The 112,991-nt window shown below is 35.4% G+C and carries 103 protein-coding genes and 1 pseudogene; 7 read left to right on the top strand and 97 right to left on the bottom strand.

Annotated elements, in window-relative coordinates; all coding sequences use genetic code 11:
• Both J4P91_RS09065 and J4P91_RS09060 read left to right on the top strand, forming a co-directional pair.
• The coding region (locus J4P91_RS09065) for a 3D domain-containing protein (protein WP_207993754.1) at positions 1-135 on the top strand (135 nt) is incomplete at its 5' end.
• A gap of 221 nt (positions 136-356) precedes the next feature.
• Positions 357-650, top strand: coding sequence for a DUF3910 family protein (locus J4P91_RS09060; RefSeq protein WP_207993748.1), 294 nt, complete (start codon positions 357-359; stop codon positions 648-650).
• 222 nt (positions 651-872) lie between these two features.
• Here J4P91_RS09060 and J4P91_RS09055 read toward each other — a convergent pair whose 3' ends face one another.
• The 3 genes from J4P91_RS09055 to J4P91_RS09045 are packed head-to-tail and all read right to left on the bottom strand — an operon-like array spanning position 873 to position 4,315.
• A complete protein-coding gene (locus J4P91_RS09055; protein ID WP_207993747.1) occupies positions 873-2,264 on the bottom strand; it encodes a zinc ribbon domain-containing protein in 1,392 nt (463 codons plus the stop codon).
• Between the two features lie 12 nt (positions 2,265-2,276).
• Positions 2,277-3,818 carry a zinc ribbon domain-containing protein gene (locus J4P91_RS09050; RefSeq protein ID WP_207993745.1) on the bottom strand — a complete coding sequence of 514 codons (1,542 nt, stop codon included), beginning with the start codon at positions 3,816-3,818 and terminating at the stop codon, positions 2,277-2,279.
• Between the two features lie 5 nt (positions 3,819-3,823).
• Entirely contained in the window at positions 3,824-4,315 is a 492-nt protein-coding gene (locus J4P91_RS09045) for a zinc ribbon domain-containing protein (protein ID WP_207993743.1), read from the bottom strand.
• A gap of 154 nt (positions 4,316-4,469) precedes the next feature.
• Here J4P91_RS09045 and J4P91_RS09040 point away from each other — a divergent pair, with 154 nt between their 5' ends.
• Positions 4,470-6,089 carry an SWIM zinc finger family protein gene (locus tag J4P91_RS09040; protein ID WP_207993741.1) on the top strand — a complete coding sequence of 540 codons (1,620 nt, stop codon included), beginning with the start codon at positions 4,470-4,472 and terminating at the stop codon, positions 6,087-6,089.
• Entirely contained in the window at positions 6,073-8,829 is a 2,757-nt protein-coding gene (locus J4P91_RS09035; RefSeq protein ID WP_207993739.1) for a DEAD/DEAH box helicase, read from the top strand. The genes J4P91_RS09040 and J4P91_RS09035 overlap by 17 nt, the downstream gene beginning before the upstream one ends.
• Positions 8,830-8,929: 100 nt before the next feature.
• Here J4P91_RS09035 and J4P91_RS09030 read toward each other — a convergent pair whose 3' ends face one another.
• The gene (locus J4P91_RS09030) at positions 8,930-9,415 is read right to left on the bottom strand and encodes a VanZ family protein (protein ID WP_207993738.1); all 486 of its coding nucleotides are present in this window, start codon (positions 9,413-9,415) and stop codon (positions 8,930-8,932) included.
• A 109-nt stretch (positions 9,416-9,524) separates the two neighbouring features.
• Between J4P91_RS09030 and J4P91_RS09025 the strand changes: the two genes are divergently transcribed.
• Positions 9,525-9,749: a DUF1659 domain-containing protein gene (locus tag J4P91_RS09025; RefSeq protein WP_017153491.1), complete on the top strand. Its 225-nt coding sequence runs from the start codon at positions 9,525-9,527 to the stop codon at positions 9,747-9,749.
• A 28-nt stretch (positions 9,750-9,777) separates the two neighbouring features.
• Complete coding sequence (locus J4P91_RS09020) at positions 9,778-9,993, top strand: DUF2922 domain-containing protein (RefSeq protein ID WP_207993737.1); 216 nt, start codon at positions 9,778-9,780, stop codon at positions 9,991-9,993.
• A 20-nt stretch (positions 9,994-10,013) separates the two neighbouring features.
• Here the strand turns inward: J4P91_RS09020 and J4P91_RS09015 are convergent, their stop codons facing one another.
• Positions 10,014-10,415 carry a DUF4359 domain-containing protein gene (locus J4P91_RS09015; protein WP_207993736.1) on the bottom strand — a complete coding sequence of 134 codons (402 nt, stop codon included), beginning with the start codon at positions 10,413-10,415 and terminating at the stop codon, positions 10,014-10,016.
• Positions 10,416-10,608: 193 nt separating this feature from the next.
• Between J4P91_RS09015 and J4P91_RS09010 the strand changes: the two genes are divergently transcribed.
• Positions 10,609-11,088, top strand: coding sequence for a competence protein ComK (locus J4P91_RS09010; RefSeq protein WP_243763773.1), 480 nt, complete (start codon positions 10,609-10,611; stop codon positions 11,086-11,088).
• 51 nt (positions 11,089-11,139) lie between these two features.
• On the opposite strand, the gene J4P91_RS09005 is transcribed toward J4P91_RS09010, so the two are convergent.
• The 92 genes and pseudogenes from J4P91_RS09005 to J4P91_RS08555 all read right to left on the bottom strand — a co-directional run.
• Complete coding sequence (locus J4P91_RS09005; protein ID WP_207993734.1) at positions 11,140-11,610, bottom strand: sigma-70 family RNA polymerase sigma factor; 471 nt, start codon at positions 11,608-11,610, stop codon at positions 11,140-11,142.
• 196 nt (positions 11,611-11,806) lie between these two features.
• Complete coding sequence (gene yknW / locus J4P91_RS09000; RefSeq protein WP_207993732.1) at positions 11,807-12,481, bottom strand: YknW family membrane protein; 675 nt, start codon at positions 12,479-12,481, stop codon at positions 11,807-11,809.
• Between the two features lie 132 nt (positions 12,482-12,613).
• Entirely contained in the window at positions 12,614-13,813 is a 1,200-nt protein-coding gene (locus tag J4P91_RS08995; RefSeq protein ID WP_207993730.1) for an ABC transporter permease, read from the bottom strand.
• A complete protein-coding gene (locus J4P91_RS08990; RefSeq protein ID WP_098338309.1) occupies positions 13,810-14,490 on the bottom strand; it encodes an ABC transporter ATP-binding protein in 681 nt (226 codons plus the stop codon). The genes J4P91_RS08995 and J4P91_RS08990 overlap by 4 nt, the downstream gene beginning before the upstream one ends.
• Positions 14,487-15,683: an efflux RND transporter periplasmic adaptor subunit gene (locus J4P91_RS08985; protein ID WP_207993729.1), complete on the bottom strand. Its 1,197-nt coding sequence runs from the start codon at positions 15,681-15,683 to the stop codon at positions 14,487-14,489. Before J4P91_RS08985 ends, J4P91_RS08990 begins: the two co-directional genes overlap by 4 nt.
• 436 nt (positions 15,684-16,119) lie before the next feature.
• Entirely contained in the window at positions 16,120-16,566 is a 447-nt protein-coding gene (locus J4P91_RS08980) for a hypothetical protein (protein ID WP_207993728.1), read from the bottom strand.
• Between the two features lie 196 nt (positions 16,567-16,762).
• Positions 16,763-18,103 carry an MFS transporter gene (gene pgtP, locus J4P91_RS08975; RefSeq protein WP_207993727.1) on the bottom strand — a complete coding sequence of 447 codons (1,341 nt, stop codon included), beginning with the start codon at positions 18,101-18,103 and terminating at the stop codon, positions 16,763-16,765.
• A 19-nt stretch (positions 18,104-18,122) separates the two neighbouring features.
• Positions 18,123-19,157 (bottom strand): ABC transporter substrate-binding protein, encoded by a 1,035-nt coding sequence (locus tag J4P91_RS08970; protein WP_207993726.1) that lies wholly within the window; start codon positions 19,155-19,157, stop codon positions 18,123-18,125.
• On the bottom strand, positions 19,154-19,936 hold the full coding sequence (locus J4P91_RS08965; RefSeq protein WP_207993725.1) for a DUF3919 family protein: 783 nt from the start codon (positions 19,934-19,936) through the stop codon (positions 19,154-19,156). Before J4P91_RS08965 ends, J4P91_RS08970 begins: the two co-directional genes overlap by 4 nt.
• A gap of 66 nt (positions 19,937-20,002) precedes the next feature.
• Positions 20,003-21,433, bottom strand: a complete 1,431-nt coding sequence (locus tag J4P91_RS08960) for a HAMP domain-containing sensor histidine kinase (RefSeq protein WP_207993724.1) — start codon at positions 21,431-21,433, stop codon at positions 20,003-20,005.
• Positions 21,434-21,444: 11 nt separating this feature from the next.
• On the bottom strand, positions 21,445-22,113 hold the full coding sequence (locus J4P91_RS08955; protein WP_207993722.1) for a response regulator transcription factor: 669 nt from the start codon (positions 22,111-22,113) through the stop codon (positions 21,445-21,447).
• Positions 22,114-22,358: 245 nt separating this feature from the next.
• Positions 22,359-23,267: a polyisoprenyl-teichoic acid--peptidoglycan teichoic acid transferase TagU gene (tagU, locus tag J4P91_RS08950; protein ID WP_207993720.1), complete on the bottom strand. Its 909-nt coding sequence runs from the start codon at positions 23,265-23,267 to the stop codon at positions 22,359-22,361.
• Between the two features lie 278 nt (positions 23,268-23,545).
• A complete protein-coding gene (galE, locus tag J4P91_RS08945) occupies positions 23,546-24,574 on the bottom strand; it encodes a UDP-glucose 4-epimerase GalE (protein WP_207993719.1) in 1,029 nt (342 codons plus the stop codon).
• A 172-nt stretch (positions 24,575-24,746) separates the two neighbouring features.
• Positions 24,747-25,382: a class D sortase gene (locus tag J4P91_RS08940; protein WP_207993718.1), complete on the bottom strand. Its 636-nt coding sequence runs from the start codon at positions 25,380-25,382 to the stop codon at positions 24,747-24,749.
• Positions 25,383-25,390: 8 nt separating this feature from the next.
• Positions 25,391-26,098: a cell wall anchor protein gene (locus J4P91_RS08935; RefSeq protein ID WP_207993717.1), complete on the bottom strand. Its 708-nt coding sequence runs from the start codon at positions 26,096-26,098 to the stop codon at positions 25,391-25,393.
• A 114-nt stretch (positions 26,099-26,212) separates the two neighbouring features.
• On the bottom strand, positions 26,213-27,301 hold the full coding sequence (locus J4P91_RS08930; protein WP_207993716.1) for an NAD/NADP octopine/nopaline dehydrogenase family protein: 1,089 nt from the start codon (positions 27,299-27,301) through the stop codon (positions 26,213-26,215).
• Positions 27,298-28,641: a phenylacetate--CoA ligase family protein gene (locus J4P91_RS08925; RefSeq protein WP_207993714.1), complete on the bottom strand. Its 1,344-nt coding sequence runs from the start codon at positions 28,639-28,641 to the stop codon at positions 27,298-27,300. The genes J4P91_RS08930 and J4P91_RS08925 overlap by 4 nt, the downstream gene beginning before the upstream one ends.
• A gap of 41 nt (positions 28,642-28,682) precedes the next feature.
• Positions 28,683-29,423, bottom strand: coding sequence for a WecB/TagA/CpsF family glycosyltransferase (locus J4P91_RS08920; protein WP_207993712.1), 741 nt, complete (start codon positions 29,421-29,423; stop codon positions 28,683-28,685).
• A 4-nt stretch (positions 29,424-29,427) separates the two neighbouring features.
• The gene (locus J4P91_RS08915) at positions 29,428-31,341 is read right to left on the bottom strand and encodes an alginate lyase family protein (RefSeq protein ID WP_207993710.1); all 1,914 of its coding nucleotides are present in this window, start codon (positions 31,339-31,341) and stop codon (positions 29,428-29,430) included.
• 29 nt (positions 31,342-31,370) lie between these two features.
• Complete coding sequence (locus tag J4P91_RS08910; RefSeq protein ID WP_207993709.1) at positions 31,371-31,727, bottom strand: LbetaH domain-containing protein; 357 nt, start codon at positions 31,725-31,727, stop codon at positions 31,371-31,373.
• A gap of 87 nt (positions 31,728-31,814) precedes the next feature.
• Positions 31,815-33,356 (bottom strand): murein biosynthesis integral membrane protein MurJ, encoded by a 1,542-nt coding sequence (gene murJ / locus J4P91_RS08905; RefSeq protein ID WP_207993708.1) that lies wholly within the window; start codon positions 33,354-33,356, stop codon positions 31,815-31,817.
• A 19-nt stretch (positions 33,357-33,375) separates the two neighbouring features.
• Positions 33,376-34,434 carry a glycosyltransferase family 4 protein gene (locus tag J4P91_RS08900; protein WP_207993706.1) on the bottom strand — a complete coding sequence of 353 codons (1,059 nt, stop codon included), beginning with the start codon at positions 34,432-34,434 and terminating at the stop codon, positions 33,376-33,378.
• A 355-nt stretch (positions 34,435-34,789) separates the two neighbouring features.
• Positions 34,790-36,007, bottom strand: a complete 1,218-nt coding sequence (locus J4P91_RS08895; RefSeq protein ID WP_207993704.1) for an O-antigen ligase family protein — start codon at positions 36,005-36,007, stop codon at positions 34,790-34,792.
• A 181-nt stretch (positions 36,008-36,188) separates the two neighbouring features.
• A complete protein-coding gene (gene wecC / locus J4P91_RS08890; RefSeq protein WP_207993702.1) occupies positions 36,189-37,427 on the bottom strand; it encodes a UDP-N-acetyl-D-mannosamine dehydrogenase in 1,239 nt (412 codons plus the stop codon).
• A 35-nt stretch (positions 37,428-37,462) separates the two neighbouring features.
• Positions 37,463-38,143 carry a sugar transferase gene (locus J4P91_RS08885; RefSeq protein ID WP_207993700.1) on the bottom strand — a complete coding sequence of 227 codons (681 nt, stop codon included), beginning with the start codon at positions 38,141-38,143 and terminating at the stop codon, positions 37,463-37,465.
• A 19-nt stretch (positions 38,144-38,162) separates the two neighbouring features.
• Positions 38,163-39,044 carry a UTP--glucose-1-phosphate uridylyltransferase GalU gene (gene galU, locus J4P91_RS08880; protein WP_207993699.1) on the bottom strand — a complete coding sequence of 294 codons (882 nt, stop codon included), beginning with the start codon at positions 39,042-39,044 and terminating at the stop codon, positions 38,163-38,165.
• A 230-nt stretch (positions 39,045-39,274) separates the two neighbouring features.
• A complete protein-coding gene (locus J4P91_RS08875) occupies positions 39,275-40,042 on the bottom strand; it encodes a tyrosine-protein phosphatase (RefSeq protein ID WP_207993697.1) in 768 nt (255 codons plus the stop codon).
• 84 nt (positions 40,043-40,126) lie between these two features.
• Positions 40,127-40,816 (bottom strand): CpsD/CapB family tyrosine-protein kinase, encoded by a 690-nt coding sequence (locus J4P91_RS08870; protein WP_207993696.1) that lies wholly within the window; start codon positions 40,814-40,816, stop codon positions 40,127-40,129.
• A complete protein-coding gene (locus tag J4P91_RS08865) occupies positions 40,806-41,543 on the bottom strand; it encodes a YveK family protein (protein ID WP_207993694.1) in 738 nt (245 codons plus the stop codon). Before J4P91_RS08865 ends, J4P91_RS08870 begins: the two co-directional genes overlap by 11 nt.
• A 515-nt stretch (positions 41,544-42,058) precedes the next feature.
• A complete protein-coding gene (galU, locus tag J4P91_RS08860; protein ID WP_207993692.1) occupies positions 42,059-42,943 on the bottom strand; it encodes a UTP--glucose-1-phosphate uridylyltransferase GalU in 885 nt (294 codons plus the stop codon).
• Between the two features lie 183 nt (positions 42,944-43,126).
• The gene (fabZ, locus tag J4P91_RS08855; RefSeq protein ID WP_207993690.1) at positions 43,127-43,561 is read right to left on the bottom strand and encodes a 3-hydroxyacyl-ACP dehydratase FabZ; all 435 of its coding nucleotides are present in this window, start codon (positions 43,559-43,561) and stop codon (positions 43,127-43,129) included.
• A gap of 843 nt (positions 43,562-44,404) precedes the next feature.
• Positions 44,405-44,588, bottom strand: a pseudogene (locus tag J4P91_RS29690) (hypothetical protein).
• A 330-nt stretch (positions 44,589-44,918) separates the two neighbouring features.
• A complete protein-coding gene (locus J4P91_RS08850) occupies positions 44,919-46,721 on the bottom strand; it encodes an ABC transporter ATP-binding protein (protein WP_207993688.1) in 1,803 nt (600 codons plus the stop codon).
• A gap of 2 nt (positions 46,722-46,723) precedes the next feature.
• Positions 46,724-47,908, bottom strand: a complete 1,185-nt coding sequence (locus J4P91_RS08845; RefSeq protein WP_207993752.1) for a nucleotidyltransferase domain-containing protein — start codon at positions 47,906-47,908, stop codon at positions 46,724-46,726.
• A 22-nt stretch (positions 47,909-47,930) separates the two neighbouring features.
• On the bottom strand, positions 47,931-48,383 hold the full coding sequence (locus J4P91_RS08840) for a lasso peptide biosynthesis B2 protein (RefSeq protein WP_207993686.1): 453 nt from the start codon (positions 48,381-48,383) through the stop codon (positions 47,931-47,933).
• A gap of 167 nt (positions 48,384-48,550) precedes the next feature.
• The gene (locus J4P91_RS08835; RefSeq protein ID WP_207993685.1) at positions 48,551-48,850 is read right to left on the bottom strand and encodes a lasso peptide biosynthesis PqqD family chaperone; all 300 of its coding nucleotides are present in this window, start codon (positions 48,848-48,850) and stop codon (positions 48,551-48,553) included.
• Positions 48,850-49,779: an aldolase gene (locus J4P91_RS08830; RefSeq protein ID WP_207993683.1), complete on the bottom strand. Its 930-nt coding sequence runs from the start codon at positions 49,777-49,779 to the stop codon at positions 48,850-48,852. Before J4P91_RS08830 ends, J4P91_RS08835 begins: the two co-directional genes overlap by 1 nt.
• A gap of 107 nt (positions 49,780-49,886) precedes the next feature.
• Complete coding sequence (locus tag J4P91_RS08825) at positions 49,887-50,018, bottom strand: paeninodin family lasso peptide (protein WP_207993681.1); 132 nt, start codon at positions 50,016-50,018, stop codon at positions 49,887-49,889.
• A gap of 14 nt (positions 50,019-50,032) precedes the next feature.
• A complete protein-coding gene (locus tag J4P91_RS08820) occupies positions 50,033-51,967 on the bottom strand; it encodes a lasso peptide isopeptide bond-forming cyclase (RefSeq protein ID WP_207993679.1) in 1,935 nt (644 codons plus the stop codon).
• Between the two features lie 913 nt (positions 51,968-52,880).
• Positions 52,881-54,050: a DegT/DnrJ/EryC1/StrS family aminotransferase gene (locus J4P91_RS08815; protein ID WP_307802527.1), complete on the bottom strand. Its 1,170-nt coding sequence runs from the start codon at positions 54,048-54,050 to the stop codon at positions 52,881-52,883.
• Between the two features lie 13 nt (positions 54,051-54,063).
• Positions 54,064-54,696 carry an acetyltransferase gene (locus J4P91_RS08810; protein ID WP_207993676.1) on the bottom strand — a complete coding sequence of 211 codons (633 nt, stop codon included), beginning with the start codon at positions 54,694-54,696 and terminating at the stop codon, positions 54,064-54,066.
• Between the two features lie 13 nt (positions 54,697-54,709).
• On the bottom strand, positions 54,710-55,306 hold the full coding sequence (locus J4P91_RS08805; protein WP_207993674.1) for a sugar transferase: 597 nt from the start codon (positions 55,304-55,306) through the stop codon (positions 54,710-54,712).
• A 313-nt stretch (positions 55,307-55,619) separates the two neighbouring features.
• The gene (locus tag J4P91_RS08800; RefSeq protein ID WP_207993672.1) at positions 55,620-57,167 is read right to left on the bottom strand and encodes a lipopolysaccharide biosynthesis protein; all 1,548 of its coding nucleotides are present in this window, start codon (positions 57,165-57,167) and stop codon (positions 55,620-55,622) included.
• A 48-nt stretch (positions 57,168-57,215) separates the two neighbouring features.
• Complete coding sequence (locus J4P91_RS08795; RefSeq protein WP_307802526.1) at positions 57,216-58,232, bottom strand: glycosyltransferase; 1,017 nt, start codon at positions 58,230-58,232, stop codon at positions 57,216-57,218.
• 34 nt (positions 58,233-58,266) lie between these two features.
• Positions 58,267-59,193, bottom strand: a complete 927-nt coding sequence (locus J4P91_RS08790) for an SP_1767 family glycosyltransferase (RefSeq protein WP_207993668.1) — start codon at positions 59,191-59,193, stop codon at positions 58,267-58,269.
• Positions 59,194-59,324: 131 nt separating this feature from the next.
• Positions 59,325-60,491, bottom strand: coding sequence for an acyltransferase family protein (locus J4P91_RS08785; protein WP_207993666.1), 1,167 nt, complete (start codon positions 60,489-60,491; stop codon positions 59,325-59,327).
• A 75-nt stretch (positions 60,492-60,566) separates the two neighbouring features.
• Entirely contained in the window at positions 60,567-61,751 is a 1,185-nt protein-coding gene (locus J4P91_RS08780) for a glycoside hydrolase family 88 protein (RefSeq protein WP_207993664.1), read from the bottom strand.
• A 20-nt stretch (positions 61,752-61,771) separates the two neighbouring features.
• Complete coding sequence (locus J4P91_RS08775) at positions 61,772-62,953, bottom strand: glycosyltransferase (protein ID WP_207993662.1); 1,182 nt, start codon at positions 62,951-62,953, stop codon at positions 61,772-61,774.
• A 12-nt stretch (positions 62,954-62,965) separates the two neighbouring features.
• Positions 62,966-64,156 carry a glycosyltransferase gene (locus J4P91_RS08770; protein ID WP_207993660.1) on the bottom strand — a complete coding sequence of 397 codons (1,191 nt, stop codon included), beginning with the start codon at positions 64,154-64,156 and terminating at the stop codon, positions 62,966-62,968.
• A 13-nt stretch (positions 64,157-64,169) separates the two neighbouring features.
• Complete coding sequence (locus J4P91_RS08765; RefSeq protein ID WP_207993658.1) at positions 64,170-65,330, bottom strand: polysaccharide pyruvyl transferase family protein; 1,161 nt, start codon at positions 65,328-65,330, stop codon at positions 64,170-64,172.
• Positions 65,331-65,347: 17 nt separating this feature from the next.
• Complete coding sequence (locus J4P91_RS08760) at positions 65,348-66,379, bottom strand: glycosyltransferase (RefSeq protein ID WP_207993656.1); 1,032 nt, start codon at positions 66,377-66,379, stop codon at positions 65,348-65,350.
• 89 nt (positions 66,380-66,468) lie between these two features.
• Positions 66,469-67,671, bottom strand: a complete 1,203-nt coding sequence (locus J4P91_RS08755; protein ID WP_207993655.1) for a glycosyltransferase — start codon at positions 67,669-67,671, stop codon at positions 66,469-66,471.
• A 67-nt stretch (positions 67,672-67,738) separates the two neighbouring features.
• A complete protein-coding gene (locus tag J4P91_RS08750; protein ID WP_207993653.1) occupies positions 67,739-68,356 on the bottom strand; it encodes an acyltransferase in 618 nt (205 codons plus the stop codon).
• Complete coding sequence (locus tag J4P91_RS08745) at positions 68,349-69,116, bottom strand: glycosyltransferase family 32 protein (RefSeq protein ID WP_207993651.1); 768 nt, start codon at positions 69,114-69,116, stop codon at positions 68,349-68,351. The genes J4P91_RS08750 and J4P91_RS08745 overlap by 8 nt, the downstream gene beginning before the upstream one ends.
• A gap of 102 nt (positions 69,117-69,218) precedes the next feature.
• Entirely contained in the window at positions 69,219-70,292 is a 1,074-nt protein-coding gene (locus tag J4P91_RS08740) for an EpsG family protein (RefSeq protein ID WP_207993650.1), read from the bottom strand.
• A gap of 150 nt (positions 70,293-70,442) precedes the next feature.
• Positions 70,443-71,345: a glycosyltransferase family 2 protein gene (locus J4P91_RS08735; protein WP_207993648.1), complete on the bottom strand. Its 903-nt coding sequence runs from the start codon at positions 71,343-71,345 to the stop codon at positions 70,443-70,445.
• A 30-nt stretch (positions 71,346-71,375) separates the two neighbouring features.
• Positions 71,376-72,467, bottom strand: coding sequence for a glycosyltransferase family 1 protein (locus tag J4P91_RS08730; protein ID WP_207993647.1), 1,092 nt, complete (start codon positions 72,465-72,467; stop codon positions 71,376-71,378).
• 60 nt (positions 72,468-72,527) lie between these two features.
• Positions 72,528-73,628 (bottom strand): glycosyltransferase family 1 protein, encoded by a 1,101-nt coding sequence (locus J4P91_RS08725; protein ID WP_207993645.1) that lies wholly within the window; start codon positions 73,626-73,628, stop codon positions 72,528-72,530.
• Entirely contained in the window at positions 73,613-74,767 is a 1,155-nt protein-coding gene (locus tag J4P91_RS08720; RefSeq protein WP_207993644.1) for a glycosyltransferase family 4 protein, read from the bottom strand. The genes J4P91_RS08725 and J4P91_RS08720 overlap by 16 nt, the downstream gene beginning before the upstream one ends.
• A 110-nt stretch (positions 74,768-74,877) precedes the next feature.
• Positions 74,878-76,692 (bottom strand): polysaccharide biosynthesis protein, encoded by a 1,815-nt coding sequence (locus J4P91_RS08715; protein WP_207993643.1) that lies wholly within the window; start codon positions 76,690-76,692, stop codon positions 74,878-74,880.
• A gap of 441 nt (positions 76,693-77,133) precedes the next feature.
• Positions 77,134-77,793 (bottom strand): CpsD/CapB family tyrosine-protein kinase, encoded by a 660-nt coding sequence (locus J4P91_RS08710; protein ID WP_207993642.1) that lies wholly within the window; start codon positions 77,791-77,793, stop codon positions 77,134-77,136.
• Positions 77,783-78,481 (bottom strand): YveK family protein, encoded by a 699-nt coding sequence (locus J4P91_RS08705; RefSeq protein WP_207993641.1) that lies wholly within the window; start codon positions 78,479-78,481, stop codon positions 77,783-77,785. The genes J4P91_RS08710 and J4P91_RS08705 overlap by 11 nt, the downstream gene beginning before the upstream one ends.
• A gap of 601 nt (positions 78,482-79,082) precedes the next feature.
• Positions 79,083-79,964 carry a UTP--glucose-1-phosphate uridylyltransferase GalU gene (galU, locus tag J4P91_RS08700; RefSeq protein WP_207993640.1) on the bottom strand — a complete coding sequence of 294 codons (882 nt, stop codon included), beginning with the start codon at positions 79,962-79,964 and terminating at the stop codon, positions 79,083-79,085.
• Positions 79,965-80,170: 206 nt separating this feature from the next.
• Positions 80,171-81,379, bottom strand: coding sequence for a glycosyltransferase family 4 protein (locus J4P91_RS08695; RefSeq protein ID WP_207993639.1), 1,209 nt, complete (start codon positions 81,377-81,379; stop codon positions 80,171-80,173).
• Positions 81,380-81,401: 22 nt separating this feature from the next.
• Complete coding sequence (locus J4P91_RS08690; RefSeq protein WP_207993637.1) at positions 81,402-84,629, bottom strand: CDP-glycerol glycerophosphotransferase family protein; 3,228 nt, start codon at positions 84,627-84,629, stop codon at positions 81,402-81,404.
• 60 nt (positions 84,630-84,689) lie between these two features.
• The gene (locus J4P91_RS08685; RefSeq protein WP_207993635.1) at positions 84,690-86,282 is read right to left on the bottom strand and encodes a CDP-glycerol glycerophosphotransferase family protein; all 1,593 of its coding nucleotides are present in this window, start codon (positions 86,280-86,282) and stop codon (positions 84,690-84,692) included.
• Between the two features lie 146 nt (positions 86,283-86,428).
• Complete coding sequence (gene tagH, locus J4P91_RS08680; protein WP_207993633.1) at positions 86,429-88,078, bottom strand: teichoic acids export ABC transporter ATP-binding subunit TagH; 1,650 nt, start codon at positions 88,076-88,078, stop codon at positions 86,429-86,431.
• A gap of 15 nt (positions 88,079-88,093) precedes the next feature.
• A complete protein-coding gene (locus J4P91_RS08675) occupies positions 88,094-88,897 on the bottom strand; it encodes an ABC transporter permease (protein ID WP_207993632.1) in 804 nt (267 codons plus the stop codon).
• A 1-nt stretch (position 88,898) separates the two neighbouring features.
• Positions 88,899-90,098: a CDP-glycerol glycerophosphotransferase family protein gene (locus tag J4P91_RS08670; protein ID WP_207993630.1), complete on the bottom strand. Its 1,200-nt coding sequence runs from the start codon at positions 90,096-90,098 to the stop codon at positions 88,899-88,901.
• A 140-nt stretch (positions 90,099-90,238) separates the two neighbouring features.
• Positions 90,239-91,417: a CDP-glycerol glycerophosphotransferase family protein gene (locus tag J4P91_RS08665; RefSeq protein ID WP_207993629.1), complete on the bottom strand. Its 1,179-nt coding sequence runs from the start codon at positions 91,415-91,417 to the stop codon at positions 90,239-90,241.
• Positions 91,418-91,423: 6 nt separating this feature from the next.
• Entirely contained in the window at positions 91,424-91,819 is a 396-nt protein-coding gene (tagD, locus tag J4P91_RS08660) for a glycerol-3-phosphate cytidylyltransferase (protein WP_207993625.1), read from the bottom strand.
• Positions 91,820-92,177: 358 nt separating this feature from the next.
• Complete coding sequence (mreB, locus tag J4P91_RS08655) at positions 92,178-93,179, bottom strand: rod shape-determining protein (protein ID WP_207993624.1); 1,002 nt, start codon at positions 93,177-93,179, stop codon at positions 92,178-92,180.
• A 162-nt stretch (positions 93,180-93,341) separates the two neighbouring features.
• The gene (spoIIID, locus tag J4P91_RS08650; RefSeq protein WP_042981008.1) at positions 93,342-93,614 is read right to left on the bottom strand and encodes a sporulation transcriptional regulator SpoIIID; all 273 of its coding nucleotides are present in this window, start codon (positions 93,612-93,614) and stop codon (positions 93,342-93,344) included.
• 328 nt (positions 93,615-93,942) lie between these two features.
• Entirely contained in the window at positions 93,943-94,077 is a 135-nt protein-coding gene (locus tag J4P91_RS08645) for a hypothetical protein (protein WP_017153524.1), read from the bottom strand.
• 141 nt (positions 94,078-94,218) lie between these two features.
• On the bottom strand, positions 94,219-95,223 hold the full coding sequence (spoIIQ, locus tag J4P91_RS08640) for a stage II sporulation protein SpoIIQ (RefSeq protein ID WP_207993623.1): 1,005 nt from the start codon (positions 95,221-95,223) through the stop codon (positions 94,219-94,221).
• A gap of 162 nt (positions 95,224-95,385) precedes the next feature.
• The gene (locus J4P91_RS08635; RefSeq protein ID WP_207993622.1) at positions 95,386-96,093 is read right to left on the bottom strand and encodes an ABC transporter permease; all 708 of its coding nucleotides are present in this window, start codon (positions 96,091-96,093) and stop codon (positions 95,386-95,388) included.
• Positions 96,093-96,935, bottom strand: a complete 843-nt coding sequence (locus J4P91_RS08630) for an ABC transporter ATP-binding protein (protein ID WP_207993620.1) — start codon at positions 96,933-96,935, stop codon at positions 96,093-96,095. Before J4P91_RS08630 ends, J4P91_RS08635 begins: the two co-directional genes overlap by 1 nt.
• 190 nt (positions 96,936-97,125) lie before the next feature.
• A complete protein-coding gene (locus tag J4P91_RS08625) occupies positions 97,126-98,133 on the bottom strand; it encodes a LytTR family transcriptional regulator DNA-binding domain-containing protein (protein ID WP_207993618.1) in 1,008 nt (335 codons plus the stop codon).
• 150 nt (positions 98,134-98,283) lie between these two features.
• Entirely contained in the window at positions 98,284-99,900 is a 1,617-nt protein-coding gene (locus J4P91_RS08620) for a long-chain fatty acid--CoA ligase (RefSeq protein WP_207993617.1), read from the bottom strand.
• Between the two features lie 223 nt (positions 99,901-100,123).
• Positions 100,124-101,137, bottom strand: a complete 1,014-nt coding sequence (gene spoIID, locus J4P91_RS08615) for a stage II sporulation protein D (RefSeq protein ID WP_207993616.1) — start codon at positions 101,135-101,137, stop codon at positions 100,124-100,126.
• 232 nt (positions 101,138-101,369) lie between these two features.
• Positions 101,370-102,674, bottom strand: a complete 1,305-nt coding sequence (gene murA / locus J4P91_RS08610) for a UDP-N-acetylglucosamine 1-carboxyvinyltransferase (protein ID WP_017153532.1) — start codon at positions 102,672-102,674, stop codon at positions 101,370-101,372.
• Between the two features lie 35 nt (positions 102,675-102,709).
• Positions 102,710-103,417, bottom strand: a complete 708-nt coding sequence (locus J4P91_RS08605; RefSeq protein WP_207993615.1) for a YwmB family TATA-box binding protein — start codon at positions 103,415-103,417, stop codon at positions 102,710-102,712.
• 52 nt (positions 103,418-103,469) lie between these two features.
• Positions 103,470-103,706 (bottom strand): DUF1146 family protein, encoded by a 237-nt coding sequence (locus J4P91_RS08600; protein WP_017153534.1) that lies wholly within the window; start codon positions 103,704-103,706, stop codon positions 103,470-103,472.
• Between the two features lie 218 nt (positions 103,707-103,924).
• A complete protein-coding gene (gene nuoN, locus J4P91_RS08595; protein WP_279538580.1) occupies positions 103,925-105,439 on the bottom strand; it encodes an NADH-quinone oxidoreductase subunit NuoN in 1,515 nt (504 codons plus the stop codon).
• A gap of 7 nt (positions 105,440-105,446) precedes the next feature.
• Complete coding sequence (locus tag J4P91_RS08590; RefSeq protein WP_207993613.1) at positions 105,447-106,949, bottom strand: NADH-quinone oxidoreductase subunit M; 1,503 nt, start codon at positions 106,947-106,949, stop codon at positions 105,447-105,449.
• Complete coding sequence (gene nuoL, locus J4P91_RS08585; RefSeq protein ID WP_207993612.1) at positions 106,946-108,808, bottom strand: NADH-quinone oxidoreductase subunit L; 1,863 nt, start codon at positions 108,806-108,808, stop codon at positions 106,946-106,948. Before nuoL ends, J4P91_RS08590 begins: the two co-directional genes overlap by 4 nt.
• A gap of 27 nt (positions 108,809-108,835) precedes the next feature.
• Positions 108,836-109,150 carry an NADH-quinone oxidoreductase subunit NuoK gene (nuoK, locus tag J4P91_RS08580; RefSeq protein ID WP_207993611.1) on the bottom strand — a complete coding sequence of 105 codons (315 nt, stop codon included), beginning with the start codon at positions 109,148-109,150 and terminating at the stop codon, positions 108,836-108,838.
• Positions 109,143-109,667, bottom strand: a complete 525-nt coding sequence (locus tag J4P91_RS08575) for an NADH-quinone oxidoreductase subunit J (protein ID WP_207993610.1) — start codon at positions 109,665-109,667, stop codon at positions 109,143-109,145. The genes nuoK and J4P91_RS08575 overlap by 8 nt, the downstream gene beginning before the upstream one ends.
• Positions 109,664-110,083 carry an NADH-quinone oxidoreductase subunit NuoI gene (gene nuoI / locus J4P91_RS08570; protein WP_042981023.1) on the bottom strand — a complete coding sequence of 140 codons (420 nt, stop codon included), beginning with the start codon at positions 110,081-110,083 and terminating at the stop codon, positions 109,664-109,666. The genes J4P91_RS08575 and nuoI overlap by 4 nt, the downstream gene beginning before the upstream one ends.
• 24 nt (positions 110,084-110,107) lie before the next feature.
• Entirely contained in the window at positions 110,108-111,109 is a 1,002-nt protein-coding gene (gene nuoH / locus J4P91_RS08565) for an NADH-quinone oxidoreductase subunit NuoH (protein WP_207993609.1), read from the bottom strand.
• Positions 111,109-112,209 carry an NADH-quinone oxidoreductase subunit NuoD gene (gene nuoD, locus J4P91_RS08560; RefSeq protein WP_207993608.1) on the bottom strand — a complete coding sequence of 367 codons (1,101 nt, stop codon included), beginning with the start codon at positions 112,207-112,209 and terminating at the stop codon, positions 111,109-111,111. Before nuoD ends, nuoH begins: the two co-directional genes overlap by 1 nt.
• Positions 112,210-112,213: 4 nt before the next feature.
• On the bottom strand, positions 112,214-112,991 hold a 778-nt coding region (locus J4P91_RS08555), incomplete at its 5' end, for an NADH-quinone oxidoreductase subunit C (RefSeq protein WP_207993607.1).

Raw genomic sequence — 112,991 nt, 5'->3', positions numbered from 1 at the left:
GAAGGATATGGAGAAGCAATCGCTGGTGATACTGGTGGTGCTATTAAAGGTAACCGTATCGACGTTCTAGTTGGCTCTGACGCAGCTGCTAACAAATGGGGACGTAAATCTGTTAAAGTGAAAATTTTAAAATAATCAATTACTGCTAAAAATTCAGCCAGTTCTCATATATTGAGACCTGGCTTTTACTTGTTTATATAAGCACAAATGAAAAAACATCCTTTTTTAGCCCCATGCCCATGTTTAAAACAAAGAGAGAAAATGAGTGCAGGCCTCTTTTTGTCCTTCATAGCTGCGACTTATATGTTGGAAAATCAAAATAGATATATATATAATGACGATAAGGAGGCTATACCATGAACCCACATGCAAAAGTAGACTGGATCGGTACACCTAAGCCATACATATACAAAGACGATGTAACATATGATGCGACCGCAATTGATTTTTCACTTGAACATGATGACAATCGCTATAAATTGATTGTGCTCAAGCACGATCAATCCGTTCAATATAAATTTGTGCAATACGGCACAAAGCCAGGATCACAAAAGCCATTTCCAATTGATATACCATTTCAAGAAGAAATGCTCCCGTTAGTAGAAAGAATTCTACAAGATCCCTATGTAGAAGCTTTTCGTATTTTGTAGAATCGCCGATATATCCATACAAGCGATCAATATATCATAAAGTAAAACTTTAATCAGTGGAGGCCACTGATTATTAGCCCTCACCAATCGGGCTTTTACGGGCAGCCCACCTCCCACCTAACTTCTTTACTTTTGCGGAATTTTGAGGTGGGGGTCTTAATGCCCACAAATAGCGAAAAAAAATACTACCTCTTTATATAAAAGAGATAGTATTTTCGCATTTTAATGTGTTGGACCAGATATTTCTTCTGATTTCAACGTATTATTTGCACCGAGTGAATGATATAATATTTTTCCATCTTCATTCACTGTAACAATATGCTCATTGCTAAAGCTTTTGAACTTCATAGATCCATCGCCATAGCGAATATTGTATTCTTCATATGTCGTTACTTTATATTTCGTAGAACTTTGACGTTCAACGTTACGGACTTCAAATTTTAATAAATCCTCAGTAATTCCTTTTTCCTTTAAATATTGCAGATAATCGCGGTCTTCTTTATATGATTTTCCGCTCTTATCGTAGTCATTTTCAATTAAGCTAAAGTCATTTAAAGAAATGGCACGCACGTTGTTATAAATGTGATTTCGAACAAAATCACCAACCGCAGTATCGGATGTTTGTTTTGGGAATTTTAAATAATAAGAGCTCTGATCCCCAATTTTTACACTTTCAGATTTCACAGTTCCAAAGTCTGTTTGTTTCTCTAAATATACCTCTACCGTTTCATCTGTCGGTACAGGGCCTAGTTTATACCTGCCGTAATCTAATTTCCCACGCTTTTTGCCATTTACAATGACATTAGCACTATTTTCATCAGAAGAGATTGTTACGTAGTTTCCTTCAAGTGGTAACTTCACATCCACTTTCCCTTCTTTTTCTCCAGCTAACTCAACTTCCTTTTCCGTTTCCAATTCAGTAAGATCTGCCTTCGCCTTTGCTTTTACAACATACGTCCCAGGGAAATAAGGTCCGATTTCTTTAGAAGATTTTTCACTAGAAATATCAGTTGTTTTTTTATCATTTACATATACTTCCGCAGTTTTTGCAGTTGTGCTGACTGTCATGAAATACGACTTAATACTGAACTTATATTTCGGATATAAGAACCACTCTTTCCCATCTTCTACAATTTGTCCGTCCACAAAGCCTTCTTTATCAACGAGCTTTGCATCAACCGTTTGCTTTTGTAAGTAAGACAATAATTCTTTATTGTATGAAGGATTATCCTTTAAATAACGTAAATAAGATTTAATATCTTCTGTTTTAATTTTCAAACCTGGATCATCCGATTTTACAAAAGAGTCAATTGTATTTATATCTTTTTTATTGAAAGCGTCAATTAATACATTGATTTGTTTCTCTTTCGAAAATTTATATGCCCCGAATTTATATGCACCAAACAGTAAAGCTGCCAATACAACGAATCCAATGAAGAGAATGATATTTTTCTTATTCTTCTTCGGCTGTACTTCCTGACGATATACTTCTCTCTGTACACCTGCTCTCGAAGCAACTACATTTTCTTCAATCACTTCTACTTTACTTCCGCATTCCGAACAAAAATTCAGGTGATCTGCGACTGTTTTTTTACATGTTCCACAAAACTTCAATATACTTCCCTCCTACTTTCTTGCCAATTTCATTCCAGCGAAAGCGGCCACATATGTCAGAATAAAGCTACCGAGTATTAAATACATCCAGCTGCCCTGCATAGAGAGCATCGTTCCACTCATTCCAAACATACTTGTCAAATTCCCTGAAATATCAATTTGAAACTTGGAAAGAATATTTACTAAGAGCATCATAACTGTGTAAGCACCACTACATACAGCGAGTGTTACATATATATTTGCTGTTTGTATTCTCGCTAATTTTTGTCCTACTCTAAACATAAAGAAAAACGGAATAAGAAGCAGCAACAATCCATAATGGAATGTACTATTTACATCTTCTATTTCTGCAAGATCCTCTGGCCCTGCTCCTTCAGCAATTGCAAGATCTTTTAACCCTGTTCCATTAAATGACATGCCGGATACGAATGAAAACTGCATCTCATTGTCTTTTCCTTTGTTACTCTTACCTGAAAAACCTTTTTCAAAAACAGGGCTTTTCACTTCTACTGGTGCAAGATGCGCCATATTCCATACTTGCGGCGTTACCTGCAGTGTTAACATTATACGCTGCGACGTTGTAGACGTGAACTCTTTCAATGGTTTCACACTATCTTCTTTCATAAAGAGAGCTGTTACACATAAAATAACAGCTGTTAACAAAAAGCCCTTTACCATTGCTGCTACTCCGTAATAAAGTGATGCTCCATATGGAAGTAGCTCACGGAATGCTTCGGCCATATTGTTTTGGCTTGTATGAGCAATCATTCCCAATAAACTAAAAATCGTTCCACATATAAACCCACTCACTAAACTTTTAAAGGAAGAAAATCCAACTGATACTGTTACAGCATCCATTCCTGGAATAGAGATTGATTTAGATGCAATGAAGCTAATAATAAATAAAAATAGACCATAAATAATACCCACTGTAGCTGCCATTGTCACCTGTTCACCAATTGTATTGGCAACACGTTGCTTTCCAATCCATATACCTGTTCCGCCTAAAATAATAAATGGAATTAATAATAATAGTAGAAATGGAGTATGCCAATATAAAGAAAGGATCATTCCATCTGCATCCTCAGCTGAAACCCCAAGTAAATGGTAGTTTAATAGTGTGGCTGTTGCTCCATTATAAAAACCCGATAGCATATCTAATTCACGCGCAAACTTATGAAGAAATTCTTCCGTCATCGCTGCAAATACTAAGCTTCCAATCCATCCCGCAAGTAACATAAGAACACTCGCAATAGCTCCGCCAAGTACACCAGTTCTTAAGCCGTTCTTATGTAATCCTAATTCTACTTTAGGACCTTTTTCCATGCTAGGTAACTTTACGATCTGTTCTTTTTTCTTCACGGTAAATAAAGAATAACCGCACTTTTGACAGTACAGGTTTTGCTGGGCATTTTCACTACCACAACCGCGGCAATATTTCGAGTTATCTTGTTCGAGGATTACGCTGTCTGTAGCCACTATTGCCATACTTCCTTCGTTAGGACAGTAGTTCACTTCTTCTCCATGTTGATTCCCACACATGCGACAATACATCTTACTCACTCCCCACCTTGCTTAATACCACAAACTGGACAAAAGATGGAGTCTTTTGCAATGTGCTCATTACATGATACACATGCAATCTTTTCCTCGCTAGTCTCTACTGCTAACATTGGATTTGCTTTCCCGCATGACCCGCAAAACTTATCACTGATTGATAGAGAGCCACCACATTCACATGTCACTTTCTCTCCCTGTTGCTTTTGCAGTTCAACAATTCGCTTTCGTGCCTGATAAATGGCAACATCAAATGCTTGAATTGGAGCAACTAATTGCTTTAATGATTCTTCCTTTACTCCAGTATCTCGAAGTTGAACATACACCTTTTGACCAAGATCTAATAAAACTTCTGTCTTTTTATGGAGCTGCACTTGTATTTCCTTCTTCAGTTGTGCAATCTCTTGTGCCACTTGCAGCTTCATTTTTCCCTGTTCGATTCCTTCTTGTAGCTTATTCATACCGCTACCTAGTTTCGTCTGCAAATCTGACAATTCTAATCTCCTCCTAAATAAAAAAACATATATTTAACCAAATATATCTTACCATATTTTTCTATTTTTTGGATAAGCAAATTCATTTTTTCTGTTTTCACAGCTTTTTGTTTATAATGGTAGAGGAAATAAATCTTTTGTACGGAGGAAAATTATGCTGCAACATTCAATTACGAAAGATGAAATTATGATGATCGCGAATGAATTTGTTCAAGGACTCGATCCGCAGCAAGCCGCCGATCAAGAACACGTTGCTACTGCTCGTCACTTGTATCGTAGCGGCCTTGTCTACAACGTTGATTTTGATGGCTATACGTTATCAGGTACCGTAGATGCTGAAGGAAACGTGTATAGCGTTCATATTCCGATTCGTAATATCGCAGAAAGCTATTGTGATTGCTTTGCGCCAACGCAATGTGAGCACATGCTCGCTGTTTTACTATCCGCCGCTTCTAGCTTCGGACAAGTGGGAGAAGTATTAACATTATTTAAAAATAAAACGAAACCATCACTCCCTCCGATTCGAACAGCAAGACAAGTATTACAATCGTCTGCGTTTGAAGAAACGGACTTTAAAAGTTGGCATGCATATTTTGAATCTGAATATGACGCATTTAAAAAAGAACAAGCACGGCTCTCATATAGACAAATGTATTTTCTTATGAGTATCTTTACAGACTTTTATATGAAATTAGAACGCAAAGCACCGCGCGTCGTTGCCATACATGAATTGTTCAAATTACATGGCGCACTTTTTAGCTTTCAAAAGTTATTAGAAGAAATCACGGACTTTGAGACAAACAAAACGTACTCCTATCACCAACCAATTAACGTTGTCCGCCTATTTGTCGATAAAGTTGAATCACTTGTACGTGACTTGAAATCAGAATCGATCCCGGATGAATGTGAACCGATTTTGAAAGAAACAGCTCGCCAAGTACATGGTATTTTCTTCTCTACCGATTCCTATATGCAGGAGAGGTTCTTTATTTACCGCCATATATGGGGAGAATTACTAGCAGAAGAATCTTGGATACAAGAAGAAGAAAGACGAATTGATGTGAAGATGAATCCAATCTCGAAAGCACTTGCCTCTTCTCACATATTCTTCTTAAAACAAGAAGATAATGCTGCTATGGACTTGCTCGAAACACAACCGGCGCAAGTTGTCGGCCTTTATTTCGACTGGCTCGAAGAATTACTGAGCACAATGCAATGGGAACGCGCCAAAAGTTGGCTGTCTTTCACCTATAAACAAGTGAAGAAAACAATGAATGATCAGGCCAATCCCCTTTTTGTAAAAGATATCGTTCGTTTGTTTGTCATGATGTATGAAACATATGCAACGCACACAAATGAACAAGCAGGTCTTGAGATGATTTTGCAAGAACTATTGCCATACAGCTTCACAAACTACGAGCAATATGTACTAGCAAAAAAACAATATCATGCATGGACAGAACTTCATCTCTTATATGGATTTGAAGCAATTGAATTGCTAAAAGAGCCACTGAAAGAAATCGAAAAAGAAGCACCAGAAGCAGCTCTTCCGCTCTATCATTTCGCAGCAGTGCAAGCAATTGAAGAACGGAATCGTAAGTCATACCGCCGTGCAGTCCGCTACTTAAAGAAATTGCGCATGCTCTATAAGCGGCTCAAGCGAACAGATGAATGGCACATTTTCATTGTCCAAATCGCTAACTTACATTCACGCCTAAGAGCACTACAGGAAGAACTGCGGAAAGGAAAGTTAATCGATGATCACACAAACTGAAGTAACAATTCGGCTCCAGCACGTAAGTCAAGGTTGGTTCCTTTGGGGAGAAGATGAAACCGGCAATCCTTTACCTGCAATAAATTGGAAGAAAAATGCCTTCACATGGCACACGACGTCCTTCTTTGGTACCTTTTTAAAAGAAGCTACACATGAAGGACGAAGCGGCTTCATGCTAACAAACGTTCAAGCGTTTGAATATATTGCCAAAAAACCGATGAACTCCTTTGCTGGATTGCAAATAAACGGTCCTGTGACTGCGCTTATGCCAAACGCAAAAGAGCTGTGGGATCACTTTGCGAGTGGAAATTTTGTACCCGATATCAAACGTTGGAGTGATTATCCATCATGGAAAACCATCGATGTTTCAATCCAAGATGAAACGCTTGTATCACTTTTCTCCCATGCGATTAATGAAACGATTCGGCAAGACGCTCGTTCTAGCGATGGCTGGGAAAATGCCAAACGATTATATGAACACTACGACTTTACGAAAAGACAATTGGAAACAGCACTTCATGAAGAAGATTGGTTCAGAAAGATTGGTTACATTGAAGACGATCTTCCGTTTACAATCGGACTTCGCCTCCAAGAACCACAAGATGATTTTGAACTGTGGAAGCTTGAAACGATCATCACGACAAAACGCGGAGCACATCGGATATATGTATATGACGACATCGATTCACTACCAAAAAGATGGCATAGCTATGAAGAGCGTATTAAAGAAACGCAGGAAGGATTCGGCAAGCTAGTCCCGTGGCTTCAGGAAGATGGACACTTTCGAGATGAGCTCTATGAAACAGAAGCATGGAACTTCTTAACGGAAGCGAGTAACGAATTATTAGCAGCCGGCGTTGATATTTTACTACCGTCTTGGTGGCAAAATTTAAAAGCAACGAAACCGAAATTACGTGTTCAATTGAAGCAAAGTACGAATCAAACGCAGTCCTTCTTCGGCATGAACACTCTCGTCGATTTCGACTGGCGCGTTTCTACAGATGGTATTGATCTATCAGAAAGTGAATTTTTTGACCTAGTCGAACAAAATAAACGACTCTTCAATTTAAATGGGCAATGGATGAGACTCGACCCTGCCTTTATTGAAGAAGTGAAAAAACTAATGAAACGCGCAGATAAATATGGTCTTGAAATGAAGGATGTCTTGCAGCAGCACTTATCAAACTCTGCCGAAGCAGAGATCGTAGAAGAAGACAATCCATTTACAGATATTGAAATTGAGCTAGATGGCTATTACGAAGAGCTCTTCCAAAAGCTACTCCATATCGGAGACATTCCAAAAGTTCCAATACCATCCTCCTTGCAAGCTACACTTCGCCCGTACCAAAAGCACGGTGTAGAGTGGCTCTTATACTTACGAGAGCTCGGATTTGGAGCGTTGCTAGCGGATGATATGGGTCTTGGAAAAAGCATCCAAACCATTACTTACTTATTATACGTGAAAGAAAATCGCCTCCAAACAGGTCCGGCGCTAATCGTAGCACCAACGTCTGTTCTTGGAAATTGGCAGAAAGAATTTGAACGCTTTGCGCCGAATTTACAGGTTCAATTACATTATGGAAGCAACCGTTCAAAAGGCGATTCATTTAAGGACTTTCTTCAAGGTACAGATGTTGTATTAACTTCTTATGCTTTAGCACAACTTGATGAAGAAGAGTTAAACGCGCAGTGCTGGGATGCAATCATTCTGGATGAGGCACAGAATATTAAGAACCCGCAAACGAAACAATCTAGAGCGGTTCGTAATTTACGAGCAAATCACAAAATCGCTTTAACAGGTACGCCAATGGAAAACCGTTTAGCAGAGTTATGGTCTATTTTTGACTTCTTGAATCACGGATATCTTGGTAGCCTAGGACAGTTTCAGCGCCGCTTCGTAACACCGATTGAAAAAGATCGTGATGAAGCGAAAATTCAGCAAGTACAAAGATTCATCTCACCGTTCTTACTGCGCCGGACAAAGCAAGATCAAACAGTCGCATTAAACTTACCGGACAAACAAGAACAGAAAGCATACTGTCCGCTAACAGGTGAGCAAGCATCACTATATGAACAGCTCGTACAAGATACGCTGCAAAATGTTGAAGGCTTAACAGGCATTGAAAGACGCGGCTTTATTTTAATGATGCTCAGTAAGCTAAAGCAAATTTGTAATCATCCTGCTCTTTACTTAAAAGAAGAAGTGCCGAAAGATATTGTGCAGCGTTCCATGAAGACCCAAACATTAATGGATCTCATTGAAAATATAAAAGATCAAAATGAAAGCTGCTTAATTTTCACGCAATATATCGGGATGGGCAATATGTTACAGAAAATATTAGAGGAGAAATTCGGTCAGCGTGTTCTCTTCCTAAACGGTAGTGTACCAAAAACAGAACGTGATAAGATGATCGAACAGTTCCAAAATGGAACATATGACATCTTCATCCTATCCTTAAAGGCTGGCGGCACAGGTCTAAATTTAACTGCCGCAAACCATGTCATTCACTATGATCGCTGGTGGAATCCAGCTGTAGAAAATCAAGCAACAGACCGCGCTTATCGCATCGGTCAAAAGCGATTTGTACACGTTCATAAACTCATTACAACAGGTACACTTGAAGAAAAAATCGATGAAATGCTAGAGCGGAAACAATCGCTAAGTAGCGCCATTATCACAAGTGACAGCTGGATGACCGAACTATCAACAGACGAATTGAAAGAACTACTCGGTGTATAACACCACGTCGTATATTGTCGGACGGTCGATACATTTTGGAAACCACCGATACACGCGACAAGATACGATCAGTATATGAAAAAGGAGCTATCCCGAAGGGTTAGCTCCTTTTTCTATGCCAAAACCAATTGCTGATTATAATTCCTGTCAATCCGCCCGACGTATCTAAAACAGAATCTTGCCACATCGGTGTACGGTCACCTGTAAACCCTTGATGAATTTCATCGAATGTTGCATATCCAGCAACAATGAGAAGCGCGAATACGAAGGAACGCATTCTTGAACAACCAGAGCGATGAAATGCATAATACGAAAGCATGCCAAGAATCATGAATACTGTGAAGTGAGCTCCTTTACGAAGGAAGAACTCAACAAAACCCCCAACACCTTTATTTTCAATGCTAACTGGTGTTCCTCCGCCATAGTCAATCGATACACCAGATAATTTTTCTTCCACAAATTGAGACGGAACATACTTTTCAATATCTGAACGCATATCCTGCTTCTTATAAGGCTGTGCTGAAGAATAAAAAATAATCCCCATCCATAATAAAACGGGAATCCAAACTAACCATTTACGATTCATCTTTAGAAACTCCTCTCTTATTCTTCTAAGAGTACCAAAAAAAAGAAAAAATTTCACGCCAAAATATGACCGTTTCTCCCTATATATATGACGAAAAGGGGGTGAAAAAATGGCAATCGAAACGATTGTAACTGATTTAAGTTTGCGCCTTGTTCTAAACGGCGGCACAGACACAAATGGAAAAGCAATTCTAAAAAACAAACAGTTTAAACGAGTAAACTCAAATGCCGATGTAGCAAAGGTTCATGAAGTAGGACTTGCTCTTGCTTCATTACAAGAATTAAAGCTTCATGCTGTTCAGCTTTTAAGCACATCTGATATCTCGAATCCGTAAAATTTTAATGAAAAGGAGGTAACCGACAATGACAGTACTCGAGCTAATTTTCTTGAAAGAGGATGGAAAAACCGTCGTCTTTTCCATCGACAATCCGATTACACCTGTGAATGAACAAACCATTAACCAAGTGATGGACACGATTCTCTCCTCTGCAATTTTCTTATCGCTTAGTGGGAACACTCGTAAAAAGGGAGCACGCCTTGTTGAAAAGACAGTATCAGAAGTAACGCTTGCTCCTTAAACAAAAAAGACGAAGCCGCATTACTTTGCAGCTTCGTCTTTTTTCTTCGGCATTTCGATTGGAATAAAAATGTGAGAAAATCCAACCGAGACATATCTATAATTTTCCTTCCCGATTGTAAATTCCGTCGTATAAGTCGAGAAGAAAACATAATCGCTTCGCTCTGTATAATGATTAATCAACACATCAACTTGCGGCTCTACATATTTCTTTGCTAACTTCTTACCAATTGTCGCAAGCTCGCCAACAAGTCCATCTGGATCTCCTTCTTCAACCTCTGTTAACTTTTTACTAATATCATTGCGATTCATAAATTGCTTTGCTGCCCACTCTGTATATTCTCCTTTACTCGGGTTACTGTTTGCTAAATATACAAAAAGAACAACAATAAGTGCCATAATAATAATATATTTCTTTTTCATACTTTATCACCGCCTTACTATTTCTATTTTCATATATATGTACAAGCGATGCAAATTAGAAAACTTGCTATTTATAAAATAACTCAAAACCTCACATAAAATTTACAAATATTTACAAATAATTAAAGTTATTTTTATATTTTATCTATATACTAAAATGTGTAAACTAATACTTTTAAAGGAGGCTTTTCAGTTGCATGATCTAACAAATCTTCACGCTATTTCTAGTTCTATAATGATACTGCAGCCTTACGAAGATCCTTTTTATCGTACTCAAATTCATACCACCAAAGGAATTCTCTACTCACCGAAAACGCCATTGGAGCTAATAAAAGAATTAATCATCTCACACAATTATTCCACATACGAAGGAAGACGAAAAGCAATTATTAAAAAATGGGATTTACACCAAAATACACCTATCCCAATTAATCATCGTCGTTTTATTTGTGCCATTCCGACAAAATCACCTGCCGCCTGGGATTGCATCTGGGTTTTCTATAAAAGTATTAAGCAAATTAAAAAAAACGCCAAAAAACAGGCTGTACTATATTTTTGTAATGGGGAAATAGAAACTCTACCCATTAGCTATTATCAAATGAAGTTGCAATGGAGAAAGGCCGGTAATATTTTAGCACAAATGATTATGGAAGATTTTCATAACGATTTCTAATACTAGCTATGCAACGGAGACAAAATATATTCCTTTGTCTCCGTTGCATTCTTACTCTACCTCAGCACGCATCTTCTCCAGCGCCTGCCGATATATCCATCTCACTTGATGATACGTCATTCCCTTTTCTTCCGCAATTTCATGTATCTTCTTTCCCGCATAAAAACGTTCCGAAATAATATATTTCTCTTTCTCATCTAACAACTCAATATAATCCTGAGCTTCTGCTGATACTTCTGCCCCGCATACATTTTGCAAAATTTCCTGTCCGGCAAATGTATGCCGCTTTTGAAATCGATTTTCTTTCTTTAACTTCTCTAATAAATATCCACGAACTGTTACGAATGCATATGCTGAAAAAGTACCTTTCTCCTCCTCATACCTTTCATATGCCATCCAAAGTCCAATTAAGCCGCATTGATAATATTCATCATAATCCCGATACAAACAAAGCTTTTTCATTTGATTTTTAATCATCTTTCCATACAAGGTAACTGCTTCAGTAAAGGTGGCCGGTTTCATATTATACCTGTTTCTAAAAGGTATACCTCTTTGTTATTCCGCGGTACCTTTACAATAAAAGAGAATAAGAGAGATTTCATGGAAGGTTATTTAAAATTCTGTATAGGGAAATTTCAAATATGGGGTCTAGTATTTCAAGTACATACAAAAATAAAAAACGGCTCCATATGAGCCGTTTTCATGAATATGTCTTATATTACGCTTTCGGGAACATACCGCCGATTGCACTGAATCCCAATGTTAAAATAAAGAATACAACAACAAGAATAGTTGCTTGTTTCTTACTTAAACCAGCCGTAATGTGTAATCCTAATCCAGTTACGACTAATGCCCAAATTGCAAATACCTCAAATTGTTTTAGGACGCCATATACAACGCCACCAGTAGAAGCGAATAACGGCCCTAAACCTGTATACATTTCTTGACCATTCCCACCAAGAATAAACGCCAGGATCATATTTATAATTCCACCAAGAATACTAATAATACTAGAATACACTGTAATTGCTAATAACTTTTTATAAGGAGTATCATTGCTCATAAACATCATTAACACTTTATACACAACTGTACCAAGAAAGAATGTAAGCATTATAACAAGAGCTGAAAAGAGAAAGCCGCCACCTAAAGTAAATGCCAATGGCACTTCAATACCAAGCTCTTTATTGGCCGCCATAGACGCAGGATCTTGAGAATATAAGTACGCCGCAAGAGCCCCCATAATACCGCCTAATACGGTCATTAACCAAAATGCACCCCATACTGCATTACTATTCTTCATTCTCTCAAACTGCAAACCTGGAGATGTAATCATTCCTAGTAACGATGGTTTTTCCCCGCCAACCTTTTGCGTATTAACATTCGGTTCCATTCTAACAACCTCCTTGTATTTATATAACCCGTTCTAACGGGCGGTTCACATCCTCACTACTCGAGGCGGCGAACCGCCCACTAGAACAAGATATATGTGTAGTAGAGAGACTCTCTCTACTACACTAATAACCTATTCATAACGAAGTGCTTCAATTGGATCTAATTTCGCTGCTTTGTTCGCTGGAATTAATCCGAAGATAATACCAAGCGTCATCGAGAATAACACGCCGCCAACGACAACTTCCCATGAAACGAGCGGCGGCCATTTCGCAAATGAAGAAACGATATATGCGCCTCCATAACCGAGACCGATTCCAATTAATCCACCAAGCAGCGTTAACATAACGGCTTCAATTAAGAATTGCAGCAAGATTTTACTACGCGTTGCTCCAAGTGCTTTACGTACCCCAATTTCACGTGTACGCTCTGTTACAGACACGAGCATGATGTTCATAACCCCAATACCACCAACAACTAGTGAAATACCAGCGATACCGCCGATAATCATCGTCATGATGCCCGTCATTTTTGAAATACCTTCTTGAATTTCTTTTAAATTCATAACTTCGTATTTACCAGATGCATCACTTGGCTTACGACTATTTAATACATCAGCAGCTTTTTTACCCGCTTTTTCTAAATCATCCACATTTTTTGCTTGAACAGAAATGCTTTGAATCTCGTCTTTTCCATATAACGTTGGCCACAATGTAATTGGAATTAAAGCTTCCGATGGCCCCATTCCCATAAACTCATTATCTGATTTATAGACACCAATAATTTGCATCGGTTGTCCTTTCATCTCAATGATTTTACCGACTGAACTTTCTTTTTTGAAGACCTTTTCTTCCATACTCTTACTGATCATCACGACGTTATTACCTTGCGCAATATCTGATTCTTGTAAGGAGCGGCCTTTTATTACTTTCACTTTATTTACTGAGAAGTACTCACTATCTAATCCTGTAATACTCACCATCTCTTTTTTATCCTCTATATCGAGTGGCTCCATACTTGAATTTGTTGTAAGAACATGCGCAATCTCTGGAAGTTTTTTTATTTCAAAAATATCTTCCTCAGTTAACTTGGGTTGTTCCATCATTTCCATACCAAACGGATCATTTATATCCGCACTATAGTGAATTGGGATTACGTTATTACCAGATCCAACGAATTGCGACTTTAATGCCGCTTCCCCGCCTTGCCCAATCGCAACAACAGTAATAATGGAACCGACGCCGATAATAATTCCGAGCATCGTAAGTGCTGAGCGCAGTTTATGAGCTAGAATAGAAGATAGGGCAATTTTTATACTATCTAGTAAACTCATACCGCACACCTTCTATCTTCTGTAATTTTCCCGTCTCTTAGCACGATTCGGCGCGAAGAATACGCAGCAACTTCCTCTTCATGCGTAACCATAACGATTGTCGTACCTTCTGCGTTTAACTTTGTGAAAATGTCCATTACCTGTTCCCCAGATTTTGTATCAAGAGCACCGGTTGGCTCATCGGCCATAATAAACGTCGGATCATTTGCAATCGATCTTGCAATCGCCACACGCTGCTTTTGCCCACCTGAAAGTTCACTTGGCAGGTGATGTACGCGATCTGACAATCCAACTTTTCCAAGTGCTTCAAGAGCTCTCTGGCGGCGCTCAGCTTTCTTCACACCACCGTATATAAGTGGAAGTTCTACATTTTCTACTGCTGAAAGACGTGGCAGTAGGTTAAAATGCTGAAATACAAAGCCAATATATTCATTACGAATGAGGGCAAGTTTCGCCTCGTCTGCTGTTAAGATATTCACATCGTTTAACATATATTCGCCTTCTGTTGGACGATCTAAACAACCGATAATATTCATGAGCGTCGATTTCCCTGAACCAGATGGTCCCATAATCGAAACAAACTCACCGCTTTGAATCGTTAAACTAATCCCATGCAAAATCGGTACCGCCAGTTTCCCTTGATAATATGTTTTATGAATATTGTTTAACGTAATCATTTTTCTTTCACTTCCATTCCGTCATACACGTTGTCGGAAGGATTTTTAACCACCTTTTGCCCCACTGTTACGCCTTCAAGAACTTCTGTCCAATCTCCATCAGTAGAACCTTTTTTCACATTTTGTTTACGAAGTTTTCCTTTTTCTTCTACATAAACAAATGGATCACCATCTTTTTCTACAATGCTCTTACTAGGAACAGCAATCATCTTCTTGTTTTCTAGGTTTACTTGTAGAGATACATGATAGCCTGGAGATAAACCTTCTTGCCCATCTAAACTAGCTTTATATGTATACTGAGACATGCTTTGTGTTCCCTCACCAGCACCAGCTGCTTGAGCCATCTCTGCACTTGTCGGGAATTCACTTACTTCTGTAATTTTACCTGTCCATTTCTTCTTACCATTTGCTTTTGCAGTTGCAGTAAATGTTTGGTCTTGTTGGATTTGTGATTTTTGAAGTTCTGTTAACGTCCCTTGAATTTGGAATGGATCTTTAGATGCAATTTGTAAAAATGCTTTTCCTTGTCCGCCCATCGCTTGCGCTGAACTTTGCGCTGCATCTTTATCTAACTTTTGTACAACACCAGCAAAATTACTATAAATTGTGAGTTCACCTTGTTTTTTCTTTAATTCTTCTGCTTGTAATTGACCTTTTTCTTTCTCAAGGTCAGTTGTTTTTTGCTGTATTTCTAGTTCACTTACTTGCTCTTCTAACGGATCTGTTACCTCTTTCCCAGCACCGCTATCTTTTGCTTTCTTAATCTCTTTCTTTAGTGAATCTATTTTCTTTTGCCCTTGATCATAGCGCATACTCGCCATTTTTTGATCAAGCTCAGCTTGCTTAATTTGTAGATTGATTTCTTCATTATCGTACGAGAATAATTTCGTTCCCTTTTCTACTTCTTGTCCTTCTTTCACCGCAATATCCTTCACTTTTCCTTTTGTTGAATCTGCGTAGAAGCTTTCAATATTCCCAGGTTTTACTTGTCCGGAAATCAACTTTGTATTATTGAGTGTACGTTCTGTTACTTTCTCAAAACTAACAGCGTCAGCGCCTCCCTTTGCTACACCCTTTTTCTTCCCTTGCATCACAAAAATATTGACGGCTACAATGGCAACAATTAATACAATAGCCCCAGCGATAATCCATTTCTTCTTTTTGTTTGGAGTACGAACGGTATTTGGTAACATATTCTCGCTCCTTCTATATCTTTATATAATGATTATTTAATTGTATAAAACTTTCAGAGAAATGTAATTATATAAATCCAAATTAAAAAACTGACATAAACCCTTTCCTTTTAGGCGGGAGAGAACATTCGGTCATGCATAGAAGCAGTCAAATCTTCTTCCGGCCCCATGCGAAGTTCAAACAGAGAAAGCCAACGGGTGCAAGTCACCTTTCTCCTTCTTAGTAGCGACTTATACGCTGAAAAATCAAAATGGATTTATATATATTTTTACATTATTACGCTTTCTTTACAAAGTTTTACACCATCACTTATATTGTAACAAAAATACCAATGTTTAGAAATATAACTACTTATCTTTTAAGCAAGTTTTAAGAAACCTAAAAGATATATGAAAAGATGGTAGCTTTCATACTATAAGTTCTAAAAAAACCGCCTTACATAAGGCGGTTTGGACGTTTCCTCCAAGTACTCGACTTTGCTTGATCCAAATCATACTCTAACGGAAGAGTTGTCACGTCTTTCCTCATCTCACGCGGAATATTCTTTTCTACCGTTTGAAATGCTGCATATTCATCAGTTCGCATTGCCCTTTGAACAATACCATCTGGGTTATCACCTTGCTTGTCCAACATCCAGCCAGTTTCACTATTTAACTGTTTGCGAAATTCCTCTTTTGCCCCTTCATCTGGAAACATACTTCCGTTCACTTTCAAATATGTTTCGACTCTCATCGGAAGCCACTCCACTTCATAATCTTCTACTAAACAAATCCCAATCCCTATCGGCGTACTACGAACGACAAAATCAAATGTACAATCTTGCTGTGTGACTGTTGCGGAACAGAATAAAAATGTTTCTACTTCTGATACAAAAATTCCCACTTTTCAGCATCTCCTTTATACATATTAATTTGCCTTGCTAATTTCTTCTAAATTTTAACATTTCCGTTTGAAGATATTGTAAAATAAATGTTAAGTTTCTATATATGATGGATAAATAATTTCATTCTACTGTTTACACAAACATTTGATTAAAAAAGAGAACCTATCAATTGATAGATTCTCCTTCCATAGACTATTATGCAATTTTACCTTCAGGACCTTTTCTCTCGTGTCCACGTTGAACGATCAATAGGAATAATGTTGATAAAATACCACCTGCTAATAGTAAGATGAAGCAACCATCCCAACCAGAGCTATCAACCATAAATCCAATGATTAGGTTTGCTGTAAGGCTTCCTCCTACATAAGCGAATAGACCACACATACCAACTGTTGTACCTACTGCAAATTTCGGCACTAATTCCATTGCACTTAAACCAATTAGGAACTGAGGTACATAAATTAAACAACCAATGATAGAAACCGCAATACTCACAACAAGTACGCTAGTGGCTTGCCAATATACAAACGTTCCAATAACAACACCTACCATACTGATAACACATAATGGCATACGTTTTCCTTTAAATAATTTATCACTTAAGAAACCAACGATTAAGGAACTTGGAATCGCCATTCCTTCAAAAATAGAGTACGCTGCATGTGACTGTGCTTGCGTAAATCCTTTAACAGTTGTTAAGTAAATTGGTACCCAGTTAATAACACCGAAACGAATTAAGTAAACAAATGCGTTCGCAATACATAAGTACCAAACAAATTTGTTTTTCACTACATATTTCATCAAAATTTCTTTTGGTGACATTTTGTTTGCATTGTCTGCTTTTTCAAGATTTTCATAGTCATTACGATATTCTTCAATTGGTGGAAGACCGACAGATTCTGGTGTATCCTTTGCATTCACCCACATAAGAACTGAAATTACCATTGCAATTATCGCCGGGAAGATAAACACGCCGGCTTGCCAATGACTTTCACCGAAAATACCTACACCAATACCAACAAGTGGTGGTACAAGCATTCCGCCGACGTTATGTGAAATATTCCAAAGTCCTGTTTTTGTACCACGCTCTTTTTTCGAGAACCACTTTGTCATTACGGTACTACAAGGCGGTGCCCCCATTCCTTGAAAAATATTATTGAAAACTAATAATGTTAAAATCATTCCAAATGAAGATGCAAAACCAAAACAAATATTTATAATTGCCGATAAGAATAAACCAACCGCAATAAAACGCTGAGCATACGCTTTATCTGATAAATTTCCCATAAAGAACTTACTTAGTCCATACACAATCGCCACAACGGAACCTAATAAACCAATTTCCGTTGTACTAAAACCGTATTCTTTCATTAAATACGTACTAGATAACGTAAAGTTACTACGAACTAAATAATACGCTGCATATCCAACTGAAATACCGATTAACATACGAATACGAAGGAGTCTGTATACTTTATCAATCATATTCGCTGGCAATCTTTCTATAGCTGGTGCTGGTTTCAACCACTTAAACATACCATCTCTTCTCCTTTTCTTATTTCTGAGAGAGACGTTGTCTATTCCATATCTCGATAACCCCACTATTTGATATATCCTTATTTGTTCTTCTAACAGGCTGACCTTCTATTTCTTTCTCGTTCTTCGCAAGCATCGTTGGTACGCCAAACGAAACCTTTTCTAAAATATGCCCCGCTTCTTCTGATAGACAATAATCAATAAATAAATCCGCTACAATACCACTCGGTGCATGTTTCAGTTTCGAAATCGCATTGACAGATAATCCTGTCTGCGCTGGAACTTTGCTTACCATCGGAAAGCCTTGTTTTTGAAGCATCCGTTGATCTCCCATAAAATTAATACCGATCATATATTCACCGCTCGCAACATACTCTGCAGGCATGTAACCATTCATCGTTACTTCTGCCACTTGCCTAGCAAGACTCTTTACATAACCTTTAGCCTCTTCTTCGCCGAACATATCAATAAGCGATCCAAAAAACGTATATGCTGTTCCTGATATATTTGGGTCAGGCATGACAATCTTTCCGGCATATGCAGGGTTTAATAAGTCTTTCCACTCTGATGGGTAGGAAAGACCAAGCGGCTCTATTTCCTGCTTCCACCGCTCTTTATTTATAGCGATGGCAAGCTGTTCCACTTCATAGCCATACCAAAAACGATCCTTGTCTTTAACAGTTTTTGAAATGCTAGTTGCATGCTTACTTGTAACAGGAATCGATAAGTCTTTTTGCTTCATCATTTGATGTGCATCTACTGTGCCACCGATGATAATATCCGCCTTCGGGTTTCCTGCTTCTCCTTCTACTCTCCTAAGAATCTCTTCTGTAGAAAGACGAATAAATTCATACGTGCACCCACGTGATTTACAAAACGATGATAAAAGCGCTTCACCGACTTCTTCACGCGCTGCTACATACGCAATAAGGTGGCGATCTTTTAAATTTGGAAGACCATCTTTATTATATTTAATAGAGGTAGTATCTCGAGAGCAACTAGACATCGCTCCTCCAATTACTAGCAAAAAGAAGAAAAAGGCTATCTTTCTCATGAAACATTCTCCTTTACAAATAGATTTGCTAGGGAGCCTTTCATATACATCACATTCCCATTATTATCGCCAAGGTATTGAACGACAAAGTAAGAAGGATATACAGAAATCGTTAAAATATCCTCGCGTTCATTCTTCACATGCTTACCATTTTGATAAGCGGTAATATAGACGATTGGATCCTTCTGTGATTGCAGCAATTTCTGAATTTCTCCGTAGTCTGTAATTTGCTTCGCTTGCCGAATAGAATCAAGTATTGGCGCAAGATTCGTAGTACGCACTACATCGCCTTGCCGCACTATGACTTCCTTCGCCTCTGCAAAGAAATTGCTAATAGACTCCGGCGTATAATACAAGCTCAGCAAATACGTTTGAAATGCGGAAATCATTGGATCCATGCCTTGCTTTCCGTATACATTTGCCCCGTACTGGAACAAGTCACCTACTGCAAAAGTACGCCTATGCCCATTCAAGTACGTTACTTCTCCAGTAAATACTTGTTCGCGTGCCTTCGCTTCTGTTTGTTCCATTCGAATCTTATCAAAGAATGCAACAATCGCATGTAGACGAACTTCATCTGTTACAACTACTTCTCCCCACTTCTCATGTCTTACTCTCACTTCAGTAGGAAGAGATTCACTTGCTCTTTCTAAAACGACCTGCTTGTCATCCAAGGTTGTCACGCGGTTATACAATTGCTTCTCTAAACAATAAAACAAAATAAGAGCAGCAATCGTACAAAAGACAAACAAGAGAATTTGAAATGATAGCCTTTTCATTTCTGCCTACCTCCACAATAAAAAAACGTTGTTTCGAAAATACCGCATAATTGTTTCATAAATGTATCATTTAACCGCTTTCAAGTTTTTTATATCTTCCATGCGTCTTGGTAGCAAAAATGTGATAGCAATCATCGTTCCCATTTCCTCACTACTTTCAATTCGCATGCTTCCGCCTTGCTTGTTCATAATCTCCTGGCAAATGAACAAACCGTATCCATTTCCATAACTAGAAGAGAGTACTTTTCCTTTCGGGGAACGATTCCATTCTGCAAGTATCGCTTCATCCATACCAATCCCATCATCATGGATGAGAACTTTCGCTTCCTCTTCATTTACAACGACATTCATCCTCATTTGCGTAGCATCACTATATTTAATCGCATTATCAAATACATTTAAGAAAATCTGCTTCGTCTTATCAAAATCAGCAACAACATGTGCCTCTGTTAATTCATTTATCACTTCTATCTCATATTGCTGAAGACGAGGCTTCACAATTGAAATTGCTTCTTCCGCAATTTTCTTTATATCTACAATCGTCGGAGAGACTTCAAACGTACTCGTTCCATACTTCGAAGATTGTAACAATTCCTCAACGAGTGATAATAGACGATGGCTTTCAATTGAAACATAATGAAGACTTTCCTCTACATCCCGAGAAGACTCCAGTTTCGGAATTAAATCTACATATCCAATAATCGCAGTAAGCGGCGTTTTCAGCTCATGTGTAATTCGGTCTAAGAAATCCTTTTGCTTCTCTTTCTCTTCCTTTAACTGCGTTATATGCAGTTCAATCGCATCAGCCATCGCATTGAAAGACGCTGATAACTGGGCAATTTCTACATACTCATTTAGCTCAATTTTACTTTTGTAATCCCCATTTGCGAGCCGTTTTGCCATTTGTCTTAACTGATCAATTGGCTTATGAAGAGACTTTGCTAAACGGATTGCAAAGAAAATCCCGCCACTTGCTAAACAAATCGATGTAATAAGAAATGTCCAGCTTACATTCGTTAAAACTTCTTTCTCATCTTGCAATTCATGAATAAAGCGAATCGCTCCGATGACATCGCTTCCATAATAAACCGGGCTCGAAAATAAAAGAAGTGGTGCTGGATCACCATTTTCAAACACATATGCCTTCTTTCCTCGCAATGACTGGTCAATATCTACATTCTTATGAAGCAAGGCTCCTTTTTCTGTATCGGCAACAACATCCCCATTCTTCCCAATCATCTGTACACGAACGTCCATCCGCTTTGCTAGATAAGAAGCAATGAGCAATAAGTTCGGTCCGAGTGTCTCCATATCCGCTTCCTTCTCTAAATAGTTCATCGTATAAATTTGTGCCTCTACACTTAACTTCTCTAAAGAACCTGCCGCATTATGATACATATTCTTTTCCAGTGCAATGTAAATCACCGTATAAAGAAGAAACAAAATCGGAATCAATAACCCTACTATACCCAATACCATATTTCGTTTTAACGACATCTTATCACCTTTTAACACTCTAACTTATACCCAACGCCATAAATCGTCTTAATGCTTTCACCGCTTGCTCCAAGCTTCTTCCGAAGGCGCTGCACCATAATATCAACCGCTCTCGTATTTCCCGTATATTCAAAACCCCATACTTTCTCTAATAGCTCATCACGCATAAACACACGCTGCGGATGTGAAGCAAACAACTGGCATAAATTAAACTCACGGTACGTTAAATCAATTTCCTTCTCATTCACGTACACTTTCCGCTCTTTCGGATAAATGACGAGCTCACCAGTGCGAATCACTTCTTGCTGACGCCCCCCTTGCTTCGCCATGCGCCGGGCCATATTCTTCACCCGGAGAATTAACTCTGCATGATTAAACGGCTTCGTCACATAATCATCCGCACCAAGCTGAAGTCCGAGCAACTTATCATTCATTTGACTCTTCGCTGTTAACATAAGTACAGGAATATCTCGATCCTTCTCCCTGAACAACCGAAGCAGTTCATAACCATCCGTATCCGGAAGCATCACATCTAAAATCAATACATCCGGCTGCTCGTCCCATCTTTGCAAAGCTTCATTTCCATCAGCTGCAGTAAGCACTTCATATCCTTCCATCTCTAGTTGCATACGAATTAAATTTCGAATGCTCGATTCATCATCGACTACAAGTATTTTCATAATCACCCTCCTTTCGCAGTACATTTTAGTATAGCAAATATCTTATACAAAAAGAGAGTGTATTGTCGAACATATGTTGAACGACGATACACTCTCTTTAATACATCATTTTTACTTATCATATCCATGCGGTTTGCTTTGATGCCAGTTCCACGCATGTTCAATAATTGTTTTCACATCTGTATATACATCAAAAAGGCCCAATTTCCCTTGCAGGATAATTAGGCCTCTTATTATACTCAATGCTATTTTGTTAACTCTAAATGAGCTTTTAACTTATTAGACAAGTCTTGACGATCTTTATCCGGCACGAAATAGTACCAAACACCATTCTGCTTACGACCATCACCAGGAATTTGAATCTCTTCTTTCTTATTCATCGCAGCTTTATAGTTACTTTGAAGATCCCACATTTGATCCTGATTTAAATTTGTTTTTACGTTTTTCCCAACTGCGTCTAACATAGTACCCATTTTTGTAATGGATGATATGTTCGCGCCTTTACTAATAACCGCTTCAAGTACTTGACGCTGACGCATTTGACGACCGAAATCACCACGTGCATCTTGCTTACGCATACGTGTATACTTGAGTGCCTGCTCGCCATTTAAATGAATATTACCTTTCTCAAATGACATACCTTCAAGTGTAAATGCTAAATCATTATACACATCAACTCCACCAACAGCGTCTACAATATCACGGAAACCTTCCATATTTACTTCAATATAATAATCAACCGGAATATCTAAGAAATTCTCAACTGTCTTCACAGACATATCAATTCCGCCAAATGCATACGCATGATTGATTTTATCCTTCTTCCCTTTCCCAACAATCTCCGTATATGTATCACGAGGAATACTTACCATCTTCATTGAACTATCTTTCGGATTTAACGTTAATAACATAATCGTATCCGAACGACCTTTATCTGCCCCGCGTTCATCTGCCCCTAATAATAAAATAGAAACAGGTTGTTTATTTCCTAACTTCACATCAGTAGAGCGTTTTGTAGAATGATCTCGGTCTAGCGGGCTATACACTTTATCTATTGTTCCCGAAACGGATGAGTATAGATAATACGCATAACCGCCTCCTGCTATTAGAAGAACAACAATAATACCAAGTATCCAAAATAGAAATTTCTTCATTACTGTAACCTTCTTTCTTAAATCAGCTATATAGGTTTATTAAAGAATAAAGTACCAAATTCATTATACATGGAACTAGAGTTATTCATCAAATGATGCTTAATTTCACATCTAACACTTAACCTATATATTTCCTCATTAGATACCTTACCTATACACAAAAACACCTCGCCTTATCCAACATAGGATAAGACGAGGTGTTTCACATTCACATTATTTCTTCAAAAAAATTATTATATATCTAACAAGTCATAAAGGAAACATTAATAAGATCACATTCATTTAATAAGTTCGGCTTCTTGGTAGCCATTCTTATTATTCGACTGCCACTTCCATGAGTCCGCGCACATTTCTTCAAGCCCACGTTTTGCTTCCCATCCTAATTCACATTTCGCTTTAGATGCCTCCGCAAAACAGACAGCAACGTCTCCAGGACGGCGCTCTGTAATTTTATATGGAACGACCTTTCCTGAAACTTTTTCGAATGCTTTTACCATTTCTAGTACACTATAACCAGTACCTGTACCGAGATTATATGCATCTACACCTGTTGTATGTAATACCTTTTCAAGAGCCTTCACATGTCCGTTCGCAAGATCAACAACGTGAATGTAATCGCGGATACCTGTACCATCTTTTGTTGGATAGTCATTACCAAATACACTTAATTCTTTTAGCTTACCAACTGCTACTTGCGTTACATATGGCATTAAGTTATTGGGAATTCCATTTGGGTCCTCTCCAATACGTCCACTTGCATGTGCACCAAACGGATTGAAATAACGCAGTAATGCAATACTCCACTCAGAATCAGCTACAGCTACATCACGCATAATTTGTTCAATCATCAACTTTGTCTGACCATACGGATTCGTTGCACTTAAAGGAAATTCTTCCGTTATTGGTGATGTTTCGGGAATACCATATACCGTTGCAGATGAACTGAAAATCATTTTCTTCACATTGTTCTGCTGCATAACATCGCATAAGACTAACGTACTCGTAATGTTGTTGTGATAATAAGCAAGCGGAAGTGCTACTGATTCACCTACCGCTTTGAAACCAGCAAAATGAATCACTGCTTCAATTGTATTTTCTTCAAAAATCGCATCAATCGCTTCGTGATTCAAAAGATCTTCTTTATAGAATTTAAATTGTTTTCCTGTTATTTCTTTTACTCGATTTAACGATTCTACTGAACTATTAGAAAGGTTATCAACTACTATAATTTCATAACCACTATTCAATAATTCCACACATGTATGACTACCAATATATCCTGCTCCACCTGTTACAAGTATTGCCATGATGAAAACCTCCTAGAATTATTTACTTCTTATGTATTAGATTTTCATTACTTATTTTTCCGAACTCCATACAGAGCTAGTTCCAAAACATTATATCCATATATCCCATATTTTTAATTTTACATTAAAAAAGCCCCATTGTACAAACGACAATCGGGCTTTCTTCTTCAAACTAAGATTGTTTTTCTAAATCCGGCTTAGACACAAGCTTCGTATACACTACAAAACGATCTGGAGCATCACCAATATACTCAAACGGATAACATGTCGTTAACGTTAACGTCTCATAATCTGTTGGTACGATAATGTTCTCATCCTTCGCTCCCGTAATTTTGAAATCTGTTATTTCATAAACAAACTCACCATACGGCGTTGCAAATTTGATTTGATCACCCTTCTTCACATCTTCCAGCTTACGAAAACTCGTATTCCGGTGTCCGCTTAACACAACATTTCCGCCTTGTCCCGGCAACATACTCCCAGCAAAATGTCCAACTCCTGATTTCAACTCTTTCGGTTGTGTTCCTTCTACAACAGGAACTTCATAAGAAAGAGAAGGGAACTTCAATTCACCAAGCTTCTCTCCTGGATCAGGAATTTTAGACCAAATTTGTTTAAACTCTTTTTCAGCCTCTGCAGGCTTATACGGTGTAACAACTGTATGAGCTAACAATGTTGTTTGCTTTGTAAGTTCCCACCCGAAAAAAGCAATAATCCCAAGGCCTAACAAAATAATGGAAACAGGAATCCCGATGATTACCCATCTCCATTTTGACTTACGCTTATGTACTTTCTTTCGCTTTTCCATAGGGCGTATTACGCTTGTTCTACTTTACGAGCTAATCGTACTGCTGGAACTAGCGCAGCTGCACCTAGAAGTACAATTAAGCCACCTATTAACATATACGTTTGTTCATTAGATGCTGTGTTTGGCATTTCAGCATTTGGCATTGGAACAAAGTGACCAGTTGCATTTAACTCACGCTTTGCTTCCATCGCAACCTTCAATGAATTTACTAGGTTTTTAAAGTTAGCTGCTTGTACCATTTCTCTCGTTGGGTTAATTGTCGCAAGTAACTTTCCATCTAAATCTTTTAATTGAATTAATAAGTTATTATCTTTATTAATTGTATAGTTTAAAAGATCTACAGACTTTCCACTTTCCTCTACAAGTTCTACTTGTAAATGAGCAAGTTTCACACTGTCTAAGAATAAACGAAGCATTTCTACTTTTTGCTCAGTTTTTAAGCTCATTACATTTGTTGCACTTGAAAGGATTTCACTAACCCTTGCTGCATTTGCATTAATTTGAGCTTGCTCTTGATCAGTTAAGCTCGTCTTTTGTAAATACGCATATAAGTAGTCCACATGATCAAGATTTAATGTTTCTAATGCATTTACTAGCTTTTGTGAAGCTTCTTTTTCATTCGTATCTGCATGTGCAGCCGGTGCAGCGAATGCTGTTAAACTAAGGCTAAGCGCAGCGGCTAGTGAACCTTTTTTCATGATACTTTTGAAATTCATGGTTGTTTCTCCTTTTTATAGAAATTTCTTAAATTAAATATATCATATTATAATGTTTTAAGATTATTAAACTATTTCTGTTTAAATTTAATTCTCTTAAAAATTTTAATATATTTATACATTAGCCAAATGTACTTCCTTATGTTCACTTAATAATTCTTTAAACTCGTTTTCACCTAATTTTTGAATAGTTCTTCCATTAGCTCTAAAATCAATTTTTAAGGCACTTGAAGCTAGATGAATTAAAGATGTACATACAGGTGTTGGAATATTAAAGTACTCTCCTAACGATTCCAATAATACTAATCCCTCTGGTACATCTTCTGTAATATATCTAGACTGTACTTCATCCGGTCCCTTAGGTGAATGATTGTGTGCATAATCAAAAAATACATCTTTAGCATCTTCACTTAAATTAGTAGAGTTTCTTTTTTTACATGCTTCTACATAAGGTAAACGAGGTAAGCCTAACAGTTCTAAAATCTGCATTTTTTCACCATCAAGCCCCTCTACTAAATTCCATACAGACGGCGTAAAAACTTCCCTATACATCCAATAATCACCATTTGTATATTCAATACGTGGGATACTCATTATTGCTCCAAGCGTATGTACTATTAAATTGGGATTATGAAGAGCACTTTCAATAATAGAATTTATTCCTTCAAAATTATATCCTAAAGTACTTAGTTTTGATAAAACTTCCTTCAATCTGTTAGAAGGATATACCCCAACAGGATTTTTTACATTCTCAAATAAAACAGTAACTTCACCTGGCTTAGTTATTCGACAATCTATTGGAGAACTTTCCGCTTCTACATAACTAATTGCTGTTGAATGATTATATTTTTTAAAATACATAGTACCCAAATACCCTGGTTGTAGCATTACTATTTGATCCGTTAAGTACGGCGCAATTCTTTTTGCTACTTCTTCATGATAGTTGGTCTGAATAAAAATAATTGCTAATTCACTATCCTTAAAAGCTGTTTGAAAATCTGTAGTAATCAACTTTAGTTGTGCAATTTTCTTAACACCATTTCTAATTAATGAAATTCTATATCCATTATTTAATATAGTAGCAAAATGCTCATTGTGAATACCTTTAGATGTTTTCAATAAAGTAACTTCATGACCCTTAAGAGTTAAATCAGCCGCAACTGCTGATCCACCATTACCAGCTCCAACTACAGTTATTCTCATATCTTTTCCACACCTTTATTTAGATTATTAATTATAAGTTTTGTCTTACCAGATTTGGTTTTGTGTACTTCAGATATATACTTAATACGGATATCAAAAAATTCTCCCCATTTTTCTTTTTGTGATTCCATAATTTTCTCTTCAATATCAGAATTATAATTATCCTTTTTAAAGATATGAAACTCGATTTTCCCTGCTTCATTTTGAACAACCTGAAATACTTCAACATATTTCCATACAAATTGATCAATTGATATAGAAAAACCTGGTATTTTGGCACCTGTTTTTGTTACTAGGAACTCTTGGGCTCTTCCTTCTAAGTTCTTTATATACCCATTTTCAATTTCCCCTAAATCCTCCGTTCTATATCGAATTAAGGGCATTACATAATTCCAATACGATGTACCTACTAGCTCTTTATAACCATCTTCGCGAATATAATTTTCACTAAAGCCATATACTTTTTCACATTTATAACTAATAGTCGTATCTTTAAGTATACCCCATGCCAAATTTGTTCTCTCAGTGAGACCATAGCCAAAATTAATTCCGACTCTTTCACCGAATATTTGTTTTATTAAAATTAAAATTGATTTATCAACATACTCCGAAGCAATAAATATTCCTTTTAAACTTTTCAAGTCTAACTGTTCTTCATTCATATATTGCAATAAATACATCAAAGAAGACGGATATGCATGAAAATATTCCACATTAAAATTCTTAACTTGTTCATAAATACTCTCAATCCATTTTTTATTCAAATGATAAGGTGAAATTAAAAGTCTGTCTCCTTGATAACTAAACGGTGAGTCCGATTCTTTTTTTATACCATCCGCTCCAATTCTAACCACTTTTGACGTAGGCTTATACCCAAACTTTCCCCATTCATAGTCATAAAAAGCTCTCTCAATTAATATTTCCTCTAAAGTATTACAAACTTTAATTCCTCGTCCCGTGGAACCACCACTTGTTCTAGTGATTAGCTTTTGGTTTGTAAACTTTTGATTTAAAAATTTTTCTGGCTGTTTCATGACAGTATTTTTTGAAATAATAGGGAATTTACGAAGTACCTCTTGAGCATTACTAGCATCGATTCCTGATATCGGTATATCCAAATTTAGTTCTTTATAAAAGGGAACATTTTGTAATGATTCTTTTAAGATACCTGCTAACTTTTTATTAAGAATACTTGCTAAATGATCTCCGTTATCTTGTCTCTTCAATAAATCTTGAACCTCAAAATAGCTCTTGGGATAAAAAAACTTTTTTGGTATTCGATTTGTTATTTTTATAATTGTTGAGTATAAAAATTTGTTGTTTTTTATTTGACTTATCATTTAGTAAGTCACCTACCCTTCTATAAAGTCTGACTTATTCTCTATCTACCTTTGTTTTTCCATTCTTTCAATAGTAACAATAAGAATCTAGAATTTCCTATAAGATATCTTTTCCACATACGCCTTGGTTCTTGAATAAACCTATAAAACCATTCAAGCCCAGATTTTTGCATCCATAAAGGAGCTCTTTCTGTAACACCAGCTACTACGTCAAAACTTCCCCCTACTCCCATACAAAAAGGAGTGTTTAGATCTGGCCCATATTTATTTAAAAAATATTCTTTAGCAGGCGAACTGAATGCAACAAATAAAATATCCGCTTTGGAGTTTTTAATTTGTGCTACTACTTCTTGCTCTTCAGCTTCTTTAAAATAGCCATTTCTATACCCTGCTACCTGTAGGTCAGGATAAAATGCCTGGTAATGTTCTACTGTTTTCGTAACTACTTCTTCTTTTGCTCCAAAGAAGAATATTCTATAACCTTTTTCAGCTGACTTTTTAACGAGTTCTTCCATAATATCTATACCAGTAACTCGCTCAGGAAGCGGTTTCCCTAAAAGTTTTGCTGCCCATACAATTGATTGGCCATCTGCATTTGTAAATTTACATCCTTGAACAATTTTTCTAAGTTCCTCATTATCCTGCATTAAAACTACTTTTCCCGCATTAATTACAACATGTTGAGTATAACTTTTAGTATTAATAACCCGCTCTATTTGTTCTAATGTTTCATTTAAATTTAAACAGGCAACATCACAATTAAATAATTTTACTGTATTCAACGTATTACTCTCCTAATATTTTCTGTAGATTTATCTCTTCAGTATTTATTTTTATCCTATTATCATGAATTTCAAATGAAGATGGTGAAATAACAGTATAATGCACTGGATTCTTTAGGAAATCATGTTTTATTAATAACCCTGAAGATTTAACTTTTTCCATGAATTTCTGTGATACATACTTTTCTACAATTTGTAGACTAGATGTGGTATGTACATATAATTCATTATTAATTACTACTCTATTTGACGTTTGTTGTTTCACTTGAACAAGAGGATCAAACGTATAATTTATATTTGCCTCTTCATTAAATTGATCTGCAATTATTAATAAATCATGTTTCTCCAAGTAATAGACCCCTCTTTTATGAATAGAGGGGTTATAACCATCCTGTTGTCCTACTAATAGTACTCCCTCTTCAAACTCCTCAAACTTCTGTAAAGTAGCATGAGCTTTTTTCCCCCATAAGAAAGGACCTTGAATTTCAGATTGATTCTTTCCTAACAAACTTAAAGTATTGTGTGTACTCGTGCTTCTAAAATAATCTCTCCATTTAGATTCTATATTGTAAATATATGTACCTGGGTCTACTAACACTGGTTTATTTTTATGATGATATACAATGCTTAATGCATCTGCATGACCATGTGCAGCAATTCCACCAAATCCTAAAGTACCCGTATCAAAAATTAAAAATGCTTCTCTACAATTGACGATAGAATACCCGCCCTCTTTAAATAAAGCTATTTTCTTATATGGAAATTTTTCTAATCTAATTTGTTGTATATCCCCTAGTAAAAATTCAATCTCAGGATATATTTTCTCTAACAAAATAAACTCCTTTTTAAAATAAAAAGAAGCTAACTGTAATAAATATTTATAGTAGTTTGTATACCCACCAAAGCAAATAATCTTTGCATCATCACTATCGCCTATTTCAGAGACAGATCCACCTTTATATAAATAACCTAAAAATTCAACCATTTTATGTAATGTTAACTCATGTAATGGAGAATCTCCCTTTTTTCGAAGGATCAAATTATATTGGAGTAACATATCCAATACAAAAGCATGATAATGGACTGCTTGTTCTTTATTCACTCCATCATCATATACTTGCTTAGGGATTTCCTTATCTAAAATACTATATCCTTGTTTGAACCAACTTTGTGTATAAATAGGTTCTACAATAAACCCTATAATCGAACCTATTGCTACTTCTAAAATTAAATGATTATTTGCAGAAGAGTATTTTGATAAATTATTCATAACATAATTTATTGAATTAATAGTTCCAACTAATAAGTCTTTGGTAAACTTTGATTTCTCTTCCTTTAAAACAGCATAGGTCAGTATCCATTGATATGCTCTAATAGCTATTTCCATAGCGGATGACCAATTAACACCTTTATAAAATGGATTCTTTTCGATCCAATCATAAAAATGTTTTTCTAGAGCATGTAAATACTTTTCTTCTCCTGTTTTTTTGTATAAAAGGGCTAACTGTGGGAAAAATAAATGTCTATTTACCTCCCATGTATATCGAATTTCTCCCTTATCAGAATTTCGGAACGCTATATCTGTAGAAAAACTTTCAGAATTCCACTGTGAGCCATTCGATCCTTTATGCCAGTCTATCTCTTTAAGTATATTTATACTTTCATTAAATACTTTATAAGTGTCCTCATTAGAAATAGGATTAGAAAACTCCTTATAATATAGAAGCTCTAACCTCTTATTAACTTCATTGATACCTGTATCAGATAAATTAAGATTATTTTTCAAATCTAGAACTGAGATATTACCACTATATCTTAGTTTCCCATATCGCTTCTTAGATAATTGAATACACCTATATGGAATTTCAGCAGGTGACATTGCTTTTAGTCTATTACAATACCAACTAAGTTTTTTCATTTTCATTCATCCTCTACAGTCTTTTATTATCATTTTAACTTTTTAGCTGGTATTCCTCCCCAGACTTCATTTGGGCCTGTACTAGCTAACAAAACTGCATTAGCACCAATGATAGTATCCCTTCCGATTTCTAAAACTCCATCTTTACAAATAATCTTACAGCCTGCACATAAAATAGCTCCATCTTTTATAACTATTTTTTCCATATTACTATTTTCAAAAGAATTATATATGTCAGCCCTACCCGTTGTTACACCTTGATATATTTTTACATTATCTTCTATAATTGTATTTGGATGTAGAACAACACCATATCCCCAGTGCTCAAATCGAACATTATTTCCTATTTTTACACTCTTAGGTATTTCTAAACCAATTATTTTCATTAAATAATAACTGACTGTTCTTAGACCTTTAACTCCCCTGATTTTTAACAATATTCTTAATAAAATAAATATCCCTCGTTCTTTTTATTAATTTCTTTTAAAATATAATTTAAAATCTTTAATATTCAGTATTTTAAATAGAACCAAACTAGCCACATATATAAGTATGCCTATTATCGAACTAATAGTCATATTAACTATTTTTCCAATTGTATTGAAGGCTAGCCAACTACTAAGAAAAGAATACGAATACCCTACCAACATATACATTATTAATCCTATTATAAGGATTTTCAGAAAAACATTGATAACACCAGTCAAAAATATTTCTTTCTTTTTCAAATAAAACATTTGTAATATTGTAACCAGTACAACACTGATAGATGTTGCCAATGCTATCCCTGCCAATGAAAGATATTTTAATAGTAAAAGCTTTAATCCTATATTAATTATTACTCCAAAAATAGAAATCATCATTGGTGTTTTAGTATCATATAATGAATAAAAAGCTCTATTATAGACTTCTCTTAGTGTAATAAATATCATAGCAGGACTATAGAAGAATAAAATCTCAGCTGTTTTAACAGTATCTTCATGTTTAAATTGGCCTCTTTCGAACAATATACTAATAATAGGTTCCTTCAACGAGACTATTATTAGTGTAACTGGAACAATAATAATACAAGTCATATTAACTACTCTTTTTAATACATTCGTGAACTCTACTGTATTTTTACGTGCTGCCAGTTCTGATAATGTAGGAAATGCAACTGTTGCAATTGCCAATCCAATTACATGTGTTATTAGAACATTTAACTTAGAAGCATAATTTAATATCGACAACGCCCCAGATCCTATTGTACTTGCTAACATACTATCGATTATCAAATTAATCTGTAACACTGAGGAACCTAAAAAGACGGGACCTACTCTTTTACACATCTCTCTAAATTTTTTATCTTCAAACGATAAAAACCATTCATACTTAAAACCTGTTTTTTTTATAAATGGTAATAACGAAATGATAGAAATAAAATAACCTATCGCTATCGCATACACGATTCCATATTGGCCTAATTTATTATGAAAGAAGAAAAGAAAAATGATTAACGTTATATTGCTATAGATGCTAACACTTGAAGCTGCTCTAAAGCTTTTATAACAATTTAATACGCCAACTAGGATACTTTGAATCCCTATTAAAATCAAGATAAACGACGTCATCTTAACGGAGTTTATGGCAATCTTCAATTGAGGTATAGAATAATTTGTAACAAACCCTGGTGCTAATACTTCTATGATCTGTTTAGCAAAGAAAAAACACATTAAACACATACATATTAACAATAATATAAATACATTTAATGTATTACTAATAAACTTATTCTGTTCTTTTCTTGAACCTTTAACTATTAACTCTGAAAGTATGGGGCTAAAGGTTGTGCTTACAGCCCCCCCTACTGAAATAAATATAAGAGTCACTATAGAAATAAGAAAAACATAAAGATCACTATAAAAAGAAGGACCATATGTATATGCTAATAGCGTATCTACACCGAATCCAGAAATCTTACTAAGGAATGTAAATATTATTACAATTAATGTACTTTTTATAAATGTACTCTTCATAAAATCCTCTTTCTAAAAACTAAATTAAACTTTCATAAACACTAGATATTTCTTTTCCTATTACATTTAAGCTAAAAGATTCTTCTACCTTATGCCTCGCTTCCTTCCCAAACTCCTGCCTTATATTATTATCCTGCAACAAATATTTAATATGTGTTAATAAACATTTTTTATCTCCTGGCTTAATAATAAAGCCATTAAGACCATTGATTATTTGTTCAGGAATCCCACCAATATTAGTGGAAATAACAGGCAAACCCGCAGCCATTGCTTCAAGAATTGATACCGGTAATCCCTCATTATAAGAGGGTAATATAAATATAGATGATTCTTCTAAAAGCTTCATTTTCTGATTATAATCAATCCAACCATGGATTTGAGTATTCTTATTGAGATTGAATTCTTCAATCTTTTTATTTAAAGTTACTAAGTCCCCATCGCCAGCAATATGTAATTTAACATTCGGATATTCCTTTGAAATTTCTGGCATTATATCCACTAAATCATAAATTCCTTTTCTAGTTCCAACTCTTCCCATAAACAAAATATTTAGTTCATTAAGTTCCGATAGATTAAATTTTGAACTATTGATAGCATTATATATCACCATCACATTAGAGTTATTTGTAATAGTATCAATATCCGATTTCCATTTTTGGGAAAGTGTTATAATTACATCTACTGTTTCTAACGTTTTTTGTATTTTATTTCTTGTATTTTCATTACTCTCTTGGTAAAAAATCATAAATTCCGCACCATGCATATGTAATATGATTTTTTTTCCAAACCATTTACCCATTTTGACAAATATTCTTTTACGAAAGAAGCTCCCTCGAGAAGCAGTATGAATATGCATTATTTTTACCTGCCTATTAAAAATCAATATAAATAAACATTGGACTATTCCTCTCAAGAAAGCTAAAACCTTTTGAAATTTATTTCCTTCCGTATATGAAGATACAAGAAACGCCCTATTAGAAATACTATCCAATTCTAACAGAGATTGAATTACAGAAGAAATACCTCCCCTATTAAATGGGGAAGGACCAATCATAATAATATCTTTTTTACTACTCATTAATATAAAATCTCCTCTTCTATTAAAAGGTTCTTTATTATAAATCTATCTTTCAAATTATAATACTGAAATATACTTATCTCCTCTTTAATAAAGATAGCGAGATTATCAGTGACAGATAGATATAGTTTATTAGATTGCCTATATATAGTAAATTGCAATCTGATTAAAGGATCTTTTCCTATTATAGCTTTCAGATAAATAACTACACATATACAAAACATTCTAAGTTAAAATACTTTTCAAGTTAAAATCCACTAGAAATTATATAATTACTCAAAAAATTCCTCTTCTTTTATGAGCAGTTTTCATGTAAAAAAGTACATCCCTCACTAACATGAGGGATGTATAAAAATTAATCTGCCTCTTTATTAAATTGTATTTCTTTTAACATGTAAACCAAAGCAATTAAAAATATCCATCTAGGTCCTGCTGAATACTGCGTGTTAGAAATCATCATAATTACTGTTACATGAACCAATACTGGGATAGCAAAAAATAAAGTAAATCTATATTTTTTAGTTCTAAACAATAAATAATTAATCCTTATAATAAACACTAATAATAATGCTAAACCAATTAAACCATTAGATAAAAATGTGTCTAAATAGTCATTATGAGTATAATCCTCCAGACCAAAAATTGAATACTTATACACAAAATATCTTGAATTACTTATACCATAGCCTATAATATTTTGAATCCAAGTCCCTTCAACCTTGATCCCTTCCACAATACTATACCAAATACCTAATCTTCCGCCTCCGAAAGTATCAGAACTGGAGGTATCAACAAAATCAACAGTTCTTTCCGCAACTATATCCCCGGCAAAGGTCAGTACTCCACATAATACTATTAATGCCGCAAATAGTGTTCCTAACAATGGAATAAACGATCTCTTTTTCCAAGAATAATAAACAGCTTGTAACAAAATCGTGATAATTAAAGCTATAATTACTGTTCTTGTTAACGTAGAACATATTCCAATTACTATAGAAAGGCTCGTTATTAAATATACTTTATTTTTAGTATTACTGTACTTATATACAGACATTATATACAAAGGAAAAAGTGATATTGCACTAGCAACTGGACCACCAAAACCACCACTAGGTCTATAGACCCCTCCATAGTATTCACTAACTATGCTAAAGCCAGCAATAGCTGTTATCCCAAATTTTTCATACAATATTAACTCAATACATGTTAATATCCCAGAAAAAGCTCCACAAATAACCAAGATTTTACATAACATATCATTATTTTTTTTATTTGTAATTGTAGTTGCAAAATAATAAAAAAGTAACCAACCTACAAATAGTCTTAAATAAGAAACGATAGCATCATCTAAATATTTACTATAAAAAATCCCTATAAAGCTCCAAATCACCATCAAAAGATACAGTAATGATAAACTTAGTAAATAATTATCACTTTTATTTCTTAAAATTATAGCTAAACTTAAAGTTAGTAATAAAAAAGCTGGAAACAACTGCGAAACTGGATATCCCCCAACACTAATTGCAGCTAAAAACCCCTGTAAAATACTCCATATACCAATTACTACGACCATTACTTTTAGCGGGGCCCTTACACATAAAATAAGTAAGTAAATTAAAAATGAAAAAAGTAAAGCTCCCCAAGATAATAAACTACTTATAATCCCAACCAAAAAGCATACAATTATAAGAAAAAAAATCAATTTTCTATCATATAAATTCATAGAATTCATTTAATAAATCCATCCATTCTAATCACAGTATACCTCTAGTATCTACTACTACCTTTTCTTTTAACAAATCATGCTCAATATCTTGAAAACTTTCATGATCAACTAAGAGTAAAACAATATCTGCCTCACTAATCGCTTGCTCTGTAGATACAAGTACAATTTCTTTGCTATTTAATGATTGAGGTAATTCTTTAATATGCGGTTCCGCAATTCGTAAAGATCCTACTTCCATTTCAACTAATTTCTCTACAATTTCAACAGCAGGACTTTCACGTAAATCATCAATATTTGCTTTAAACGATAATCCTAAGCAAGCAATAACAGGATTTTTAAATCGATCTGCTTTTTCTTTTACTTTTTCAACCACGTACATCGGTTTATAATCATTCACATTTCTCGCCGTATGAATTAATTTTGCTTCTTCTGGAGCAGCATCCACAATAAACCAAGGATCAACCGCAATACAATGTCCTCCAACACCAGGACCTGGTTGTAAAATATTCACACGAGGATGACGGTTTGCCAAACGAATAAGTTCCCAAACATTGATATTTAATTTATCACATATTAATGATAATTCGTTTGCAAATGCAATATTCACATCGCGGAATGAGTTCTCCGTTAGCTTTGCCATTTCTGCTGTTCTTGCATTTGTATCAAGAATTTTACCTTTTACAAATTGTTTATAAAATTCTACTGTACGTTTTGTAGATTCACGATCTAAACCACCAATAATACGATCATTTTCTACTAATTCTTTTAAGATATGTCCAGGTAGTACACGTTCCGGGCAATGTGAAACATAGATTCTTCCTTTTTCACCATGCAGTTCTTCAGAAGTCGTTAAATCTGGACGCTCTTCTAAAATCCATTCAGCAACTTTTTCAGTTGTTCCAATTGGACTCGTAGATTCAAGAATAACAATATCCCCATTCTTTACAACAGGTGCGATTGTTTTTGCTGCAGCTTGTACATACGTTAAATCTGGTTTATGCTCATCCTTAAATGGTGTTGGTACTGCTAAAATAAAAATATCAGCCTCTACAGGAGCTGTATCTGCCTTTAATTTTCCGCTCTGTACAGCTGCTTTTACTAAAATATCTAAATCTGGTTCATAAATATGTACTTTTCCGCTACTAATCATTTCAACTGCTTTTTCATTTACATCTACACCATGTACTTGAAATCCTTTTGTTGCAAGTAGGCTTGCTGTTGGTAAACCGATATAACCTAATCCCATTACGCAAATCTTTTTATCCATTGCTTGTTCAACCTCTTTTTCTATGAATTCAACTACTAAGATGCTCCATTAGATTTAATCATGACTTGAATAGTTTTAAAGATAATTTTCAAATCATAGCTAACCCCTCGTTTTTGGATATATTTTAAATCCAGCTCAACCATCTCTTTAAAACCAACACTATTTCTCTCCGTCACTTGCCAAAGCCCCGTACATCCAGGCGTAACAAGTAATCTCTGCTTATCATAAGCAGTATATTCCCTCACTTCTCTTGGAAGCGGCGGACGCGGTCCAACCAAACTCATCTCACCTTTTAAAACATTTAATAATTGCGGTAATTCATCGATGCTTGTTTTACGAATAAACTTTCCAATCTTCGTTACGCGAGGGTCATCCTTCATTTTAAACATCGCACCGGATACTTCATTGTGTTCCAATAAGTCTTTTAGTTTCTCTTCTGCATCCGTTACCATTGAACGAAATTTATACATACCAAATTCTTTTTCATTTTTCCCAACACGAACTTGTTTAAAAAAAGTTGGACCTTTTGGATCTTCCAACTTAATGAGTAGTGCAACGATAAGAAAAATAGGCGAAAGAAAAATAAGACCACATAGTGCTCCTACTATGTCCATTAAGCGCTTCATAAATAAATACAACCATCTTTGATTTACCTCTTCAGCAGCAAGTAACCCTTCTTTTTTTACAGTTCCACTTGATACTTTCATTAAGGCCAATACTCTCCCACCTCACCTTTTATACATGTACATTTTCTTTTTGTATAAGTTCATTCATATATTTAATTAATTCGTCTTTTAGCTCATCATGCTGAAGTGCCATCTCAATTGTCGTCTGAATAAACCCTAACTTCTCCCCAACGTCATAACGCTTTCCTTCGAAGTCATATGCAAATACACGTTGGATTTCATTTAATCGTTGAATTGCATCTGTCAGTTGAATTTCTCCACCGGCACCTGTTTGTTGATCTTCTAAGAACATGAAGATTTCTGGAGTTAGTACGTAGCGTCCCATAATCGCTAAATTCGATGGCGCTGTTCCTTGCGCTGGTTTTTCCACAAATCTGCTCACCTGATAACTACGTCCTTTTTGTTCTAGCGGATCAATAATGCCGTAGCGATGTGTTTCATTTTCTGGAACAGTTTGCACACCGATTACTGATGATTTTGTTGTGTCATATTGATCCATTAATTGTCGTAGACAAGGCGTCTCTGCCTGGACAATATCATCACCAAGTAATACCGCAAATGGCTCATTCCCAATAAATTTACGTGCACACCATACTGCATGTCCGAGTCCTTTTGGTTCTTTTTGCCTTATGTAGTGAATGTTAATTTTGGAAGATGCTTGTACTTTTTCAAGCATTTCATACTTCCCTTTTTCTAATAAGTTTTGTTCTAGTTCAAAGGAGTGATCAAAGTGATCTTCAATTGCACGCTTACCTTTACCCGTTACAATGATGATGTCTTCAATTCCAGATGCAATAGCTTCTTCTACAATGTATTGAATCGTTGGTTTATCAACGATTGGTAACATTTCTTTCGGCATTGCTTTCGTCGCTGGTAAAAATCTTGTACCCAGTCCAGCTGCAGGAATAATCGCTTTTTTTACTTGTTTCAACTTTTATAGCCCCCTAAATTTGTATGTAATAAAAGTTCAAGCTATATCTTGCATCCATAAAAGATATAGCTTGAACTTCTAGCAAATTTATAATAATAACGGGCATCTAACCCGACCTCACACCATGCTTTTGACAACGATTGTGTCTAAGGTAGAAATATTCTACCCACAGCATAGCCGAGTGTCTCCATTGATATTGGTTAGGAGGCATCACCTAAATGTTTTTTTCTTCAAAAGAGACCTAATATTTTTTTACGTCGTATTTTCTCTGGCTCTTCTCGATAAATCATTTTCCCACTTATTAGTGCATATGTATTTTCTTTGAAATAGTAGCACATAGAACTCCCGAATGTCTTTTCTACTGTTTCATACGCGGCTTGTAAGTGAAAGGAGCGCGTTGTTATGTTATGAGCATCTGATGCGATCACGTGCGCTAAATGATGTTCAATGAGTTGTAATGTGAATTTTTTTATTTTCTTTCCGAATTTTCCTGTTATGCTTCCTGCGGTAATTTGCGTTAGCATCCCTTGACTCACGAGCTTATACAACACATCCGGGTGTTCAATGATTTCTGTATTTCGCTCTGGATGTACAATAATTGGCGTGATTCCTTTCACACGCAGCTCATATAACATTTTTTCTGCATAACGCGGGACATGATTTGCTGGAAATTCAATTAATATGTATTTATCCGTACGATTTAATGTAAGAGTATGTCCTAATTCGTAGTCTTCTAATAATTCTCCGTATAACCTGATTTCTTGACCAGGTAAAACGGTTAAATTGATTTCTTCTTCTTTCAATCTTTCATTTAACTGCTTTACCTGATAAAGAATGCTTTCTGCTGGATTGATATAAACACCATTTTGATGATGGGGAGTGGCAACGATTGTATGAATCCCTTCTTCACATGCCGCCTTTGCCATAGCAATACTATCTTCGATTGATTGTGCCCCGTCATCGATACTAGGCAAAATATGACAATGTAAATCAATCATTCTCATACATCCTCTCTTCATCTATTTTTTTACGTTATAAGAATAAGAAGAAAAGACGAATCTCCATCTTTTCTTCTTATCTATTTAGTTAGAGCCGTAATAGTAATACTCTGATCCCTTTTGTTCTTTGTCATTTAAAATAACGCCAAGAAGCGTACCTTGCGCGCTATCTAATGCTTGTTTTGCTTTTAGTGCTGCTTCCTTTTCTGTTGAACCGCTTCGAATCACAAGTACAGAAGCATCGCATTGGTTTGCCATAATTTGTGCATCTGTAACCGGTAAGATTGGCGATGTATCAAAGATAACAAGATCATAGGTGCCGTAAGCTTCTGAAAGCAAATCTTTCATTGAGCTTGCTCCAAGTAATTCAGCTGGGTTTGGCGGGATTGGACCACATGGTAAAAATGTTAAATTACCAATCTGTGTTTGTTTTACACAAGTTTCAAGTGTTTTACTACGTGTTAATACACTTGTTAAGCCAAAAATATTCTCAACTTGCAGCATTTGATGTAGTGCAGGTTTACGTAAATCTGCATCAATGAGTAATACTTTTTTACCTTGCTGTGCAAAGACAATTGCAATGTTAGCAGCTGTTGTTGTCTTTCCTTCACTTGAATTAGCAGATGTGACAATAAGAGAACGAATCTTCTTATCAACAGATGCAAACTCAATATTTGTTCGTACATTTCGGTATTGTTCCGAAACAGATGATTTCGGTTGTTCATACGCAATAAGTTGACGACGCGCGCGCGATACTTTCTTCTTAAGAACCAATTGTATGCCCCCCTACTCTCTTTGTTTCTGATAGGCTACTGCTTTTTGTACCGCCTTCCTCCATATGAGCAACGACACCAAGAACAGGTAGACCAAGTATTTTTTCAATATCTTCTTCTTTTTTCAGCGTATTATCTAAGTACTCTAGTAAGAATGCAAGTCCGACAGAAGCCATTAATCCAACAACAAATGCAATTGCTACGTTTAGCATTTTATTAGGTTTAATTGGAGATTGTCCTTCTGTTGCTTCTGATTTTGATAAGATCGTTACGTTATCGACACTCATAATTTTCGCAATTTTACTTTTGAATACTTCCGCTGTTGTGTTCGCAATATCACGAGCTAGTTTTGCATCTTTATCTTGTACTGTAACGGCAATGACTTGCGAATCTTTCTCATTTGCTACATTAATTTTGCTATTTAATGCTCCAGTTGACATATCAAGTTTTAACTTTTCTTTCACCTGATCTAAAATAACAGGGCTTTTAACAATAACTTTATATGTATTTGTTAATTGAAGACTTGTTTGCACTTCACCAGGTTGGAAAACACCTTCTTGCTTCTTTTGGTTAACAAGAATTTGCGTCGAAGATTGATAAATCGGCGTCATAAAGTAGAAACTTACGACTGCGCTTACAAGTGCTGCCCCAATCGTAATCGCTAAGATCATAACTAAACGTTTTCTTAAAATAGTAAATAGCTCTTTCAAACTTATTGTTTCTTCCATGCCTTCCTCCAGCCTCCAATAATTTGTCATAAAACTTTCGCATATAAATAAAATGTCAGATTTTACTCTGACACTAACCATTTATTTCCTATTCCTACCAGTGTTTAGGAATAGCTAATCATTTATTATATTACATAACTTACATTAGTATAGCAATAAACATTGAGAAAATTATTTAGGGAATTGACAAATAAAATCTTACCCGATTCGACACGTATCGATTTCTTTCGTCATGTATGGGCTTTCATTTGTTAAGAATCATTATATTGATATATTTACTTATAAGCAAACAAAAAACATGTTATATACTTACAATACCTTTAAAATAAATGTTTCCGCTAAAATATTTCGTCTTTTCTTAATCTTCATAATATGTTGTGTATTATATATAAAGATTATAAAATTTATTCCATTACTAGAAATAAATATCTTTAAAAATAATATCTATACAATTTCTAATCGAATGTCCATTAAAAAAGGAATCTATCTTATCGACAGATTCCCTTACTCTCTTCCTATTTCGTAACACTCAGCTCATTTTCTACAATTTTTTTCATATAGTTTAAAAGATCTTGTTTTAATTCTTCATGCTGCATCGCTACTTCAATTGTTGTTTGAATAAATCCTAATTTCTCTCCAACATCGTAACGCTTTCCTTCAAAGTCATATGCGAATACGCGCTGCGTTTCATTTAAGCGTTGGATGGCATCTGTTAGTTGAATTTCGCCGCCTGCTCCAATGTGTTGTTCTTCTAGCAGTGCAAAAATTTCTGGTGTTAAAATGTAACGCCCCATAATTGCTAGATTAGATGGAGCTGTTCCTTGCGCTGGTTTCTCCACAAATGTTCTTACTTGATAACGACGATCATTTTGCTCTAGTGGATCAATAACACCGTAACGGTGCGTTTCATTTTCTGGTACCGTTTGTACACCAATTACAGATGCTTTCGTTTTATCATACTCATCCATTAATTGACGCAAACAAGGCTTATCCGCTTGTACAATATCATCACCAAGTAATACAGCAAACGGTTCGTTGCCAATAAATTTACGTGCACACCAAACAGCATGCCCTAAACCTTTTGGTTCTTTTTGACGAATATAGTGTATGTTAATTTTTGACGATTCTTGTACTTTTGCAAGAAGCTCAAATTTCTCTTTTGCTAATAGGTTTTCTTCTAGTTCAAAGGAATGATCGAAGTGGTCTTCAATCGCACGCTTTCCTTTTCCTGTAACAATAATAATATCTTCAATTCCAGACGCGATTGCTTCTTCAACAATATACTGAATCGTTGGCTTATCAACGATCGGTAACATTTCCTTTGGCATCGCCTTTGTTGCAGGTAAAAATCGTGTACCTAGACCTGCAGCTGGAATAATTGCTTTTCTGACTTTTTTCAAAAATAATCACCCTAACTTATAAAATTCACTTCTAATTATACAACTTATTATATATCAGACATCTTAATAGTATAATAATTAAATTTTAATTGTTCAAGTTACGGATATGCCTCGTCTTTGTTCATTAGAAAAGGAGATGAATGAAAATGCTCCTGTTCATTCATCTCTTAAAGTAAAAAATACCTATTCTTTCTTATCGCCAAGCGCAAATGTAATTTCTGCTTCACAAGCAATTTCACCATTTACAGTTGCAACTGCTTTTCCTTTGCCAATCGGGCCACGTACACGAGTCATTTCAACTTCTAAACGAAGCTGATCTCCTGGACGTACTTGACGCTTAAAACGGCAATTATCAATCCCAGCGAAAAATGCAAGACGCCCACGATTTTCTTCTTTCTTTAATACCGCAACAGCACCTACCTGTGCCAACGCTTCTACAATTAGAACACCTGGCATGACAGGATAATCTGGAAAGTGTCCGTTAAAGTATTCTTCATTTGCTGTTACATTTTTAATTCCAATTGCTTTTTTACCTTCTTCTACTTCTAGAATTTGATCGACAAGTAGAAATGGATAACGATGTGGAATAATCTCTTTAATTTGTCCTATATCTAACATATTCTTCTCTCCTTATATACCAAATTGGTCATACCACCAGCATACTGTCCTTATTATCCCATTCTCTACTGTTTTTGTCACGGAAAACAAAAAAAACGTTTTCTATTGAAAACGTCTATAAGGACAATTTATATAAAAAAGATACACCCTTTTCCTTTCGCTAAAATCGGTATAACAAAATAAGAACTATTAGCACGGAGGTTGGAGAAAGGATGTATATCAAAGTTAGGGAAAGGCAATATACACTATTTGCCTTATGTGTCGTATTCACTGTTCATTATAAAGGACAAAAATAAGAAAGAAAAACCCAATATTTACTGCTTTTTATCATTATTACCCTGTAATTCTACAAATTTCTACAAATTTCTTTCTTTATCTTATATTAGCTTAAATTGTATATCAAGAAATTAAGATGTAAAATTCAAAACAGTATAATTTCAAAAGAATTAACCTTTGCTAATTGATCCTCAACAAAATGCCATTATAAAGGATATAATTACCCTTGATCCCGCTATTCGCGGGCAGTAAGACTCCCACCTCAAAATTCAGCAAAAGCAAAGAAGTTAGGTGTGCGATGAAGAAAACCCCCACTGATTAAAGTTTCGCTTTATAAAAATATGAAATATTGCATATAAATTCTTTATAAATCTATTTAACAATATATAAAATAAGTTATAATAAATAAGAAATTGTTGCTTTTCCTTGTTTATCTGTTAATAAGGAATCATGTAGGATTCGAGAGAAATACTCGAATTAAATACATAAAAAAAAGAATCCCTTAGCCTTTGGGGATTCTTTTTTATGTATATTCTACATATTGTTTATACAGATTATCTCTGATAATTACATTACTGATTTTAAAAGCTCTTGCACTAATGGGATTACGCCACCTAAAAATTTTAAAACTGCCATTGCGATTTCCATTCTATTTCCACCTTTCTGTATATTACAATATTATTAATACCCTAATATCATTATAATAATCCCCCACATCAATAGCAATCCATTTCGGTATGCAATATTTCATAATAACTGGGTATTTATTTTGCTATCATTACACAGATATACGAAGCATCTCTTTGCTTAGTATAACGGATATCTAATAATGGTGAAAAACCAAATAAACAACAAAAATAACCGGCCCAAATGTAGCTATTTCACTACATTTGGGCCGGCCTCGTCTCTTATTCATAATTGAACACAGTTTTTTATACATTCCTAAAAAAACAAAGTGAAACTTCTATTAATGGGGTTTTCTTCATCCCCCACTGATGGTTAACCATCATAAATCGGGCTTTTACAGGATAAAACCAGTGCCTGTCCTCACTTTACAAATTAGAACCACATCTGCTAATAATCAAACACTTACCTTAGCTTGTTGTCCAAGTAAACTGCTAAACAAACCGCTCTTATCTGTAGCCAGCTCAGTAAAACTACCTTTTTGAATAATTTGTCCTTGATCCATTACAATTACCTGATCAGCTTTTCGTATAGTAGATAATCTGTGCGCAATGACAATGATCGTCATGCTTCCCTTTAGTCTTTCCAATGCCTCTTGGATTTTTGTTTCATTTTCAGCATCTAGGGCACTTGTCGCCTCATCCAATACTAAAATGGACGGCTTTCGAAGGATTGCTCTAGCCAAAACAAGCCTTTGCCGTTCTCCTCCTGAAAGTCTGACTCCCCTATCGCCGATAAGTGTATCTAATCCTTGCGGGAGCTTGCTAACAAACTCAGCAGAAGCAGAAAAATCCAATGCTTCCCAAATTTGCTCTTCGCTTGCATTTGGCTCAACCATTTTTAAATTGTCTCTTATACTAGCATTAAATAAAAATGGATCTTGAGGAACATAGCTAATGGCTTTCCTCAATGATAATAGGCTCTTACTTGTCAAAGGTTTGTTATCTATTAATAACTGGCCGCTCTCTGGCTGCATAAGCCCCATTACAATATCGATTAATGTACTTTTCCCAGCACCAGAACGTCCTGAGATAGCTGTCATATAGTTGGATGGGATGCACAAATTGATATTTTTCAGGGCGTATGTAGACTCTTGTTTATTGTAACGAAAAGAGAGATTTCGGCATTCAATGGATTGTTCGATCTGAATCGGATTCACACAATTATAACTCTGCTCTATGTCTTGCAATTCCACACTTTTCCTACACTCTTCTTGTAATTCCAGCAAAGCTTTAAAAGCAGGAATGTTCGATGCAATTTGTTCCATATTTGATTGTATACCTGAAAATCGCGGCCACAATCGAGAAAATATAAGAATAATCAATAATAATTGCTCAGTTTGCGTCTGAAACAGCTTAACCGATAACAAAATAAGAAAAGCAATGAAAACTGCTGATGCGATCTTATAAAAGAGCTGAGAATTATTTCTCATCTTAGTATATGCGAACTGTTCACGTTCCACATCTTCCACCCAATTACGTAGCCACATATAACGGGATTGTTCTAAGAGATTGCTCTTTATATCTTTAATCCCATTAAAATGATCCGTTATGCCTGCAAGATAAGCTTTTGAATTCTCTGAAGTCCGGCCGCCTAACCGTTTCGATTTTTTAATAAATCTTCGGGCAAAAAAGGCAAGCACAACACCACAACATAGCACAAAGATTGTTACATCTGCCGCTAACCAAAAAGCGAAACCAATCTGTATGAATGTGAAAACTAATGAAGTAAGCAATTGTAAAAACAAGTTCGTACCTGCACTGACACGCCCTAATTCTGTTGTCAAAGAGTTAATCAGATCAGATTTCCTCTTTTTTACAAAAAAACTCCAATTGGCCTGCAACATCTCACGGTAAGTTTCCATTCTCAAATGGTTAATAAAACGTATCTGAATTTTCGCATTACGAATCATGATGTTTCTTTGTAAAACTGCTTGCCCGACAACCAGTATGATATATATTCCTAACACAAGTGGCAGTCCTAAAGTTGTTGGAAAATCACTTAGAAATCCCAATGCTCCTGAAAGAGGACTTGCTGTTTCGTTCATCTTTGCAATTCCACTAATACTGATCATAGGGATTAATAGTAAAATGCCGATTCCTTCTACAAGACTGACCAATACCATTCCCAAGAGATTAATAATGAGAATGTTCCCAGTAAAAGAGTATAGCTGCTTTACAAAGTATAAAATATTTCTCATTTTCACATCTCCTTATGATCCCTCATTTTCCTCCAAGCCCATAAAATTGGCCGCAAAGGAAAATATAAAACATGCAATTGTTTTGGCAATGGTAAAGTTTCCACATCCTGAGGATAAGGATACAACCAGCTGAGATGAAACAATAACTTTTGAGAGTTTGTCTTTAACAAATATAAATACCGTTCATGATATTTTGAAACTTCTTCTGGAACTGGATCTGTATGCAAATTAATCATACTTTCCAAGTAATATATCGCACTTTGCGCTAATTGCGTGAATCGTTTCCCTGACATGAACACTTTTGTCTCTTCTGTTACCGGAGTATCGAGCAGCTGGGAAGATAAAACAAGTGCCTGTCCTGCCAAATGATTACATTGATATTTTTTCAACAAGAAATGAAGTTCTTCCCAATCCATCTCTTGTCTTGCAATACGGTCAATGTCTGCTAACCAGCGAAGCCTGGACCACCCATGTCTAGTACCATGACAAACAAGAAACATAAACAAATCCTCTCTACCTAGAAAATAGACAGGATAATTCGTGATAGGGCTCATTCTTTTTCGCTCCCACAACTCATCGAAGCGCGGTTCCTTTCCTGGGCCAGGGTGTAGTCGCCAATGAATCTCCAATTTCACCTTACTCATCGGATGCATGTAAGTTGTATGGTGGCGTCTCCATTTCCATTCATTCAGAACCGTGGGAAAATCAGCTTCTTTAACATAGCCATTCTTCACAAGTAACTCGTTCACTTTTCCAAGATCATCCATAGGAACAAGAACATCCAGGTCCCCTGATGTTCGAAGGGAAATATCTCCATATAAATCCACACCAAGAATAGGCCCCTTCAAAAATAGGAGACGGAGCTGGTTTTCAGCAAATAATTTACTTACCTTTCCCATTTCTCCACTCAAATGAAGCATGTGGAATGTATTCCTTTTGGAGTATGCACTTAACGCTTGTACAACATGTGAAGGAACTAGCTGTTTATCGATGTCCTTCATTTTTGTATAAATAAAAGGGTACATGCGATGATGCAGCGCTAGTTTCAAAAATTTGTTCCAATCAATATTGATAAACCAATCTTTTTGGATTGTTTGTATATCTTTATCTTCTTTCTTTATAATTTCAATTAGCAATTTCAGCTCTTTAGGTAAATGGCTCAAATCAAGATTACAACCGGTATCCATTTCATTCTCCTTCAAGATTTTTTCATCCTATCCTTCTTGCAAATTTACCAACAACAGTGAATCTCTTCATTTCTTCTGCACCGGTAATGTAAAAGGGACCACTGCGCAACCACGCATGGGCAATCATGTTTCCTGTCTCATCTCTCGCAGTTCCTAAATACAGCGTACTTTCGATGTGACGCTTCTCCAACATTTTCATAGCAGCGATGGCTTTAACGAGACACTGGCTCTCCCAAAATGTATAACGACTCATCATATGCACCGCCTGGGAAATTCGCCTTAACATGACCTTGTCCGATTCATCATAGCTTAAAGATGTTTCATCCATATGAATTCCTAATGTAGGAGCAACTTTAGAAAACGGTCTACTTTTAAGAATACGAGCCCAACCTAAATAAAAAAAAGCTTCTAAAAGTAACAACTTTGTTCCCGTATCACACGATAAAAAAGCCCTTGCTTTATTTATGATATTCATCGATCCTACTCCCAATCTATTAAATCTGGAACATTCAGCTATAAAGTGAACCTTTAATCAGCCCTCACCAATCGGGCTTTTACGGGCAGTTAATCCCCCACCTATCTTCCTCGTTTCTCTCTGAATCTTGAGGTGAGAGTCTTACTGCCCGTTAATAGCGGGATAAATCAATGTTTATCATCAATTAAAATTAATCCTTCTGCATACAAATTGTTCAAGAAAGAAAGTACTTGTTTCTTACACTCTTCCTCTTCAATCGTATATCGGGACATTAATGTATTAACCAATTGATTAACTGATGTTAATTCATTGATTAAATCCCAAATTTCACCACCTATTCCTCCTAAATTGTAGTATTTTCCATTATGGATGCTCATCATAACTTTCTCTCCATCCATATTACTCACTATATTTTCTTGGCCCTGCACGATAAAACTGTCTAATGAAATCTTTTGGTTCGTAATCATTATTTTTCCTCCTCTTTTAAAGACTCTAGAACTGTGGATACTAAATCATGCGCCGCAAATTTTGAAATAGGGCGCCCTAATTGAAACATCTCCACTTTGTTTATGATATTTGTAGAATTCATAAAATGCCATTCCATCATTCCCATTCGTGGGATTAATAAATTTCGATATGTATGACGCAGCAATGTTTGTATTCTTTCTAGCCCTTCAATCTGCTGAATTTCAACATTGTCATTTTCTGTTTTTACCAACTCAAATACACCTGCAAGCGGTAAAGGCTCATTGAAAAAATGAGACGACACTGGTACAGCATATTTTGTCTCTCTTTCAAATAAAGACTGATAATGCGTCGTTTCCATTCCAAACTGATCAAGACTCTCCTTCCATAGCTTTTGTTGCGGATAAGAAGGTGTCACAAAAGGAATATTATCCTCAGAAAGAGATACAGCAATTACATCATCGCTTAAAAGTTGATATCCCTTGCTCAAGAGAGCTGATGCAAGCGTTGACTTTCCAGCTCCCGACCTTCCTATAAAAGCATACGCCTTTCCATTGATAGCTATCGCACTTCCATGCAGGGGAAGTATTTTTCTCTGCATCAATAATGCACCCATACAAGTCCCAAGAATATAAAGACGAATCTTATCTTTGTCTGATCCTTTCATAGGTGAAACAATAATCTTTTCTCCATTTTGGATACAAAACGTGGCAGTTTCGGGGATTTGAAACATAATTAAATCTTCTTCGACTACGAATGCTGACTTTTTGGAGGATAACTCACTCCATAACTTGGATAAGTCTGCAGTTTCGATTCTTACGTCTACTTCACTTTCATAATTGCTGACTTGAGGTAATTCCGGTAGAGGAATCTCACTTAATAGGGTTAATCCGAAGGCTTTATAAATCTCTCTCTTTACAGTATGTATCATCTTTCTCACTCCAAATAGTTGAAAAATTGATTAAAAAAAACCCTTATACCGTTTTTAAACTATATAAGGGCTGTAAAGCATATAAATCTCATTTAAATATTAGTGCATTAGCTGTGGTGAAGTGCGCCTTGCTCATCTTCATCTTCAAAAACTTGGTCAACTTGAGAAAGTCCTGGTCCAGCCATTGTCATGTTGATATCAAGCACTTCTAATACTGGTGGTTGCCATGTTTGTTTCATAGTATCACCTCCTTTCAAATAAATTTCTTGATGAATCGATAAGCGATAAGACTACGCATTAAAATTCTGAAATCTGGATTGAATGCATATTCTGGTCGTGGTTTTCCCTGTATATTCAAAATTGCGTTCTTAATAACTTCTATATTGAAAAACTCAGAAGCCACAGGGTCCGCACTAAGCTGCTGAAGTTCTCCAATAAATATTTCCCAAGAGGGAACCATGCGGTGAATCACATCAGCACCTTGTATACCCCGGCGTTGATTCAGCCTTACTTTGTCAGGAAGAAATCCTTTTGTCGCTCTTCGGATTAGTGCTCGGTTTAAACCATTTTGAACGAATTGTTCAAGCGGAACAGATAAACAAAATCGAATTACCCGCAAGTCATTCGTCGGATCATGTCCTTGTAAACCATAGCGTAAGGACAATTTTGTTCCACTTGTACCGGTCGTATTCCATAAATTTAACTGTTCAAAATGTTTCTGCCTTACTTCATATATACTAGGTACAGAAGCCCCCGTTTTTTTGACGCCATGTTCTTCGAGTTTATTGAATACATCCGTACGTTTCGCAAGTTCTGGATTCACCAACGTTGGCAGTTCGTACTGCTGTTGTGAAGAACTCATGCGTTTTATGAACGGAAATGCCTTCTTCCCTACAACTTTCAAGATTCTCGATTTTTCCACTCCAACATTTTTACCATATAAATCGATTTCACGATAAAGTTGAAACCATTTTAACTTTTTTAATAGAACTGCATAGTAGTCTAAAGCTGGTCCCCAAGAAATCGTGAAATTTCCTCTCGCCCCATTTAGGAGCACTCCAATTCCTTGTTGCTGGGCTTTTTCATAAATCCCCTTCACCCAAATAGAGTTTTCAAAAAATTTATATGGCATTTCCATAATATCAAGCCAATCATCAATTTCCGAGAATGAATTTTTCCCTGGAAAACTCAAATAATGATCTGTAATATTTCCCACATACTGTACTGTAGATTGGATAAGTGGCTTCTCATCAGCAACTACATGGCTAGGAGTCCAATTCATAAAGTCTTCTACAGGCACAGAGCTGAATGTATATAATTTTTTATTCTCTTTTTGCAAAGCTCTTGCAGCAAAACTAGCAACGGTACCTGAATCTAATCCTCCACTTAAATGGGAACCGACATTGCGATGAGTACGTAGTCTTGATGTGACTGCACTTTCAAATACATCTTGAAATGCCTCTTCATATTCTTGATTAGATTTAAGCTGTAATCGTTCCCCTACAAACAATGTATCATATTTCGAAAGACTTACACTTCCATTGATTACAGAGATTGTATGAGAAGGCGGTACTTGCTCTATATTTTTATGGACTGTTGAAAATGCATCTATTGTATCAAGCATATTAGGTATCGCTAAATATTCAGCTAACCATTGCTCATTTAAATCCTTCCCGACGTACGGTAACGAAAACAATGGTTGTATGCTGGTGCAAAAAGCAAATTGATTTTGATTACGATAAAAGTATAAAGTCCGACTTCCTGAAAAATCACGTGCACCAAAGAGTAATTGTTTTCTCTCATCCCAAATCATAAAGGCAAAATCGCCAATCAGATACTTTGGTACATCTTCTCCCCACTTTTGATAAGCTAGCAAAATCAACTTACTGTCAGGCATCTCTCTCCTGTATGCCTGTTCTACTTGTAATCTATCAAATAATTCATTGCGATTATCAATAATAGCGTCAGCTGTTATAGCCAGCTGTGTTTCATAATCATAGTAAGGTAATTGTTCATTAATAGATTCGGATGTTATCCATTGTGCATGGGAGCCCAAAAAAACATTTCCCTTGTGCCATGTATCGGTATTGTCCGCTGGATAACGAGATAAAGCTTTCATGATTCCCGTGCTATGTTCAAATGGTATGGTTTCCCCATTTAAATGATATATTCCGGTTATTGCACTCATTTCTTTCCTCCCACTACGAGACAAGTAAGGGAAAACCCGATGGATAAGACGATTACCAGATATATCAAAAAAATGTTATTAATATACCAGAAAAACCTTTTCTCAAACTACCGTGTTTCCGCATAACAGATTTTAAAGCTCGACTTTACAACCTTAAATCCATTTATAGTTGAAACATTCAAGCTTTCAGGCTATCCACCCTATTGTAAACCCTTGCATTTTAATTTTTATATTCTTAAAAAAGAACAAAGGTGTGATTTTCTTACTTTGAATAAAAAATATCGCTATCTAACTTTTCACATAAATAAAAACCTATGAATTTAATATATCAATAAAACGTTTATATTCTTTATAAAGAATATAAATTCAGATTATCATTTCACCTTTTTATTGTCAAGTATCTATATACTCAAAAAAATGAATGTTTATTTATCTTTTTAAGTAACTGTAATCAGCGGGGGATCTGCATCCCCACTGATTATTAGCCCTCACGAATCGGGGGATAAAAATTATATCTTACAAATGCACAGGAAAATTTCCATTTTTTATATATTTCAATAATTTCTGTGCTATGATATTTTATATAATTTATTAATTAAAGACGATGTTTTATATTCTCCTGCTTCTTCTGTATTCGAACAGAAGTCAAATAACCTTTTATCGTTATACCATTTTTACCAAGGAGGTCATATCATATGCGTTCACCGCTCATCATGCTAGCTAAGAATACAATTCGCATTTACCACAAGATTATGTACGCTTACTATTTCACTCTCTATAGGGATTGCCGTGACCTTCATTCAAAAGAAATTTTTTTCCGGAAAATGAAATTTCACAAAAACAGAGCTGGATTAGATAGTAAATCCTCCTAGGTTGTTAACATCTTTCTTATTAAACTTCCTATTTTCTATCTTTACATAGCAACATTTATTGTCAGCGCACTTTTGATACATGTAATAACTCTTGTCTGATCTTCCTCTATCATACCTGATCCAGATGGAAGACATAAGCCAGTTTTAAACAATTTTCTAGCAATATCTTCGCTATCACTATGTGAGTAGTAAGTTACCCCCTCGAATAGAGGTTGCATGTGAAGAGGTTTCCAAACAGGGCGCGCCTCGATATTTTCATTTTCTAGGTGTTTCAGTAATGTCTGAATCGATACTCCCGTTTTTTCTTCATCTATAGTAAGAACTGTAAGCCATCGGTTTGAATAAGTATCCTCTAACTCAGGCATAAACTGTATACCTGGAATATGAGATAATTCTTCATAGTATCTATCAAATATTTTTCTTCTTGCTTGTACTCTATCTTGTAAGATCTGCAGCTGCGCTCTTCCTATACCCGCTAAAATATTGCTCATTCGATAATTATATCCAAATGTGCTGTGTTGGTAATGCGGAGCAGGGTCCCTTGCCTGCGTAGCTAAAAATCTTGCTTTTCTCAACGCTTCGACATCATTGGATACAAGCATTCCTCCACCTGAGGTTGTAATGATTTTATTTCCGTTGAACGAATAGATTCCAAATTTCCCGAATGTTCCGCTCGCTTTACCTTTATAGAAAGAGCCAAGTGATTCCGCTGCATCCTCTATCACTGGAATATCGTATTTATTACATAATGAAAGAATCTCATCCATTTTAGCACTTTGTCCATATAGATTTACAACAATTACTGCTTTTGGCAGCATTCCCTTCTCATTTGCATCACGAAGTGCACATTCTAAAGCTTGTGGTGACATATTCCATGTTTCAGGCTCTGAATCAATGAACACTGGTGTAGCCCCTAAATATAAAATTGGATTTGCACTTGCTATAAAAGTAAGGCTCGAACAAAACACCGTATCCCCATCTTTTACATCCAATAAACGAAGTGCCAAATGAATAGCAGCGGTTCCTGAACTAACTGCAGCTGCATCACGAACTCCCACATGGGACGAAAGTTCACTTTCAAACGCATCTACATTTGGACCAAGTGGAGCAATCCAATTCATATCAAATGCTTCTCCTATATATTTTTGTTCATTACCGCTCATATGTGGAGCGGAGAGATAGATTCTTGTTTTTTCCTGTGAATAGACCACTTTAAACACTCTCCTATAATTCTTTTTTTATGACTCTGGCTGGAATGCCAACTGCTGTACAACTTGCTGCAATATCACAGATTACTGTTGCCCCCGCGCCGATAATGGACCAATCTCCAATTGTAATATTGGGAATCACATTAGCTCCTGCCCCTATATGTACTCCTGTCCCTACGGTAACAGATCCAGTCAGTACAGCATTAGGGGAAATATGCGCAAAATCTTTTACCTTATTGTCATGTTCAATAATAGCGCCTGTATTGACAATAACGTGATTCCCAATCTTAGCATCTGCATTAATGATTGCACCGGGCATAACGACCGTACCAGCTCCAATCTTTGCACTTAAACTAACGATAGATTGTTTATGTATAAGCGTCACATAGCGATGAACGGGAATTTCTAATCGCTCCATAATTAATTTTCTTATTCTGTTATTTCCTATAGCTATCACGAACTTTGTATCTGTATGCTCATTCATTAACGTTACAGCTGCAGAAATAGGCCCAAAATAAACGCCATCCTCAACCTTTAATTGTTCATAAACATCATCTAATTGCCCAATAATTTCATAATTTCCATATGATCGGATAATATCGCGGATTACTTTACTATGACCACCTGCCCCAATCATGATGATTCGCACTTATATCACCTCCTCAAGAATTCTTCGTACCAGTAAATTTCTCCATAGTTACATGTCCAACCTGATTAATCCCTTCTGACTTAAATACTTTTTTTGCCGTCAACAACAAGATTTTCATATCAAGCCAAAAAGTCTGATTCTCGACATACCACACATCAAAATTAAATTTTTCTTCCCAAGAGATTGCATTTCTTCCATTCACCTGAGCCCAACCTGTAATTCCAGGTCTCACATTATGCCGCTTGGCTTGTTCTTCTGTATATAGCTCCAAATATTCCATTAACAATGGTCTAGGGCCTACCAAACTTATGTCCCCTTTTATAACATTGAACAACTGTGGCAATTCATCCAAACTACATTTTCTAAGAAATTGTCCGAATCGGGTAAGCCTTACATTATCGGGCAGCATATTCCCTTCGCTATCTTTCTCATCAGTCATAGTTCTAAACTTGTAAACAGAAAAAGGCGCACCATATAGCCCCGGACGTTGCTGCTTAAATATGATGGGGGAACCCAACTTAACTCTAACTAAAACAGCTACTATAATAATAGGAATTAACAATAACGCCAATAATGATAAAGAAACGAATAAATCAAAAAACCTTTTCATATTATAATCATACTCCTAATTTAGTTTATATACTAACCCCTGCCCCATACCTATTTAAAGCTTCTATTTTCATAAAAACATCCTCATTTATTTAAGGCCATTACATACAAAATATTCAAATTAAAATACCAAGTAATAAGAAAACCACCACATTCATCAGAACATAGTGGTTTTTCATTTCTAAGGGGTTCTTATTACTTATCGTTTATCCCGCTATTTGTGGGAGTCGGGCTGCCCGTAAAAGCCCGATTGGTTCAGCTAATAATCAGTGAGAGATGAAGAAAACCCCCATTGATTAAAGTTTCACTTCAAATTAGTAGGTGCCCTTTTTGTTTAACTGCAGTTTTCCCAGCAGCTTTCCTAGTATACTTTTAACAATTCCAAATAAATACTTAAATTCATCTGTCTTATAAAAAATAAATACGTAAATCATATTCGGAATTATCAAACAAGTCATTCCTCTTAATATCAATTCTAGTAATCCATTATACGGAATAAAACTACATATTAAACTTGTGATAAGACAAGTTCCTAGCCCTAGCATTGTATAATAAGTATATTTTAAAAAGTAATCCCTAACCGGTTTACGAAATACCTTCTTATATACTAGATAAGGAGCAATCCAAAATGGGACTGCTAATGTACTTATAAGTGTTCCAATAAAAACACCTGTTATGCCCATATATTGCACCAAGACAATAGAAACAACCAGATTCACAGCAGCCTCCAAAAAGGGAGCGTACCGGTCTTCATGAAAGATCCCTGATGTCGTTTTCACCATGGATATAGAACGTCTCATTCCGGATACATAAAAATTCATTATTAATATAATTAACACGCTTATATCCATAATAAACTTCGAACCAATCCATACAGTAATAAAAGATTCCATTATAATATATAAGAAAATGGAAAAGAATGAGTATATCCAAAAATTACAAAGCAGCGTAATTTTAAATATGCTATAAACTTTGTCATCACTTTCTTTTGCAACTAAATTTCCTACGCTATGATTAATGTTATCAAAAATTTGATTTATAAAAGTTCTACAAATGTTAATTAACATATAATAATTTGAATACAATCCGACAGCTGTAACACTGACAAAAGACGCAATTAACATGTTATCGGTACCAAAGACAATGTACCCACCTATATTATGTAACACTAAAGCTTTTACATTTTTAACAATATTGCTTTTGGTTTCGCTATCTAATTTGCTTGCTGCCTTATTTTTCAAAAATGGGTACATCTTATCTACCAGCATAGCCAAGAACGCAGAGGTAGTAATTGTTATAATAATATCGATTATTAGATACAAAATATAACTTTGCGTAAAGTATAAAATCCCTATTTTAATGCAAGTAGATATAATGGATGAGATAGAATACACTCCTGTAACAATATATCCCTTTTGACAAACATTTAAAAAGGAAGTTTTATATGTAAATAAATACGATGCAGCTGTATTAAGTAAAAATATAATGTAAATAAAATGAATATTTTCAATTTTCGAATCTTTAGCAATATATCCAAGGAAGGGTATTAGAGATAAACCTAGCACTAACACTATTACAGCTATTACCATATATGCTTTTTTATAAAAATTCATGAGCATATTGATTCTATCCTGATCATTTTCTGCCACTGGTTTATAAAGATTGTATATAATAGCAGATCCTATTCCTGCTTCAGCTAAAGATAACATTCCTAATACATTAGTAAATAAGCCATTTACCCCCAGGTACTCAACACCTAAATAAGTAATAAACACGGTTCTGGAAACAAAACTTAATAACGTAATAATAACTTGACTACCTATACCGGCTGATATATTAATTATTGAATTTTTAACTCTCATTTTTCCACCCACTTCAGAAAGTATAAAAACACTTTCAATTTAAGGATATCACCCATTCTCTCTTTTATATGCTGTAACTAGTAAGGAATACACTTTAAACTTTAGTGCTAAATAATATACATACTCCTTAAAGTTATTACATTGATATGAAAAGCCAATCTCTTTTACACTATCCGAGAACATCTCATAATTTACTATTCTACGAAAAGCATCATTAACATTCACATTAGGGCCTCTTCTTACATTATCAACCAACAGCCTATATATATGATTTATATAATAATTAGCCATATCTTTTTTAAAGTGTGCATCGTGTAATAAACCAAATTCTTGTGAAAGCTGTCTTCTTATTTTATATTGTAAAATTAAACTGTTCTCTAAATTTGGTTTATACGGAGCTCTCATTAAGCTATTTGGATTATTAACAGTATAAAAGTACAACTCTTCTGAGATTGCGCACACCCTTTGTGATTGCAATAAAAACTCTAAATTAAAAATAACATCTTCTCCAATAAACACTTGTTCATTGAATCTGATGTTCTTTTCTTTTATAATGCTTAAATTGTATATATACCTCCATGAAAAGCATAAATCATTCTTGGAATGAACATTTGGGGAGCTTAATACAAAATCTCTCCCGTTCATAACAGTATCTAATTTGAAGTTAGGGGTGATAATATTATTATTTGGAACAGTTTTGTACCCACATATTACAGCGTCACACTGTTTATCTTCCGCAATGCTATATAATCTAGTAAAATAATTTTCACTTATCTCATCATCAGGATCAATAAATACGATATACTTCCCTGTGGCAGCTTCAATCCCTGCATTTCTTGCACTACTCGCCCCTCCATTTTCTTTATAGATTACTTTAATCCTATTATCCTTTTTTGAATATTCCTCACATATTTCACCACATTTATCTGTTGAACCGTCATTAACCAGAACTAATTCAATACTGATGAAAGGCTGATTTAAGACACTTTCAATACATCTAGCTAACCATTTTTCCACATTATATATAGGAACAATAACACTTATTAATTCACGCAACCCTTTCACCTCTACATTACTTACATGAGTTACATTCCCATGCCTATCTTATGACAGCTTTAATTTCACTTAAATATTTCTTATCTTGAATATCGCCCACGTTTTGCCCAGCACCAGCTTCGCATACATACTTATTTTCAATTTTAATTTTAGTTTTTGCTTGTCTTAAAAACCATTCGTATTCAATATCCACATGTCCTATATCAATTGTTTGATATCCTTCTTTATATAAATCATATGCTAATATAGTAGCAGTAGGTCCTATCGCTAATAGAATTAATTTAGATTTATTATTTTTCTTGGCTGCTGTTAAGATTTTATCGTAATGTAAGAATGCATGCTCCTCTGGCACTAAAATTCTTTCAATTGATTTAGCATTGTCAAACAGGTCATTTCCAATCCCTAATCTACTCTTATTGCCTTCTATTACAACTATATCTCTATCTTTCCATATTAATTTTAATAACGTAAACCATTCTTTACATTTTGATTTATCTCGAAAAGGATAATAAAATCTCGATATAAAGGAGTTGTAATATACTTTTCCTTTTTTCAAATCTTTATACCACTCTAATCTATATTTTGCAGTATGAAGACGCCAATAATTCTTTGGTTCATCTGCATATATTGATAATTCCTGAAAAACATCTGGTAAACAAACCAAGAAATTATCATCTTCACTTAACAATATTTCTTTTAACCTTTTTGACAACAAATGATCAGCTCGCTGAAATGTTATATCTCGATTATGAATTAATTTAAATTCACCATCACCATACCTGGCTACGGAAGCCTTATCACGAATAATTTTTGTTAAAGTGTCATCTATAGATTGAATTGCAGGGGGCTTCAAAAAATATTTCATGAATCGATCTTTTATAATAGTTAGCCTATTCAAGCCCTGAATTTTAACATCTACTAACTTATTCCACATAAAAACTAATATGTTTTTTACTTTTATTTGTCTCATGCCGAGCTCCTTTCTAATATTTTTCTCGATAGAGCATTAGAAGGCTTTTCTTCTTCTCTTAAAAAATGATTATTATCCTTTCATTCACAGGTTACATGATTCCCTTAATGTCTCCCATTATTTTCAATTCTTCAACTAGCCTTTTTTCTCAATGAACTACCGACTCTATCATTCCCAACGGCAAGTTTCCGGCCTATTTTTATTGATGGAATTTCAATAAATTTATGACATAAGACTGACACAACGATAGTAAATAAGAAAGCAATGAATAAAATGAAAGGTATTGATATCTTTCCATAGAGCATATGAACCGTTGTTAACAAAACAATTGGATGTACTAAATAAAGGCTATACGATATTTCCCCTATAAAATGCACTGGTTTCATTCGTAATAGCTTAGAAAATCGTTTTGAACTTAGAGCAGATAGAATAATTAAACATGCACCAAAGCATATATACCAATCAATAATAACAAGATACAACGTATAATCAATTTCACCAATTAATTTAGAAAGTATCATAAATGGTATACGTGGATAATTAAAAAATAAAATACCTAAAGGTAATAATAGATATTTTACTTTTAAGTTGATAATTTTATTGATCAAATATTCCCTATTTTTAGCTAGTAATGCACCAATAATAAACATTGAGCTATAATGCAATGTGACAAAGTAATTAGTGGATACTGGCATATTAAATTCACTCGGAATGTTCTTCATTAACAAATAACCAATAGCTGATAAAAACATTGCTATCCCAATACTTACTTTCCAGTTTACTCTAAGTAAAAGAAAGATAATTAACGGAAATACTATGGAAATTCTCATCTCGTGAACTAACGACCAAATCACCATAATAAATGCATCAGAATTAAATTCGCCTAAGAATAAAATATGATTTATTACTCTATTAAAAGAAACTTCTATGTTCCATAAACCCCATTGTACTAAACCAGGGATGGTACCAATTTTAGAATGAATCCCCACTTTAATTCCTATTGCAATAAAAAGAATCACAATATAAGGAAGATAGATTCTACAAAATCTTTTCATAAGATATCCTAAATAATTAAATTTCATTCCTTTGTAAAAGGGTAAGGATAGGACAAATCCACTTAACACAAAAAAGATAATAACAGCCGAATGCCCTTGCCACAATATAGGAAAATAGACTCCAAATGTTGAATACATTATCTTTTTACCTAATATCGGAAATAACGCCAAAAAGTGTCCTATTAAAACGATGATTGCAGCAATACCCCGAAGGGAATCTAATTCTTTATAACGTCTCGTCATAATTCTTTCCTCTGTTCTAAAATAAAATTTATGAATCTAATTCTTAAAATTTAATCATTCTTCTTACAAGAATGATTAAATTTTAGAATTATTACGCAAATTTATTAACCTAATACAAAACCCTTGCGTGAATGGCAATATATCGAATAATGTAGAATATACACCTATATCCTTCGTATCACCTTGAGAGAAGTCGACAGCTCCGTTTCTTCTTGTCACTCCCATCAAATAACCGATTGATTTATCTGCACTTTCTAAACATTCCTTTGAAATATCTTCTATCTTTGCTGCATTCAACATAAACCACCCCAGTGTGGATGTAGCGGAAGAGTCTGGTCCGCATTCATTCCTGGTTACAGTCCAGTTCCAATTCCCTTGTTGTTGTTGAAAGCTCATCGCAGCTTTTGCAAATTTGTGTACACTTTCTTCTAATACAGGTTTATAACTGTTGTTTTGCGGCAATTCATTCCATGCATCTATAAGACCTATCGCAAACCATCCAAGGCCTCTTCCCCAGCCATACAGCCCTAGGGGAACTTTACCCTCTAATTTATACGCATGACATGGTATATTACTTAAACTTAACATTCCGTATTTCTCATATTCCTTAATCTGTTTTACAGCCAAACTTATACACTCACTTTTGTTATATCTAACACCGTAAGCCACTAAGAATGGACATATGAAACCTATAGTATCTACATATCGATACCCTTTCATAAACTTTCTATATTCTACCGTACCATCTTTACCTAAATGCTCTTGTATCATTTCCCAAGTAGCATCTAAGGCTTTTTTATATTTATCTATACCCTCAAAATCCAGCTTCATGATCGCATAAGCAAGTATTGCTCCATCTACATACTGAGGTTTGTGCACCCACTGACCATTATGATCAAATTTGGAGTTCAAAAACTTCGTGATTTCATGTTTCACCGCTCTGTCATCGTTATATTTGAGGTATTCAGACAATCCTAATATTAAAGATGCTTCTTGCCAATGCTGTATAGCACTTTTCGTATAATTTCCTTTCAACATGTCAATTGCGATTAATCTTGTGTTATCAGTTACCTTAATCTTTGGCGTTTTATTTAGCCACTTAACACCTATATCAGTGATTGACTGATTCCATAAACTTTTATCCGTATATCTTCCTATTTTTATTCTTCCCAGCCAATTCTTGCATATAGGAATGAAATCAATCATTATAATCATTGCGATTACAGCAAGTAACACAAAACACACTGCCTGTATAACCATATCATTATGTCCTCTCTATACTACTTAAATAATGTATATAATTTTTTTATCTCCGACTCGGTTCCTAGCTCTTCATCTGATAAGTTCTTTATTAACTTATTTCTTAATTCTTCATTATGTATTAATTTCTTAATTCCCTCCGAAAGTGAATGAGCATCCATGTCTACAATAATTCCATTTTCTTCATTTTCAATTTGGTCTTTAGCTGTACTAAAGTTTGTTACCACTATTGGCTTATGCAGTATTTTTGCTTCGTCTATTGCTATAGATTTCCCTTCGAATCTGGATGGTTGTACATATATATCTGCTTCTCTTATATACGGATAGGGATTTTCTTTCAGCCCTAACAGTAAAAAATGATCTTGAAGATGATTTTCTTCTATCATTTTTTCCAACTTATTTCGACCTTCCCCTTCTCCGATGATATGCCACTTGATTTCATATCCAGTCTCAACCAGATTCTTACATGCTTCTACGGCCAAATCAAATCCCTTTTCATGACTTAACCTTCCTACAGAAACAATCTTTATTCCTTTACGCTCTATATCTACCTTTTCCTGTGACATTTTATGTATCGTACTTGGAGATACGATGTTATGAATAACACCTATTTTGTCGTTATATATAGGAAATCTTTGTTTTAAAACATTGGCACATTCGTCCGATACCGTTACGATATGATCCAATGAACGAAAATAATCCATATCAATGTTAGGATCCATCCCTAACTTGTCATAATCAGTGTGTATAAAACCAATTTTCTTATTCGCATTTACATTGTCTATACAAAAATAAACTGGGTTCTTTTCTAAGTACCCAATCGCTACATTATACTTTTTACTTATAGTCTGTAAAGACTTTGATAGATATCGCCACACTCTTTGTTCACAACGGGCGTTGTTTTTTTCACTTTTAAATATGTAACCTGCACAAACCCTTGATAAGGCTATATCTAGTCTCCCTTGTCGCAAACATTTCATGATAGCTGCTTTTATCGGCATATCAAACAACTGATACTCAGAAGGTTCCTCCAATATATTCACTTGTTTAGGAATTTTATTAAAAAATAAACCTTCATGCTTAAATAAAAATAAATCCACATCATAGCTAGAGTAATCCATCGTATTCAACAGAGAGATTAACGACTTCTCAGCCCCACCACAGTTCAAATTATTGATAACAAATAATACGTTTTTTTTCATAATAATCACCTTTTAAAGAATTCCGTAGAGCTTATTTATTTCTTTTTCGGTTCCTAACTTTTCTGTAGATAAATGATTTACGACTCTTTCCCTCAATTCTATATCTTTGATAAGCCTTTCAATTTCATTTACTATTCCTTCTTCAGACATCTCAGCAATAATTCCGTTTATTCCATGATGTATTTGATCTTTTGCAGTTTCAAAGTTGGTCACTACTATCGGTTTCCGCAATATTTTTGCTTCATCAATTGCTATAGACTTACCTTCATATCTAGATGGTTGCACATATATATCCGCTTTTCGTATATAAGGATACGGATTTTCTCGAACTCCCAAAATTGTAAAATGGTTTGATAGATGATGATCTTCTATTAAACGCTCTAATGCATCTCTTTCATCCCCATCCCCTAATACGTACCACTTTATCTTGTATCCTTTTTCAATAAGTAACTTACAAGACTTCACCGCTAAATCTAAACCCTTTTCGTGGCTTAATCTGGCAACAGTAATAATATTGGTATAATGTTTATCAAACAAATTGTCCTCTTCTATATCTTCTTTAGATAAATCATATATAATCTTAGGGGCTACTATATTATATATAACTGTAACTTTATTTTTTAGATGTGGAAAATTTTCTTGTAACGATTTTGCACACTCTTCTGAGACCGTTATTAGATCTTCTAATTGTTCAAAATATGGTTTATCGAACCGGCAATCCATACCTGAATTCGAGTAGTTTGTATGTATCCATCCGGCCTTTCTTTTTGCCTTGACTTTATCAACCACAAAGTATATGGAAGACTTTTCAAGATAGCCTATCGCTGCATCATACTCTTTTTCTAAAACTTCAAATGACTTACTTTGATATTTCCATGTATACTGTTCTGAAATTGAAGCGTCCTCTATCAATCTATTCTTAATAGTGAACATCAATCTTGAATATGCTAAACCAATTTGTCCATTCTTTAAAAAGCCCATTATTGAATTTTTGAAGCTAGAGATAAATATTTTATAATCACTTGGCAGATCTAATATATTTACCTCTTTTGGTATCGAATTTATGAATGTTCCTGTTTTACTAAACAAAAATAAATCTACATCATATAAACTGTAATCTATCTGAGATAGTAAATTTATCAAGCTTTTCTCTCCGCCACCAGCAGATAAACTAGGCATAACAAATAGTAGTTTTTTTTTCATGATGTACCCCAAATTAATTAGACAATTCTTTCAAATATTCTACTGCTTTGTAAGACATTTTCTTTATATTCGGTATAGATTGTTGCAACTTTTGTCTTATTTCCTCTTCCTCTCTTACCATCTCATCAAATCTTGCTTTTAATTTATTACTATCAGATATTTCCTCTATATTTAAAACTAATTTCTCTTCTCCAAATATATCTTTAGATATACCTTTAGACTTTACACTATATCCTAATACCATAGTCGGAATAAAACTTGAGTAAGCTGCTATAGTTGCATGCGTTCTAGCTCCTATAAAGAAACGCATTCTAGCTATATATCCCTTATATTGTATTGCGTTTAGGTTATTTGGTAGCAGAATCACTCTGCCTGTATCCTTAAATTCTTCGTAATATTTGTAGAGAACTTCGTAATCATTGTTCCCATCCTCAATAACGTGAGGCGTAAGAGCAATTGTCATATCTGTAGTATTTAATATGTGATTAATTAAATCCCTTACCGCAACTTGAGAATTTTTATTTCTATTCCTTACAAGCGGACTAAAGTTAAGACCTATTGTATTTCCTTCTTGCCATCCATTAGGCAATTCCAATTCTTCCTTCTCCATCGTAAACGCAGCATCGGCACACAACTGAACATTATTCAGCCCGTGTTTTTTCAACATATTATAGGTAAGAGTTTCACGTGCTAATATTAAATCAAAGAGCTTTAGATCTTCCAACTTTCGTTCAGACATATCCTCTTCTCCTATAGAACATCCCCATAATACTAGCTTTTTCCCCTGCATTTTTACTCTTCTATCAATCTCATACCACCCAGGTTGCTCTCCGTAGCAATAGTTATCCCCACCGATAGATAAACATACATCGGCACTTTTGATATGCTTGATTATATTATGATGGATTTTTCCCAATGCATAAGACTCATCGTTAAAGAACTTTACTTTAACTGAAGATAATAGCCAATCATATGAATACTTTTTCAGACTGATGCTGGAGCCATCATATATACAATCTAACTTATTGATTACCTTATCTGTTTCGGGTCTATCTGATGCCAAACATACTTTTGCTCCATCTATTTTTTCTTTTATAATATTTGTAGAAGCTCGAACTATCGCTTCGCACCCTCTATTCAAACTGCCCCCATGAGCAAACATCATAATCTTCACGCTAACTTCCTCCAATTTCATCTATTTCTAAATCTGCTGTAAGAGACTGCAAAGTATAATCCCGCAGTAAATTTTCTTTTCATCATATTTATTAAAAATTTTTCATATCTCCCAAGCTTGCTATAAGCTTCTCCATAATATAGTGGCAATGCCTCTCTAACATATTTATTACGTACCATATTTTTTACGTATTTATATCTCTTACTAAACCGTATGTCCTTAGACGGTTCAAAATAAATATATATGTAGGAAATTACACTATTGATAAACTTTATTGATTTCAGTTCACGTATCTTTACCTTGTCAACCTTTCCCGTATAGGTTTTTGGTAATTCCATATTATACACTTCGACAGCTCGCTTGAAGTAATCTTTTTTCGAGGTATCTCGAGTTGCACTACCAGCTACTTCTCTATAATGGTAACCTACATAATCTATATATTTCATATGAGTTGCAATGCTAAAGAATTCAACGTTAAACATTCCATCTTCCCCCAATGCAATCCCGCTTGGGAATTTAACGTTATTCTCTTTGATTAAACTATTTCTATAGATCTTATTTACAACAGTATTTAAATTATCTGCCTTAAGGAAATAAGGTAATATTTCTTGCTCTATATAATCTTTTTTAAGAACAATATCTATAGGAAATGGATATTTTATAATTACCTTATGTCCTTCCATCTCGCCCTTAAAATTTGATATAACTACATCACAATTACTCTGCTTCACTGAGTTGTATAGTGTTTCATACATATCCTTGTCTATATAATCATCAGCATCAACAAATCCGACATATTCTCCAGCAGCTAACTGTAAGCCCATATTTCTTGCAATACTTACACCTTGATTTTCTTGATTTATAAGTGTTATTCTGTCATCTACTTGTTTATATCCCTCAATAATTTCTCTGCTATTGTCTATCGAACCATCATTAATAAATATAAACTCACACTCTTGGAGGGTCTGATTTAAAAGTGACTCTATGCACTGAGTGATATATTTTTCTGCATTATAGACTGGTATTATTACACTTACTTTTTTACTCATTCCTAAATCACACCTTTATGAGAAATCTCTTATGCTATAGTCATAAATACACCTTTATTGTTATCTCCTATACTTGATGTATTTATTGTTTAGGCGCCTATAATTTTATACAGCTTATTCAACTCAGCATTATTACTGTAATCTCTATCTCGCAAATTATTGATTAATGTTTTCCTTAGCTCATCGTCTCTATATAAGTTTTCGATTCCTTCGACTAACCCCTCTACGCTTAAATCACATATAACGCCCTCAATTCCATCATCCAATTGACTGGCTGCAGTAGGATAATTCGTTATCAATATAGGCTTTTCTAGGATTTTAGCTTCCGTAACCGTAACTGCCTTTCCCTCATATCTGGACGGCTGAACGTATAAATCACATAATCCCATATATGGATATGGGTTGATTTGTTTGCCTAATAGTATAAAACTGTCTTCTAACTGTTGTTCCTTTATCAGTTCCTTAAGGGTCGATTCCTCTGATCCGTATCCTATCACATACCATTTTATGTTATTTAACCCCTTATTATGTAACGCTTTAAGAGCTTTTATAGCAACATCAAACCCTTTAGCATATGACAATCTTCCAACCGATAAAATATTAAAAGCGCTGTTATCTTGTTTATTAAAACTTACAATATCTTCAGCCATCTTCCGAATAAATTTGGGCGAAGTAATATTTTCTATTTGTAAAATTTTATCTTGTAGCGATGGATATACAGTCAAGAATGCCCTTGTACATTCGTCTGATATAGATGCTATATAATCAAACTTATTCCACATAGCAAGGTCAATTTTATTATCAATTTCTAGTGTGCTATAATCCGTATGAATCCAAGCTACCTTCTTATCAGCGCTAACAGTATCAGCTAAAGGATCGTGTGGCCATGCGTAGCTAATTGCAAAGTCATACTTTTTTTTCTGCTTAGGCAAAAAATATGCTGCATACTTTGACACAAGCTGCATCTGAACATATCCCGAACCTTCCTTTAAACGTCTCTTTTTCGATATTCTCCCTGCCATATACTTACTTATTATTCTTGTGATTACTGCCCCAAAATATCGTTCACGTATACATTGCGCAATTGACTTCCTAAAGACAGTATATCCACCTACCTGTGGTAGTACGTTAACTTTATTAGGTACTAGATTTAAGAACTCTCCGGTATGATTAAATATCAATAAATCTATGTTGTATGTGTCATAGTCGAAACTTTCCAGCATATTAATTAAACTTCTTTCTATTCCACCAATTTCCATATCATAGATAGAGATTAAAACATTTTTTTTCATACGCTTCCTCACGTTCATGTTTTGATGTAAGTAAATGAAAATAATCGCAGTATGTAAAAACTTTTTATTAGCTGCTTAAACTAGCGCGATCGATACACACATTCTCTCTTTTATTCACAAACAGCGTATTAGAAGGAATACGACCTTTTACAACGCTTCCGGCGGCTATTACGGTATTATCGCCTATAACAGTATCCTTCAATATAACTACATTAGAACCAATCCAAACATTCTTCCCTATCTTTACCTCACCTTTTACCAAATGGCCATCTGTAGGGTTTTTATAATTATGGTCGTGGTCATTAATACACACATTTGGTCCTATCTTTGTATGTCTTCCAATCGCTATTCTATTTACACAGTTGATATTACAATTATCATTAATGAATACTTTTTCTTCTATATCTAATACTCCGTCAAAGTCCATTCTAATGCTGGCATTCTTTCTTACAAATACAAACTTTCCAATATTGACTTTTGAACGCTTATTGAAGATCTCAATTTTGCTATTTGCTTGAAGAGAAAAGACTGAGCACTTTATATTACGAAAGTATATTACCTTATAGAAAGCGCCTCTTAATGCACCTATTAAGTGTGAAATATTCATTAATATAGTAAAGTACAGTCCTCTATTACGGCTTTCTGCAACTATCGTTTGAATTATTTTCTTGAATACCTTAGTCATGTGTATTCTCCTTAAAACCTTCTTTTCTTGTCACATATTTTCTTAACCTAGCAATGTTATTTCCACCTATCACTTTTGCTAAAATCAATTTTATATTACTCTTGATTCTTACTTTAGGAGGCAACCAGCTTTTGTAAAAGTGATGCATTGCATACGTATTTTCAGTTATAAACTTTCTACAATTGATATAATCATACGGAGAAAAGTAGGTTTGTGGATAAAAGGCTCCCATCCCACTTATTTCTTGATATTCTCCATTTAATTTCAATCCCACATTTTGCAGTATGTTAGTTACAACGGCCACATTGGTTAAATCATCGTAGTTTCCATCCTCTTTGATAAACCCTTTTCCTTCATATGAATCCAAAAACATTTTAATTAACTTATTTCCTTTAATCGACCCTATCGTACTTGTCGCTATGTAATTTTCTTGTTCAAATCCCCAAAATGAATCATGATGAAGCATATCATCAAAAGGTTTGAATACCTCTACATCCGTATCTAAGTAAATCCCTCCAAATTTATAGAGAGCGTATACCCTTACATAATCACTTACAAATGCAAATTTTTTGGATTCATAAGCTTCTTTCACATATAAATTACAATTCATATCAAAATTATCTTCATTCCACTCAATTATTTCATACTCGGACAAATTCTTTTTCCAACTATTTATACATCTTTTTACTATTTCAGGCTTTTCCCCTTTACCAAACCAACAGTAGTGGATAATGCGCGGAACCTTTTCTGTAAATGCCAACTCAGGATCCCCTTTCTTAACATATGAAATTGTATACTAAGATACACAGATATCCATGTTTCATTGCTCAACTAACCATGAGCATATTTCACCTTAAAGACCTTAGAATTTTAGAAAATCACTTGTATAAACAATCCCTAACGAGATTACTTGCTCGTAGATATAGAAAATAAAATACAATATTAATATTGCATAATAAATTAGTTTTTGATCTTTATCAGTAAATAACTTGATGATCCATGAAATTAAAATTAATTGATATAATCCAAAATATATAGAAAATCTTGCAAAAATCCAATTTTGTGTTGAAATTACCATGAATACGAGTCCTAATATAGACATATTTACTATATAGTCGCTGCCTGGAAATATCCTCCTGAGTTTCTCTCTCCCAAGATAAGCAATAATAATTGGCGGAATATTGACTCCAACTCTAAGTATGTTTGCACCGCCCTCAGAAAAATTCTTGTAATCTCCATACTGACTATCCCCTATGACTGAGAATAACGTATCTATAAATTGATTAAACCCTATAACGATAAGTACAGAACAGAAAAGGGTTACATATGTTTCCCATGACCATGCCTTTCTCCTAATCATAAAATAGATCGGGATAAGGATAAGTGCAGTTTGATGTATTGTTGATGCGAGCAAAATAATTAAAACATACTTTTTCCAGTTACCTTCAAATATGTATTTTGTTGCAGCAAAAATGATTGAAGCCGCCATAAATTGTCTTATTCCATTCATTGATACTAAATACATTCCACCTGTTATATATACATATAAACTTAATTCAAACATTCTTGCATACTTATATAAAACCAATACAATAAGTACATTTGTTATTAGTGCAGTTACAAAAATCAATATTTGAGGGTCATTAGAAAATTTTTTTAAAATCATCTGAAAAACATTAAAACCCATATCTTTTGCTTCTTTTATACGCTCCCAATCAAAAGTATCTTTTTTATAGGAATACATATAAACAAAAGTATCTCCGATACCATTGCGGAGACCAGACACCATTACAAGAATAGCCATTGCAAAAAATACTAACAGCTTATTTGGCTTTGTTTGAACAATGTGCGGCCCCATCATTACAGGATTAGAAAAATATCTTGCTAAAAAAGAAAGAATATAAACTAAAGCTAACGTAACCCAAAATATAAACATTCTTAAATTCCTTTCATATTACAGATTGCAAATATAAAACTCTTTGCTATTCTTTAACCAAATCATTCATTTATATAGCCTAATAGTCTTATATTTTCCTTACAATCTAAATACATGTGACAATAAAATATATGGTTCGTTAAAGTCCTACTATTTATTTTTCAAAACAGTAGCCTTACTTGTCTTTTGAATATAAAAATGAAGCATAACCCCAAGAGGTGTAGCCATCAAAGTAATAAATTTACATGGAGACTCAATGAGAAATTTATAATTTCTAATCATCAAATTGCTAGATACATAATGTATAGATTCTCGAAACTTTTCTTTTAATGTAGGAGCATATTTCATAGCAACTTTTCTAAAAAATGAGAACCCATGAGGATTTTTTCTATACTGCTTAATAATATTCATGCTAGATCCATCTTCTAAATATTCAACATGACAAAGAACTTTATTCATGATGAGTAACGGATGCTCTTGATCAATAAGAATATATTTATAACTGAGAGGACAGTACTTTTCACCCGGAAATATTGGATATGGTGGGGTTTTTCGTGTTAACTCAGATCGATAAACTAACTTTTTGTCACCTGTGACTTTATATTTCGCATGCAAATCTGTCAGTTTAGATTCCTTCAAATGTTCTGGCATCATAGTTCCAATAACCATTCCATCTGGATTAGCATCCAGCCCTATTATGCCAGCATAATTATCACTTCCATATTCTTTCCAAAAACGAGAAATATTTTCAACAGCATCATCTGCCATATAATCATCAGAATCGATGCAAACATTAAGTTCCGTACCAATTAATTCGTAAGCTGTATTGTGTGCCCCGTGCATCCCCTGATTCTCTTGATAATGATACTGAATTGAGATGATGCCTTGGGAAATCCAATTTTCTATTAACTCTTTTGTATCATCTGTAGATCCATCATCAATAATTAACCAAACAAAATCCTTACAAGTCTGTCGCTTCAAACTTTCATAACATAAATGCAGCGTGTAAGCACGGTTAAATGTAGGTGTAAAAATTGTAAGAGTAGGTTTCAATTTGCATCTCCCCATTAATCATCTAATCTATTAAAATTCATTTCCCAATATTGTTAATATACTATTTAATACTAATCTATCAGGTCTTACATATTCATGGTAATATCTATAGTTGTTAACCATCATTTGATATCTGAAGTTCTCATCATTTGATAAAGTATATATTTGATTTATACATTCATCTGGTGTTTTAAAAACAAGGTAATTTTGACCATCACGAAAATTACCTGGGACTTCATAATGCAATTCTTCTGTTACTATAGCCTTACTTGCTGCAACATACTCAGCAAATTTCCAACCAATAGATTCGTGTAATCCCATAGTTGCAATACAAATTGCAGATTTTTTTACTTTTTCGAGGTAATGATTCCGTTCAGTAGCTTTTCCATCTTCTATAACAATATCTGCATAATTTTTGCATGCAAATTGTGATGGTGCCACTCCCCCATAAAATTTATCTCCAAACTCTTTCCGGCAAAGTCTAATGCATTCTGCTCGAAAATCATTAATATATGCACGTTCTTCCTTTTTTTCTGAAGAAATTTGCCCTTCATAGTCTCCATTTACATCCCATAGCCTAGCCATAAAAAGAATGTTCGAATCTATTTCCCTGTGAGGTATATCTTCAAAGGAATTAATGTGATATAAATTATTGTAATATTGCGAGAATGGCATCTTACGTATTGTTTTCTTAATTTTCTCTCTTAATGGATCTTGAGGCATAGGAGAATGTGCAATATTCCCAGGTATTGTAACCATATAATTTAATCCAAGGGGATGCATTTTTTCCTTATACCTTAACTTTGAATTATAATGCTTACTAAAACTTCTCTTGAAATAAAAGTCGTATTTTTCCAATAAACTATTCATAAATTCAACATAATCCTGATTTTCCTTAAGCAAATTATCATAACCATCATTCACATCATATAACACTCGAATTTTCCCGTTAATTATAACTTCCATCATATTATACGGTAATCGATCTCGATGATTCTTACTCAGTTTCTCTACCCTCAAGTCTATTACTCCTTGTCGAGCGAGTAGAACGAAACCTGCAGTTATATGATAAAGATGCAGCGGAACTTCTCCTAGCCTAAGACAACATGAAACTCTTGACATCATTGTGCTCCTTTTTAATCCTTAAGACATTATTAAAAATATAGAAATTATTATCATGAATTAGAGCGCTTGAAGATAAAAGTTCTCAAGCCAAGTAGCCGATTCACTTATATCATATCCTTTTTGTTTGATATACCCTTCTACATCTTGCGTACGTTTATTGATATTCAATATGTTCTGAGCCCATATTTCCGGGGAGGTATTTATGCTCTCAAAATTCACTAAACCTGCCCCCATATCAACTTCTTTCGTTATCGCATCCGAAATTACACAAGATAATCCAGCACCTTGCGCTTCTATAAGGGTGACAGGTAATCCTTCATGAATGGATGGGAATGCAAATACATCAAAAGCTTGAAGTAAATGATTTATATCACTCCTTATGCCAAGAAATTTTACATGATCCCCTAAATTTAATTCTTCTACTTTCTGTTCAATATTTACACGTAGCGGGCCATCACCCACCAAAACAAGAACAGCATCTCGTCTAAGTTTAATTAACTGAGCAAACACTTCTATAAGGAATGCATGATTTTTTTGATGCGCAAACCTTCCGACATGCCCTACTACAAAATTATCAACTGTAAGATTTAGTTCCTCTCTTATCTGTTTTCTAATTTTTGGGGAGAATGAAAAGTTTTCAGGTTCAATTCCGTTCTTTAAAATTGTGACAGTATCTGTTTCACCTGCAAATAACCACTGAGATGCTGCATTCGAACATGCTAGCAGATGTGTCGCACTTGGCAATATATACTTCCCTGCATACCACTTATAAGCTCTTGCCGCAATACCACCTTCACTACTAGTGTTGTGACTATGCGCTATCCGAACTGGTATACCCACTTTCTTAGCTGAACGCAGCACAAATCCACTCATCTTATCCATGTGTGAGTGAACAATCTTATATTCTCGATGAGACGCAAAGAAAGTATCTAAAGACTTTATGTATTCTGTATGACCAACATCAGTAATATATGGAATTCTATGTACTGTCCCGCCTAATTCTAATATTTCTTTGTCGAAAACGCCTTCCTTACAAGTGAGAAAATCAAATTGTACTTTATTTCGATCTATATTCCGGTACAAGTTCATAATAAGGGTTTCCGCACCGCCGCGGTTCATATTGACTACAACATGTAAAATTCTTAATGGCCAACCCAATCTAACGCCTCCGTTCCATTCATAAACATGGTGTAAATATAACTCTTTTCTGCCAATACTTTATTGACAGCATAATTGTTTTTAATTATTTCACGTCCAGACTCTCCAAGCATCTTTTTTAAGCCACTGTTTCCGGCAAGATATTTTATTTTTTCTGCCATTGTCTGTATATCGTCACGACCTACCGTCCAGCCGTTTACACCATTTTGAATCAACTCTTTATGTCCCCTGTTCTCACTAGCTACAACGGGCAATCCGCAAGCCATCGCTTCCATAATATTAACTGGTAATCCCTCACGAAGACTCGATGCAACCGCAATGTCGCAAATGGGTAAAATCTTTGCGATATCATTCCGATAACCGAGAAAATCTACCATTTCAAATACACCCATTTGTTTCGCCAAATTTTTGCACTCATTTATCAAGGGACCATCCCCAGCCAATAGAAGCCTTGCATTAGGAACATGATCCTTTATTAAAGCTAATGAACGAATCAAAAGCTGCTGATTTTTATTTTTATTAAACTCAGCCGCATAAAACATCAAAAAATCGTCCGGCCTATACCCCATCTCGATCCTTAGACGATGCTTTTGAACTTCATCAATCGGTTTAAAATATTCTGTGTTTACTCCCACTCCATGAACTTGTTCAATTTTCGCTGCTTTGAAACGCCGATGAACAGCCAATTTATAATCCTCTTGATTAATTGTGATAAGGCAGTCTGTGTAATTCGCCAGCATTTTTTCAATTGGATAATATAACAGCCAATTTGCAAGCGGAGCCCCTTTACAAAAGTGAAATCCATGGGCAGTATATAAAACCTTTGTTCCATACTTTCTAGATTTTCTTGCTGCCAAGCGTGCAATGGCCCCTCCCATCGGTGTATGACAATGAATGATTTTATATTCATTTTTATCAATAATAGCTTTCAACTCTTTATAAGCCTTAATATTCTCAAGTTGCAAAGGCGATCTCTGAATAGAAATTTCATACTTCTTATCCACGTATGGAAGTTCCATGTTGCCAGCAGCAGCAACATGGACTTCCCAGCCTTGCTCTTTAAACCATTTCATATATGGCAAGTGAAATGCTTTAAAATGAAAGTCTACCGTTGCACAGAATAATACTTTATTTTTCACATCTATCACCCTACACTTGTTATAGTCTGTCTAACCGCCTGTGCATACTTTATTTTCTATTGTTTCGCATGGCAAAATATGTGTTTTAGCACACGTATACAAATCTATATTTACATTGTGCTTTGTGAAACGTTATGACTATTTGCCAATGCCAATACCTGTTCTCTTAATTCATCTTTCTCAAGATTAGCATAAGTTTGGATAACGGCTTCAATTTCACTTATACACAGATTCGATGTTTTACCTATATAAATTTTGGGATGAATTTGCTGCTCATGTATTTCTTCTTTTTTCAATAATTCTTCAAAAAGTTTCTCTCCAGGTCTTATCCCAGTGAACTTTATTTGTATGTCTTCCAGTGAATTTCCTGATAATGTGATTAAATTTTTTGCAAGGTCTACTATTTTTACAGGATCCCCCATATCTAAAACAAATATCTCTCCGCCTTCAGCCAATGCTCCAGCCTGTATTACAAGCTTGGACGCTTCTGGAATTGTCATAAAGTAACGGATCATATCTGGATCGGTAACCGTAACCGGACCACCTTGTTTAATTTGCTTTTTAAAGAGCGGTATAACACTGCCACGACTTCCTAATACATTACCAAATCGTACAGCTACAAATTTTGTGTTACTTGTTTTGTCCAAGTTTTGAATTACCATTTCAGCAAGCCTTTTCGTTGCTCCCATTACACTTGTCGGATTCACAGCTTTATCTGTAGAAATCATTACAAACGTTTCAACCCCATGCCAACTCGCTGCTTTTGCCACGTTTGTTGTTCCCATTAAATTATTTTTGATAGCTTCTTCAGGGTTACGTTCCATCAACGGCACATGCTTATGCGCAGCAGCATGATAAACAACTTGAGGCTGATATTGACCCATTACTGACATCATTTTCAAATCATCCTGTACATCAGCAATTTCTGTAGTAAAGACAATACCTGTATCTCGGTATAGCTCTTTCAACTCCATTTCAATGGAATAAATACTATTTTCACCATGACCTAATAAAATCAATTGTTTCGGGTTAAATTTTGCGATTTGACGACAAATTTCAGATCCAATTGAGCCGCCAGCGCCAGTTACCAAAATAACTTTATCAGTAATGAAGCCTGAAATACTTTCAATATCCAATTCAACCGGTTCGCGTCCTAATAAATCTTCTACCTGGACATCACGAAATTCATTCACTGAAACTTTCCCAGTCACTAAATCCTCTAACATCGGAAGAATTTGTGTCTTTGTTTTTGTCTTGGAACATTCTTGAAAAATCCTATTTAATACTTTCTTACTAAGTGAAGGAATTGCTATTATGATGCTGTCGATATTGAATTGCTGAACAGCAAACTCAATGCGGTCAGTTCCTCCAATTACCGGGATTCCAAGAATATCTAATCCTTGTTTCTTTATATTGTCATCAATAAATGCCACAGGCAGTAATTCTGTGTCATTACCATTCAAAAGTTGCCTTGCGACCATTGTACCCGCAGAACCTGCACCGATAATCAGCGTTCGTTTTTTGTCGTCCCCTTTTTTGATATAAGCATCTCTGAACATTCGCCATAGAAAACGTGATCCTCCAATCAGTAAAATATGGATCATCCACGTTACAACAAGGAGACGGAAGTAAATGTCGTGAACCAATATTTGTTGCACGACTGCTGTTGTAATAATAGAAAGTGTGATTGCTTTCAAAATAATTAGCAACTCTCCTATACTTGCATACTCCCATGCTTTTTTATAAAGCTTATAAATAAAGGAAAAAATATGATGGCTAAGCAGCAGGGTTATTGCACTCACTACGATGGGAAATGTTATGACATTGAAATCAGCACTTACTACGAAGCGACTAAAGAAAACTGTGGTTAATACGATTAAGGAATCTATTAAAATCAATAAGAATAATCTTTGACGATACGTCATAATAGGCCCCCTCTCTCTCAATTTTTTTATAGCAAAAATAAATACCATTAATTGTAATCTTACAATTAATGGATTTATAAATTACATATGTACAGCTGAATATATAAACAAGGAAAGCAATCAATACCCAACTCATGCAAAGTTCCTATCTACAAAATCCTTTAGAAAGACTTTCTAGACAAAAACTTCAAATAAATTTGGGCATTCAACCCTCCCTCACACCATACTCTTGACGACTAACGTCTAAGGTTTTTTAACCCACAGCATGACCGAGTGTCTCCATTGATAGCGGTAAGGAGGCATCACCGTACCCTATAATTTTTTTATAGGTGGTCTTTCATTATCTACCAAAAAATGTATGAAAAGCTTTTCAGATTTAAACAATAAATGGTATAATTTAACTCACAAACATTTGATGGATATCTTATTCTAATAAACCTCTCATATCTTTTTATTGAGAATAGCTCCCACAAGCTTTCCTTTTGCTAAATCTAATGCCTTATTTGCCTCAACTACTGCTTCACTAGCAGTTTGATGGCAACCTAACACCAACAATACCCCATCACACTGGCTAGCTAATATATTTGTATCTGCTACCTCCAGAAGAGGCGGAGAATCAAATAAAACAATGTCATATTGCTCTATCGCTTTGCTAATTAAAGTTTGCATAGATAGTAAGCTAAGCATCTTAGCTGGATTATTCACTTCAGAACCACTTGTCAATATATGCATATTTTTAACTTCTGTCTGAATTACCGCTTTTTCTAACGTTGTTTTTTCCTCTAGAACATTTGTTAATCCAGATTTATTTTCTACTCCAAAAATCGCATGTAGCTCTGGAGTTCGCAAATCCGCATCAACGACTAAGACTTTTTCATCTTGCTGAGCCATAGACACTGCCAAATTTGCCACAGTAGTAGTTTTTCCTTCCCCATACCCAGGGGAAGTAACAATTATAGTTCGTTTTTTATCAGTTTCAGATGTAAACTGAAGATTAGAACGAATCGTTCGATATTCTTCAGCAACCTTCGATTTTGGAGCTATATGAGCAATTAAGTGACTATTATCAAGTGGTCGTTTTTGTTTTTTATTATAAATCAACTGTTTTCCCCCCCACTGTTACATTTTCTCTCTTATTTTCTTTATCTACTATATTGTTTTTCTTCATTTGAGAAACACTTCCTAAAACGGGGACCTGTAATAGCTTTTCAATATTACGTTCCGATTTAACTGTTTCATCAAGGGAATCCAATATGAAGACCACTGCGATACTCAATATAAGCCCGACAACCAAGGCCATCTCTATCGTTTTTGCATGATTCAAGTTTACCGGTGCAGGATTCTCTTGTTTTTTTGCTTCTGTTAAGATTTGTACATTCGAAAAACCTAAGACAGTATTTACTTCTTCTTTATAGACTTTCGCTGTAGTATTAGCAATTTCGACTGCCCGAGCTGGATTAACATCCACAGCTGTAATAATGAAAACCTGTGACTCTTCCAACTTCTGAACACTTACTTGTCCGCTTAATGCGCCTGCTGATTTCGGTGCGTTTAATTCTTGAGCCACTTTCTCTAAAACAATTGGTTCTTTTATCATTACCTTAAGTGTGCCTACAGTATCAGCATTTGCTGGAATAAGAATTCTTGCGGAGGACGAATATAAAGGTGTTTTCATGAAAATGCTGTGTATACCACTAACAAATACAGCCAACATCGTGATCGCTACAATAATCCAAACTTTCCTTCTCAAAACGCTAAACACGCTTTTTAAATTTATTTCCTTTTCCATATTTCCCCTCCATTACTGTTTATTGAATTGGAAAAAAAGTAAATTACAGGTAAATTAAACAGTATAACCTAAGTTAAATCCGGTTATATCTACCATAATTTACTAAAAGATAAGCAAATTGAATTTTTTAAGTATATATTTTATTCTAAAAACATATGACTTGTTTTATTAATCATAATATGCTCATGTAATATTCATTTTAGTTCTTGATAATGAACCCGTCAATATAAATTTATACGTCAAACTCAATGCTCATCTTAGTATATTCAATTCAATTATTCTCATATAAATTCACACTTAAATTTATGAAATATTATTTCGATAATAGATAATATATAAATAAAACATTATATTATCTATTTTTTTCGATAAACAAAATAAACATAAATATACATGCACGTTTTTAGCTGTATGTACAGCAGTTGAACATATACGCCGTACTCGCAATAGTACACCTTACATAATTAAGATCCTATAATTCGCTCTGATTAAATTACTATTACAAAAAAGGCTAATTTAGAAAGATGTTTTGAATGATATGCAAATAATCCCCTATTCCTAATAGATGGAACTAGGGGATTATTTGCATATAGATCAAGAGTTAGTTATAAACTATTTCGCTTTCCACTAACTTTTTCATATAATCTAATAGCTCTTTCTTTAGCTCTTCATGTTGCAATGCCATTTCAACTGTTGTTTGAATAAATCCTAGTTTTTCTCCAACGTCGTAGCGTTTTCCTTCGAAGTCATAAGCAAACACGCGTTGAATCTCATTTAAACGTTGAATTGCATCTGTTAACTGAATTTCTCCGCCTGCTCCTGTTTGTTGATCTTCTAAGAACATAAAGATTTCTGGTGTTAGCACGTAACGCCCCATAATTGCTAAGTTAGATGGTGCTGTCCCTTTGGCAGGCTTTTCTACAAATTTACTCACTTGATAACTGCGATCCCTTTGTTCTAGCGGATCAATAATACCATAACGATGTGTTTCATTTTCTGGAACAGTTTGAACACCAATTACTGATGATTTTGTTACTTCATATTGATTCATCAATTGGCGTAAGCATGGCGTTTCAGCTTGAACAATATCGTCACCAAGTAACACTGCAAACGGCTCATTACCAATGAATTTACGTGCGCACCAAACAGCATGTCCTAGGCCTTTAGGCTCTTTTTGACGAATATAATGAATATTAATTCTGGAAGATTCTTGCACTTTTTCAAGGATTTCATGCTTCCCTTTTGCTAATAGGTTTTGTTCTAACTCAAAAGAATGATCGAAATGATCTTCAATTGCACGTTTTCCTTTTCCTGTTACGATAATAATATCTTCAATTCCGGACTCAATTGCCTCTTCCACAATATATTGAATTGTTGGTTTATCAACAATGGGTAACATTTCCTTCGGCATTGCCTTTGTTACTGGTAAGAATCGAGTTCCTAATCCTGCAGCTGGAATAATAGCTTTTCTTACTTTTTTCAATGAAAATCCTCCTAGTAATCTAAAACATATTTATATAAACCATAAAATTTAACCACTACAAAAAACATCAAATAATTGAATTACACTCGATGCGGAATAATTTATCCATATATATCCTGTTTTAATTTTATGATTTTTACCTATTCATATTTCACACATTATCATTCTATGAATACAGATATTACCAATACAGAACCAATGAAGTATTATATTGATACCTCTGATAATACCTTGCCATTCTTTTTTAACTTCTTTTGTACTTGCTCTTCTAAAATATTTTCCCACTTGTCACCAACGACATTAAAAGTGTATCTTTCAACATTCTCTTTAGCCTTGCGACCATACTCTTTTCTTAATTCTTCAGACTCCATTAAAGTCATTAATGAATTGGCAAGTTTATCAATATTTCCTTCTTCTACAAGCAATCCATCTTCTTTATTTTTAATTATTTCAACAGGACCTGTACAAGCAAAGCTTACACATGGAACTCCTACTGACATAGCTTCAATTATAACCATCCCAAAAGGTTCGTATCTAGAACTTAAAACATAAATTGATGAATTAAGCATTTCACCAATAATATCATTCGTTTTTGGCATTAAGAAAATATTATTATAGGCTTTATGATCAAAAATTTGTTGTCGAAGAAGTTGTTCATCTTCTCCCGAACCAAATATTTTCAGCTTCCAATCTGGATATTTCTCTATAACTTTAGCGAATGCAGGTACTAAAAGATCAAAACCTTTCTGAGGCACATACCTCCCCGCTGCAATCACTACTTTTTTATCCAATTCAGCTGTTTCCTCAGGAATTGCTGTAGCATTTTCTACTTTATATAGCTTTACTCCAGTTCCTTTTAAGAGCGATTGATAGTCGTTAATTTCCGAATCTGTTAGGCATGTTAAAGCATCTAATTTTCCATAATATTTTTCAATTTTATTTTGTAAACATTTTTCATGGCCACCAAAATACTTATGTTCCTGACCAACCTTAATTACATTATTACTTACAAACCTAGCTGCTAAGATATTAAATGATGGTATTGTTGTAATTAAGATACCTTCATTGATTTTTCTTAGTGCAGCAATAATTTTAAAGTCAACAAAAAGATTGAACATGTGATATAAATCTTCACTTTTATCTATGAAAAAACTAGGCATTTTCAATAAAATTTTCTTTATTACTTTCTGATAAAGAGGTGTGTTTCTTCCGAATAGTTTTCCTCTTCTAGCATCAAAAATAGGAGTAAGCTTTACTTTTTTATCAATATCAAACATCGGCTTTGCACTCGTTCTTCTAACACTAACAATCTCTACATCATAGTTTTGGGAGGCAAAATAGTTAGCAGTATTCACAACTGTCCTTACAGTTCCTCCCATTCCGTAAATATTATATACAAGGAAAGTAATTTTCACCCTTCTATACCTCACTATTTCTTTATTTTTCATTTGATATTTTTTTAATTTCCTTATAAATTCGTTCAAAGTTCTTTTCATCATGGTAAGCATAATATTTTTTAGATTTAATAAGATACTGAGATTTGTATTTAAAATTATTCTTAGCATATTCGCTAATGTATTTTATTACTTCCTCTTTTGTATATGCTATATCTCCAACTAAATCTTTATTTAAATCTATATAAGACCCTCTATGTTTCAAATAATCATTCACATCAAAATGATAAAAGATTGTTGGCTTTTTCAAGTAATTAAAATCAAAGACAACGCTTGAGTAATCCGTAATCATTAAAGAACTATTTTGAATCAGTTCTTTTACACTCTCTTCACCAAGTTTAACAAATTGTATTCTTTCATTTAAGTTTGTAAATTCATCCTTATATTTTTTTTGTATTTCAATATGCGGGAAGAACTTAAGTACTAAATTATTTTTTTCAAGCAAATCATGTAATCTTTTATCCTGCAATAATCCGTGATAGTATACAAAGAAATCTGATTTTAAAAATCCTTCTTTTGAGCCAATTATCCATTCTCTCCATGTAGGCATAAGTAGAATCTCTCTAGTCTTCTTATCCTTACTTTTATCCACCAGTGAATCAAACCTAGCTAAACCTGTAGTCATTATTTGCTTTTCTTTAAAATTCATTTCATTTATCAAAATGTTCTTTTCATGCGTAGAAGAAACGACAAACTTTTTAATCATTCCGTTATACGATTTTCTATTGAACTCTAACTTTTTCATTGCAATAATACCATGTTGTAAGTAAATAATTGGCTTTGTGTTACTACCCATTTTAGGATGAACAATATTTGGAATAACATCTCGAATTCCATGACTTACAATAAGATAATTACTTAAATGATATAAGCAAAGATGTTTAAAACTATCGTAGCGAATAACCTTAGATTTATATGGCTCTAAATTATCCATATTCTTATTCTCCGCTTTACTTACATAATAATAGTCTTCTGAAACATTCTTCTTAACACATGATTCAAAAAAGGCAAATCCGTTATCTTGCGCAACCTCTCCTAAGTTCTCACCAATAAGCCATACTGGTTTCTTCCTAAACTTGCTCCATATTTTAGCAATCCCTTTAGCCATTAAGAATCTTATTTTCTCCTTTTTCTTCTCATGAGCCTTTAAGTTTCGCGTTTCAAACAACATCGTCTTATTCTTTTTTTCAAAGAATATAGAAGCGTATAACTCACTTCCAACTTTTATTGCATTCGACTTAAAAGTAGAATTCTGGTTTATAATATTTATATCATTACACAATACCCTTGTTTTAACTTCGTTGTTATTACTCTTTGCAGCAAAATAAACATCCCATTTCCCTGCATCTTGAACTTCATTTGTTTGTATAAGTGATCTATCAATATCAAATTGATACTCATTCAACTTATTTAGCTTACCCTTTTGTATAAAAGTTTGGCCTGTGTTTCTTTCTCTACAAATTAGCCTTGTATCCTGAACTTCAAACTGCTCTTCAGTCATTGAACAAATAACAAGGTTAATATTGTTCTTTTTGAAATCCATTGCAATACAATATGCCTGTAAAGAATTTTGCACAGCTACCGATAATTCATTTTGATTTGTGTAATATGGCTGAATTTGCATCGGATACCCATTAATATTTTGGTTTAATGGCGGATAGATAATTGCCTTAGCTTTATTATCTATATCGTCTAAGTTAGAATTCAAACTAAATTCAATACTATGCCCATTACTCTCAATATGGATCATAAACTTTAAATTCAATTCACCATAACGCTCAATATCGAATGCATTCCAATTATATGAACTATTAAAATAATATCCCTCATCTCCTTTTACAAATTCGCTTATACATTTCATTTTCAAGTCGAGGGACTCTTCATACAGATACACGTTTTTTACAACATAATCAATATCTGGAATGTCTACAAAACCTTTTACTATCAAATTACTAGCCTCGTAATCAACACTGATTACATCACAATACACTCCTTCATCTCTAATCAATAGTGCTAGGTTATTATCTAAAGTCACATATGGTCGAATTCTCTTTACACCACTAGCTTGATTGTAAACTGTCTTAGGAATAATCACAAAATCCGATTTAGAACCTAAATTTAATTTGACTTTATCTCTGATCCCCTGTACTTCAAAGCTTACAAATACATCCCAAATCCCTTTTTCCCCAAAGGCAATCTCTTCTCCAAAATCAACAATTGATTCAAAATATTTGTCTGTTACAGAAATAGGATGAGATTGTTCTCTTTTGGTATCTCGGTGAATAAACAGCAACTGTGCTCTTTGATTTTCCGTATCTATGGAGCTTTGAAATTGAACTTCCCCTTCAATAATTAACTTATTTTGATCCAATTCTACATTATCAATTTGAGTAGAAACCATTGATTCTGTATTCTTTTTAATATTCATAACTACTTCATGTTTATTATTACAAGAAAACACATGATAGTATAATTGATCACAATTACTAAAATAACTGCCCACTACTTTATCTGCTTTTGTGTATTTAACCTTTATTGATATAGGCATATCATTAAAGGTTCCTGAACAAAACATTTCCCAATTGCCGTCATATAGTGGATTGTCTTTTAACTTTAATATTGCTTGATATTCATTTGTATGATTGTTCACTTTTAAACCAGTTAGTTTCCTAACTTCTTTTGTAAAGTTATTTTTTAAGAACAACTCTTTTAAGCATACTTCCTTACGTTTAAACTCTGGTGAAAAATCCCCTAGTATTAGGAGGTCTTTTTCTTTATTTTCACTAACTTCAGTTACAGAAACTATAATACTTACGGAATCTTTTCTACTAAACTCAACAACTTTTTCAATCGAGTCACTAGTATTCAATTGAAATACTGTTTGTTTTGAACATATATAGAATTCTTCCTTTACATTGTTATATATAGGAATATAAATTGCATCTTGATCTAATTGTAAACAAAGATTTAATTTTCCATAATTCATTATTTTTGATAGCTCAGAAATTGGTAACGTGTATACCATTCTATCTTCATGAAATTCTGCGCTAGATGATAATAATTGCTTTTTTAAACTTCCCTTTTGAATAAATAACCCCTTTATTCTCTTATAAACTTCTTCAATCTCTCCATCCGTTTTTACAGAAATATCCAACTCAACATTTCCATTTGGCACATTGTTTATTTCTTCTAGTAACAATTTGACTTTCAATTCTCTCTCACCTTTCTCCTACTAGCAGTTCAATTTACCCATCAATCACATAATCTTCAGCTATTGCTTTAATTGATTAGCTTTTTCAAATATCCCTTTCGCAATCCTCTTTGAATTATTCTGATCGACATATGAAAATAGGCGATTTCTAAGCAATGTATATTTTTCCTTTTCTTCAAACCCATTATTTATATAAAAAGTTAGTAATTGGATTAATTCCTCCACATGGACACATCTATCTCCAAATAATTCCTGCTCTACATCTAAATACCCGTTTAACATACCATCAAATTGAAAGAAAATAATTGGCTTTTTTAAATAATACATATCCCAAGAAACACTAGAATAATCTGTTATAAGCAGTGAAGATTCCATTATCAACTCATTAATTTTTATATCTTTGTATGTGACAAATTGTACATTTGAAGTCTTACACTGAAAATAACGAATAGAACTATGAATTCTTGGATGCATACAAAATTTTAAAATAGCGTTATGTTTCTCTAGTTGTTCAACAAGGGTTGCATCATTTAGCAGCCTTTCATATTGTCTATAAAATTGACTATCTAAAAACTCTTCCTCTGGCATCTCATCTAGCCACTCTCGCCATGTCGGTAGCAATAGAATTTGTTTTTGCTTCCCACTCTTATCTTGCAAATAATCCCACCTTGCTAATCCACTCACAATAATTTCATCTTCTGTATAATTAAAAAATTGTTTTACAATTTCTTTTTCGTATTCCGAAGATACACAAAATAGATTTGTTCCATTCGGACTACCTTTTTTAAAAATTGAATCTACCTTTTTCAAGCCTAATACACCGTGTTGTAAAAAAACGTGTTTTTTAGCATGAATAACTTTCTTTAACGTTCCTCTGTTTTCTTTCCATATATAACAGTGTGCTTTTGACTCAGAAGATATCATAAATGTACTAGCAAGGAGATAAATCATATGCTTGATGCTCATAAAATCTATAACTTTATCCTCATATTGATCAAGCACCTTATAGTCATTAGACTTTTTGTTAATTACATAATATAGATTGGGAATTCGTTTATGATCATAGCAATATTTAAAAAAATAGTAAGAATTATCTTGTGCAGTTTGGCTAAATTTCTCATATGCTAATACAATGTCTTTTCGATCCCAATACCATTTGAATGCATAGTATACAATTAATGCCAACTTTTCTTTCAAAGCATATTTTAACTGATCATAAGTTCCCTTCCTTCGATAATGTATGCTGAGTCCACCTTTAACAGTCACATATGGATATACTACATATCCATCTTCACTATGGTCACGCTGTAATCGATTGTTTAGCTTCATATTAACAATATAGCTGGGATGTTTAATTCGATAACTTTTAAGTTCATCAGATTTCAAATGAACATAAAAATCCCAAAGAAACGGACCTAGCTCAAGTTGACTCAGTTCTATCTCAAAGAAAACCTCCTTTTCAAATTCATTTGCGCTATTTTCCTGATACGGGAGTTGATAAACTTTATTTCCGTTCCTTTTTTTTAAAGTTATAGCCTCGACCGTACACTTATCTCTACATTTTATTCTAATGGCAAACTGCCATTTTTCTTTTTTCTTCTTAAATGACGTTATTCGTATTTTAGAAATTAACTTTCCGGAGGATTTTACCATTCGCTTCACTCTTTCTTCAGCATTTCAACGAATTAAATTCATATAGTTAAATATATGATTTTTAAGGAATTTGTATGTTATAACTCAACTATGAGCAATATACGAAGGTTTTAATCCCACCGTAATCATGTAAACACTTCATCAATTTAATTAGCATGTAAAAATATAGATATCTGATCAATAGTTATACCATCTGCGGATGAAAGTTTAAAATCATATTTATCAGAGCGATATATAAATGATGCTCCGTCTTCACTTACTAATTGTGCTTGACCTAACTTCTCTAACATCGCCACTTTAGGGATAGATATATTCTGTATTGTAACCTGCTTTACAGTAAACTGATGGTTATATAGAACATTGATATTTTTGTAACTATTTACTGTACCCTCTAATAGTTCTTCTGTATTTTTCGACTTCCCTATTATACTCTGTACATCTTGTTGATTTTTTCCTAATAAGGATATGCCACTTTCAAAGTTTTGGTTTGAGCCTGATAACTCACTTAACTTGTTAGAGATAGTCTCATACTGTAAAGCTGAGCTAAAAGGAATCTTACTTGACACACCCTCACTAATCCAACCTTCTGTTCCATCTTCATATACAAGCTTTAACCAGTTTATATCGTCTTTTTCATCTTTTTGCTGTTCCTTTACCACAAACGGTGTACCAAATTCCATCATAGCTACTTGCTGACTATTTAGATTTGGCATACTTCTAACCCTTGCCTTTGCCATTTTCACATATCGAACATCTAAATCTGCCAATGGGTTTTTTTTCTCTTCACTAGACACTTGTTTCTTTTTACTTACAGATTCTTCCTGATGAGGCTGGACAAACAAATCTTTTTTCAAATAAGCAGTACTTCCTACTCCGATACATAAAACCAATCCTGCCAATGGAATCATATATTTTTTCTTTTTATTCCGTTTCCTTGGATTTAATCCGGCATATCCGTATGTTGGTAGCTCCGTATCTAAAGTCTTAACATCCTCCTGCTCCATTTCCTGACCAGCTTGTTTTCTCTGTGCTTCTTCTTTAAACTTTTGCTGCTCTTCTTTACTCATAGCACGGTATTCTCTTAAAAACTGTTCGTATTTAGGCATTACATCTTGCATAAGCCCATAATCCTTAATTTCACCATATTCCAGCCATAACGCTTTTGTACAAAACTGTTTCACTTGTCCTAATGAATGACTCACGAAAAAGATTGTTTTCCCTTGTTCTTTAAATTCATTCATTCGCTTTAAACATTTGTCTGTAAATGTTTGATCACCTACAGACAAAGCTTCATCGATAACTAAAACATCTGGATTAATATTCACAGAAATTGCAAAACCAAGGCGAGATTTCATACCACTAGAATATTTTTTTACAGGCATATCAATAAACTTACCAATATCGGCAAACTCGATAATTTCTGGTGTTAATGTTTCAATCTCCTCTTTACTTAATCCCATCATCAAGCATTTCAATTCAATATTTTCTCGGCCTGTTAACTGATTATTAAGTCCGGCAGCTATAGCAATAAGTGCTATTTTACCCTTTATATCAATAGTTCCTGCCGTAGGTGGTGTAATACCAGCAATTAAATTGGACATTGTTGATTTACCAGATCCATTTACGCCAATAATACCTATTACATCACCTTTTTGAGCTTCAAAACTTAAATTTCTTAACGCGTAAAAATCTTCACCAAATCCGCCCGGATATATAATATCCTTTAACTTATCAGAACTTTTACTATGCATTTTATATTTTTTTGTTACATTATGAAACTTCACTGAATAATTCATTTTTTACAATCCTCATTATAGGTAGTCTACAAAATGTTTTCTAAATTTCACATGTACTGCTGTACCAATTAATAACATAAAGAACACAATGCCCCAGAAATAGAGCGCATACTTTATATCTTCATAAAACCAGCCTGTGCCTAAAAAGGCTTTTCGATAGCCTTCGACAATGTAGCATAATGGATTAAGTTGCATAATCTTTTGTAAAGCGTGCGGTAACTTCTCAGGAGTCCATAAAATAGGAGTTAAATAGAGTAGCATCCGCATTAAAGATTGTACTACCATTTGTACATCACGCACGATTGTGGATAACGTAGAAGTAATTAAAGAAAATGCAAAAACGAGCATAACTGTAGCAAACATATAATAGATCAATTGAATATAATGGATTGAAATCCCTTGACCCGATACTAAAAATATAAAAGTAACAATACCTACTAATATTAGATGTTGATAAAAGTTAGACATAATTACATAACTAGGAATAACGCTCATTGGAAAACTCATCTTTGAAATCATATTTAACCTTGTATAAATAGATTTAGAAGCTTGCAAAGTTGCAGGATTAATAAAGAACCATACCGCTACACCAGAAATCAACCAATATACAAATGGAACACCATTAACACCTGAACCGCCTCTTATTGCAATTCCAAAAACAAACCAATAAATACTCATTTGAATTAAAGGGTTTAACATTTCCCAAACAATGCCTAGATAGTTATCTTTATTTGTACTTTTAACTTGATAAATAGACAGACGTTTAATTAAATAGAGACTATTTATCTGTTCTTTTAATACCATAATCATTGCATTCATTTTATTGTGCCTCTCTAAAAAACACTTTCTCTACTACACGTCTAGATGCAAAACCATCTTCCAAATAACAGTAGTTACTATAGAAAGCATCGTATTTTTTTTCAAATTCGCCTAATCCATTCCTTTGGAACTTCATAATCTCTTCTAACACACCTTCACTTGTTGAAACAACTGGTCCAGGGGCTTCTTTTTCTAAATCAAAATAAAAACCTCTTAATTTATCACGATATGAATCAATATCATACGTGTAAAAAATAATAGGCCTTTTTAAATTAGCATAATCAAAAAAGACAGAAGAATAATCTGTAATTAACAAATCTGATAACACGTATAATTCATTAATATCAACATGATGCGAAAAATCATAAACAAATCCTTTATAGGGGGTTAAATCAAACTGCTCTGCTACTAGATAATGCATCCTTAGCAGGATGATATAATCAGAACCTAACTTTTGTTGTAAAAGGCTTAAATCCAATTGCAAGTCTAGCTTATAACGCCCTTTACTATAAAATTGATCATCCCTCCACGTTGGAGCATATAAAATAACTTTTTTATCTACGGGTAAACCATTCTTTTTCTTTATCTCTTCAATTTTCTTATCATTATTTTTTACATATAAAAAATCGTTTCGAGGATATCCCGCCTCAACTACATTTTTCTTAAATTGAAACGCCCTTTGAAAAATCCCTGTGGAATATGCATTAGGTGATAATAAATAATCCCAATTTTGCGCTTCTCTTTTGAAATTTTCCTTATATTTTTCTGTGGTTGTTCCTGGCATATGGACTTCATTCATATCCATTGCTAATTTCTTTAATGGTGTACCGTGCCAAGTTTGTACATAGGTGGTGTGCTTCGGTTTTGGGAGCCACAATGGCATCCGACTATTTGTAACCCAATATTGTGCACGTGCCATTAAAATAAACCAACGAAGCGAAAAACGTTTAATATATGGAATATTTACCTCTTTAAACTGTACTGTGTAATTTTTATCCACACTCCAAACCATATGGAATCCTGCATGTTGCTGCTCCATATATTCATATATCGCACGCGGATTACAACTATACTGTTTGCCCGAAAAACTTTCAAAAACAACTAATTTTTTCCGAACAGGTAAACGACTACAAGCGACAAATATCGTTTTACAAACAACCTTTATGATTCGATGGTTTTTTATTCTTTTGATTACATCCATTATTATTAATCACCTTCTAACTACAATTAGCCGTTTTATAAATTACACACTAACAATTAAAATTCTTACATAAATAAAAAAGCTAAGTAATTTTCATGAACCCCAACTTAGCCTCTTCCACTTGCTACTTATGACATAGCTTAAATCTCAATTTCATTTCGATCAAATAAGTAATTCACTAAATTCCTACTTGAATTACCATTTGAATATTGATTCCACCGTGCATTAAATTGTTCCAATTTTTTAATATCGAATGAATGATTTTGTATCGTCTCAATAATTTCAGCCGAATTATACACAACGGGTCCAGGGACATCTGACATAAAATCTCCAATGATTCCTCTTTTCTTCTCATATTTCTTTAAATCATATGTGAAAAATATCATTGGCTTATTTAATAAACAAAATTCAAAAGGTACAGAGGAATAATCTGTTATTAAAATATCTGTTACTAAAAACAAATCATTTATATTAGGATATAAAGAATAGTCATATAAGAAATTTTTATATGTTTCCTTGTATTCCATTTTATTTCTGATAGCAGGATGTAATTTAATAACAAGTAGGTATTCGTCTTTTAAAGCTTCATACATTGCATCAATATTTAAATGTAAATCAAAATCTTCCAGCTCTTTATCTCTAAAAGTCGGAGCATATAAAATTACTTTTTTCTGTTTTAACTCCGGATTACTACAAACAAGATTATTAATAATGTGTGTTTGATTGTCTTTATTAAAAAATAAATCCGTGCGTGGAATACCTGTTTTTAATATATTTTCGGGGGTGATTCCAAATGCATTTATATAAACTTCTGCTAATGCATCTGATCCTACAACAATCTTATGAAAATTTTTATATACTCTTAAAAATCTATTTTGAGCATATTTACTTCTCCTTTTAAATGAAGGGGCTAATAATCCAAACTTTTTAATGGCACCTGCCGCATGCCAAATTTGAATACACTCTACACCGCTTCTAAATTGCACTGTAGATAGAGATCCAAAATAATTATCAATAATAACACGTTGAGATGTTGCTAAATGATATATTGCTTGTACCGTTTGTACTATGCTTTTTGTTTCAAATGCGAATGACTTTACATCCGGATAACTTTTCACTTCATATTTACAAGTTGATTTATATAAAAAAACAACTTCACAATCTATATGTTGCCTCTTCATCTCTTCATAGATACAGATAAGGTTTTCCCCATACGACATAATAAAGGTTACCTTTTTTTTAAGAGGAAATAACTTTGCTATACTAAATAGGATTTTGAATACAATTAGATATACTGTGATAATAAATTCTCGAAACATACTATACTACCTAGCAACTAGCACTAGCTCCTGTTTAATTTTAGTCGTAGAAATTCCTATTGTTCTTGGTAAATAAACAACTTCACAGTGTTCTTTTAAGAAATCGAACTGCCCTTTCCAGTCATCACCCATTACAAAAATATCTACATCTTGTTCTTGTACATCTCGTACTTTTTGTTCCCAATGATTTTCAGGAATTACCTCATCTACATAACGAACTGCTTCTAAAATCATTTTACGATTTTCATAACTATGATAAGACTTTTTATTCTTTAATTTATTAAACTCATCTGAAGAAACAGCAACGATTAAATAATCTCCTAGATCTTTCGCTCTCTTCAACAAGTTAATATGTCCCCAGTGCAATAAATCGAAAGTGCCATATGTAATAACCTTTTTCATAATCATGCCCCCTGTGAAGTATTCTTGTTTTATAATTATTTTGTTTAAAAATATCTTTAAATCAGGGATTCTCCTACACATATGAATGGTAAGAAAAACTCAATTTTACCAACGGAAATCTAACAAAAATTTACATTACATTTACATTAAGTTCACACGAAATTCACAAGAGTGATTATAACATAATTTTTATTGACAAACTATGACAACCATCTAACAATTCTTGTCATATTTAGTCGTAGAAAGCGTTTTCTTGTCTAATGTTACAAAACCTTGGCGTATTTCTTTATGTACAAAAAAGTGCAAAGAAAATATTTTTCTTTGCACTTTTACTATTTCTTTTATAAATTTTTTAATTTTATTTCAACATACGCTTCGGCAATTTATCAATATTCTCTAACATAATGCCCGTACCAACAGCAACACAGTGCATTGGATTTTCAGCGATTAGTACTGGTACTTTTAATTCTTCTGCAAGAAGCATGTCGATACCGTGTAGTAATGCGCCGCCGCCTGTTAAGATAACACCGCGGTCAATGATGTCTGCAGATAGTTCTGGTGGTGTACGCTCTAATACACCTTTTGCAGCTTGTACAATAATAGAAGCGTTTTCTTTTAGTGCTTCTGTAATTTCTTCTGAACATACTGTGATTGTGCGTGGTAAGCCTGTTACCATGTCACGTCCACGAATTTCAAGTTCTTCACTACGTGCACCTGGGAATACTGTACCGACTTTAATTTTAATATCTTCTGATGTACGTTCCCCGATTAATAACTTATACTTGCGTTTAATATAGTTTAGGATCTCCATATCAAACTTGTCACCGGCCATTTTGATAGAGGAGGAGGTAACAATATCACCCATTGAAAGTACGGCAATATCTGTTGTACCCCCGCCGATATCAACAACCATATTTCCGCTCGGTTGGAAGATTTCCATACCAGCACCAACAGCAGATACTTTTGGTTCTTCTTCTAAGAATACTGTTTTACCACCTGAACGTTCAGCAGCTTCACGAATTGCTTTTTGTTCGACAGATGTGATGTTTGTTGGACAACAAATTAAAATACGAGGTTTTGAAAAGAAGCTCTTCACGTCCAGTTTGTTAATAAAATACTTTAACATTGCTTCTGTAATTTCAAAATCTGCGATTACACCATCTTTAAGCGGACGAATCGCTACAATATTTCCAGGTGTACGTCCTACCATACTTCTTGCTTCTTCACCTACCGCTAATACTTTTCCAGTATTGCGATCAATTGCTACAACAGACGGTTCGTTTAAAACGATCCCTTTACCCTTTACATGAATTAATACGTTAGCCGTGCCTAGGTCAATTCCGATATCTCTCGCAAACATTCCTGTTTTTTCCTCCTTGATATTCAAAATCAGGTTGTACCCGAATTCTTTTACACCTAATTCCTGATTTTATCATATTTTTAACAGAAACGTAATATTTGAAAAGATAATTCTTCTGAAAAATGTTCCATAATAATCAAGGAATGTTTGCCATATCATAAATTATTGCCGCACGGTTTTTTCTGTATCTTCTTTTCGATACTTCTGCTTCGTCGCTTCCCCGCCTCTTAGATGGCGAATCGACTTATGATAATCTAGAATTTCTTTCACTTCATTTGCGAGCTCTGGATTAATTTCTGGTAAACGTTCTGTCAAATCTTTATGAACTGTACTCTTTGATACCCCAAACTCTTTCGCAATCACACGAACTGTTTTTCTTGTCTCCACGATATACTTGCCAATCTTGATAGTTCTCTCTTTGATGTAATCGTGCACACCACTCGCCTCCCTAAATTGGATGTGAGAAGTGTGAAATGAGACTCGCTGCATATGACTAAGAAGTAAATTCGAGTGCTGTTTGTAAGCGTTAAACATTCTGGAATTTATAATGAAATGATTCACGATTTCTCACCTCAAACACTCTCTTTGCATTGGTTTATATCATTGTATTGCTCGCATTACTGATATATGCTACAAGTTGAGTATTTTTGAGGACTAAGTTAAGAAAAATTACAATTTTGTGTGAGAAATACGTTAACAATGACAATTTTCACTTGATGGGCTTCTATACAAAAACAAAGAATGACGCCTCTTTTCAAAGGCGTCATTCTTCTCGATCACATTCTTCTTCTAGTAATTGATGGTGGGGAACTTCTTTCTTACTAGCAATGTAATAATATAAAGTAAATAAAATAAACAATAAAATAAGAGCAATCGACAGAACAAATAAAAATGACACAGAATCCCCTCCTTTTCTTAATATATATTCGAGAATTCTGTCCAATTTCCTTGTTATTGCTATTTTTTCCGAAAAACGAATTATTTTTATATAATAGTAAAAAAATCAGCCCCCCTAGTGAGAACTGATTTTTTCATTTTACTATTCTTGTGTAGAAGAAGGGTCGCTAGATGATTCCGTAGAACCATTTGTTGATTTTTCTTCTTTTTGCTGTTTTTCATCAGCTGAGCTATTTGTTGATTTCTCTTCTTTCTGCTGCTTGTCTTCTGTTTGGCTGTTTGTTGCCTTTTCATCAGCAGAGCCATTTGTTGACTTCTCTTCCTTCTGCTGCTTGTCTTCTGTTTGGCTGTTTGTTGCCTTTTCATCAGCAGAACCGTTTGTTGACTTCTCTTCTTTCTGCTGCTTGTCTTCTGTTTGGCTGTTTGTTGCCTTTTCATCAGCAGAACCATTTGTCGCTTTTGCTGCTCCTGCTTCTGCTTTTACATCTGTCGCAAGTTTGTTAAGGTAACGCTCTGGATTGACAGCTACATTATCTTTACGTACTTCAAAGTGTACATGGGAACCTGCTTCCTTATTCATTGCGCTTAAGCCGGATTTTCCTAACACTTCACCTTGTGCAACTTTTGCACCTTTTTCTACTTTTACACTGCCTAAGCTTTGATAAGATGTCGCAAGACCATTTCCATTATCAACTGTTATAACATAACCGAGAAGCGAATCTTTTTCCGCTTTTGTTACTGTACCGCTTAAAGCAGCTGTAACATCAAATTCTTTCCCATTTTTCGCAGCAATATCGATTCCTTTATTAGGAGAATATGTGTTGTTATAAAAGACAAGTGCTTGTTCTTGCTCCTCCTCTGTTGCTGCATCCTCATAAAACTTTTTCTTCACAACAACTTCTGCATTTGCTGCAGCTGGCATTTTCACAACTTCTGAAGACTTCGTTACCGGTATTCCTGGATCTTCCGTTTGGCTATACGGCGTTGCTTGCTCTTTATTAGGCGCTTTCTTTGGATTAGCTGCCTGGAACCATAGAGCAACCGTTAAGATTACCGCTGCACATGCAATATAGATTGCCGGAAATACCCACCGTTTTTGAAATAAATGAACTACTTTTCGCGACTTTTTATTATTCCTTCCTCGCATTCTATCATCACCTCAGCAATCATTTTGAACAATATTCATTCATCCTATACAACCTATAACTAATTACTTTTCGACAAAATATGTAAATATATGTATAGAAATTACAAAATTTCCGAGGAAATGATAGAAAAAAGAAAAAACTGAGCGCTTTGGCTCAGTTTTTTAGTCTAGTTGTTTCTTTTTGTAGACAATAAGACACAAAATAATTGAGATAATTAACCAAATGGAGATATTTAATAGGTTTGTGTCGATTGCAGAGAAACCTTTATCCTCTACTATACTTACAACCGCATCAAAAATATGGCTTGTCGGTGAATAAGATAACACTTTTTTCAAAACATCATTTTTTATAAAATGACTTAAAAATGGAGCCATGAGTAAGATCATTGCAATCGGTGATGCAATAACAGAAACTTGCACTAAATTTTTAGCTAAAAGAGCAATAATTGTCCCAAATACGATGAATAATAATGTTCCTAATAAAATTAACATAAACATGAACAAAATACTTCCCTGTAAAATATCTAATATAAATAAATTAAGAAAACTTATAGCAAACGTTAAAACAATGATTGGTAGTGCTTTTCCAATAATAATTTCAACTGGAGATGCAGGAGATAGCATAAGCACACGTAACGTATGTTTCTCCTTCTCTTCTGCAATAAGAGTTGCCTGTGAGATTGTTGTAACCATACATAATACCATGACGATTACAATCCCTCCCATAAACTCCTTACCCTCTCCCATTTGCTTATAAAACAACGCCAATCCAAGTGGTAAAATTGCCATCAATAATATTTGTGCGTTATTTTTCAAATCCTGCATCTCTTTACGTAAGATAGCTGATAACCGTCTCATTGAAAATGTCATTATAATCCCCTCCCAGTTACTTCAATAAAAATATCCCCCAAAGTCGGCTCATGCGAATGAATCGATAATAATTCACCTTTTTTCATCCATTCTGAAATCCGTTTTGCCCCTAATTCATCTTTTTGCACGGTTTCTTTTTTCTTATCTTTTAAAACAACTTCAATTTTGTTTTTTGCATATTGTAAACGGAGATTTTCTGGTGTATCAAGCGCTACAATTTCTCCGCCGCATAAGAAGGCAATGCGGTCGCAAAGTGTTTCTGCTTCATCCATGTTGTGCGTTGTTAAGAAGATTGTTGTTCCTTCTTTATTTAAATCTCTTAAGATATTATGAATGTTTTGAACGTTCACTGGATCAAGCGCAGACGTTGGTTCATCTAAGAAGAGCATATCTGGTTTATGCAGGATTGCTCGTGCTAACGTAACACGTTGCTTCATCCCCTTTGATAATTTTTTTACTGGTGTTTTTTTATCTTCTATTAGATTCACTTGCGATAGCACTTCATCAATTCGTTCTTTTTTGCAGTCGTATAAGTCACAAAATAATAGTAAGTTATCATAAATGCTAAGTCTTTCATATAAACCGCTATTATCTGTTAAAATGCCAATTCGTTTATAATCGATGCTGCTTGGTCCTGTAATATCTTTTCCTAGTACTCTCACTTTCCCAACACTATGAAGCAATTGGGAAGTTAAAATTTTCACTGTTGTTGTTTTTCCTGATCCACTCGGTCCAAGAAACCCGAAGATCTCCCCTTGCTTCACTTCAATATTTACATTTCGAAGTGCTGTTTTCTCATTAAAGGTTTTCATTACATCCTTCATTTCAATTGCCAATGTCATTTCGTCATCCCCTTTGTTTTTTCTTCTATAGATAAAATTAGCTTCAGCGACTCGTTTGCCGCCTCGGCTTGTTGTGTTTGCTTTTCTTGACTCAATCATATGAAAAACAAAGGGATTACGCAGTAAAATACCGGTAAAAGGAGTATTTTTACCGGTGAATGAATCCTATTTCTGTCCCACTAGCGCATAATTACAGTCCAATAACATCTTTTAATTCATCCATTCGACCTTTCGAAAGTGGAATGGAACTTTTTCGTTCATCATCTAAAATTAAACTAAAGCTATTACGAGTCCAAGTGATAACTTCTCGTACACGCTGTAAGTTAACAAGGTAAGAACGATGACATCTAAAAAATCCAAATCCTTTTAATCTCTCTTCTAATTCACTTAATGTTAACGCACAAACAAAGTCCCCTTCGCGAACATGAATATGCGTCGTTCCATTTTGCGTTTCGATAAAGTGAATCTCCGTTGGATCAAGTAAAATGATTTTATCGTTCACTTTTGCCGGGATTCTTTCAAGCTTCATTTGCGGAATCATTTGGACAACTTTTTCTGGATCTATCTCTTCATCTTCTTCCTGCTCAATTTCTACTTTTTTAACGCCATCTTGATTTAATATATACACATCTTCTGTTAAAGAGAGTGCATCCGACAAAAAGGATGATGTAATAAAGATGGCCTTCCCTTGTTCTTTCAACCGCATAATTGCTTTTCGAATGATAATTGTACTTTCGATATCTACATTTTGTTCTGGTTCTTCAAAAATGATTAGATCTGGGTTATGAATGATAACCCGGCCAATATGAAGACGACGTTTTTCGGAAAAGGAAAGCTTTTCGATTTTGACATTCATCTTATCGAGTAAACCAACATGTTGGACAACTTCTTCTATGCTAATATTCGATTCATATAATCCGGATAAAAAAGAAAAATATTCTTTCACTTTCAAACGATCATATGCTTCATCTTTTAAAAAACAAAAACCAATGCGCGAGTAAACTTTCTTTCCCATTGGCTTCCCATCAAATAAGACACTCCCTGAAGACGCTTCTTCTTCACCAATCATAATGCGTTGCAAAACTTTCGCAGTATGATTGTTACATTGCAGCACAACACATTGCCCTTTTTCAATTTCTAGCTGAACCATCGGTAACTGATTTGTCTTCCCCAATTGTTTTAGCTCCAGTAACGCCATTCTTTCTCCTCCAGATGAGTTTTTATTTCATTATACCAAACAGTTAATGGAAAATTATGATATTCATCCCAAAAACAAAAAGGAGCTAATTCAGATTAGCTCCTTTTTTTCAAATCGCCGATATATACAAAAACAAGCGACATACAATCGTTATTTCTGCTTCACCATATAAGTCTTCAACTGATCACGAAGCGCTCTTTTCAAAAATTTCCCGACGGATGTTTTTGGAATCTCCTCGACAAATAAGATGTCGTCCGGCATCCACCATTTTGGGAACTGGTCTTCTAATAAGGCATAGAGCTCTTCTTGTTCTACTGTTTGTCCTTCTTTTAATACAACACAAGCAACAGGACGTTCCTGCCATTTTTCATGCGGCACGGCAACGACAGATGCTTCTAATACTTTATCATGTGCCATTAAGGCGTTTTCTAAATCAACGGAGGAAATCCATTCGCCGCCACTTTTAATTAAGTCTTTCGTACGGTCAGCAATTTTAATAAACCCTTCCGGATCGACTGTTACAATGTCTCCTGTATGCAGCCATCCGTCTTTCATCGATTCTTCAGTCCGTTCATCATTATAATAGCTTCCAGCGATCCATGGTCCGCGCAAGCAAAGCTCGCCCATTTCTTCACCGTCCCACTTGATTTCCCCTTCTTGCCCAATGACTTTCATTTCAAGACCTGGGAATAAGTAACCTTGGCGGGAGCGTAACTCATAATATTCTTCTTTCGGTAAATCACGCTGATATGATTTTGGGCAGTTAATGACAACAGCTGGACTTGTTTCGGTCATCCCATATATTTGCCTAAAAGCAATTCCGTATTTCTCCTCATATGTGCGAATCATACTTCTCGGTGCTGCTGATCCACCTGACCAAATCGTACGAATACTACTAATATCATACGGATACTTTTCAAGCTCTTGTAATAGGCCAATCCAAATTGTTGGTACACCAGCAGTAATCGTCACCTTCTCACGTTCAATAAGCTGCGCTAAAATTTCCGGAGTAAAGTGTGGTCCTGGTAAGACGAGCGTTGTTCCAAACCATGTACCAGCAAAAGGAAGTCCCCATGCGTTTACATGGAACATCGGAACGACAGGCATACAAGTGTCTACTTCTGATATATTACCGCCGTCTACAAGGCCGAGCGTATAACTGTGGAGTGCTATACTACGGTGTGTATACACCACGCCTTTCGGTTTTCCCGTCGTTGCAGAAGTGTAGCACATACCTGCAGGTTCTTTTTCATCTAAGTCTGTTATGAATGGAAATGTTTCGTCGCCTTCTTCAAGTAGTTTATCGTAATGATATGCTGGTGATAGTGTTGTGTGAGGTAGTTCGTGATCATCTGTCATAATAATAAATGCTTTCACATGAGGAATTTCGTGTTGAATGCTTTCTAATACAGGAACCATATCTTCATCAACAAGAATGATTTTATCTTCGGCGTGGTTAATGATATAAGAAATGTGATCTGCAGAGAGCCGTAAGTTAATCGTATGTAACACCGCTCCAATTCCTGGAATCGCAAAATACGCCTCCAAATGGCGGTGATGGTTCCAAGCGATTGTTCCAACTTTGTCCCCTCTATCAATCCCCATTTTACTTAGTACACTAGCAAGCCGTCTTGTCCGCTTCGCAATCTCTCCGTATGTTAATGTTTGAATACGAGATGCAGTGCGCGAGACAACTTCCTTTTTTGAAAAATACTTCTCCGCCCGTTCCATCATCGCTGGAATGAGGAGTGGTACATCCATCATCATATTTCATGCCCCCTGTTATTATTTTATATATACACATACATCTGTATTATAACACGGCGCAACTAGACAAAAGCTGTTAACATTTCTTTCGTTTTCTACAAATAATGACAAAAGGAGCTCATTTGGATGAGCTCCTTTTGCGTCGAACGGTCGATATATTCGAAAAATACACCGATTTTTCTCTCCGATTCGGCTACATTTAGTTGTCTGGCCCCCCTGACAACTAGTTCTTCGCCATTAACTTTCCTTCATAATCGTTGAGCGTTTTAATTTCGATACCTTTATAGTAATGAGCAACAATGTCTGTATACCCTTTTCCCTCTTTCGCCATTCCGTTGGCACCATACTGGCTCATACCAACGCCATGACCATATCCTTTCGTTGTGACGACAATGCTCTTTCCTTGTTGTTTCCATGTAAAGTCAGAAGAACGTAAAGCTAATTTGTCGCGCACTTCTTTTCCTGTTAACGTTTTTCCTTGAAACTCTACATCCTTCACCCGTTTTCCTTCTGTACGTTCTTTAATATTACCGACTTTCCCATTCGCAAGCACCTTTACGCCAAGACGCTTTTGAAAATCATCTACAGTAAATGTTTGTTCACTCGCAAACTTTGGAGCAGTTTGATCCCATGGACTGTCTACACTTTTCAAATATGGTAAGTCCTTTCCCCAGTAGTCTGCAGCATTTTCCGTATAGCCGTTACTTGTTGAGAAGAAGGACGCTGTAATGGGAGTACCTTCATAAGTTAAAACTTGTCCGGCTGTTTTAGACACGGCTTCTTCAATCTTCTTCAAGTTTTTCTCATAATCTTTGCCCCATGTCTTCTTTAACTCTTCTTTACTATGGTAGACTTGATCACTCACCGTATCTGTCACATCCGCATTATTTTTCTTACTTCCACTTAGCATAAGCTGTACAATAAATGTCCTTGCCGCTAATGCCTGCGCCTTTAATGCCTCTATTTCAAAGCTAGCATTCATCTCAGAAGCTACTACACCTGCAACATACTCTTCCATCGGCACTGTTTCTACCTTCTTTTGCTGACTGCGATACACAGCAACTTGCACAGCAGTATTTACCTTTGCAGGAGCTGGCACATTTTGCACGGCTGGAGGATTTTGGGGCGGCTGACTTATCTTCTCTTTCGTAAACGGAATGACAAGTACGGTCGGTACAATAATGACGAGCGCCACTAAGAGCGCTATTGTAATGAAAAGTGGCTTTGAAATTTTCATCTCTTTCCCCCGATATAAAATTGGATTCATTTCATTCTTATGGAGCATAGCGAGCTTTTAGAACATATCGGGAGGAAATTCTTCTAATAGTAAGTAGCAGCAAAGCTTCTTTTCAAACAAACGAATTTTCGAAATATTTTTAATGAAACGTGCATAAGTTAGATGTTTCTTGACTATAACAGTAATAGAAAAAAAATCGCCCCTATGTCAAAAGACATAGAGACGATTTCAATTAAGCGTGAAGATCAGAAATTTGTTGTTCTTTCACTTCTTCTACTTTTTCGTTTACACGTTCAATTGTTGCACCTAATGCAGCTAATTTCTCATGGAAGTTTACATATCCACGATCAAGGTGTTTTAATTCTGTTACACGTGTGTAACCGTCTGATACTAAACCAGCTAGAATTAATGCCGCTGCAGCACGTAAGTCAGTTGCTGCTACTTCTGCACCTTGTAAGTTGTTAGGTCCATTCATAATAACAGAACGACCTTCAATTTTAATATCTGCATTCATACGACGGAATTCTTCAACATGCATGAAGCGGTTTTCAAATACCGTTTCTGTGATCATGCTTGTTCCATCAGCATGTAATAACAATGCCATCATTTGTGATTGCATGTCTGTTGGGAAACCAGGATGAGGCATTGTTTTAATATCAACGGCTTTTAATTTACTTGGGCCGATAACACGTACGCCTTCATTTTCCTCAATAACCTTAACACCCATTTCTTCCATTTTCGCTGTGATAGAACGTAAATGTTCTGGTACAGCATTTTCAATTAAGATGTCTCCACCAGTAATTGCTGCTGCAACCATAAACGTCCCTGCTTCAATACGGTCAGGAATAATAGAATGGTGTGCACCATATAATTTATCAACGCCTTCGATACGAATCGTTCCAGTTCCAGCTCCGCGTACTTTTGCTCCCATTGCATTTAAGAAGTTAGCTAAGTCAACGATTTCTGGTTCTTTCGCTGCGTTTTCAAGTATTGTTGTCCCTTTTGCTAATGTAGCAGCAGACATAATGTTTTCTGTTGCACCTACACTTGGGAAATCTAAGTAAATTTTCGCGCCTTGTAATTGTCCATCTACATAAGCTTCAACAAATCCATTACCAACTTTTACTTTCGCTCCCATTGCTTCAAAGCCTTTTAAATGTTGGTCAATTGGACGTGAACCAATTGCACATCCACCAGGAAGCGCAATACGAGCACGGCCATTACGTGCTAATAGTGGTCCCATTACTTGAACGGACGCACGCATTTTACGTACATATTCAAATGGTGCTTCAATATTTAAATCCTTTGAAGCATCAATCGTTACTTGGTTATTTTCAAATACGACTTCAGCATTTAAATGACGTAATACCTCATTAATTGTGTATACATCAGACAAAACTGGTACTTCAGATAGTACATTCTTTCCATCACTCGCTAATAGGGCTGCAGCGATTATTGGTAATACAGCATTTTTCGCGCCCTCAACACGCACTGTGCCGTTCAACCGCTTTCCGCCACGGACGATGATTTTTTCCAATTTATTCCCCTCCGTGTCCTTTTTTCAATATCTATTCAATACTCAGAAGTTATGATCGGTGTGCCAACCACAATTGTATCTTTGTTGTCTGTAGAACGTATTGCTATTTGCACATTGATTTTCTCTCTATTTGTTGAAAGAGCGTCATTCCACTTTTTATTATATGCCGAGACTGACACAAATGCTCTTTCTTCTATCTCTTCGATCGCTCTTGCTGAAAGATCTTTCAAAACCTGATTGGTTTTATTTTGCAAAACACCTTCAATCTTATCATTCAGTACACCTTGAACACAAGTGTAAATTTTAGGTTTTGTACTAAAAATTTTATCCATTTTTTGAATATTTTTAGGATCCCATTTTGACCCACTCACTTCAAAGATAATGAAAGTGTTTTCTTTAGTATTTTCCTTACTCCAAGTGACTACTATTCGTTCTTCATGAGAAGAAAATTTGTTGTATGCTGTGGCTTTATATCCGTTATGAGATTGTTCCAATTCCCATTTTTGAACATTCGCTTTTTCTTTCAATTCATTTAACAATTTTTGAAACGTATGTATGTTAGAAATGGTTTTGGTTTCTCGTGCTAACCATGACCACCGCTCTATCTCTGTTCCGTTTTTTTCAAGAGCTGCGATCATACTCTCCATTTTCTCTTCGTCACTTACGGGCTTTATCTCTTTATACCCGAACAAGAATACGACAATACTTACGACAACAATAAGAATTGTTTTCAAGGTTTTCAAGTTTCATCCCCTCCTATCCCCATTGTTAACGGAGATATGAGGTTCTATACACTTACTTTACTAAATACGTTAAACTCTTCGAATACCCTAAATAATCAAGGAAAAAGTTGCTGACAGATGTCCCGATTGCGATCGTAACAAGAATGAGTAACACCCTCGTCTGCAATACCTTCCCAGATTTCATCAGGCGTTCGATATGGATACCTTGTAAGGCCCACCACGTAATGGTAATAAACAATAAATGCGAAACAATCGCAATCAGTGCTTGTTGCCCTAAAAGTTGCGCCAAAAAAATCGACTCCTTTTGTTTGGCTTACCATCACTTAGGATGCAAAACGATCCCATACAAATGGAAACCACACTTTTTCCTGCCTAAATAGGCAGTATAAAGTTTTCCCTTCGAAAAAAGCTAAAGGGGGACTACCTATTTTGCTTGGAACATCTCTCGTACTAATAGAGCTCCACAATAAAAAGCGTAGAGCAGTAACTCTACACTTTTTATTTTCACTATTGTACCACGTTCCCAGTAAAGAAGAAATCTTTCATTAATGGAAAATATTCATAGAAGAAATTGTAACCAATTGCCGGTAGAATCCCGAGTAATACGGTTGCAATTGCGCAAAAACTAATAACAACTTTCAAGTTGAATGGTAAGTGTACCGGGTCTTCTTCACTACTCTTTCGAAAGAACATTTGCTGCAAAATGCGGAAATAATATACGAATGAGATAACCGTTGTGCCCATCATGACTGATGCTAGCACGTAATGAGCTGGACTCGCTGTAAAGGCGCTTAAGAAAATGTTAACCTTTCCGATAAAACCAGCTGTTCCTGGAATTCCTGCCAAAGATAAAATAAAAATAGTCATCGCCGCGGCGCCAAACGGAGAGCGTTTGTATAAACCGGAGAAAATTGTTACATTTTCCTTTCCGCTTTGTAAGATTAATCCATGAATGACTGCAAAAGCTCCTATATTCATCAGCACGTATGCTAGCATATAAAACCACATACTATCCATCGTAAATGGCGATAACGCTACAAGTGGAACGAGTAAATATCCAGCATGTGCTATGCCAGAATAGGCAAACAGACGCTTCACGCTGTATTGCTTTAACGCTACAACATTACCTATGATCATCGTAATAATGGCCAGTACAGCAATATATACGCTCATATTAGAGAATACTGATTGCTCACTTCCATGAACCGGTATAGCGCCGAATATCATAAGGAACAATCTTATCATCATAATAAACCCAGCGATTTTAGAGATTGTCCCGAGGAAAGCTGTAACAGGTACCGCGGACCCTTCATATACATCCGGTGCCCACATATGAAACGGCACTGTCGCAATTTTAAAGGATAAACCAACAAACAGAAGCAAGAAAGCAAGTGATAACAAAAGCCTGATGCTCCCATCCACGCCTTGCATGAGAACTTCCTGCATAGCAACTATATTAGTCGATCCCGTAATACCATATAAATAGCTCATTCCAAAGAGCGTAATGGCCGTCCCAATTCCGCCATTAATGACATATTTCATCGCCGCTTCATTCGAAGCACGATTTTTCTTTCGAATCCCCACTAAAATATACGAAGACAGTGATAACAACTCTAGGCCAATAAAGAGCGTAATAAAATCGACGCTAGACGCCATGAACATCGCCCCGAGAACTGCCATTAAAAATAAGTAATAATATTCTCCTTTATCTTGAATCGGCTCTTTTTTATCATCGCTCATCGCCATACATAAAACGAGGATCGCTCCAATTAATAGTAACGTTTTAAACCCTTTTGCAAATCCATCTAGTACAAACGAGCCACTTAAAATGTCCCCAGCTGGTTCACTATATAGTGTAATTAATGCGATGAGTGATAACACCGCAGCTCCAATCGCACCAATCCCTAAATACTTACGATCAAACGTTAGAAATAAATCAAGAAGCGAGAGAAGGATGGCCGCCCCAAGAATGATGAACTCCGGTACCATTAAGTGCCAAGATAAGCTAAGTAATGTATTCATATCCATCCTACCTCACCCCCAATATTTTCACTGTGTATTGTAGTGGCGCCCCGAGCAACTCTGGCATAACACCGATTGCGATAATACAAGTAAAGAGGAGCACAATCGGAATGTATTCCCAGCCGCGAACATCCGGCCTCGCTTCCAATTCCTTCTTCCCAAATGTCACTTGAAGCGTCGCCCTTAAGACATATACTGCTGTCAAAATGATGCCGAGTGCACCAACTGCTGCGATGATTGGCTTCCCTTGAAATAGTCCGAGGAATGCGAGAAACTCACTAACAAATCCAGACATTCCTGGGAGGCCAAGCGAAGCCATACTTCCTGCTAATAAGAAACCACTTAACACCGGAGCTTGTTTTGCGAGGCCGCCAAGCTTCGTAATGTCAGAAGTGCCGAAGCGCCGCTCAATCATGCCGAGCAAGAAGAATAGTAAGGCTGCAATTAAGCCGTGGGATACGACTTGAAATAGCGCTCCCTTCATGCCGGGTTCGTTAAGTGCCGCAAGTCCCATTAACACGATTCCCATATGCGAAATACTGGAGTAGGCGAGTACCTTTCGGAAATCTGTTTGAATTATCGCCAGAAAAGCACCGTACAGCAAATTGATTACTCCTAAAATCGCCATAAATGTTGCAAAGTCATGAAACTGCTCCGGGAATAGCCCTTTCCCAAAGCGCACAATGCCGTATGCCCCGATTTTGAGCAGAACACCTGCATGGAGCATCACCGCTGCAGGATGGGCCTCTACATGCACGTTCACCATCCAGCGATGCAAAGGAAATACCGGTAGCTTAATAGCAAAGGCAATCATAAGGGCAATGAATAATCCAAGCTGCAATGAATTTGAAATATCGCCTAGGAGCGATGTTTCCGCCCCAGTCAAAATATCTTTTAACGCTGTAATATTTGTTGTACCCGTTTTTGCAAAGAGGATAGAGAAAACGATGAGTAAAATTGCTGATCCAATTCCGTTATAAATCAAATAACTATAGGAAGCTTTTTCGCTTTTCAATTTCCCCCACTTTCCGATAAGCAAAAACATCGGTGGTAATGTAATTTCAAAGAAGACAAAGAATAGAAGTAAATTTTCTGCTGCAAAGACACCAAGCATCCCAATTTCAAGTGTTAATAAGAGCATATAAAAGCCTTTTATATTTTTTTGAATGGAAAAGGCAGCAATTGCCGCAAGTGTTGCTAAAAGCGCTGTGAGCATCATCATTACAAGCGAAAACCCATCGATGCCAAGCTCATAATAAATAGAAAACAACTTTTCATCTACGTTCAAAAAGCTTCCAAATTGAATCCATTTCACCTTTTCAGCAAAGATCGTTAAGCTCTTTCCGGAAGCGTATGTACTAGCTAAAACAATCGCGATTCCAAGCGGAAGAATTGTTCCGAACAAACCGAGGCCTCGCACTGCACGCACTTCCGTTTTGGGTGTTAACATAAGTAAGAGAATCCCTAGAAGCGGGGAGAAAATGAAGAACGATAATAAGAATGCATTCATTGCCAATACCCCCCTGTATATAACAGAATGACAACTAATGCCGCCAAAGAAACAGCTACCGCGGTTCCGTATACTTGTACGTTTCCGTTTTGAAGTTTAGAACCCGCAGTGCTTGCTCCTCTCACAATACCCACGATTAACCGGGCGATTCCTTCCACAATATATACTTCACATAAGCGAAGCACATAAGCGATTCCTTTTACGAGTGGAAGCACAGTCACATTATATATTTCATCTACATAATATTTTTCCTTAAGGAGGCTATATAGGACTGTTTCTCTTCCGCCAGCCCACTCTCTAGAGATGGAGCGTTTTCCATAGATAAGATATGCCAAGAAAATGCCCGCAAACGAAACGAGTGTCGCAATAATCATAATCCACACAGGACCATGACCTTGCTCTACTTGAAACGGGACATTCTTTGTAAGCCAGTCCCCAAGGAATGTTCCAAACCATGGCGTATTGATGTAACCTGCCAAAACTGCGAGAATACCAAGGACAATCATCGGGAATGTCATGACGCGCGGAGATTCATGCACATTCGCTTCTTTCTTTGCTTCTCCTGTAAAAACGAGAAAGTATAACCGGAACATGTAGAACGCCGTTAAGAATGCCGCGATAACCGCGAGGACAAACAACACATAATTGCCGTGCATCCACGCCCTAGCCAAAATTTCATCTTTACTAAAAAAACCTGAGAAAAGGGGAACACCACTAATTGCTAGCGTGCCGATTAAGAAAAGTATCCCCGTCACTTTCATTTTCTTCTGCAATCCGCCCATTTCATTAATGTTTTGCGTATGCACTGCATGAATGACGCTTCCGGCCGCTAAGAAAAGCAATGCTTTAAAGAAAGCATGTGTCGTTAAATGAAAGACGCCAGCCACGTATCCTGCCGAGCCAAGCGCGAGCATCATATAGCCGAGCTGGCTGACTGTTGAATATGCGAGAACTCTTTTTATATCCGTTTGTACGAGACCAATGGACGCAGCAAAGATTGCGGTAAAGGCGCCGACGATCGCGACTGTTTGCATCGCCACAGGACTTGCCAAGAATAGCGGAAACATCGTTGCCACTAAGTACACACCTGCCGCGACCATCGTTGCCGCGTGAATGAGTGCCGACACAGGTGTTGGCCCTTCCATCGCATCTGGAAGCCATGTATGGAGCGGGAACTGCCCCGATTTTCCCATCGCACCAATAAAAATTAAAATTGCCGTGAGTGTAATCATGCCAGAAGATATATCACCTGTGTGCATTGCCTTAAAGATAGCATCATACTCAAAACTACCAGCCTGCCAAAAAAGTAAAATCATCCCGATAAATAAACCGACATCTCCAATGCGCGTCATAATAAACGCTTTTTTCGCAGCAGCCTTTGCTTCTTCTTTAAAGAAATAAAAGCCAATTAGTAAAAATGATCCAAGTCCAACTAATTCCCAAAATATATAGAGCTGTAGTAAATTCGTCGAGATGACAAGCCCAAGCATCGCAAATGTAAAGAGCCCTAAATACGCATAAAAGGTGGGCAACCTCTCATCGCCATGCATATATCCTTTTGAATACACATGTACAAGGAAACTAACGAGTGTCACAATAAAAAGCATCAAAGCATTTAATGCGTTAATCTCAAAACCAAACGAAAGATCTACATCACCAATTCGGAGCCATAACCACTGATGCTTTACTGTTTCCGATGAAAATCGTTCTATTAATACAGTCGCCGCACCCACAAAGGAAAGAAATGTGAGAAAGATGCCAAGTAAGCTGCTTCCTTCTCTCAATTTTTTCCCAAACATAACGAGCAAAAAAAATGAGGCAAGCGGGAAAAGCGGTATGAGCCATGCATAATCGATCATCGTTTCCTTCCCCCTTTTCGGTCACAATTAACCTTTCAGCGAATCCATTTCATCTACGTTAACTGTTGTACGATTACGATATAACGCAATTAATATTGCAAGTCCAACTGCCGCTTCAGCTGCCGCAACGGACATCGTAAACAGTGAAAAGATTTGTCCTGTTAAGTTCGGAAAAAAGCCTAATTTACTAAAAGCAACTAAGTTTAAGTTCGCCGCATTTAACATCAGTTCAATACAAACTAAGACAATGACCGTATTCCGCTTTGTTAAAGCCCCGAATAAACCGATGCAAAACAAAATAATTGCAAGAGCTAAGTAGGCGGAAGCTGGAACACTATTCATTGGAATCCCCCTCTTTCTCATCCTTCTTCGCAAGTACAATTGCCCCAACAAGCGCAACAAGTAGAATAACCGACGTTAATTCAAATGGAATGACATATTTCGAATACAAGAGTGTGCCAATTTGAAGTGTATTTTGTTCATGAAGCGGTAAGCTTCCTTGTACACTTCGATTTGTAAAGTCTATATTATTAACAGCAAAGTACATCACCGTGCCAAACGCTACTACTGCAAAAAATATAAGCAATTTACGTAAACTAAAACTAGATTCACTTTCAGCGTCATGTTTCGTTAGCATAATGCCGAAAATCATAATAATCGTAATTGCCCCAGAATAAATTAAAATTTGCGCGACTCCAACAAACTCTGCCGATAAGAGAAAGTACAACCCCGCAATGCTAAGAAACGTAAACACAAGGGCGAGCATCATGTGCATAACTTTCGTTAAGTTCAGCATAAGAATCCCGCCGATGATCGCCGTTAAGGACAAGGCAAAAAACGCTACCAACTCGCCGTTCATGCTTTATTCTCCTTTCTGACATTCTCATCATTTTCATCTAGCCACTGCAAATTTTTAAACAAATCATCACGCGTATACTCCGCTAGCTCAAAATTGTTTGTCATAACAATCGCCTCGGTTGGACAAACCTCTGTACATAAATCGCAAAGAATACAAATTTCAAAATTAATATCGTACGTATCAATGATTTTTCCTTTTTTCGTAGGGTCCGGATGCTTCTTCCCTGTTAGTTGAATACAGTCAGTTGGGCAAATATTCGAGCATTGGTTACAAACAATACATTTTTCCGGATAAAACTTTTGAATCCCTCGGAAGCGGTCTGGTAGTGGCAATGGTTGATTGGGATAATCGTATGTTACTTTTTTCTTACTTAAGTTGCTAAGTGTATATTTTAAACCTTTAAATAGTCCCTTCATGTCTTACTGGCCCCCCCTCATAGATTAGAAGAACAACTCCTTAATCAATGCCGTTAAGAAAATGTTCGCAAGCGCGATTGGCAATAATACCTTCCAGCCAAACTCCATCAATTGATCGCCTCGCAGGCGTGGGAACGTGACGCGGAACCAAATAAGCAGGAAAACTACCGCGCTAAACTTTAAGGCAAACCATACAGCGCCAGGAATAAAACCAAGGAAAATAACTGGATTCCATCCTCCTAGGAAAAGCACCGTAATGAGCGAAGCCATTCCAAAGAAGTACACGTATTCAGAAAGCATAAAGAATGCCCAGCGAAATCCTGAATATTCCGTATGATATCCAGAAACAAGTTCCGATTCCGCCTCTGGTAAGTCAAACGGCGTCCGGTTGAGCTCTGCAACCGCTGCGATTAAGAAAATCACAAAGCCGATTGGCTGCGCGAAAATGTACCAAACCTTTTCCTGCGCTGCTACGATTTCATTTAAATTGAGGCTGCCAGCTAATAAGACAACGCCAATCACGCTCATTACAAGCGGAATTTCATAGGAAATCATTTGCGCCGCCGCACGCATCCCGCCTAAAAGTGAATATTTATTGTTTGATGCCCATCCCCCGGTCACAACACCAATCGTTGTAATACCTGATACAGCGATATAGTAAAGAAGCCCTACTCCAATATCTGCAAACTGAAATTTATCCGTAAATGGAATGACCGCAAGCACCATAAAAGCTGGTGCAAATGCGATAACAGGCGCCAATATAAACAGCGGCTTATCTGCAGCTTTCGGAATGCTATCTTCTTTTAATAAAAGCTTTAAAACGTCAGCAACTGTTTGTAGTAAACCGAATCTGCCGCCGACCTGATTCGGACCAATCCGCCCTTGCATAAATCCCATCACTTTTCGCTCTGCTAAAATCCCATATGTAACAAATCCAAGGACAGCAAATAGTAGGAGGACCGCTAATCCGAAAAAAATGAAAAAATTTGTCCAACTCGCCGATGACTCTAAGAGACGCTCTATCATCACCCATCAACCTCCCCAAGCACAATATCAACGCCACCTAAAATCGTAATTAAGTTCGCGATATTTTCGCCCTTCAAAAGCTTCGGTAAAATTTGAAGGTTGTAGAAAGATGGCCTGCGAAATTTTAAGCGATACGGTTCTTTCTTCCCATCACTAGCAATATAACAGCCAATTTCTCCGCGCGGTGACTCGATGCGGACAAATGTCTCTCCCTTTGGCGCCTTAATAATTTTCGGCACTTTCGCCAGTACTTGCCCTTCTGCTGGGAATTGCTCAGCCGCTTGTTCAATAATTTTGAGGGATTCCTCAATTTCCTCCATTCGGCAAACGTAACGATCCCATGCATCTCCTACCGTACCTACCGGAACATCAAAATCAAAGCGCTCATAAATAGAGTACGGCTCATCCTTACGAAGATCCCACTTCACGCCTGTACAGCGTAAATTCGCCCCGCTCAGCGAATAAGAAAGTGCATCTTCCGCGCTGTATATTCCGACGCCCTTCACACGATTTAAGAAAATTTCATTTCCGCTCACAAGGTCGTGATAGCCTTTCAATTGTTCTCTCATATATGGAACAAACTCCCGAACCTTCTCTATCCAACCATCCGGTGCATCCCACTTTACACCACCCACTCGCATGTAATTGAACGTTAGCCGCGCACCACAAAGTTCATTTAAGAGATTGATAATCATCTCTCGCTCCCGGAATGCGTATAGAAACGGGCTAACCGCTCCAATATCAAGAAGGTTTGTTCCCCACCAGACGAGGTGACTCGCAACGCGGCCAAGTTCCATCGCAAGTACTCTTAAATATTCTGCACGCTCTGGAATTTCAAGGCCCATCATCGTCTCAACAGCGTGACAGATCACATAGTTATTTGTCATCGCTGATAAATAGTCCATTCGGTCTGTATAAGGGATAATTTGTGTATACTGCAAGCTCTCTGCGATTTTCTCTGTCCCGCGGTGTAAATAACCAATGACAGGTGTAGCTTCCTTAATAATTTCCCCATCAATTTTAATAACAAGCCGAAATACACCATGCGTACTCGGGTGCTGTGGTCCTACATTTAAAAGCATTTCTTCTGTACGGATCATATTGCTACACCTCCACATCGAGCGGCTCATAATCTTTTCGAAGCGGATGACCCGCCCAATCATCTGGCATTAAAATACGCGTTAAATTCGGATGCCCTTCAAAGACAACACCAAGTAAATCATACGCTTCTCGCTCCGGCCAATTCGCCCCGTTCCATAGCAGCGCAATCGACGCCACTTGCGGCGCTTCCCTGTCCAGCTTCACCTTCACCGCCGCAGACTGTTTCTTACCATACGAAAACAAGTGAACATACACTTCCATATGTGTAACAAAGTCCGTCGCATGCAGCTCCGACATATAATCAAAGGCAAGTCCTTCATGGCACTTTAATAATTCCATCACTTCGTAGTAACTTTCCGGCTTAACAACAAGCGTTGGCACATCCTTTGAAAGTTTATTAATATAGTAATCTTCTAATGAATGCTCACCCATTTTCTCCTGAATAATCTCTACATAAGCATCCAAATATGGCTGATTCGGTGATGGTTCTTCCTGCTTCGGCTCTTCTTCTTTCTTGCCTGCAGCACCTTTTGCCTTAGCAGCAGCTGCTGCTTTTGCTTTCGCTGCTGCGATTGCCTTCGCCTTTTCATCGTCAGATGGTGCTCCGCCTTCTGACGTTTTCTGCTTTGCTAGCGCAGCCGCTTTTGCTTTCGCTGCTGCAACTGCCTTCGCTTTCGCTTTTGCCTTCTCCTCTTCCGATATCTCTCCGCCTTCTGACGTTTTCTGCTTTGCTAGCGCAGCCGCTTTTGCTTTCGCTGCTGCAACTGCCTTCGCTTTCGCT

This window comes from Bacillus sp. XF8 (assembly GCF_017498755.1).
GTDB lineage: Bacteria > Bacillota > Bacilli > Bacillales > Bacillaceae_G > Bacillus_A > Bacillus_A bingmayongensis.
The sequence above is the reverse complement of the archived record's forward strand: the minus strand, read 5'-3'. Positions and strand labels throughout refer to the sequence as shown.

Excerpts from the sequence above, each read along its gene's own strand:
- nuoH (WP_207993609.1), bottom strand. The coding sequence starts at position 111,109 with ATGATAGAGCGTCTCTTAGAGTCATCGGCGAGTTGGACAAATTTTTTC.
- nuoK (WP_207993611.1), bottom strand. The coding sequence starts at position 109,150 with ATGAATAGTGTTCCAGCTTCCGCCTACTTAGCTCTTGCAATTATTTTG.
- nuoL (WP_207993612.1), bottom strand. The coding sequence starts at position 108,808 with ATGATCGATTATGCATGGCTCATACCGCTTTTCCCGCTTGCCTCATTT.
- J4P91_RS08630 (WP_207993620.1), bottom strand. The coding sequence starts at position 96,935 with ATGACATTGGCAATTGAAATGAAGGATGTAATGAAAACCTTTAATGAG.
- yknW (WP_207993732.1), bottom strand. The coding sequence starts at position 12,481 with ATGGAACCGAATGTTAATACGCAAAAGGTTGGCGGGGAAAAACCATCG.
- J4P91_RS08770 (WP_207993660.1), bottom strand. The coding sequence starts at position 64,156 with ATGAAAAAAAAACTACTATTTGTTATGCCTAGTTTATCTGCTGGTGGC.
- J4P91_RS08590 (WP_207993613.1), bottom strand. The coding sequence starts at position 106,949 with ATGAATGCATTCTTATTATCGTTCTTCATTTTCTCCCCGCTTCTAGGG.
- J4P91_RS08780 (WP_207993664.1), bottom strand. The coding sequence starts at position 61,751 with ATGGTTATACAGGCAGTGTGTTTTGTGTTACTTGCTGTAATCGCAATG.
- tagD (WP_207993625.1), bottom strand. The coding sequence starts at position 91,819 with ATGAAAAAGGTTATTACATATGGCACTTTCGATTTATTGCACTGGGGA.
- nuoI (WP_042981023.1), bottom strand. The coding sequence starts at position 110,083 with ATGAAGGGACTATTTAAAGGTTTAAAATATACACTTAGCAACTTAAGT.
- J4P91_RS08675 (WP_207993632.1), bottom strand. The coding sequence starts at position 88,897 with ATGAATGCAATGATTATGGTATTAAAAGAACAGATAAATAGTCTCTAT.
- J4P91_RS08940 (WP_207993718.1), bottom strand. The coding sequence starts at position 25,382 with ATGGAAAAGCGAAAGAAAGTACATAAGCGTAAGTCAAAATGGAGATGG.
- J4P91_RS08775 (WP_207993662.1), bottom strand. The coding sequence starts at position 62,953 with ATGAAAAAAAACGTATTATTTGTTATCAATAATTTGAACTGTGGTGGG.
- J4P91_RS08705 (WP_207993641.1), bottom strand. The coding sequence starts at position 78,481 with ATGGAAAAGGAAATAAATTTAAAAAGCGTGTTTAGCGTTTTGAGAAGG.
- J4P91_RS08685 (WP_207993635.1), bottom strand. The coding sequence starts at position 86,282 with ATGGTAAAATCCTCCGGAAAGTTAATTTCTAAAATACGAATAACGTCA.
- J4P91_RS08755 (WP_207993655.1), bottom strand. The coding sequence starts at position 67,671 with ATGAAAAAAAATGTTTTAATCTCTATCTATGATATGGAAATTGGTGGA.
- J4P91_RS08715 (WP_207993643.1), bottom strand. The coding sequence starts at position 76,692 with ATGACGTATCGTCAAAGATTATTCTTATTGATTTTAATAGATTCCTTA.
- spoIIQ (WP_207993623.1), bottom strand. The coding sequence starts at position 95,223 with ATGCGAGGAAGGAATAATAAAAAGTCGCGAAAAGTAGTTCATTTATTT.
- J4P91_RS08970 (WP_207993726.1), bottom strand. The coding sequence starts at position 19,157 with ATGAGAAAGATAGCCTTTTTCTTCTTTTTGCTAGTAATTGGAGGAGCG.
- J4P91_RS08730 (WP_207993647.1), bottom strand. The coding sequence starts at position 72,467 with ATGTCAAGAGTTTCATGTTGTCTTAGGCTAGGAGAAGTTCCGCTGCAT.
- J4P91_RS09040 (WP_207993741.1), top strand. The coding sequence starts at position 4,470 with ATGCTGCAACATTCAATTACGAAAGATGAAATTATGATGATCGCGAAT.
- J4P91_RS09025 (WP_017153491.1), top strand. The coding sequence starts at position 9,525 with ATGGCAATCGAAACGATTGTAACTGATTTAAGTTTGCGCCTTGTTCTA.
- J4P91_RS08840 (WP_207993686.1), bottom strand. The coding sequence starts at position 48,383 with ATGAATATCATAAATAAAGCAAGGGCTTTTTTATCGTGTGATACGGGA.
- J4P91_RS09020 (WP_207993737.1), top strand. The coding sequence starts at position 9,778 with ATGACAGTACTCGAGCTAATTTTCTTGAAAGAGGATGGAAAAACCGTC.
- J4P91_RS08985 (WP_207993729.1), bottom strand. The coding sequence starts at position 15,683 with ATGTTACCAAATACCGTTCGTACTCCAAACAAAAAGAAGAAATGGATT.
- murJ (WP_207993708.1), bottom strand. The coding sequence starts at position 33,356 with ATGAAGAGTACATTTATAAAAAGTACATTAATTGTAATAATATTTACA.
- J4P91_RS08670 (WP_207993630.1), bottom strand. The coding sequence starts at position 90,098 with ATGGATGTAATCAAAAGAATAAAAAACCATCGAATCATAAAGGTTGTT.
- spoIID (WP_207993616.1), bottom strand. The coding sequence starts at position 101,137 with ATGAAAATTTCAAAGCCACTTTTCATTACAATAGCGCTCTTAGTGGCG.
- J4P91_RS08955 (WP_207993722.1), bottom strand. The coding sequence starts at position 22,113 with ATGAAAATACTTGTAGTCGATGATGAATCGAGCATTCGAAATTTAATT.
- J4P91_RS08835 (WP_207993685.1), bottom strand. The coding sequence starts at position 48,850 with ATGATTACGAACCAAAAGATTTCATTAGACAGTTTTATCGTGCAGGGC.
- J4P91_RS09060 (WP_207993748.1), top strand. The coding sequence starts at position 357 with ATGAACCCACATGCAAAAGTAGACTGGATCGGTACACCTAAGCCATAC.
- fabZ (WP_207993690.1), bottom strand. The coding sequence starts at position 43,561 with ATGTTAGATATAGGACAAATTAAAGAGATTATTCCACATCGTTATCCA.
- mreB (WP_207993624.1), bottom strand. The coding sequence starts at position 93,179 with ATGTTTGCGAGAGATATCGGAATTGACCTAGGCACGGCTAACGTATTA.
- J4P91_RS08760 (WP_207993656.1), bottom strand. The coding sequence starts at position 66,379 with ATGAGTAAAAAAGTAAGTGTAATAATACCAGTCTATAATGCAGAAAAA.
- J4P91_RS08910 (WP_207993709.1), bottom strand. The coding sequence starts at position 31,727 with ATGAAAATAATTGGTTTAGAAATACCTAAGAGTGTAAAAATAGGAAAT.
- J4P91_RS08865 (WP_207993694.1), bottom strand. The coding sequence starts at position 41,543 with ATGGAAGAAACAATAAGTTTGAAAGAGCTATTTACTATTTTAAGAAAA.
- J4P91_RS08575 (WP_207993610.1), bottom strand. The coding sequence starts at position 109,667 with ATGAACGGCGAGTTGGTAGCGTTTTTTGCCTTGTCCTTAACGGCGATC.
- J4P91_RS08825 (WP_207993681.1), bottom strand. The coding sequence starts at position 50,018 with ATGAAACAAACATGGCAACCACCAGTATTAGAAGTGCTTGATATCAAC.
- pgtP (WP_207993727.1), bottom strand. The coding sequence starts at position 18,103 with ATGTTTAAGTGGTTGAAACCAGCACCAGCTATAGAAAGATTGCCAGCG.
- J4P91_RS08930 (WP_207993716.1), bottom strand. The coding sequence starts at position 27,301 with ATGAGAATAACTGTAGTTGGAGCTGGTAATGGTGGATCAGCAGTTGCG.
- J4P91_RS08875 (WP_207993697.1), bottom strand. The coding sequence starts at position 40,042 with ATGATTGATTTACATTGTCATATTTTGCCTAGTATCGATGACGGGGCA.
- tagU (WP_207993720.1), bottom strand. The coding sequence starts at position 23,267 with ATGAAGAAATTTCTATTTTGGATACTTGGTATTATTGTTGTTCTTCTA.
- J4P91_RS08785 (WP_207993666.1), bottom strand. The coding sequence starts at position 60,491 with ATGACGAGACGTTATAAAGAATTAGATTCCCTTCGGGGTATTGCTGCA.
- J4P91_RS08850 (WP_207993688.1), bottom strand. The coding sequence starts at position 46,721 with ATGAGAAATATTTTATACTTTGTAAAGCAGCTATACTCTTTTACTGGG.
- J4P91_RS09035 (WP_207993739.1), top strand. The coding sequence starts at position 6,073 with ATGATCACACAAACTGAAGTAACAATTCGGCTCCAGCACGTAAGTCAA.
- J4P91_RS08740 (WP_207993650.1), bottom strand. The coding sequence starts at position 70,292 with ATGTTTATATTTTGGGTTACGTTAGCTTTAGTTTATATTCTTTCTTTT.
- nuoN (WP_279538580.1), bottom strand. The coding sequence starts at position 105,439 with ATGAATACATTACTTAGCTTATCTTGGCACTTAATGGTACCGGAGTTC.
- J4P91_RS08750 (WP_207993653.1), bottom strand. The coding sequence starts at position 68,356 with ATGACTAAGGTATTCAAGAAAATAATTCAAACGATAGTTGCAGAAAGC.
- J4P91_RS08635 (WP_207993622.1), bottom strand. The coding sequence starts at position 96,093 with ATGACATTTTCAATGAGACGGTTATCAGCTATCTTACGTAAAGAGATG.
- tagH (WP_207993633.1), bottom strand. The coding sequence starts at position 88,078 with ATGAATTATTCAGTGAAGTTTCATAATGTAACAAAAAAATATAAAATG.
- nuoD (WP_207993608.1), bottom strand. The coding sequence starts at position 112,209 with ATGATCCGTACAGAAGAAATGCTTTTAAATGTAGGACCACAGCACCCG.
- J4P91_RS08960 (WP_207993724.1), bottom strand. The coding sequence starts at position 21,433 with ATGTCGTTAAAACGAAATATGGTATTGGGTATAGTAGGGTTATTGATT.
- J4P91_RS08625 (WP_207993618.1), bottom strand. The coding sequence starts at position 98,133 with ATGGCGTTACTGGAGCTAAAACAATTGGGGAAGACAAATCAGTTACCG.
- galE (WP_207993719.1), bottom strand. The coding sequence starts at position 24,574 with ATGGCAATACTTGTAACAGGTGGAGCAGGATATATTGGTAGTCATACA.
- J4P91_RS08830 (WP_207993683.1), bottom strand. The coding sequence starts at position 49,779 with ATGATACATACTGTAAAGAGAGAGATTTATAAAGCCTTCGGATTAACC.
- J4P91_RS08800 (WP_207993672.1), bottom strand. The coding sequence starts at position 57,167 with ATGAGAGTTAAAAATTCAATAATTAATATATCAGCCGGTATAGGTAGT.
- J4P91_RS08620 (WP_207993617.1), bottom strand. The coding sequence starts at position 99,900 with ATGATGATGGATGTACCACTCCTCATTCCAGCGATGATGGAACGGGCG.
- J4P91_RS08790 (WP_207993668.1), bottom strand. The coding sequence starts at position 59,193 with ATGAGACAAATAAAAGTAAAAAACATATTAGTTTTTATGTGGAATAAG.
- J4P91_RS08965 (WP_207993725.1), bottom strand. The coding sequence starts at position 19,936 with ATGAAAAGGCTATCATTTCAAATTCTCTTGTTTGTCTTTTGTACGATT.
- J4P91_RS08900 (WP_207993706.1), bottom strand. The coding sequence starts at position 34,434 with ATGAGTAGTAAAAAAGATATTATTATGATTGGTCCTTCCCCATTTAAT.
- J4P91_RS09030 (WP_207993738.1), bottom strand. The coding sequence starts at position 9,415 with ATGAATCGTAAATGGTTAGTTTGGATTCCCGTTTTATTATGGATGGGG.
- wecC (WP_207993702.1), bottom strand. The coding sequence starts at position 37,427 with ATGGATAAAAAGATTTGCGTAATGGGATTAGGTTATATCGGTTTACCA.
- J4P91_RS08990 (WP_098338309.1), bottom strand. The coding sequence starts at position 14,490 with ATGATTACGTTAAACAATATTCATAAAACATATTATCAAGGGAAACTG.
- J4P91_RS08915 (WP_207993710.1), bottom strand. The coding sequence starts at position 31,341 with ATGAAAAAACTTAGTTGGTATTGTAATAGACTAAAAGCAATGTCACCT.
- J4P91_RS08935 (WP_207993717.1), bottom strand. The coding sequence starts at position 26,098 with ATGAATTTCAAAAGTATCATGAAAAAAGGTTCACTAGCCGCTGCGCTT.
- J4P91_RS08895 (WP_207993704.1), bottom strand. The coding sequence starts at position 36,007 with ATGGTCGTAGTAATTGGTATATGGAGTATTTTACAGGGGTTTTTAGCT.
- J4P91_RS09005 (WP_207993734.1), bottom strand. The coding sequence starts at position 11,610 with ATGAAACCGGCCACCTTTACTGAAGCAGTTACCTTGTATGGAAAGATG.
- J4P91_RS08845 (WP_207993752.1), bottom strand. The coding sequence starts at position 47,908 with ATGGATACCGGTTGTAATCTTGATTTGAGCCATTTACCTAAAGAGCTG.
- J4P91_RS09015 (WP_207993736.1), bottom strand. The coding sequence starts at position 10,415 with ATGAAAAAGAAATATATTATTATTATGGCACTTATTGTTGTTCTTTTT.
- J4P91_RS08665 (WP_207993629.1), bottom strand. The coding sequence starts at position 91,417 with ATGTTTCGAGAATTTATTATCACAGTATATCTAATTGTATTCAAAATC.
- J4P91_RS08995 (WP_207993730.1), bottom strand. The coding sequence starts at position 13,813 with ATGAGTTTACTAGATAGTATAAAAATTGCCCTATCTTCTATTCTAGCT.
- J4P91_RS08805 (WP_207993674.1), bottom strand. The coding sequence starts at position 55,306 with ATGAAAAGGTTTTTTGATTTATTCGTTTCTTTATCATTATTGGCGTTA.
- J4P91_RS08925 (WP_207993714.1), bottom strand. The coding sequence starts at position 28,641 with ATGATAAGTCAAATAAAAAACAACAAATTTTTATACTCAACAATTATA.
- J4P91_RS09050 (WP_207993745.1), bottom strand. The coding sequence starts at position 3,818 with ATGTATTGTCGCATGTGTGGGAATCAACATGGAGAAGAAGTGAACTAC.
- J4P91_RS08820 (WP_207993679.1), bottom strand. The coding sequence starts at position 51,967 with ATGAGTGCAATAACCGGAATATATCATTTAAATGGGGAAACCATACCA.